Source organism: Alcanivorax sp., from assembly GCF_002733835.1.
Lineage (GTDB): Bacteria > Pseudomonadota > Gammaproteobacteria > Pseudomonadales > Alcanivoracaceae > Alcanivorax.
Map to the genome: position 1 here is coordinate 1 of NZ_NVWY01000007.1, position 115,343 is coordinate 115,343.

At 59.1% G+C, this 115,343-nt stretch carries 108 protein-coding genes, 2 tRNA genes and 1 other RNA gene (1 of these 111 running past the window's edge); 51 read left to right on the forward strand and 60 right to left on the reverse strand.

Annotation, left to right across the window (positions count from 1 at the left end; all coding sequences use genetic code 11):
- On the forward strand, positions 1-209 hold a 209-nt coding region (locus COA55_RS05425), incomplete at its 5' end, for a hypothetical protein (protein ID WP_290500942.1).
- A 60-nt stretch (positions 210-269) separates the two neighbouring features.
- On the opposite strand, the gene tyrS is transcribed toward COA55_RS05425, so the two are convergent.
- A complete protein-coding gene (gene tyrS, locus COA55_RS05430) occupies positions 270-1,469 on the reverse strand; it encodes a tyrosine--tRNA ligase (RefSeq protein WP_063538523.1) in 1,200 nt (399 codons plus the stop codon).
- 154 nt (positions 1,470-1,623) lie between these two features.
- Here tyrS and COA55_RS05435 point away from each other — a divergent pair, with 154 nt between their 5' ends.
- Positions 1,624-2,949 carry a peptidoglycan DD-metalloendopeptidase family protein gene (locus COA55_RS05435; RefSeq protein WP_290500943.1) on the forward strand — a complete coding sequence of 442 codons (1,326 nt, stop codon included), beginning with the start codon at positions 1,624-1,626 and terminating at the stop codon, positions 2,947-2,949.
- A complete protein-coding gene (locus COA55_RS05440) occupies positions 2,939-4,042 on the forward strand; it encodes an anhydro-N-acetylmuramic acid kinase (protein WP_290500944.1) in 1,104 nt (367 codons plus the stop codon). The genes COA55_RS05435 and COA55_RS05440 overlap by 11 nt, the downstream gene beginning before the upstream one ends.
- A gap of 178 nt (positions 4,043-4,220) precedes the next feature.
- Here COA55_RS05440 and COA55_RS05445 read toward each other — a convergent pair whose 3' ends face one another.
- From COA55_RS05445 to COA55_RS05470, 6 genes are all read right to left on the reverse strand, one after another.
- Positions 4,221-4,724, reverse strand: a complete 504-nt coding sequence (locus COA55_RS05445) for a phosphatase PAP2 family protein (RefSeq protein ID WP_290500945.1) — start codon at positions 4,722-4,724, stop codon at positions 4,221-4,223.
- A gap of 220 nt (positions 4,725-4,944) precedes the next feature.
- Entirely contained in the window at positions 4,945-5,304 is a 360-nt protein-coding gene (gene erpA / locus COA55_RS05450; protein ID WP_063519519.1) for an iron-sulfur cluster insertion protein ErpA, read from the reverse strand.
- Positions 5,305-5,382: 78 nt separating this feature from the next.
- Positions 5,383-5,862 carry a polymer-forming cytoskeletal protein gene (locus tag COA55_RS05455; protein ID WP_063519520.1) on the reverse strand — a complete coding sequence of 160 codons (480 nt, stop codon included), beginning with the start codon at positions 5,860-5,862 and terminating at the stop codon, positions 5,383-5,385.
- 9 nt (positions 5,863-5,871) lie between these two features.
- Complete coding sequence (locus COA55_RS05460; RefSeq protein WP_063519521.1) at positions 5,872-6,600, reverse strand: DUF6776 family protein; 729 nt, start codon at positions 6,598-6,600, stop codon at positions 5,872-5,874.
- A 2-nt stretch (positions 6,601-6,602) separates the two neighbouring features.
- On the reverse strand, positions 6,603-7,673 hold the full coding sequence (gene argC / locus COA55_RS05465) for an N-acetyl-gamma-glutamyl-phosphate reductase (protein ID WP_290500946.1): 1,071 nt from the start codon (positions 7,671-7,673) through the stop codon (positions 6,603-6,605).
- Between the two features lie 120 nt (positions 7,674-7,793).
- Positions 7,794-9,212 carry a chloride channel protein gene (locus COA55_RS05470; RefSeq protein WP_290500947.1) on the reverse strand — a complete coding sequence of 473 codons (1,419 nt, stop codon included), beginning with the start codon at positions 9,210-9,212 and terminating at the stop codon, positions 7,794-7,796.
- 113 nt (positions 9,213-9,325) lie between these two features.
- Between COA55_RS05470 and hemJ the strand changes: the two genes are divergently transcribed.
- From hemJ to hemL, 4 genes are all read left to right on the forward strand, one after another.
- A complete protein-coding gene (hemJ, locus tag COA55_RS05475; RefSeq protein WP_290500948.1) occupies positions 9,326-9,769 on the forward strand; it encodes a protoporphyrinogen oxidase HemJ in 444 nt (147 codons plus the stop codon).
- A 70-nt stretch (positions 9,770-9,839) separates the two neighbouring features.
- Positions 9,840-10,601, forward strand: coding sequence for a hydroxymethylpyrimidine/phosphomethylpyrimidine kinase (locus COA55_RS05480; RefSeq protein ID WP_290500949.1), 762 nt, complete (start codon positions 9,840-9,842; stop codon positions 10,599-10,601).
- Between the two features lie 7 nt (positions 10,602-10,608).
- Positions 10,609-11,280 carry a thiamine phosphate synthase gene (gene thiE, locus COA55_RS05485; protein ID WP_290500950.1) on the forward strand — a complete coding sequence of 224 codons (672 nt, stop codon included), beginning with the start codon at positions 10,609-10,611 and terminating at the stop codon, positions 11,278-11,280.
- Between the two features lie 19 nt (positions 11,281-11,299).
- A complete protein-coding gene (gene hemL, locus COA55_RS05490; protein ID WP_290500951.1) occupies positions 11,300-12,580 on the forward strand; it encodes a glutamate-1-semialdehyde 2,1-aminomutase in 1,281 nt (426 codons plus the stop codon).
- Positions 12,581-12,746: 166 nt separating this feature from the next.
- Here the strand turns inward: hemL and ybaK are convergent, their stop codons facing one another.
- From ybaK to mrcB, 3 genes are all read right to left on the reverse strand, one after another.
- Entirely contained in the window at positions 12,747-13,214 is a 468-nt protein-coding gene (ybaK, locus tag COA55_RS05495; protein WP_290500952.1) for a Cys-tRNA(Pro) deacylase, read from the reverse strand.
- Positions 13,211-13,663: a tetratricopeptide repeat protein gene (locus tag COA55_RS05500; protein WP_290500954.1), complete on the reverse strand. Its 453-nt coding sequence runs from the start codon at positions 13,661-13,663 to the stop codon at positions 13,211-13,213. The genes ybaK and COA55_RS05500 overlap by 4 nt, the downstream gene beginning before the upstream one ends.
- Positions 13,664-13,734: 71 nt before the next feature.
- Complete coding sequence (gene mrcB / locus COA55_RS05505) at positions 13,735-16,074, reverse strand: penicillin-binding protein 1B (protein ID WP_290500955.1); 2,340 nt, start codon at positions 16,072-16,074, stop codon at positions 13,735-13,737.
- Positions 16,075-16,249: 175 nt separating this feature from the next.
- Between mrcB and COA55_RS05510 the strand changes: the two genes are divergently transcribed.
- The 3 genes from COA55_RS05510 to COA55_RS05520 are packed head-to-tail and all read left to right on the forward strand — an operon-like array spanning position 16,250 to position 18,608.
- On the forward strand, positions 16,250-17,254 hold the full coding sequence (locus COA55_RS05510; protein ID WP_290500956.1) for an adenosine kinase: 1,005 nt from the start codon (positions 16,250-16,252) through the stop codon (positions 17,252-17,254).
- 53 nt (positions 17,255-17,307) lie between these two features.
- Positions 17,308-17,640: a Rieske (2Fe-2S) protein gene (locus COA55_RS05515; protein WP_007148811.1), complete on the forward strand. Its 333-nt coding sequence runs from the start codon at positions 17,308-17,310 to the stop codon at positions 17,638-17,640.
- Positions 17,637-18,608, forward strand: a complete 972-nt coding sequence (locus COA55_RS05520) for a serine/threonine protein kinase (protein ID WP_290500957.1) — start codon at positions 17,637-17,639, stop codon at positions 18,606-18,608. Before COA55_RS05515 ends, COA55_RS05520 begins: the two co-directional genes overlap by 4 nt.
- A gap of 239 nt (positions 18,609-18,847) precedes the next feature.
- Here the strand turns inward: COA55_RS05520 and sfsA are convergent, their stop codons facing one another.
- From sfsA to COA55_RS05535, 3 genes are all read right to left on the reverse strand, one after another.
- Positions 18,848-19,567, reverse strand: coding sequence for a DNA/RNA nuclease SfsA (sfsA, locus tag COA55_RS05525; RefSeq protein ID WP_290500958.1), 720 nt, complete (start codon positions 19,565-19,567; stop codon positions 18,848-18,850).
- Complete coding sequence (locus tag COA55_RS05530) at positions 19,564-20,733, reverse strand: aminotransferase class I/II-fold pyridoxal phosphate-dependent enzyme (RefSeq protein ID WP_290500959.1); 1,170 nt, start codon at positions 20,731-20,733, stop codon at positions 19,564-19,566. The genes sfsA and COA55_RS05530 overlap by 4 nt, the downstream gene beginning before the upstream one ends.
- Positions 20,734-21,027: 294 nt before the next feature.
- On the reverse strand, positions 21,028-21,708 hold the full coding sequence (locus COA55_RS05535) for a hypothetical protein (RefSeq protein WP_290500960.1): 681 nt from the start codon (positions 21,706-21,708) through the stop codon (positions 21,028-21,030).
- A 166-nt stretch (positions 21,709-21,874) separates the two neighbouring features.
- Here COA55_RS05535 and dksA point away from each other — a divergent pair, with 166 nt between their 5' ends.
- The 13 genes from dksA to acs all read left to right on the forward strand — a co-directional run bounded on the left by dksA (position 21,875) and on the right by acs (position 35,629).
- A complete protein-coding gene (dksA, locus tag COA55_RS05540) occupies positions 21,875-22,237 on the forward strand; it encodes an RNA polymerase-binding protein DksA (RefSeq protein ID WP_231880621.1) in 363 nt (120 codons plus the stop codon).
- A 116-nt stretch (positions 22,238-22,353) separates the two neighbouring features.
- On the forward strand, positions 22,354-23,232 hold the full coding sequence (gene gluQRS / locus COA55_RS05545; RefSeq protein WP_290500962.1) for a tRNA glutamyl-Q(34) synthetase GluQRS: 879 nt from the start codon (positions 22,354-22,356) through the stop codon (positions 23,230-23,232).
- 192 nt (positions 23,233-23,424) lie between these two features.
- Positions 23,425-23,601, forward strand: a complete 177-nt coding sequence (locus tag COA55_RS05550) for a hypothetical protein (protein WP_007149317.1) — start codon at positions 23,425-23,427, stop codon at positions 23,599-23,601.
- Complete coding sequence (locus COA55_RS05555) at positions 23,591-26,533, forward strand: sensor histidine kinase (RefSeq protein WP_156497001.1); 2,943 nt, start codon at positions 23,591-23,593, stop codon at positions 26,531-26,533. Before COA55_RS05550 ends, COA55_RS05555 begins: the two co-directional genes overlap by 11 nt.
- Positions 26,534-26,569: 36 nt before the next feature.
- On the forward strand, positions 26,570-27,898 hold the full coding sequence (locus tag COA55_RS05560; RefSeq protein ID WP_063538491.1) for a sigma-54 dependent transcriptional regulator: 1,329 nt from the start codon (positions 26,570-26,572) through the stop codon (positions 27,896-27,898).
- A 271-nt stretch (positions 27,899-28,169) separates the two neighbouring features.
- On the forward strand, positions 28,170-28,646 hold the full coding sequence (locus COA55_RS05565) for a hypothetical protein (RefSeq protein ID WP_290500965.1): 477 nt from the start codon (positions 28,170-28,172) through the stop codon (positions 28,644-28,646).
- Positions 28,531-29,886, forward strand: coding sequence for a polynucleotide adenylyltransferase PcnB (gene pcnB / locus COA55_RS05570; protein ID WP_231880638.1), 1,356 nt, complete (start codon positions 28,531-28,533; stop codon positions 29,884-29,886). The genes COA55_RS05565 and pcnB overlap by 116 nt, the downstream gene beginning before the upstream one ends.
- A complete protein-coding gene (gene folK, locus COA55_RS05575) occupies positions 29,886-30,404 on the forward strand; it encodes a 2-amino-4-hydroxy-6-hydroxymethyldihydropteridine diphosphokinase (RefSeq protein ID WP_290500966.1) in 519 nt (172 codons plus the stop codon). Before pcnB ends, folK begins: the two co-directional genes overlap by 1 nt.
- On the forward strand, positions 30,373-31,074 hold the full coding sequence (locus COA55_RS05580; RefSeq protein WP_063520253.1) for a deoxynucleoside kinase: 702 nt from the start codon (positions 30,373-30,375) through the stop codon (positions 31,072-31,074). The genes folK and COA55_RS05580 overlap by 32 nt, the downstream gene beginning before the upstream one ends.
- Before the next feature lie 165 nt (positions 31,075-31,239).
- Positions 31,240-32,028: a 3-methyl-2-oxobutanoate hydroxymethyltransferase gene (gene panB, locus COA55_RS05585; RefSeq protein ID WP_290500968.1), complete on the forward strand. Its 789-nt coding sequence runs from the start codon at positions 31,240-31,242 to the stop codon at positions 32,026-32,028.
- 79 nt (positions 32,029-32,107) lie between these two features.
- Positions 32,108-32,965 carry a pantoate--beta-alanine ligase gene (gene panC / locus COA55_RS05590; RefSeq protein ID WP_290500969.1) on the forward strand — a complete coding sequence of 286 codons (858 nt, stop codon included), beginning with the start codon at positions 32,108-32,110 and terminating at the stop codon, positions 32,963-32,965.
- Positions 32,966-33,054: 89 nt separating this feature from the next.
- Complete coding sequence (gene panD / locus COA55_RS05595; protein WP_007151139.1) at positions 33,055-33,435, forward strand: aspartate 1-decarboxylase; 381 nt, start codon at positions 33,055-33,057, stop codon at positions 33,433-33,435.
- Between the two features lie 256 nt (positions 33,436-33,691).
- Positions 33,692-35,629 carry an acetate--CoA ligase gene (acs, locus tag COA55_RS05600; protein ID WP_290500970.1) on the forward strand — a complete coding sequence of 646 codons (1,938 nt, stop codon included), beginning with the start codon at positions 33,692-33,694 and terminating at the stop codon, positions 35,627-35,629.
- A 214-nt stretch (positions 35,630-35,843) separates the two neighbouring features.
- Here the strand turns inward: acs and pnp are convergent, their stop codons facing one another.
- From pnp to rlmE, 15 genes are all read right to left on the reverse strand, one after another.
- Entirely contained in the window at positions 35,844-37,937 is a 2,094-nt protein-coding gene (gene pnp / locus COA55_RS05605) for a polyribonucleotide nucleotidyltransferase (RefSeq protein WP_063519234.1), read from the reverse strand.
- A 256-nt stretch (positions 37,938-38,193) separates the two neighbouring features.
- The gene (rpsO, locus tag COA55_RS05610; RefSeq protein ID WP_063519235.1) at positions 38,194-38,463 is read right to left on the reverse strand and encodes a 30S ribosomal protein S15; all 270 of its coding nucleotides are present in this window, start codon (positions 38,461-38,463) and stop codon (positions 38,194-38,196) included.
- Positions 38,464-38,544: 81 nt separating this feature from the next.
- Positions 38,545-39,471, reverse strand: a complete 927-nt coding sequence (gene truB, locus COA55_RS05615; protein ID WP_063537610.1) for a tRNA pseudouridine(55) synthase TruB — start codon at positions 39,469-39,471, stop codon at positions 38,545-38,547.
- 14 nt (positions 39,472-39,485) lie between these two features.
- Positions 39,486-39,899 (reverse strand): 30S ribosome-binding factor RbfA, encoded by a 414-nt coding sequence (gene rbfA / locus COA55_RS05620; RefSeq protein WP_007151594.1) that lies wholly within the window; start codon positions 39,897-39,899, stop codon positions 39,486-39,488.
- A gap of 21 nt (positions 39,900-39,920) precedes the next feature.
- Positions 39,921-42,623 (reverse strand): translation initiation factor IF-2, encoded by a 2,703-nt coding sequence (infB, locus tag COA55_RS05625; protein WP_063519004.1) that lies wholly within the window; start codon positions 42,621-42,623, stop codon positions 39,921-39,923.
- Between the two features lie 62 nt (positions 42,624-42,685).
- Positions 42,686-44,194 carry a transcription termination factor NusA gene (gene nusA / locus COA55_RS05630; RefSeq protein WP_063537612.1) on the reverse strand — a complete coding sequence of 503 codons (1,509 nt, stop codon included), beginning with the start codon at positions 44,192-44,194 and terminating at the stop codon, positions 42,686-42,688.
- Between the two features lie 40 nt (positions 44,195-44,234).
- A complete protein-coding gene (gene rimP, locus COA55_RS05635) occupies positions 44,235-44,690 on the reverse strand; it encodes a ribosome maturation factor RimP (protein WP_007149481.1) in 456 nt (151 codons plus the stop codon).
- A gap of 189 nt (positions 44,691-44,879) precedes the next feature.
- Positions 44,880-44,956, reverse strand: a tRNA-Met gene (locus COA55_RS05640).
- A gap of 209 nt (positions 44,957-45,165) precedes the next feature.
- Positions 45,166-45,251, reverse strand: a tRNA-Leu gene (locus COA55_RS05645).
- A gap of 13 nt (positions 45,252-45,264) precedes the next feature.
- The gene (gene secG, locus COA55_RS05650) at positions 45,265-45,708 is read right to left on the reverse strand and encodes a preprotein translocase subunit SecG (RefSeq protein ID WP_063537401.1); all 444 of its coding nucleotides are present in this window, start codon (positions 45,706-45,708) and stop codon (positions 45,265-45,267) included.
- Positions 45,709-45,719: 11 nt separating this feature from the next.
- Positions 45,720-46,463: a triose-phosphate isomerase gene (gene tpiA, locus COA55_RS05655; protein WP_063520396.1), complete on the reverse strand. Its 744-nt coding sequence runs from the start codon at positions 46,461-46,463 to the stop codon at positions 45,720-45,722.
- A gap of 54 nt (positions 46,464-46,517) precedes the next feature.
- Complete coding sequence (gene glmM / locus COA55_RS05660) at positions 46,518-47,852, reverse strand: phosphoglucosamine mutase (protein WP_290500973.1); 1,335 nt, start codon at positions 47,850-47,852, stop codon at positions 46,518-46,520.
- Positions 47,849-48,700 carry a dihydropteroate synthase gene (folP, locus tag COA55_RS05665; protein ID WP_290501022.1) on the reverse strand — a complete coding sequence of 284 codons (852 nt, stop codon included), beginning with the start codon at positions 48,698-48,700 and terminating at the stop codon, positions 47,849-47,851. Before folP ends, glmM begins: the two co-directional genes overlap by 4 nt.
- Before the next feature lie 6 nt (positions 48,701-48,706).
- A complete protein-coding gene (gene ftsH / locus COA55_RS05670; protein ID WP_063539365.1) occupies positions 48,707-50,620 on the reverse strand; it encodes an ATP-dependent zinc metalloprotease FtsH in 1,914 nt (637 codons plus the stop codon).
- A gap of 165 nt (positions 50,621-50,785) precedes the next feature.
- Positions 50,786-51,412, reverse strand: coding sequence for a 23S rRNA (uridine(2552)-2'-O)-methyltransferase RlmE (gene rlmE / locus COA55_RS05675; RefSeq protein WP_290500974.1), 627 nt, complete (start codon positions 51,410-51,412; stop codon positions 50,786-50,788).
- A gap of 120 nt (positions 51,413-51,532) precedes the next feature.
- Between rlmE and COA55_RS05680 the strand changes: the two genes are divergently transcribed.
- Positions 51,533-51,847, forward strand: coding sequence for a YhbY family RNA-binding protein (locus tag COA55_RS05680; RefSeq protein ID WP_007151514.1), 315 nt, complete (start codon positions 51,533-51,535; stop codon positions 51,845-51,847).
- Between the two features lie 101 nt (positions 51,848-51,948).
- Here COA55_RS05680 and greA read toward each other — a convergent pair whose 3' ends face one another.
- The 9 genes from greA to hrcA all read right to left on the reverse strand — a co-directional run bounded on the left by greA (position 51,949) and on the right by hrcA (position 64,549).
- On the reverse strand, positions 51,949-52,425 hold the full coding sequence (gene greA / locus COA55_RS05685; protein ID WP_039926785.1) for a transcription elongation factor GreA: 477 nt from the start codon (positions 52,423-52,425) through the stop codon (positions 51,949-51,951).
- A 93-nt stretch (positions 52,426-52,518) separates the two neighbouring features.
- Positions 52,519-55,737: a carbamoyl-phosphate synthase large subunit gene (carB, locus tag COA55_RS05690; RefSeq protein ID WP_290500975.1), complete on the reverse strand. Its 3,219-nt coding sequence runs from the start codon at positions 55,735-55,737 to the stop codon at positions 52,519-52,521.
- Positions 55,738-55,809: 72 nt separating this feature from the next.
- Positions 55,810-56,934, reverse strand: a complete 1,125-nt coding sequence (gene carA, locus COA55_RS05695; protein ID WP_290500976.1) for a glutamine-hydrolyzing carbamoyl-phosphate synthase small subunit — start codon at positions 56,932-56,934, stop codon at positions 55,810-55,812.
- A gap of 208 nt (positions 56,935-57,142) precedes the next feature.
- A complete protein-coding gene (gene dapB, locus COA55_RS05700; RefSeq protein WP_290500977.1) occupies positions 57,143-57,970 on the reverse strand; it encodes a 4-hydroxy-tetrahydrodipicolinate reductase in 828 nt (275 codons plus the stop codon).
- A 73-nt stretch (positions 57,971-58,043) separates the two neighbouring features.
- Positions 58,044-59,204, reverse strand: coding sequence for a hypothetical protein (locus tag COA55_RS05705; protein ID WP_290500978.1), 1,161 nt, complete (start codon positions 59,202-59,204; stop codon positions 58,044-58,046).
- Positions 59,205-59,378: 174 nt separating this feature from the next.
- Positions 59,379-60,506, reverse strand: coding sequence for a molecular chaperone DnaJ (dnaJ, locus tag COA55_RS05710; protein WP_063521194.1), 1,128 nt, complete (start codon positions 60,504-60,506; stop codon positions 59,379-59,381).
- Between the two features lie 102 nt (positions 60,507-60,608).
- Positions 60,609-62,534 (reverse strand): molecular chaperone DnaK, encoded by a 1,926-nt coding sequence (dnaK, locus tag COA55_RS05715; protein ID WP_063521406.1) that lies wholly within the window; start codon positions 62,532-62,534, stop codon positions 60,609-60,611.
- A 134-nt stretch (positions 62,535-62,668) separates the two neighbouring features.
- On the reverse strand, positions 62,669-63,253 hold the full coding sequence (gene grpE, locus COA55_RS05720; protein ID WP_063520966.1) for a nucleotide exchange factor GrpE: 585 nt from the start codon (positions 63,251-63,253) through the stop codon (positions 62,669-62,671).
- 246 nt (positions 63,254-63,499) lie between these two features.
- Entirely contained in the window at positions 63,500-64,549 is a 1,050-nt protein-coding gene (gene hrcA, locus COA55_RS05725) for a heat-inducible transcriptional repressor HrcA (RefSeq protein ID WP_063538203.1), read from the reverse strand.
- Positions 64,550-64,697: 148 nt separating this feature from the next.
- On the opposite strand from hrcA, the gene COA55_RS05730 reads away from it, so the two are divergent.
- Together COA55_RS05730 and recN are read left to right on the forward strand one after the other, a co-directional pair.
- On the forward strand, positions 64,698-65,225 hold the full coding sequence (locus tag COA55_RS05730) for an RDD family protein (protein WP_290500980.1): 528 nt from the start codon (positions 64,698-64,700) through the stop codon (positions 65,223-65,225).
- Positions 65,226-65,255: 30 nt separating this feature from the next.
- Complete coding sequence (gene recN, locus COA55_RS05735) at positions 65,256-66,923, forward strand: DNA repair protein RecN (RefSeq protein ID WP_290500981.1); 1,668 nt, start codon at positions 65,256-65,258, stop codon at positions 66,921-66,923.
- A 74-nt stretch (positions 66,924-66,997) separates the two neighbouring features.
- Here the strand turns inward: recN and fur are convergent, their stop codons facing one another.
- A complete protein-coding gene (gene fur, locus COA55_RS05740) occupies positions 66,998-67,402 on the reverse strand; it encodes a ferric iron uptake transcriptional regulator (protein WP_007149572.1) in 405 nt (134 codons plus the stop codon).
- A gap of 187 nt (positions 67,403-67,589) precedes the next feature.
- Here fur and COA55_RS05745 point away from each other — a divergent pair, with 187 nt between their 5' ends.
- Positions 67,590-67,997, forward strand: a complete 408-nt coding sequence (locus COA55_RS05745; protein ID WP_290500982.1) for an outer membrane protein assembly factor BamE — start codon at positions 67,590-67,592, stop codon at positions 67,995-67,997.
- Between the two features lie 46 nt (positions 67,998-68,043).
- Here COA55_RS05745 and COA55_RS05750 read toward each other — a convergent pair whose 3' ends face one another.
- Positions 68,044-68,352 (reverse strand): RnfH family protein, encoded by a 309-nt coding sequence (locus COA55_RS05750; RefSeq protein WP_290500984.1) that lies wholly within the window; start codon positions 68,350-68,352, stop codon positions 68,044-68,046.
- Positions 68,349-69,911 (reverse strand): sodium-dependent transporter, encoded by a 1,563-nt coding sequence (locus COA55_RS05755; RefSeq protein ID WP_290500985.1) that lies wholly within the window; start codon positions 69,909-69,911, stop codon positions 68,349-68,351. The genes COA55_RS05750 and COA55_RS05755 overlap by 4 nt, the downstream gene beginning before the upstream one ends.
- Before the next feature lie 167 nt (positions 69,912-70,078).
- Between COA55_RS05755 and smpB the strand changes: the two genes are divergently transcribed.
- Entirely contained in the window at positions 70,079-70,558 is a 480-nt protein-coding gene (smpB, locus tag COA55_RS05760) for an SsrA-binding protein SmpB (RefSeq protein WP_063521317.1), read from the forward strand.
- Positions 70,559-70,612: 54 nt separating this feature from the next.
- On the opposite strand, the gene COA55_RS05765 is transcribed toward smpB, so the two are convergent.
- Positions 70,613-70,897 (reverse strand): hypothetical protein, encoded by a 285-nt coding sequence (locus COA55_RS05765; RefSeq protein WP_063521316.1) that lies wholly within the window; start codon positions 70,895-70,897, stop codon positions 70,613-70,615.
- 411 nt (positions 70,898-71,308) lie between these two features.
- On the opposite strand from COA55_RS05765, the gene ssrA reads away from it, so the two are divergent.
- The 3 genes from ssrA to COA55_RS05780 all read left to right on the forward strand — a co-directional run bounded on the left by ssrA (position 71,309) and on the right by COA55_RS05780 (position 72,756).
- Positions 71,309-71,665, forward strand: a transfer-messenger RNA (tmRNA) gene (gene ssrA / locus COA55_RS05770).
- Positions 71,666-72,121: 456 nt separating this feature from the next.
- A complete protein-coding gene (locus tag COA55_RS05775; protein WP_290500986.1) occupies positions 72,122-72,412 on the forward strand; it encodes a nucleotidyltransferase family protein in 291 nt (96 codons plus the stop codon).
- A gap of 38 nt (positions 72,413-72,450) precedes the next feature.
- A complete protein-coding gene (locus COA55_RS05780) occupies positions 72,451-72,756 on the forward strand; it encodes a DUF86 domain-containing protein (RefSeq protein WP_290500987.1) in 306 nt (101 codons plus the stop codon).
- Between the two features lie 33 nt (positions 72,757-72,789).
- Here COA55_RS05780 and COA55_RS05785 read toward each other — a convergent pair whose 3' ends face one another.
- Positions 72,790-73,113 carry a helix-turn-helix transcriptional regulator gene (locus tag COA55_RS05785; RefSeq protein WP_290501023.1) on the reverse strand — a complete coding sequence of 108 codons (324 nt, stop codon included), beginning with the start codon at positions 73,111-73,113 and terminating at the stop codon, positions 72,790-72,792.
- Positions 73,114-73,602: 489 nt separating this feature from the next.
- Between COA55_RS05785 and COA55_RS05790 the strand changes: the two genes are divergently transcribed.
- On the forward strand, positions 73,603-74,532 hold the full coding sequence (locus COA55_RS05790; protein WP_290500988.1) for an HNH endonuclease: 930 nt from the start codon (positions 73,603-73,605) through the stop codon (positions 74,530-74,532).
- Positions 74,533-74,627: 95 nt separating this feature from the next.
- Here the strand turns inward: COA55_RS05790 and COA55_RS05795 are convergent, their stop codons facing one another.
- The gene (locus COA55_RS05795) at positions 74,628-74,828 is read right to left on the reverse strand and encodes a hypothetical protein (protein WP_290500989.1); all 201 of its coding nucleotides are present in this window, start codon (positions 74,826-74,828) and stop codon (positions 74,628-74,630) included.
- A 139-nt stretch (positions 74,829-74,967) separates the two neighbouring features.
- On the opposite strand from COA55_RS05795, the gene COA55_RS05800 reads away from it, so the two are divergent.
- The gene (locus COA55_RS05800; protein ID WP_290500990.1) at positions 74,968-75,324 is read left to right on the forward strand and encodes a roadblock/LC7 domain-containing protein; all 357 of its coding nucleotides are present in this window, start codon (positions 74,968-74,970) and stop codon (positions 75,322-75,324) included.
- 166 nt (positions 75,325-75,490) lie between these two features.
- Positions 75,491-77,290 carry a S8 family serine peptidase gene (locus tag COA55_RS05805; protein ID WP_290500991.1) on the forward strand — a complete coding sequence of 600 codons (1,800 nt, stop codon included), beginning with the start codon at positions 75,491-75,493 and terminating at the stop codon, positions 77,288-77,290.
- Positions 77,291-77,417: 127 nt separating this feature from the next.
- Here COA55_RS05805 and COA55_RS05810 read toward each other — a convergent pair whose 3' ends face one another.
- The 3 genes from COA55_RS05810 to ahpC form a co-directional block, all read right to left on the reverse strand.
- Positions 77,418-78,938, reverse strand: coding sequence for a cryptochrome/photolyase family protein (locus COA55_RS05810; RefSeq protein WP_290500992.1), 1,521 nt, complete (start codon positions 78,936-78,938; stop codon positions 77,418-77,420).
- A gap of 185 nt (positions 78,939-79,123) precedes the next feature.
- Positions 79,124-80,740: an alkyl hydroperoxide reductase subunit F gene (ahpF, locus tag COA55_RS05815; protein ID WP_290500993.1), complete on the reverse strand. Its 1,617-nt coding sequence runs from the start codon at positions 80,738-80,740 to the stop codon at positions 79,124-79,126.
- 158 nt (positions 80,741-80,898) lie between these two features.
- Positions 80,899-81,462: an alkyl hydroperoxide reductase subunit C gene (gene ahpC / locus COA55_RS05820; protein WP_063521492.1), complete on the reverse strand. Its 564-nt coding sequence runs from the start codon at positions 81,460-81,462 to the stop codon at positions 80,899-80,901.
- 218 nt (positions 81,463-81,680) lie between these two features.
- Here ahpC and COA55_RS05825 point away from each other — a divergent pair, with 218 nt between their 5' ends.
- Positions 81,681-82,022 carry a hypothetical protein gene (locus COA55_RS05825; RefSeq protein ID WP_290500995.1) on the forward strand — a complete coding sequence of 114 codons (342 nt, stop codon included), beginning with the start codon at positions 81,681-81,683 and terminating at the stop codon, positions 82,020-82,022.
- A 26-nt stretch (positions 82,023-82,048) separates the two neighbouring features.
- Here COA55_RS05825 and COA55_RS05830 read toward each other — a convergent pair whose 3' ends face one another.
- The gene (locus COA55_RS05830) at positions 82,049-84,631 is read right to left on the reverse strand and encodes an EAL domain-containing protein (protein ID WP_290500996.1); all 2,583 of its coding nucleotides are present in this window, start codon (positions 84,629-84,631) and stop codon (positions 82,049-82,051) included.
- Positions 84,632-84,850: 219 nt separating this feature from the next.
- Here COA55_RS05830 and mtgA point away from each other — a divergent pair, with 219 nt between their 5' ends.
- The 3 genes from mtgA to COA55_RS05845 are packed head-to-tail and all read left to right on the forward strand — an operon-like array spanning position 84,851 to position 87,739.
- Positions 84,851-85,582, forward strand: a complete 732-nt coding sequence (gene mtgA / locus COA55_RS05835; protein WP_290500997.1) for a monofunctional biosynthetic peptidoglycan transglycosylase — start codon at positions 84,851-84,853, stop codon at positions 85,580-85,582.
- Entirely contained in the window at positions 85,579-87,009 is a 1,431-nt protein-coding gene (locus tag COA55_RS05840) for an META domain-containing protein (protein ID WP_290500998.1), read from the forward strand. Before mtgA ends, COA55_RS05840 begins: the two co-directional genes overlap by 4 nt.
- Positions 87,010-87,049: 40 nt before the next feature.
- Complete coding sequence (locus tag COA55_RS05845) at positions 87,050-87,739, forward strand: type 1 glutamine amidotransferase (RefSeq protein WP_290500999.1); 690 nt, start codon at positions 87,050-87,052, stop codon at positions 87,737-87,739.
- 264 nt (positions 87,740-88,003) lie between these two features.
- Here COA55_RS05845 and COA55_RS05850 read toward each other — a convergent pair whose 3' ends face one another.
- The gene (locus tag COA55_RS05850) at positions 88,004-89,683 is read right to left on the reverse strand and encodes a 2-isopropylmalate synthase (RefSeq protein WP_290501000.1); all 1,680 of its coding nucleotides are present in this window, start codon (positions 89,681-89,683) and stop codon (positions 88,004-88,006) included.
- Positions 89,684-89,982: 299 nt separating this feature from the next.
- On the opposite strand from COA55_RS05850, the gene COA55_RS05855 reads away from it, so the two are divergent.
- Positions 89,983-90,477 (forward strand): Lrp/AsnC family transcriptional regulator, encoded by a 495-nt coding sequence (locus tag COA55_RS05855; protein WP_290501001.1) that lies wholly within the window; start codon positions 89,983-89,985, stop codon positions 90,475-90,477.
- 239 nt (positions 90,478-90,716) lie between these two features.
- Here the strand turns inward: COA55_RS05855 and COA55_RS05860 are convergent, their stop codons facing one another.
- On the reverse strand, positions 90,717-90,932 hold the full coding sequence (locus COA55_RS05860; RefSeq protein WP_007149047.1) for a dodecin: 216 nt from the start codon (positions 90,930-90,932) through the stop codon (positions 90,717-90,719).
- A 255-nt stretch (positions 90,933-91,187) separates the two neighbouring features.
- Between COA55_RS05860 and COA55_RS05865 the strand changes: the two genes are divergently transcribed.
- A complete protein-coding gene (locus tag COA55_RS05865) occupies positions 91,188-91,703 on the forward strand; it encodes an Hsp20/alpha crystallin family protein (RefSeq protein ID WP_290501002.1) in 516 nt (171 codons plus the stop codon).
- 194 nt (positions 91,704-91,897) lie between these two features.
- A complete protein-coding gene (locus COA55_RS05870; protein WP_290501003.1) occupies positions 91,898-92,368 on the forward strand; it encodes a hypothetical protein in 471 nt (156 codons plus the stop codon).
- 206 nt (positions 92,369-92,574) lie between these two features.
- Here COA55_RS05870 and COA55_RS05875 read toward each other — a convergent pair whose 3' ends face one another.
- Complete coding sequence (locus COA55_RS05875) at positions 92,575-93,291, reverse strand: nitroreductase (RefSeq protein WP_290501004.1); 717 nt, start codon at positions 93,289-93,291, stop codon at positions 92,575-92,577.
- A gap of 58 nt (positions 93,292-93,349) precedes the next feature.
- On the opposite strand from COA55_RS05875, the gene COA55_RS05880 reads away from it, so the two are divergent.
- From COA55_RS05880 to COA55_RS05905, 6 genes are all read left to right on the forward strand, one after another.
- Positions 93,350-93,853 (forward strand): DUF1643 domain-containing protein, encoded by a 504-nt coding sequence (locus COA55_RS05880; protein WP_290501005.1) that lies wholly within the window; start codon positions 93,350-93,352, stop codon positions 93,851-93,853.
- Between the two features lie 54 nt (positions 93,854-93,907).
- Positions 93,908-94,360: a DUF3429 domain-containing protein gene (locus COA55_RS05885; RefSeq protein ID WP_290501006.1), complete on the forward strand. Its 453-nt coding sequence runs from the start codon at positions 93,908-93,910 to the stop codon at positions 94,358-94,360.
- A gap of 125 nt (positions 94,361-94,485) precedes the next feature.
- The gene (locus COA55_RS05890) at positions 94,486-96,849 is read left to right on the forward strand and encodes a fatty acid cis/trans isomerase (protein WP_290501007.1); all 2,364 of its coding nucleotides are present in this window, start codon (positions 94,486-94,488) and stop codon (positions 96,847-96,849) included.
- A 312-nt stretch (positions 96,850-97,161) separates the two neighbouring features.
- Positions 97,162-98,469, forward strand: a complete 1,308-nt coding sequence (locus COA55_RS05895) for an acyl-CoA dehydrogenase family protein (RefSeq protein ID WP_290501008.1) — start codon at positions 97,162-97,164, stop codon at positions 98,467-98,469.
- A gap of 14 nt (positions 98,470-98,483) precedes the next feature.
- A complete protein-coding gene (locus tag COA55_RS05900; protein ID WP_290501009.1) occupies positions 98,484-99,689 on the forward strand; it encodes an acyl-CoA dehydrogenase family protein in 1,206 nt (401 codons plus the stop codon).
- Between the two features lie 349 nt (positions 99,690-100,038).
- Positions 100,039-100,368: a hypothetical protein gene (locus COA55_RS05905; protein ID WP_063518881.1), complete on the forward strand. Its 330-nt coding sequence runs from the start codon at positions 100,039-100,041 to the stop codon at positions 100,366-100,368.
- A gap of 187 nt (positions 100,369-100,555) precedes the next feature.
- On the opposite strand, the gene COA55_RS05910 is transcribed toward COA55_RS05905, so the two are convergent.
- Positions 100,556-100,990, reverse strand: a complete 435-nt coding sequence (locus COA55_RS05910; RefSeq protein WP_063521386.1) for a hypothetical protein — start codon at positions 100,988-100,990, stop codon at positions 100,556-100,558.
- 25 nt (positions 100,991-101,015) lie between these two features.
- A complete protein-coding gene (locus tag COA55_RS05915) occupies positions 101,016-101,372 on the reverse strand; it encodes a metalloregulator ArsR/SmtB family transcription factor (protein ID WP_007150890.1) in 357 nt (118 codons plus the stop codon).
- Positions 101,373-101,459: 87 nt separating this feature from the next.
- Here COA55_RS05915 and COA55_RS05920 point away from each other — a divergent pair, with 87 nt between their 5' ends.
- The gene (locus COA55_RS05920; RefSeq protein ID WP_063520557.1) at positions 101,460-102,713 is read left to right on the forward strand and encodes an NADH:flavin oxidoreductase/NADH oxidase family protein; all 1,254 of its coding nucleotides are present in this window, start codon (positions 101,460-101,462) and stop codon (positions 102,711-102,713) included.
- 166 nt (positions 102,714-102,879) lie between these two features.
- Here COA55_RS05920 and COA55_RS05925 read toward each other — a convergent pair whose 3' ends face one another.
- Complete coding sequence (locus tag COA55_RS05925) at positions 102,880-104,898, reverse strand: NADPH-dependent 2,4-dienoyl-CoA reductase (protein WP_063538225.1); 2,019 nt, start codon at positions 104,896-104,898, stop codon at positions 102,880-102,882.
- 152 nt (positions 104,899-105,050) lie between these two features.
- On the opposite strand from COA55_RS05925, the gene COA55_RS05930 reads away from it, so the two are divergent.
- Positions 105,051-105,656, forward strand: a complete 606-nt coding sequence (locus tag COA55_RS05930; RefSeq protein WP_063520794.1) for a TetR/AcrR family transcriptional regulator — start codon at positions 105,051-105,053, stop codon at positions 105,654-105,656.
- 104 nt (positions 105,657-105,760) lie between these two features.
- Entirely contained in the window at positions 105,761-107,896 is a 2,136-nt protein-coding gene (locus COA55_RS05935; RefSeq protein WP_290501010.1) for a molybdopterin-dependent oxidoreductase, read from the forward strand.
- Here COA55_RS05935 and COA55_RS05940 read toward each other — a convergent pair.
- The 6 genes from COA55_RS05940 to COA55_RS05965 form a co-directional block, all read right to left on the reverse strand.
- Entirely contained in the window at positions 107,893-108,639 is a 747-nt protein-coding gene (locus COA55_RS05940) for a DUF4336 domain-containing protein (RefSeq protein ID WP_290501011.1), read from the reverse strand. The genes COA55_RS05935 and COA55_RS05940 overlap by 4 nt on opposite strands.
- A 39-nt stretch (positions 108,640-108,678) precedes the next feature.
- A complete protein-coding gene (locus tag COA55_RS05945; RefSeq protein ID WP_290501012.1) occupies positions 108,679-109,704 on the reverse strand; it encodes an alpha/beta hydrolase in 1,026 nt (341 codons plus the stop codon).
- Positions 109,705-109,789: 85 nt separating this feature from the next.
- Entirely contained in the window at positions 109,790-111,136 is a 1,347-nt protein-coding gene (locus COA55_RS05950; protein ID WP_290501013.1) for an ATP-binding protein, read from the reverse strand.
- The gene (locus COA55_RS05955) at positions 111,133-111,801 is read right to left on the reverse strand and encodes a response regulator transcription factor (protein WP_063519182.1); all 669 of its coding nucleotides are present in this window, start codon (positions 111,799-111,801) and stop codon (positions 111,133-111,135) included. Before COA55_RS05955 ends, COA55_RS05950 begins: the two co-directional genes overlap by 4 nt.
- On the reverse strand, positions 111,801-112,085 hold the full coding sequence (locus COA55_RS05960) for a PepSY domain-containing protein (protein WP_231880471.1): 285 nt from the start codon (positions 112,083-112,085) through the stop codon (positions 111,801-111,803). The genes COA55_RS05955 and COA55_RS05960 overlap by 1 nt, the downstream gene beginning before the upstream one ends.
- A gap of 55 nt (positions 112,086-112,140) precedes the next feature.
- A complete protein-coding gene (locus COA55_RS05965) occupies positions 112,141-112,449 on the reverse strand; it encodes a PepSY domain-containing protein (protein ID WP_290501014.1) in 309 nt (102 codons plus the stop codon).
- A 324-nt stretch (positions 112,450-112,773) separates the two neighbouring features.
- Between COA55_RS05965 and COA55_RS05970 the strand changes: the two genes are divergently transcribed.
- Positions 112,774-113,901: a LuxR C-terminal-related transcriptional regulator gene (locus COA55_RS05970; protein ID WP_290501015.1), complete on the forward strand. Its 1,128-nt coding sequence runs from the start codon at positions 112,774-112,776 to the stop codon at positions 113,899-113,901.
- Positions 113,902-114,088: 187 nt separating this feature from the next.
- Here the strand turns inward: COA55_RS05970 and COA55_RS05975 are convergent, their stop codons facing one another.
- On the reverse strand, positions 114,089-115,343 hold the 3' portion of the coding sequence (locus COA55_RS05975) for an acetyl-CoA C-acetyltransferase (RefSeq protein ID WP_063538047.1). Its footprint extends 32 nt past the window's final position; the window shows 1,255 of its 1,287 coding nt (coding positions 33-1,287); its start codon lies beyond the right edge, outside the window; it ends in the stop codon at positions 114,089-114,091.

The window sequence follows — 115,343 nt, forward strand, 5'->3', positions numbered from 1 at the left end:
AATTAACAAAAACTTTGTTGACTCGTTCAGAACTGAAATCTTTTAAAGATCCCATCCCGAACAGGTCCCACACGTTTGCTTGCCTGATTGTTAAAGAGCGTCTCGTTCGTGGCGCTTCGCTGTGGTGCGTTGCGTTGTTGCCCCGTCGAGGAGTGCGCATTCTAGAGAGTTCGCTCTGGGAGTCAAACCCTTTTTCGCACTTTTTTTAAAAAACCTGCTGACCGTTCAAATTCCGCTCAAATCGCCGAGAAAACAGGCGCCAGCGCCTGTTATTTGACCGTCACCCGGGCAATCTTCTTCTTTCCGGCCTGAATCACGTGGCTATCGCCACGGGAGAAGGTGCGCTCCTCACTGAGTTGAGCCCCATCCAGGTACACCGCGCCCCGCCCGAATACGTCCTTGGCCGCCTTGCCGTTCTGCACAAGGCCTGCTTCCCGTAGCAACGGCAGGATATGGATGCTGTCCTGATCCCCCAGATCCACCTCAACTTCCGGCACATTATCAGGGATATCGCCCAGCGCAATCTGGTTGCCTGCCGATTTGGGCGCCGCCTGGGCCGCCTCGGCCCCATGGAACCGCTCGACCATCTCCAGCGCAAAGGCTTTTTTGGCCTCCTGGGGCGAGCCCAGAGTCTCCGCCTCGGCCTTCAATTCCTCAATGCGCTCATTGGAGCAGGCACTGAGCAGTTCATAATAGCGCCAGGTGAGACTGTCGGGAAGCGAGAGCAGCTTGCGGTACATTTCCCCCGGCGCATCGTTGACCCCCACATAGTTGCCCAACGATTTGGACATCTTCTGCACGCCGTCCAGTCCTTCCAGAATCGGCATGGTCAGGCAGATCTGTGGCGCTTGGCCATAAGACTTTTGCAGCGTACGCCCCATCAGCAGGTTGAACTTCTGATCGGTCCCGCCCAGCTCCACATCCGCCTCCAGGGCCACAGAGTCGTAACCCTGCACCAGCGGGTAGAGGAATTCGTGGATGGCGATGGGCTGATTACCCTTGTAACGCTTGTCGAAATCATCCCGCTCCAGCATTCGCGCCACCGTGTACTGGCCTGCCAGCTTGATCATGCCGGCCGCGCCAACCTCGTTCATCCAGCTGGAGTTGAAGGCGACCCGGGTTTTGCTCTCGTCGAGAATCTTGAAGACCTGCTCTTTGTAGGTCTCCGCGTTGCGCAGCACATCTTCTCGACTCAGCGGCGGACGGGTGGCGCTCTTGCCCGTGGGGTCACCGATCATCCCGGTGAAATCGCCAACCAGGAAGATCACTTCATGCCCCAGCTCCTGAAACTGGCGCAGCTTGTTGATCAATACCGTATGCCCCAGGTGCAGATCCGGGGCAGTAGGGTCAAAGCCCGCCTTCACCCGTAACGGCCGGCCCGATGCCAGTTTTTCCCGCAGCTCCTCTTCCTGGATGATCTCATCCGCCCCGCGGGTAATAAGTGCCAGTTGCTGATCCACCGTGGCCATGCCTACCTCTATTTCCAGACCCATTAATGAAAGCGCGCCATTGTAGCACTTGAACGCGGCCAGAGAAGGCGGGTATCTTTGCAGGTCAGTTTTTCGCCGTGCCCCGCGGGCGCGCCAGTCTCTATTTACCCAACCAGGCCCTCACAGACTCTTCATGAAACAACTTATCTCTGCTGCCGGCAGGCTGGTGCGCCAGTTCCCACGCACCCATTTACTGCTGAGCATGGTATTGCTGGGCGGCGTCATCCTGATCGCCTTTCGCCCGGACAGCACCGAAACCACCCCGGAACGCGTCCAGCCCATCAGCCTGCCGGAACGCACAGCACCCGCACCAAAACCGCAAACCACCAGCAAACCCGCACCGGCCACACCGCAATGGCAAACGCTGACCGTGCAATCCGGAGACAGCCTGTCCTCATTACTGCATCCCCTGGGCATTGGCGCCGGGCAGATCGATGCCCTGCTCAAAGGTGACGACAAGCTGAAGCGGCTCACCCGCTTGCGCCCCGGGGAAGCACTGGAAGTCATTGTTAACGACAGCGGCTCCCTCACCAACGTGCGCTACCACCCCTCAAAAGTTGAAACCCTCACCGCACGGCTGACAGGCGGCGGCTGGAGTGTGCGCCTGAGCCAGCGGGAATATCAGAAGCAGACCCGCTTCGCCCAAGCCGACATTACTGGCTCCCTGTTCCTGGCCGGGGCTGCGGCCGGCATCACCGACCGACTCACCATGCAGCTTGCCAACCTGTTCGCCTGGGATGTGGATTTTGCCCTCGACATCCGCAAAGGCGACCGCTTCCGCATTATCTACGAAGAGCTCTACCTGGATGGGGAGAAAGTCGGCGAAGGCGATATCCTGATGGCCGAATTCTGGAACCAGGGCCGCCATCTCACTGCCTTCCGCTACGAAACCCTGTCTGGCGACGTGGAGTACCTGAATATCAAGGGCGACTCCATGCGCAAGGCATTTATCCGTACCCCCGTGGCTTTTTCCCGTATCAGCTCCCGCTTTAATCCGGGCCGCAAACACCCGGTACTTAACCGCATCCGAGCCCACAAAGGCACCGACTACGCCGCCCCCTCCGGCACCCCCATCAAGGCCGCAGGCGATGGCAAGGTCATCTTCGCCGGGGTAAAAGGGGGCTACGGCAATGTCATCATCCTCAAGCATGGCCAGATCTACACCACCCTGTATGCCCATATGCGCAGTTTTGCCAAAGGTATCCGCGTGGGCAAACGAGTCAGCCAGGGGCAAACCATCGGCTATGTCGGTTCGTCCGGGCTGGCCACCGGCCCACACCTGCATTACGAGTTCCGTATTAACGGCGTACACCGCAATCCACAAACCGTACCGCTGCCCAAGGCACGCGGCATCAACGATAACGAGAGAGCGGAGTTCCTGATTGCCGCCAACCGGCTGAAGGCACAAATGACCCTGTTCTCCGAAGCCTCGACACTGGCCAGCAGCGATGCCTTCTAAGACCGAACTACCCCTGTTTATCGGCCTGATGACCGGCACCAGCGTGGACGGTATAGATGCCGTTCTCGCCAGCATTGGCGACGACCATTTTTCTCTGCTCGGCACCCTGAGCCAGCCAATCCCGGCACCGCTTCGCGACGACATTCTCGCCCTGTGCCAGCCGGGCAGTAACGAAATCGACCGGGCCGGCCGCGTCAACCTGCAGCTGGCCGGACATTACGCCAACACCTGCCAGACCCTGCTCACGCAGGCCGGCATAACCCCGGACCAGGTCCGTGCCATCGGCTGCCACGGGCAGACCATTCGCCATCGCCCGCAACCGCCCGGCTTCAGCGTACAACTGGGCTGCCCGGATTCGCTGGCCGTGGCAACCGGCATCCCCGTGGTCAGCAACTTTCGCAACAAGGATATGGCGCTGGGCGGGCAAGGCGCCCCGCTGGTGCCGCCCTTTCATCGACAGTTATTTGCCCGCCCTGATCAACGCATTGCCGTGGTCAACATCGGCGGCATGGCCAATGTGACCTTGCTGGATACCGGCCAGCTCACCGGCGGCTTTGATACCGGCCCGGGCAACGTGCTGATGGATAGCTGGATTCAACAGCACTACCAGCAAGCCTACGACCGCAACGGTGACTGGGCCGCCAGCGCCCAGCCCGACAGCACCCTGCTCACTACCCTGCTGGATGATCCGTATTTCCATCAGCCGCCCCCGAAAAGCACCGGACGGGAACGCTTCAGCCGCGACTGGCTCAACGCCCAACTGGCTAACCACTCGCTCCCTGATGACGTCATCCAGGCAACACTGGCAGAACTCACCGCCCACTCGATCAGAGATGCACTTAACAACTTCCAGCCCGATCACGTACTGATCTGTGGTGGAGGCGCCCATAACCGGCACCTGCTGGAACGCCTTCAGGCATTACTCAACACCCCGGTCACCAGCACCGCCGAGCACGGACTGCACCCGGACTGGGTGGAAGCCGCCGCGTTTGCCTGGTTGGCCTGGGCGCGCATGGAAGGAAAAGCGGGCAATGCGCCGGTGGTCACCGGGGCGTCGAGGGAAGCGGTATTGGGGCAGATCACCCTGCCTTAAGAGCAGCTGCGAGCTATGAGCTACGAGCTTCAAGGCGCGAAACAGGGATTGGCTCAACCGACAAACTCTTGAACCGCGCTTCGGCGTTGCTTTTCGCCTCGCCTGGGCGCGGCACACCACAGTGAACCTGGCTTTGGCTCTTCCCGCGCCTCGCAACTCGTAGCTCGTAGCTAGCCCCTCAAACCAGCCACAGCCCAATCATGGCGCAGCTGAAGCCAAGCGTCGCGCCAGCCAGAATGTCCGACGGATAATGGACCCCCAGCAACACCCGGGACAAGCCCACCATCACCGCCAACCCCAACGCCAGAGCCATTACCGGGGGATAGAAGACACACAGCAGTGTCGCCATCACAAAGGCGGCAGCGGTGTGCCCGGACGGGAAGCTGAACCGGTCCGCGGGCTGAATAAACGCCGACAGGCTCTCCAGCGCATCCGCCGGCCGGGGCCGTTTGATCAAGTGCTTGAGCAGCACAAACATCGGCACTTCCAGGGCATAGGCGGCCATGGCAGTCAGGGCGAACTCGCTGCCGCCCTGCCGATCCATCCACCAGATCAGCAACGTCAGCGCCACATAGAAAGGACCATCGCCGAGGCGGGAGATCATCCGCGCCATGCGGGCACGGCGGGCTGCCTGCGGCTGTTGTAGCAACCAGCACATGGCCCGGGTATCCGCGGCGGTCATTCGTTGAAATGTCGGTTTTGTCGTCATCATGGGTTCAGTGTCTACCCGAAAAGCGACGAAATGTTGATCAAACAGTGAAGGTTTTGTGACAGGGGAGACAGGCGCGAGTTGCGAGAAGCGAGTTTCGAAACCCAGTCCACCTCTTGCCTTTCGAGACTCGTAACTCGTTACTCGCTTCTTTTCGGCAAAGCGGGCTTACGACTGAAGCAGCCAGTTATTCCTAAACAGAGAAGGAAGAACCGCAGCCGCAGGTGGTGGCCGCATTGGGGTTGCTGACCACGAAACGCGAACCCATCAGGCCCTTTTCGTAATCCACCTGGGAACCATCCAGGTATTGAATGCTCATGGCGTCCACCAGCAGGGTTACGCCGGCTTTCTCCACCGAGGTATCGTCTTCATTCACCGCTTCATCGAAGGTGAAACCATAGGAAAACCCCGCACACCCGCCGCCAGTGATATACACACGCAGCTTCAGGTTCGGGTTTCCTTCGTCGTCACGCAGCTCTTTGACTTTGGCCGCGGCGGCATCAGTAAATGAAATAGGCGCTGACTCGGTCATACTCTCGCTATTGGCTGACATCTGGGCAGTAGGATCCCCGCCTGGGCAACAGCAGTCGCCCAGGCGGGTAGATCATGTTCCAGTACCCGACTAAAACAGTCAAGAATTATCCACGGCCGCCTTGCCTGCCACAGCCTTGCCTTCAGGCTCCGACTTGGCGGCTTTACTGGCGTCCGGGGCAGGCAAATTGCGGCGCTCATCATCCAGCCGTACCAACTTGCCATTCACCCGCGCGCCCATGACCATTTCGATCATCCGGTAATACACGTTGCCTTCCACGGATGCCTTTTCGGCCAGCTCCAGGTTTTCGGTGGCGTGCACATCCCCTTCCACGCGACCGTTGATCACCACCTGGGCGACCTGAATCTCACCTTTCACCACGCCGCTTTCGCCGATCACCAGGCGGCCGCCATCCTTGCCCACGCTGACGTTGCCTTCCACGGTGCCCTGGATATGCAGCCCCCCGGAGAATTCGATATCGCCACGAACGGTTGCGCTGGGCGCGATCAGGGTGTGGTTACGGTAATCCTGGGACGATGCCCCTGTCGTTGCTGCGGTTTTCTTGTCTCGGCCTAGCACACGTCTCTCCTACTGCCATTTTATGGTTTTCTGTGTCTGGTAACGGTTTCTGCCGCCGCTCTCAGCATCCACATCCACCGCCTGTATCACCACCCCTTCGGGCACCTTAAAGCGGCCATTCAGCTCCTGAAAGTAGCGAAACCGGAAGCGTGTCTCACTGCCGTCCTCAAGCCAGCTGCGTCCGTTGAGCGAAAACGCCTCACCGTCTTTCTCTCCGCGCAGGTGCAGACTGATATCCCCGGACAGATAGCCCCGGTTATCGCCGGACTGCACCAACACCACCCGATAATGGTATTCGTCAGTGTCGTTATCCTGCTGCACGGTCATTTTTTCGATCTGCAGGCCACCTTCGGTGCCAGCCGGTGCCATGACATTCTTATAGAACAGCACCGCCTCTTCGAGCTCGGCCACCTGATCCTGCAATGCCTTGATCTCCCGGCGCACCTCTTCGCGAGCCTCCAGGGTCAGTTCGGAATCCGCTCTGAACACCGCCAGTTCATTACGCGCAGTCTCCAGCTCTGCATCCAGGGTCTTGACCTCACCACGCAGTCGGCGATTGGATTCCGAGGCATCCAGGGCACCGCCAGCACCCAGCCAGCCGCCCAGCAAAAACAGCAACACCGCCACGACAAGCGCAACCGACACCCACAGCCGCCGCTGCTTCTTCTGCTGAGACGGGCTGATCGGCATCAGCATCACATCATCGATGCCGGCCCGGCTTTTCGGTTTCTTCGCCATGGTTACGGGGCCAACGGGACCACAGCCAGCCCCGCCCCCTCATCCAGACCAAACATGATATTCATGGCCTGCACCGCCTGGCCCGACGCCCCTTTCACCAGGTTATCGATCACCGACAGCACCACAATCACGTTCTCACCACGGGGCTGGTGCAGCGCCAGCCGACACATGTTGGCGCCCTTCACAAAGCGCGTTTCGGGATGACTCCCCAGCGGCATCACGTCCACGAAAGGCTCATCGGCATAACGGGCCTCGAATGCGGCCTGGATCTCTTCCAGTGGCGGCGCCGACTCGGTGAGCTGGCCGTAGAGTGTGGCATGAATACCACGGATCATGGGGATAAGATGTGGAACAAATGTAGCGCTTACCGGGGCACCCGCAATATCACCCAGTCCTTGCTCAATTTCAGGCAAGTGCCGGTGACCACTGGCGCCATAGGCCTTGTAGCTTTCCCCGGCTTCCGCCAGCAACATGGGCACCTTGGCACCCTTGCCGCCGCCACTGGCACCACTGGCCGCGTTGGCAATCAGTTGGTCCGGCTTGATCCAGCCTTTTTCCAGCAATGGCAGATAGCCCAGCTGAATCGAGGTGGGATAGCAGCCGGCGCACGCCACCAGCCGGGCATCACGAATTTTCTCCCGATTCACTTCCGGCAGGCCATATACCGCATCCGCCAGCAACTCCGGGCAAGCATGGGGCTCGCCATACCATTCGCTCCAGAGCTCATGATCGCGCAGACGAAAATCCGCAGACAAGTCCACCACCCGCACCCCGGCGTCCATCAGCTCAGGCATCATGCGCATGGCCACGTTATGGGGCGTGGCGAAGAACACCACATCACAGGCCGCCAGCCGTTTTACGTCCGGCTCGCTGAACACCAGATCCGTGCGCCCGCGCAGGGACGGAAACAAATCCGCCACCGCCACACCGGCTTCACCACGGGAGGTAATCACATCCAGCTCAGCATGGGGATGATTAACCAGCAGGCGCAATAATTCGACCCCGGTATACCCGGTACCGCCAACCACACCCACTTTCAGCGGTGCACTGACTTGTGCTGGCTGAGAAGACATATCCCACTCCTGAACTGCATTAATAAAAGGAAGCCCTGCATGATAGGGTCGCCGCCCGTCAGCGGCAAGAAAGCCACAACAGCGACGCGCCGATAACCCCACCGCGCGCCCGATTTGTGATCAACCCGGCAACTGTCGCTCGGGCTCTTTCGTCGCCTGTGTTGAATCACCCTTTTCGTCGCTACGCTCCACAGGCTTTTCCAGCGCCATACCTTCGCCCTCGGAGAGACGGTCCGCCAGGGAATCGTACAAGGGCCGGGCCCAGACAATTTTCGCCACCGCCGCCGACAAAAAAGCGCCTGCCATGAGTGGCAGCAGGATGTCGTGACGGTTACCGGTCAACTCCATCACGATCACAAAAGAAGTGATGGGCCGCTGGATTACGCCTGCCAGAAAAGCCGCCATGGCCACCAGCGTCAGCCCCACCAGCGAAGAGCCCGGGAAGAAGCCGCCCACCACGTTACCAATCCCCGCGCCAGCCGCCAGGCTCGGCGAGAACAGGCCACCGGGAATGCCGGTAAAATACGACACCAGCGTGGCGGACATCTTCGCCAGCGCAAACGTCCAGTTGCCAGGCTGCTCACCGTCCAGCAACGTGGACGCCTGCTCATAACCACTGCCGTAAGTGGCCCCGCCCGTAATCAGCCCCAGAAACACCAACACCAGCGCGCACATCATCACCACGCGATAGGGGTGCTCCTTGGCATACGGGGAGAGAAACTGGCTGCCCTTGATCAGCAATCGACTGAACAACCCGCCCAGCAGGCCACACACCAATGCGGTCACCCCAATGGCCGCCCAGTCCCGGGTAATGTCCAGGGAACCATCCGGGTGCCCGAAAAAGCTGTAGTGCCCCATGATCATCAGCACCACCACACCAGAAAGGATGATCGCCAGAATCAGGGTACCGCTGGTGCGCTGCTCAAAAGAGCCGGACAACTCCTCAATGGCGAACACAATCCCTGCCAGCGGGGCATTAAACGCCGCCGACACCCCTGCCGCGCCGCCCGCCACAATCAGGGAATTATCCACGTATTTCTGCTGAAGCCGCCCCACCCGGCCCACCGAATACATCATCGCCGCGCCCATGTGCACACTGGGGCCCTCGCGGCCAATACTGGCCCCGCACAGCAACCCCAGGCAGGTGAGTACAAACTTACTGAGGATCACGCGCAAGGAGAGGAAAGCAGGGCGCAGCCAGTGGTAACGCTGCTTCAGCACCACCAGCACCTGGGGAATACCACTGCCCTGGGATTCGGTGCCCAACTGACGCATCAACCAGACAATAATCACCATTCCCAGCGGAGTAATCAGCACCGGCAGGTACGGCGAATGAGCATGGATAGCGGTAAAGGTATGGGAGGCCAGTTCCGCCACCCAGGCAAACGCCACCACCAACAACCCCACCATCACCGCGCCAGTCCAGAATACCGCGCGCAGTTTCCAGTCTTGCCAGGAACCCAGCTGTCGACGGCTCAGCCGCCGGGTACGAAACAGGTAGTAACGCAACAGACGACTATGGCGTGGCCGCTTATTCACAGCGCTCCTTCTCAAGGCAGTAGCAAGTGAACCGGAAAGAAAACAGGTAAGTCTGTATAGTGTACGCCGACTGGAAATATCTCTCCAATGCAGCCACCAATAAGGGAAGCCCCATGCAGTTTGCGCTCGATTACTTTCTCTGGATCAAGGCCTTCCACTTGATCGCTGTAATTTGCTGGTTTGCCGGCATTTTCTACCTGCCGCGCCTGTTCGTATACCACGCCATGGCAGACGATCAGCCCAGCCGCGAACGCTTCAAGATCATGGAACGCAAACTCTATCGGGGCATCATGAACCCCAGCATGATTGTCACCGTAGTCCTTGGCATGTGGATGTTCATGGCAAACATGGAAGCCTACAAAGGCAACGGCTGGATGCACGCCAAACTGGCGCTGGTGTTCCTTCTGATTGGCTACCACCACGTCTGCCTGTCCTACATGAAGAAGTTCGCCGCCGACGCCAACACCAAAAGCGACAAGTTCTACCGGATCTTCAACGAGATCCCGGTTGTCCTGCTCATCGCCATTGTTATTCTGGTGATTGTTCGTCCTTTCTAATTCCGGCCAAGGCCTGACGCTCGGTACAGACCGGCATCAGGCGTCCGGCTTCCAGCATCAGGCGTTATCAATGAAACCGAACATTCTCGTCATCGCCGGCCACGACCCTTCCGGGGGCGCCGGCATCCATGCCGACATTGAAGCCATTCAGGCCCTGGGCGGCTTCGCCTCCACCCTGATCACCGGGCTCACCGTGCAGAACAGCCAGAACGTGCGCGGCTTCCGGCTCACCGATATCGACCTGCTGCAACAACAGGCCGACGCCCTGCTGGACGACATGGATTACCAGGCCATCAAGATCGGCATGACCGGCTCGGTGGTCATCATTGATTTCATTGTTTGCCTGCTCAAGCGTCTGCCCGGCGTTCCCGTCATTCTCGACCCGGTACTGGCCGCCGAAGCAGGCGGCAGCCTGGCGCAGGAATCCCTCGCCGAAGCCATGCTCGAAAAGCTGGCGCCACTGTGCGACGTGATGACCCCCAACCTGCCAGAAGCCCAGGCCCTGAGCGGGCAAACAAGCGTCACCGACTGCGGTCAGACACTGGTCCAGCGCAGCGGCTGCGCCACCCTGGTCACCGGCACCCACGACGACACCGATCAGGTCATCAACCACCTGTTCACCGCCGTTGGCGAAGAACAATGGCGGTGGGACCGGTTGCCACACAGCTATCACGGCTCCGGCTGCACCCTGGCCTCCTCCATTGCCTGCCTGCGCGGTCGCGGCCAGTCACTGGACAGCGCCGTGGCCAATGGCCAAGCCCACGTGGACCGCTTTCTGCGCGGCGCCTTCCAGCCCGGGCAAGGCCAATACGTGCCCAACCGCCAGGCCTGAGCGCCCCATGTCCCTCCACCGACGCCACCGGCTCCACGGCCTCTACGCGATCACCGACCCGGCACTGACCCCGGACGAGCGCCTGCTGCCTGCCGCCGAAGCCGCCCTGCGCGGCGGCGCCCGACTGCTGCAATACCGGGACAAGACCGCCAGCCCGGCCCAGCGCGAATACCGGGCCACCCAGCTACGCGCCCTGTGCCACCAATACAGTGCCCTGTTTATTGTCAATGATGATCCGGCTCTTGCCGCCCGCGTGGACGCCGATGGCGTGCACATCGGCCAGAGCGACGGCGGCATCGAAGCCGCCCGCAAGCAGCTGGGAGGTTCACGGATTATCGGCGTCACCTGCCACGGCGATCTGGCATTGGCCGGCCAAGCCGCCGAAGCCGGCGCCGATTACCTGGCCATGGGTCGCTTCTTCACCTCGCAGACCAAACCCCAGGCGCCGCCGGCCTCACTGACGGTGCTACGCCAGGCCTGCCAGCAGTTTCATCAACCCGTGGTAGCCATCGGCGGAGTGAATCCGGATAATGCGCCGCAACTGATCGACGCTGGCGCCGTGTCTGTGGCGGTCATTCATGCCCTGTTCGGGCACGCCGACACGGCCTCCATCGAAGCAGCAGCACGCCGCCTCAGCGCCTGTTTCCCGGCCTCCGCCGGACAGGCCATCCCAGAATAGATTCAACAGAGGACACACCATGAGCCGCAAGCACTCTGAACAGCTTTTCCGTCAGGCCCAGAAACACATTCCCGGCGGCGTGAATTCCCCGGTGCGGGCGTTCAAAAGCGTCGGCGGCACACCGGTGTTCTTCCATTCCGCCCGTGGCGCCTACCTGTTCGACGAAGACGACAATCAATACATCGATTACGTGGGCTCCTGGGGCCCCATGATCCTGGGCCATAACCACCCCCACGTGGTGGCCGCCGTGCAGGCCGCCGTACAGGAAGGACTGAGCTTCGGCGCCCCCACCGCAACGGAAGTGGCCATGGCCGACAAGGTCTGCGAACTGGTGCCCTCCATGGACATGGTGCGCATGGTCAACTCCGGCACTGAAGCCACCATGAGCGCCATCCGCCTGGCCCGCGGCTACACCGGCCGCAACAAGATCATCAAGTTTGAAGGTTGCTACCACGGGCACGTGGACAGCCTGCTGGTGAAAGCCGGCTCCGGCGCCATCGCCATTCCCGGCTCCCCCGGCGTACCGGAAGCCGTCACCGCGGACACCCTGGTGCTGAACTACAATGATGCCGCCAGCGTCACCCAGGCTTTCGAAGAAAACGGCGACGACATCGCCGCCATCATCGTGGAGCCGGTGGCCGGCAACATGAACTGTGTCCCCGCCACCGAGAATTTCCTGCAGACCCTGCGCCAGCAATGTGACAACAACGGCGCGGTGCTGATTTTCGATGAAGTCATGAGCGGGTTCCGGGTAGCGCTGGGCGGCGCCCAGGGCCATTACGGCATCACCCCGGACATGACCACCCTGGGCAAGATTGTCGGGGGCGGCATGCCGGTGGGCGCCTTTGGCGGCAAGCAGGCCATCATGGAGCATCTGGCCCCGCTCGGGCCGGTCTACCAGGCCGGCACCCTGTCCGGTAACCCGGTGGCCATGGCTGCAGGCCTGGCGACGCTGAACCTGATCAGCGAGCCCGGCTTCCACGACGCGCTGACGGAAAAAACCACCCGCCTGCTGGAAGGCCTGACCGCCGCCGCCCATGCGCAAGGGGTGTCATTCACCACTGCACAGGCCGGCGCCATGTTCGGGCTGTTCTTCACCGACCAGAACCGTATCAGCAGCTTTGCGGAAGTGATGGCCTGCGACAGCGAGCGCTTCAACCGCTTCTTCCACGCCATGCTGGACCAGGGCATTTATCTGGCGCCCAGCGCGTTCGAAGCGGGGTTCGTGTCTGTGGCGCACAGTGATGAGGATATCGATGCCACCATCGCCGCCGCACGCAAGGCGTTTGCGAAGGTGTAAAGGCCTGACCAGAATCTCACCTGTAGGCGCACCTCTTGAGGTGCGAACCGTGCCGCGTAAGCAGGGATTTGTGAGCGACGCTTGCGTGAAAGCTGTATCGTTTTCCCTCGCCAAGGCTCGGGTTCGCGCCTCAAGAGGCGCTCCTACAGCGGCCCCATAAGCAAGGTCAGTCGCGCACCAAGACGGCCTGCTTGCCGCCGATGAGCTTCAGTAAAGCCCCCGGCGCCATGGCGATTTCCAGCCCGCGCCGGCCGGCGCTCATGTAGATAATCTCGTGGGATGCCGCGCTGCCATCCAGATATAACGGCAACCGTTTCTTCTGCCCCAGCGGGCTAATGCCGCCCAGCACATAACCGGTTAATCGTTGCGCCTTGTCCGCCGGGCACATCTGCGCCTTCTTGCCACCGTGGGCACGGGCCAGATATTTCAGGTCCAGCTGATGGGCCACTGGCACCATGGCCACCACCGGCGCGTCATCCACCAGCGCCATCAGCGTCTTGAACACCTGCTCCACCGGCAGGCCCAGAGCCTCGGCCGCTTCCAACCCGTAGCTTTGCGCTTTCGGGTCGTGTTCGTAGCTATGCAGCGTAAACGCTACCTTGCCGCGCTTGGCGGCCTGCACCGCCGGTGTCATGCCTTGCGCGACTCCGGGTCACGCAGCGTCGCCGCCCGTTCGCGAGCCGCCTTCGCTCCCGCGGCATCGCCTTGCCGGTCCCGCGCGGTGGCCACCAATTCCCATAAACCTGCCTGATACGCCGGGTGGTCCGGCGCCAGACGCAGCGCTTTCAGGGCAAAGCCTTCCGCACCTCGGGCGTCGCCTTCTGTCAGGCGCAGGTCCGCCAGCTGCTTGTACAGCCAGGAGGAATCAGGGGCAATATTCAGCGCCCGCTCCAGATACCGTTCCGCCCGGGAATTATCCCCTTGCTGGCGCGCCTGCTCGGCACTGGCCAACAGACTCAGCGCCGGAGAACCTTCCAGTTCCTGGCTGGCAGTCATCGGTTCCTGCGGTTCTTCGACCACGGGCTTCACCGCACACCCCACCATCACGGCACTGATTAGCACCAATCGAACCAGCTTTTGCATAAACAACATCCTGACCCCTATTTCCTTGATCGCAGGTTGAATTGAGCGAGCCACCGCAAACCGCATGGCGTTTAATCAAACAGGCCCTTGAACCATCCTTTGATGCCCTTGCCGGTTTGTTTCACTGTGCCACAACCATCGCTGTCTTCGGGAATCGACGCGGCCAGCATGGGGTAGCGACGGGCATTGCCACAACCTTCTGCACTGACGCGGCGGCCGTCTTCATTCATCCATACCCATTCCACGCTGGGCGGCGGGTTTTGTGACAGGCTGCGCTGTGGCAGCTTGCCCATCAAATTCGCCCACACCGGCAAGGCGCCGCTGGAGCCGGTAATCCCCGCGTTTTTGTTGTCGTCACGGCCCACCCAGACCACCGCCAAGTGATTGGCCGAGAACCCGGCAAACCAGGCATCGCGGAAATCATCACTGGTACCGGTCTTGCCGGCCACTTTCAGATCCGACGGCAGCGCCGCACGAGCGGCACGGGCGGTGCCTTCTTCCACGACCTGTTGCATGGCCCACTGGGTCAAGAAAGCCGGCCCGGCCTCCACCACTTCGTCGGTGCTCACCGGATAACGGGCCAGCGGTTTGCCGTCCTTGTCCAGCACATCGGTAATGGAGCGCAGCCGGGTACTGAAGCCACCGGTGGCCAGCGGCTGATACATCATCGCCACTTCAAACGGGGTCAATTCCAGGCTCCCCAACAGAATACTCGGGTACAGCGGGATATTGCGGGTAACGCCCAGGGTCTTCATGGTGTCGGCCACCTTGTCCAGGCCCACATCCAGCCCCAGCCGCGCGGTGGCCTGGTTACGGGACAAGGCCAGCACATCCACCATGGGCATGGCGCCCTTGGCCTTCTTGTCGAAGTTCTGTGGCGCCCACACGCTGCCATTGGGCAACTTCACCTGAATCGGACCGTCTTCCACTAAAGAGGCCAACGAGTAGGTTTCCGGTTGCTCAACCGCCGACAAGATAACCGCCGGTTTGGCCAGGGAGCCCATGGGTCGCTGAGCATCCAGCGCCCGATTGAAACCCGCCTGCCGCGAGTCCCGGTTACTCACCAGCGCCAGCACATCGCCCTGGGCCGGCGCCACCACCACCACAGCACCGTTGAGTTTTTTCACCTGTTTCGGATCGCGATGATTGAGATGCTCTTTCAGCGCTCCTTCCGAGGCCAGTTGCGCCAGCACATCCAGGGTGGAGTGAATATGCAGCCCTTCATCGCTGAGCACCTCCGGCGGGTAATCCCGCGCCAGCTGACGGCGCACCAGATCAATAAACGCCGGGAAGGCATACAGCGCGGATGCACCCCGCGGCACCACTTCCAGCGGCCGGGCGCTGTACTTGTTGTAGTCCGCTTCAGACAATGCCCCCTCGTCCCGCGCGACTTGCAACACGGTATTGCGGCGCTCCATGGCCCGCTCCGGGCGGCGGCGCGGGTCGTACCAGCTGGGGCCTTTCAGCAAGGCCACCAGCGTCGCCAGCTGATGGGGTTCCAGTTCTTCCAGCGGTCGGCCAAACAGGAACTGCGCTCCCAGGCCCATACCATGAATGGCGCGGGCGCCGTCCTGGCCGAGATAGACCTCATTCAAGTAGGCCTCGAGAATCTGGTCCTTGCTGTAATGCAGCTCCAGCAGCAAGGCCATGGGCATTTCCATCAGCTTGCGCGACAGGGTCCGGTCGGAGCTGAGCCAGAAGTTTTTCACCAGCTGCTGGGTCAGGGTACTGCCGCCCTGCACCAGGCCGCCGGCCTTGATATTGGCCAACATGGCGCGGCTCAAGCCGCGCAGGGAAATGCCATGGTGGTCGTAGAAACTGCGGTCTTCGGTGGCGATGAGCATGTCCACCAGCAACGGCGGCACCTTATCCAGCGGCACCAGCACCCGGTCCTCAGCGTGCTGGGGGTGAATACTGCCGATCTGCAATGGCTCCAGCCGGGCCAGGCGATCGCCGCCGGCTTCCAGGCTGCGAATCTGCCCGCCGGACAGGGACAGCCGAATACGCTCGGACTGCTCGCCACCGTCGCTGTCATTGAAACCCCGAGTGTGAATCAGCAGGGAATTGCCCTGCACCGCGAAACTGCCCGGCGTACTGGCCCGCGCATCACGCCGGTAACGCATCAGGTCCAGCAGCTTGAGCATGTCATCACGGGACAACACCCGGCCTTCATACAATTCCACCGGCCGGGCATAGACCCGCGCCGGCAGCTGCCAGGCATGGGAATCGAACCGCTCGCGCACCAGCGCATCCAGGTACGCCATGCCGGCGGCCCCGAGCACCAGGCACACCAGCCCGACCTTGGCAATGAATGACCAACTGAACCAGCGCCGGCGCTGGGCGGAGGGCTGCTTTTTTCTACTGGGTTGCCGCCGCGACTTTGCGGGGGACTTTTTCGCTTTTTTTGCCATGGGCCGGAGTATAGAGAAAAGTGTGGGTACTTTATGAGTGTGGGGGCAGAAATATGTTCCCGGAGGCAAAATCCCTGAGCCAAGAGGGATAACCCCGGCCCGCTGGCGTACAAATTTTGCATGCAGCGCCCGGCAGCCCATAATAGCCGCCCCTGCAACCCGGTTCGGAGCTTCCATGACAAAGCAATATGACGTTTACGCCCTCGGTAATGCCCTGGTGGACACGGAAATCGAGGTCAGCGACGCCTTCCTGCAACGCATGGAAGTGGGCAAGGGCCTGATGACACTGGTGGATGAAGCGCGCCAGGCGGAATTGATCGAAGCACTGGCCAACGAAGCCGAGCCCCGCAAACAGACCAGCGGTGGCTCCGCCTGCAACACCGTCGTCGCCACCCGCTACTTCGGCGGCAACAGTTACTACGCCTGCAAAGTGGCCGACGACGCCACCGGCGCCATCTTCGTCGATGACCTGACCGCCGCCGGCGTGGACACCAACATGAACGGCCCACGGGAGACGGGTGTTTCCGGCAAATGCCTGGTCATGCTGACGCCGGATGCCGAGCGCACCATGAACACCTACCTGGGCATCTCCAGCCAGGTCTCCGATACCGAACTGGACGAAGCTGCCATCGCCGCCAGCCAGTATGTTTATCTGGAGGGCTATCTGGTCAGTGGCGACAGCTCCCGCGCCGCCGCCATCAAACTCCGTCAGCTGGCCGAAAAGCACGGCGTAAAGACCTCGCTGACCTTCTCCGACCCGGCCATGGTGCAGTTTTTCAAAGACGGCCTGAATGAAATGCTCGGCGAGCGTGTGGACCTGCTGTTCTGCAACGAAGCCGAAGCCACCAGCTTCACCGACACCGATAACGTGGACGCTGCCCTGGAAGCGCTCAAGCCGCGCTGCAGTTCAGCCGTGATTACTCTCGGGGCGGACGGCGCCCTGGCCTGGGACGGCGAACAGACGCACCGCATCGACCCGGTGCCGGTAAAAGCCATCGACAGCAACGGCGCGGGCGACATGTTTGCCGGCGCCTTCCTGTATGCCATTACCCACGGCCACGACTTTGCCGCTGCCGGCAAACTCGCCTCCGCCGCCGCCGCAAGGCTGGTCAGCGAATTTGGCCCGCGCCTCCCGGCACAGGTCCACCAGGAACTTCGCAACGCCGTTCTCGGCGAATAACCGCAGGGCGGCCAGTTCTTCCCGACGACACAGCATCACGGAAAACCAGGACCATGGAACACATCTGCAACGTGAACGACATCGAGCATGAGAGTGCTCGGGAATTTCAGAAAGACGGCCAGCCGATTGTCGTCGCCAGGTTCGATGGGCAGATTCACGCCTACATCAACTGGTGCCCACATCTGGGCATCGAACTGAACTTCATGCCCGATGAATTCATGGACGGCGACAGCCAGTTCATCATGTGCGCCAACCACGGCGCCCTGTTCGAAGTGGAGACCGGCAATTGCCTGTCCGGCCCCTGCAGCGGCGACAAGCTGATTCCTGTACCGCTGGAAGTCCGCGGCGAGGAAGTCTGGCTCGGCGAGGTTCCCCAGCCCGCATGAAAGCGCAAAGCAGCCACCCCTTCGATTTACTGACCCCGGACTACATGCTGGATGCCGTCGATGCCGCCGGCTTTCTCAGCGATGGCCGGCTGCTGCAGCTGAACAGTTTTGAGAACCGGGTGTATCAGGTGGGCCAGGAAGACGGCCCGCCGGTAATCGTGAAGTTCTACCGCCCGCACCGCTGGAGCGATGAACAAATCCTCGAAGAACATGCCTTCAGCCTGTTTCTGGCGGACCGGGACCTGCCAGTGGTCGCCCCCGTCGAAAAGAACGGCACCAGCCTGTTCCATTGCGACGACTTTGCTTTCGCCGTGTTTCGCCGCGCCGGCGGCCACGCCCCGGAGCTGGCCAACGACGATCATCTGGAGCAGTTAGGCCGCACCCTGGCTCGCTGGCATACCTGCGGCAGCGACCGCCCCTATCAGACGCGTCCGACCCTGCAGATCGTCGACGACATCCGCACCGCCAGCACCTTTCTCACTAACGATGTGGTGGATCTGAACTACCGGGGACAATATCGGGATGTGACCGGCCAGATACTGGAAAAGGTGGAGCAACAACTGGCCGAGCACAACTTTCCCTTACTGAACGTGCACGGCGACTGCCACACCGGCAATATCCTGTGGCGAGATGATAGCCCCCACTTCGTGGACCTGGACGACAGCCTGCGCGCGCCCGCCATGCAGGACATCTGGATGCTGCTGTCTGGTGAACACGACGAACAGCAACACCAGCTACGGGTACTCGCCCGTGGTTATGACACCTTCCTGCCGTTCCCCTGGAACCAGACAGTCCTGATTGATCCGCTGCGCCTGCGCCGCATCATCAACTACGATGCCTGGCTGGCCAAACGCTGGGACGACCCGGCCTTCCCGCCGGCCTTTCCGTGGTTCGAATCCATGAATTACTGGGGCAACCAGGTGACCTTATTGCAACAGCAGCTGCGCAGTTTGCAGACCCCGCTGTAGAGGACAGCGAATTTCTGCAGGAGCGTCGCTCGCGGCGCGACAGGGCTGGCACCGTGTTTTCTCAAGCCGCTGCTTTAGGAGTTCCTCTCGAGGGACGAACCCGAGCCCTGGCGAGGGAAAAGGCGAGGCAGGGGTGCCCGCCCGATCACTCTGGAGGTGCCCCGGTTCACAGCAACGACGTTGCTGCCCCTACAAGCGTTTTCCACGCTAACGCGTGGTTCGTCCCTCGAGAGGAACTCCTACAACGCAATCGGCAAGGGTTTTTCCAGTTCGAAACCCTCAGCGGATAACGCCACCTTCCACGCCAGCACTTCCACCCCTTTCTCCACCGCTTCGCGCAGCAGCTCTCCATAGCGGGCATCAATTTCATCCGCCGGACGAGCGGCCAGCGCGCCGCTGTGCTGCACACAGAAAAACAGCACCGCCCGCTTACCGGACGCCACCACATCCATCAGCGTCTGCAAATGCTTCTGGCCCCGCTCGGTGACCGAATCCGGGAAGGCGATGATGCCGTCGTCCGCATCCTTTGGCCCCGGACCCAGGGTGACGTTTTTCACTTCAATAAAGGTATGCGGATCAGCCCGCTCACCCAGCGCCAGATCAAAGCGGCTGTCCCGGTATTTCACCTCTCGCTCCACCCCACTGGCTGGATCCAGCACGGGAATCTGCCCGGCCCGCACCGCTTCTTCCACCAGCGCATTGGGGCGGGCGGTATTGACCCCGGCCCAGTGGCCGTGAGCCACCTGTAGCGCTTCCAGAGTGTGGCGATATTTGCGTTTGGGGTTGCCGCTGTCGGAAATCAACGCCTGCTGCGGCTCGCCCAGCACGCAATTTTTCATGGAGCCGGTATTCGGGCAATGCACGGTAACCTCGCTGCCATCGGCGCGGACCACATCCGCCATGAACCGTTTATAGCGACGCAATAGCGTCACCGCTTCCAGTGGGGGATCAAAGATCACAGGGACTCCAGATACTGTTCCAGACGATGCAAGGCATCCGTCAGCCGCGCCTCACTGCAGGTATAGGCCATGCGCACAAAACGGCGGTGATCGTGGCTTTCACCGAAGTCCAGGCCCGGTGTCATGGCCACCTTGGCCTTTTCCAGCAGGTCGGCACAAAAGGCAAAGCTGTCGTCGGTGTAATCACTCACATCCGCATAGACATAAAAGGCGCCGTCCGCCTGGGAGACCACCGGCAGTTTCAGGTGCGCCAGGCCATTGAGCAAACACTGGCGGCGCCGTGCCAATAGCTGATGACGCTGCTCCAGGATTGTCAGTGTCGGCTCCTGCAGCGCTGCCAGCGCCCCATGCTGCGCCGGGGTGGATGGCGCCAGAAACAGGTTCTGGGCCAGCCGCTCAATGGCGGGCACCAACGGTTCGGGTGCCACCAGCCAGCCCAATCGCCAACCGGTCATGCAGAAATACTTGCTGAAGCTGTTGATCACCAGTACCTGGTCTGTGCCGGCCAGCACCGATGAGGCGGGCCGGGTGTAACACAGCCCCTGATAGATCTCGTCCACCAGCAAGATGCCGCCCTTGTCTACGGCACCGCGGGCCAGCTGCTGCAAGGTCTCTACCGGCAGCATATTGCCGGTGGGGTTGTCCGGGCTGGCAACCATGACTACCCGGGTATTGGCTTGCCAGGCATCCAGAAACGCCACCGGGTCCACGTTGAAATGGGAATCTGCCTGCAGCGCCACCGGTTGCGGCTCGCCGCCGACCAAACGCACAAATTGCCGGTTACAGGGGTAACCGGGGTCCGTGAGCAGCACGCCGTCACCGGGATTGAGCAGCGCCGCCAACGCCAGCTGCAAGGCCCCGGAGGCTCCGGGCGTCACCACCACTTGGGCAGGGCTAACCTTCGCAGCGAAGCGATTCTGGTAATCCTCGGCAATGGCTTCACGCAGTGCCGGCAACCCCGCAGCAGGGGTATAGCCGGTATGCCCGTGAGCGACCGCGTCCTGTATCGCCGCCAGCACCGGCTCGGGAGTGGCAAAATCCGGCTCACCCACTTCCAGGTGAATCACATCATGGCCTTGAGCAGACAATGCCTGCGCACGCTCCAATAGCGCCATCACATGAAACGGCGGAATGCGTCGGGCGAAATCGGACAAACTGGGTGTCATGATCATGCTCCCTCGAAAATGCGTGACTTACGGTACAACAACCGCCCCGCTTCATCTGCTACCCCGGTCGGGCCCACGCAACAGGGTCAAAACACAGGAAAAGGCGACCTGTCACAAGATTCCCCTTTTCTGTTGCGCCTGCATGGCTATAATCGGCCAGATTTTCACCAACCATGGTCAGAAAATGTCCAGCGGCCCGCTGATTGGTGACAACCCTTGCCCAGACGGGGTAAGGTCGAAGATTACATTATGCCCGGGCCTGGCGATATCAGGCCGGCACCCAAGGATTGCGGGTTACCGATAGAGAGTCGCGAAGATGCTAAGGGAGTTAATCAACATGGCCACCGGCAAGAAAAAAGCCCCCAAGAAGGCGGCTAAAAAACAAACCTCCGGTTCTGCCTCCAGCAGCAAGAAAGCCTCGGCATCAACAAAGGCTGCGCCCAAAAAAGCCGCGGCTAAAAAGGCAGCTCCGGCTGCAAAAAAAGCCGTAGCGAAAAAAACCGCAGCCAAAAAGACTCCGGCCAAGCCGGCAGCAAAGGCCGCCACAAAAAAAGCCCCCGCAAAAAAAGCGGTAGCCAAGAAAGCCGCCGTAAAAAAAGCACCGGCCAAGAAAGCTCCGGCGCCCAAGGCCTCCGCGAAAAAAGCCCCGGTTAAAAAGACCGCTGCCAAACCCGCAGTGAAAGCTGCACCTAAGAAAGCAGCGCCCAAAAAGGCCGTAGCGAAGAAGCCCGCAGCCAGCAAAACAGCCAGTAAGGCAACCGCTACGCCCAAAGCAACAACACCCAAAAAAGCGGCCACCAAGAAAGCCGCTGCGCCAAAGGCACCAGCAAAAGCTGCGGCTAGCAAGCCCCAGCCCAAGCCAGCGCCCAAGACTTCGGCAAAGAAAGCCGCTTCCAGAAAGGCTCCAGCAGCACCAAGAACGAAATTACCGGCCTCAGGCAAGGCCACCGCAGCGGCCCGTGCGGCCGCAAACACAGGTTCTGCACGGACTGCAACTGCCGGCAAAAGGACTTCGCCGAGCCGTTCCCCCTCTTCTGCTCAGGTAAATCCGAAAGTGAAAAAGAAAAGCACCAGTTCCTCCGCATCACAGGCCCAGGTTCACGGCTTCAAGCCTTACCAGCCCGGCCCTGACGAGGAATACATGAATGAAGCGCAACGCGACCACTTCCGCAATATCCTGCTGGCCTGGCGCCAGGAGCTAATGGAAGAAGCGGACCGCACCATGCACCACCTGCAGGACGAGCAGGCCAACCTTCCCGACCCGGCCGACCGCGCCACCCAGGAAGAAGAATTCGCTCTGGAACTGCGCACCCGCGACCGTGAGCGCAAGCTGCTCAAGAAAATCGAGAAGACCCTCGATCTGGTGGGCAAGGACGATTACGGCTTCTGCGAAGCCTGTGGCGTAGAAATCGGCATCCGCCGCCTGGAAGCTCGCCCCACTGCGGAAATGTGCATCGACTGCAAAGAGCTCGCTGAAATCAAGGAAAAGCAGCTGGCAGGTTAACGTCAGTTGACAGTGTACAGTTGATAGTTGACAGCTAACGGGGCGTTTTACGCCCCGTTTTGCTGAATCTAGAAACTGTCTTTTCGCTGTCAATTGTCAACTGTCCACTGTCAACCATGTTCTATCGCGGACGTTTCGCCCCAACGCCCTCCGGCCCGTTGCACTTCGGCTCACTGGTGGCGGCCCTGGCCAGCTGGCTGGACGCTCGCCATCAAGGCGGGCAGTGGCTGGTTCGCATTGACGATCTCGATCCTCCCCGGGAGATGCCGGGTGCCGCGGATCATATTCTGGCGCAACTGGAGGCGTTCGGCCTGCACTGGGACGAAACCGTGCGTTACCAGAGCCGGCGCGGCGAGGCCTACCAGGCAGCAGTGACACAGTTGCTCGACACCGGCCACGCCTTTCACTGCCGCATGACCCGCAAGGAACTGGCCACCCTGGACCACTGCCATCCCGGCATCGCCGCCGCCGTTCCCGCCGGCAGCGACACAGCGATTCGCCTGCATGTGCCAGACCGGCAGCTCTGTTACCCCGATGGCATCCAAGGACAAGTCTGCAATAACCTCCACCGTGATGGTGGCGCCTTCGTAATACGCCGCCGCGACGGCCTGTTCGGTTACCAGCTGGCCTGCGCCCTGGATGATGCCGATGACAACATTACCCATGTACTGCGCGGTGCCGATCTGCTTGATTCCACTCTGCGTCAGCGCTGGCTGCTGGAATGCCTGGGTCGGCCAGTGCCGGATTATGCCCACCTGCCGGTGGTAATGAATGGTCGTGATACCAAGCTGTCCAAATCCAGTGGTAGCGAAGCGCTGGACCCTGCTCGGGCCAGCCAGCTACTCGCCGCCGCATTTAGCTGCATGGGCCTGCAGCTCCCCATCGATATGCATGGAGCCAGCCCCACAACCATGCTGGCATGGGCGAAAGCCCATTACCCCGAACACCAGTGGCCACCCGGCCGCCAACAACCGTTACCGGCATCTTCCTTGTAAGATTGCTGAAATCATCTCGTCAATCAATTCTTAACCTTTTTGTTCGCGGCTCAAGCGCCACTCCTACCCACAAAACGTGCTTTTCGCCTTTCGCTGTCAACTTTCAACTATCCACTGTCCACTTTGCGTTCCCGCTTTTACACGCCTCCCCCACCTGACGTATGCTCTTGCACCAGAGGGCCTTAACCACCTATGTATACTGATCGCCTGCTTATTATTTTTATTCTCGGCACCTACTTGCTGTCCCCTGCCATTATTGACTGGTGGAGTGAAGGTGGCCGCGCCTGGTATCGGCCCTACCTGATCTGGCTGGGCCTGATCGCGCTGAGCTACTGGATTGCCAAGAGCAAGGATGTCGATGGTCTATAGTGTCAGCGACCTCATCCTGATTGCCTGTGGCTACCTGTTTTTTCTTTTCATGGTGGCCTGGATCACCGAACGCGGCTGGTTACCCGCAAGACTGGTGCGACACCCGGCGGTATATGTGTTCTCACTCGGGGTCTATGCCAGCGCCTGGGCGGTATACGGCTCGGTGGGGTACGCCTATCAGTACGGCTATAATTTTCTGTCCTACTTTCTCGGCATATCAGGCGTGTTCCTGCTCGCGCCGATTCTGCTGGCGCCCATCCTGCGCCTGACCACCACCTACCAGTTAAGCTCCCTGGCGGATTTGTTTGCCTTCCGCTATCGCAGCCGTCTGGCTGGCGCCATGACCACCATCATCATGCTCATCGGGGTGCTGCCGCTGCTGGCGCTGCAATTAAAAGCCGTCGCCGAGTCCATCCAGATTCTCAGCGGCACCGCCGACCCCCGCGACCTGGCCGCCGGCTTCTGCCTGATGATGGTGATCTTCGCCATCCTGTTCGGCGCCCGCCATGCCACCGCCCGGGAGAAACACGAAGGACTGGTGGTGGCCATCGCCATGGAGTCACTGATCAAGCTGCTGGCTTTCGGGGCCGTGGCCCTGCTGGGCCTGTATGGCGTTTTTGATGGCCCGGAAAGCCTGGGAAATTGGCTAGACGACCACCCGGAAATGCTCTCGCGGCTCTATTACCCGCTACAGGATGGCACCTGGCACTCCATGATCATGGCATTCTTCGTGTCCGCCGTGGTGCTGCCACACATGTTCTACATGGCGTTCACCGAAAACCTGAACCCCCGCGCCCTGATCACCGCCAGCTGGGCACTGCCGCTGATGTTCCTGGTCATGGCCCTGTGCGTGCCGGTTATCCTGTGGGCTGCTGCCGCCAGTAACGCCCCCACGTCGCCGGACTACTATGCGCTGGGCATTGGCATGGTCACCGGCGGGCACGGCGCCATCCTCGGCTATATTGCCGGTCTGGCCGGTGCCAGCGGCATGCTGATTGTGGCGACCCTGGCCTTGTCCGGCATGTGCCTGAATCATCTGGTACTGCCTGCCAGCCCGTTGCATCAGGGCAAAAACCTCTACCGCAACCTGCTGTGGACCCGGCGTATTCTGATCGCCGCCATCCTTGCCCTGGCCTATCTGTTCTATCGCTTCACCGGCACCGAGCACACCCTGGTAGAACTGGGCGTGCTGTCTTTCGTGGCCACGCTGCAATTTGTTCCCGGGCTGATCGGCGCCCTGTTCTGGCCCTCCGGCAACCGCAATGGTCTGTTCGCCGGTCTCGTCGTGGGTTTCCTGTTGTGGCTGCTATTACTGCTGCTCCCCATCACCTACCCGCAATGGCAATTTCAGGGCTTGATGGAATTGCTGGGCATGCGATTCCAGACCGGCGCCAGCCAATGGCACCACGTGGCCATCGCGTCAGTCACCGCCAACACCTTGATCTACGCCATCGTCTCCATTGTCACGCCCATGTCCCGCGCCGAACAGAACGCGGCGCAAGCCTGCGCAGTGGACAGTTTGCGCCGCCCCTATCGCTGGGAACTGGAAGCCAAGAGTGTAGATGATTTCATTGATGCGCTGACCCAGCCCCTGGGGCCGATTACCGCTACCCGGGAAGTGGAAATGGCGCTGCGGGATTTACGTCTGCCACGCACCGAAACCCGGCCCTACGCCCTGCGGCGTTTGCGCGACCAGCTGGAGACCAACCTGTCAGGCCTGCTGGGGCCGTCGGTTTCCCATCAGTTGATGGACGATCACCTGCCTTACTTGCCTGAAGAGGAACAAAGCTCCAGCGAAGACATCCAGTTTATCGAATCACGACTGGAGCAATACCGCGACCGGCTCTCCGGGCTGGCCGCAGAGCTGGACGGCCTGCGACGCTTCCACCGCCAGACCTTGCTGGAACTGCCCATGGGGGTCATTTCCCTGGGCGCCGACCGGGAAATCATTGGCTGGAACCGGGCCATGGAAGAACTCACCGGCATCACCGCCGCCGACACCATCGGCTCCCGGCTGGCGGATCTGGACCCGCCCTGGGGCGATTTCCTGACGCAGTTCAGCCACGACGACAACCCGCACCAGCCACAACAATCGCTGGAAGTGGACCGGCAGACTCGCTGGCTCAGCCTGCATAAATCCGAAGTGCTGGGCACCGGCACCTCGGAGCAGGCTGGCGGGCAGGTAGTGGTGATTGAAGACATTACTGAACTGCGCCACATGGAAGCGCACCTGGCCCACAATGAGCGGCTCGCCTCCATCGGCCGGCTCGCCGCCGGGGTAGCCCACGAGATTGGCAACCCGGTGACCGCCATCGCTTGCCTGGCACAAAACCTGGACAGCGAAACCGATGCAGAGGAACAGCTGGAATCCAGCCAGCAGATCCTTGAACAGACTCGCCGCATCACCCGCATCGTGGAATCGCTGGTGACTTTCAGCCATTCCGGCGGCATCAAACATAGCCAGCATGTGCCCGTGAATATCCGCGACACCGTGGACGAAGCCGTATCCCTGCTACTGCTCGACCCGGACCACCGCCAGCAACCCTTCAATAACCAGTGCGAACCGGAACACTGGGTGCAAGGCGACCCACAACGCCTGCTGCAGGTCTTCATCAACCTGCTGGGCAATGCCGCCGACGCCAGTGCCGACAAACAGCCGGTCATTATTCGCTGCGAAGCCGCCGATGAGGTGCTGGATGTGATTGTGGAGGATCAGGGCCACGGCATCCCCGATGAACTGCGCGACGCCCTGTTTGAACCCTTTGTCACCAGTAAGCCACCGGGGCGGGGAACAGGCCTTGGGTTAGCGCTGGTTTACAGTATTATCGAAGAACACCTGGGCGCGATTCGAGTGGAGAGCCCGATCACCGAACAGGGCGGCACCCGGTTTATTATTCGGCTTCCCATGCACGCCCCAACATCCGGTGTGTAATGCGCCATTGAAAGACAGGACAGGATCAAGTCATTCATGAGTCACATTCTGATTGTTGAAGATGAGCCGGTAATTCGCGGCGCCCTGCGCAAGCTGCTGGTGCGCCACGAACATTCGGTTGAAGAAGCGGAATCCGTGGAGCAGGCCCGCGAGTACAGCCTCAATCAGTTCGACCTGATTATCAGCGACCTGCGCCTGCCCGGCGAACCCGGCACCACACTTATAGAAGCGGCCGGCATCACACCGGTGCTGATCATGACCAGTTATGCCAGCCTGCGCTCCGCAGTGGATGCCATGCGACAGGGCGCCGTGGACTACATCCCCAAACCCTTCGATCACGACGAAATGTTGCTCGCCGTGGATCGGGTATTGAAAGAAGGCCGCCTGAACCGGGGCAACCGGGCCCTGCGCCGGGACCTGGAACGCAGCTTCCCGGTACGCAACATGATCGGCAACAGCGAGGCCATGGAAGAGCTGAAACACCGCATTGGCCGCGTGGGACCGACCAACACCCCGGTGCTGATCATGGGCGAAGCCGGCACCGGCAAAGAGCTCACCGCCCGCGCCCTGCATGAGCACAGCGAGCGAGGCAATGGCCCGCTGGTCTCGGTGCAATGCGCGGCGCTGCCCCAGGCCCTGCAGCTCACAGAACTATTCGGCGATCACGAACAGCCCGGCCGCATTGAAGAAGCCGACGGCGGCACCCTGTTTCTGGATGAAGTGGGCGAACTGACCAGCGAAGTACAAAGTCGCCTGCTGACCCTGCTGACCCATCACGAAATCCACCGTCAGGGCTCCCTGTCACCCCGCCGGGTAGATGTGCGCATTCTCGCCAGCAGCCAGCTGGACCTGCCCGGCCGGGTCGCCGACGGCAGCTTCCGCCAGGATCTTTACTATCGGCTGAACGTCATGGAATTGACCCTGCCGCCGCTTAATGATCGTCAGGAAGACCTGGAACCCCTGGCCAACGCCCTGCTGGCCCGGGGCTGCGAAAAGCTCAACCGTCCGGACCTGCACTTCACCCCGGAAGCCCTGCAAGCCATGCATAGCTATAGCTGGCCCGGCAACGTGCGGGAACTGGAAAACGTGATTGAACGGGCCGTTATTCTCACTGAAGAAGACGGCATCGGCCCGGCCCAGCTGGGCCTGAACCCCAACCGCGCCCCCCAACGCGTCAGCCGGGCCAGCCTGGACCCCAGCGAAGACCTGTCACTGGAAGATTATTTCACTCGCTTCGTGATGGAAAATCAGGACAGCATGACCGAGACCGAGTTGGCGCAGAAACTGGGAATCAGCCGGAAAAGCCTTTGGGAGCGGCGTCAGCGGCTGGGCATCCCCCGCAAAAAAGCCAGTGCACGTCGTTGAATAAGAATACAGCATCGCTTGCCATTGACCGGCAAAACCAATCCGCACGTCACTAGGGTCAAACGCAAAAACGTTAATTCGAGACACGGAAATCGGGAGCAGGACCCGAAACAACCGAAAAGCCGAGCAAGTGTTACCGCTCTACACAGGAAAGTAACACAAGCGTTACCTGGATCCGGCCGCATTTAAGGTGTTTTTTACAAAACACACATAACCAAATGATTTAAATGGATTTTTTGGCGTGTTGCATTGGCAGGGGTGGACGGGCACTATGAATCCCACGCCAGCAAACAACAAAAACAGCGGCGTAAAGGCTCAAACAATAACAACAAGAAAGAAGAACAATAATTTCACGAGCCAATGCAGTGCTGCTGCAACTGATGATTGCAGCGACAAGGCAGAAAACAACACAAACAATAATAACAACAGAATCAGCGCAAAATATGGGAGTCACAACTTCGGTTGTGGCTCCTTTTTACTTTCTGGCCGGGCATTTTATCCCATTACGTTGGCCGGTGTCGGCCCTTGCGGGCCAAAGACATCTCAACTGGCGAAAAAAAGTGCTACTATCGCCGCCTTATTGCTCATTTTGAGGCCGAATTTTTCGCATGCCCTGCAAGCTTCTGAAACGTATGACACGCTGGTTCACTCCGGGTTCCCCAAAATCTTCCGGCCCGATAGAACCGCGCGTAATTCCCCGCGACCAACACCCGATCTCCCGCAAGCAAGTTTCCCGAGCGGCGCTTGATGTGCTCTACGGATTGCACAAAGGCGGGTTCGAGGCCTACCTGGTCGGCGGCTGCCTGCGCGACATTCTCTGCGGCCGCGAGCCCAAGGATTTCGACGTCAGCACCAACGCTACACCTGAGCAGGTCAACCGTCTGTTCAAGCGCAGCCGCATTATCGGCCGCCGCTTCCAGATCGTGCATGTGCGCTTTGGCCGCGAAGTCATTGAGGTTTCCACCTTCCGGGCCAAGGCCAGCGATGACAACCAGGACCAGAACAAACATCACGCCCACGAAGAAACCGGGCTGGTACTGCGCGACAACACCTGGGGCAGCATCGAGGAAGATGCCCTGCGCCGGGACTTCACCATTAATGCGCTATACTACAATATTGCCGACTTCACCCTGCATGACTTTGTCGGCAGCATGGGCGATATCGACCAGGAAGTGATCCGCCTGATCGGCAACCCGGAACAACGCTTCCGCGAAGATCCGGTACGCATGCTGCGCGCGGCCCGCTTCGCCGCCAAGCTGGGCTTCCACATTGAAAGCAGCACGGCGCAACGCATTCCCGACATGGCAGAGCTGCTTCTGCAGGTCCCCGCCGCCCGTCTGTTTGATGAAGTGCTCAAGCTGTTCCTCAGCGGCCACGCCCGCGCCTCCTATGAGCAGCTACAGGAGCTGGGTCTGTTCCGCTTCCTGTTCCCGGAAACCCAGCAAGCGCTTGAAGGCGACCAGGGCGAGACCTGGGAAGCCATGCTGCTGGCCGCCATGGACAACACCGACCGCCGCCTGCTGATGGACAAACCCGTCACTCCGGCCTTTATCTATGCGGTACTGCTGTGGCCGGTCATTCAGCAGCGCTTCGGTGGCTACCTGTCCAGCGGCTTGCCGCCGGCCCAGGCACTGCACAAAGCCGCCACCCGCGCCCTCAACCAGCAAATAAAACACACCGCCATTCCCCGTCGCTTCTCCACCGTGATGCGTGAGATGTGGGAATTGCAGCTGCGTCTGGACAAACGGGCCGGGCGCCGCGCCGATGCGATGATGGAACATCCTCGCTTCCGTGCCGCCTACGATTTTCTGCTACTGCGTGAGCAGAGCGGAGAGATCAAGGCCGGGCTGGGTGACTGGTGGACCCGCTATCAGGAAGAAGATGAAAGCGGCCGCCGGGACATGATCAGTCAGCTGGGCAACCAGGGGGGCGGCGGCAACAAACGCCGTCGCCGTCGGCGCCGCCCGAAGCCTGCTGCGGATAATTAATGCAGGCGTTCATTGGCCTTGGCAGTAATCTGGATCAGCCGGCACAACGGCTGATCAGCGCGCTGCTGGCCATGGCTCGGCTACCCGGAATCACCCTGCAGCACCACTCCCGCTTGTACAGCAGTGCCCCCATCGGCCCCCAGGACCAGCCCGACTACGTCAACGCGGTCGCCGAAGTACACAGCACGCTGACGCCCCACGCCCTGCTGCACAGCCTGCAGGCACTGGAACTGGCTGCTGGACGACAACGCTTGCGCCACTGGGGCGAACGCACTCTGGACCTGGATATTTTGTTGATCGACGATCAGCCTATCGACACCCCCGACCTCCAGGTACCTCACCCACAGATGCACCGTCGCGCCTTTGTCCTGCACCCTTTGCTGGAAATCGCCCCGCACTGCCACTTGCCCGACGGCACTGCACTGGGTAGTTTTCTCAGTCAGGTAGCCGAACAAACGCTTTCACCGCTGGCAGAACTGGACCGCGATGCACTCATTGAACGAAAAGACCCTCACTGAACGGATTGAACAGCGCCGCACCGCCGGCACCCTGCCCCGCTTCATCGCCGTGGAAGGCCCCATCGGCGCCGGCAAAACCAGCCTTGCCAAGCGCCTGGCCATGACCTTCGGCTATGACCTGTTACTGGAACAGGCCGACGACAATCCATTCCTGACCCGTTTCTATCAGGACCCGGCTCGCTACGCCCTGCAGACCGAGCTGTTCTTTCTGTTTCAGCGTGCCGATCAGCTGCGCCAGATCCAGCAGCAGGACCTGTTTGCCGGGCCACGGATTGCGGACTTCCTGATCGACAAGAACCGGCTGTTTGCCCAGGTCACCCTGGACGAAGATGAATTCGAGCTGTACCGCAACGTGGACGATCACCTGACCGTGGACGCGCCCAGGCCGGATCTGGTGATTTACCTGCAGGCACCGCCCCAGGTACTACGCCAGCGCATCGGCCATCGGGGCAACGATTTCGAACAAGGCATCGCCAGCGATTATCTGGATAAACTCAGCAACGCCTATACCGAATTCTTCCATTTTTATGACCGCGCCCCGCTGCTCATCGTCAACGCGGCGGAAATCGATCTGGTCAACCACGACCGTGACTACCAGCAACTGATCAGCGAGTTGCTGGACATCCGCTCCGGTCGCCACTATTTTAACCCCCGGCCACTAGTGGACTGAGTTGAAAGTTCAAAGTTGAAAGTTCAAGAGCGCGGACAGGCGCATTGCCAGCTGCCCGCGAAACTTTTGACATGACCGCGGGCACAGCCTGTACGCAGCAACAGACTGGACCGCGTTTCAACTTTCAACTTTCAACTTTCAACTGATTTCCCTGGGAGGTATCCCATGTCCATCACCATTCGCACCCTGCAAAAACGCAAACAGGAAGGCGGCAAGTTTTCTGTGCTCACCGCCTACGATGCCTGCTTCTCAAGGCTGATTTCCGAAGCGGGCGTGGAAGCCATTCTGGTCGGCGACTCTCTGGGCAATGTCATCCAGGGCCAGACCAGCACCGTCCCGGTGACCCTGCAACAAATGGTCTACCACACCGAATGCGTGGTCCGCGGCAACCAGGGCAGCCTGGTCATTGCTGATGTTCCCTTTATGGGCGCCGCCACCCTGGAACGTACCCTGGAAGCCGCCACTGCCCTGATGCAGGCCGGCGCCAACATGGTGAAACTGGAAGGCAGCGCCTGGCTGGCCGACGCCATTGAGATCCTGAATCGCAACGGCATTCCTGTCTGCGCCCACCTGGGCCTGACCCCGCAAGCGGTGAACTCGCTGGGCGGCTACCGGGTGCAGGGCAAAGATGACGACGGCGCCGCCGAGCTGCTCGACGCCGCCAAAATACTGGATCAGGCCGGCGCAGCCCTGTTCGTACTGGAGTGCGTACCGCGCGCACTCAGCGCGGAGATTGCCCGCCAGGTCGCCGCCCCGGTGATCGGCATCGGCGCTGCGCCGGAATGCGACGGCCAGGTACTGGTGATGCACGACATGCTCGGCATCAGCCCCGGCAAACCGGCCCGTTTCGTGCGCGATTTCATGGCGGACACCGGCGATATGCGCGCCGCTTTCAAGGCCTATGACGCCGCCGTGAAAGACGGCAGCTTTCCGGCCGACGAACACTGTTTTTAAAAGACCGCAGCACGCGTCACGCTTCACGCCCCCAACGCGTTGCAAGCCTGTTGCGTGTTGCGTCTCAGCGAGGATTTCCATGCAAACCGTTCACTCCGTCGCCCAGGTCCGTGAATATGTCCGCGGGTGGCACAACAAAGGCCAGACCGTGGGCTTTGTCCCCACCATGGGTAACCTGCACGACGGCCATATCAGCCTGATTCGCGAGGCGCGCGCCCGCTGCGACGTGGTGGTGGTATCGATCTTTGTGAACCCCACCCAGTTCGGCCCCAACGAAGACTTCGACCGCTACCCACGCACCCTGGACGCCGATGCCGCCGCCCTGGTCGAGGCCGGCACCGACCTGCTGTTTGCGCCATCCGTCGAGGAAATGTACCCGCTCGGCCAGAACCAGACCTGGGTGGACGTGGACCAGCTGGGCGACTACCTGTGTGGCGCCAGCCGCGAAGGGCACTTCCGGGGCGTCACCACCGTGGTCTCCAAGCTACTGAACATCGTGCAACCGGACGTGGCCGTATTCGGTGAAAAGGACTTCCAGCAGCTGGCCATTCTGCGCCGCATGTGTGAAGAGCTACTGTTCCCGGTGAAAATCGTCGGTGCCGCCACCAGCCGCGAAACGGATGGCCTGGCGCGCAGCTCGCGAAACGGCTTTTTGAGCGACAGTGAGCGCACACTCGCCCCACAGCTCTATGCACACCTGCAACAGCTGAAAGCCGACATCGACGCCGGCGAGCGGGACTACCGGGCGCTGGAAAGCCGCATCAGCCAATCGCTCGATACTGCCGGGTTCAGCGTGGACTATCTGACCATCGTCAGCGCCAAAACCCTGGCGCCGGCGGGCCCGCAGGACACTGACCTGGTGGCCGCCGTCGCCGCGAAACTAGGGTCAACGCGATTGATCGACAATATATCTCTGGCCGTTGTGCGTGACCGGTGATTCATGCATACTTCCGGCCCCTTGAAGTGCCTGCATGCCCACCATACGGCGTTTACAGCAGGTTTCGGGTCGCTTGAGAGGTAACCAACATGCAGTGCACCATGCTGAAAGCAAAACTCCATCAGGCTCGTGTCACCCACGCGGAGCTCGAGTACGAAGGCTCCTGCGCCATTGATGGCGATTTGATGGACATGGCGGGTATCCTGGAATACGAACAGATCCAGATCTACAACATCGACAACGGTGAGCGTTTCGAAACCTACGCAATCCGTGGCGAAGCGGGCTCCAAAATCATCTCCGTCAACGGTGCCGCCGCTCACAAGGCCCAGCCCGGTGACCGCGTGATCATTTGCGCTTACGCCAGTTACTCCAGCGCGGAACTGATCAACTTCAAGCCAAGCCTGATTTACATGGCCGAAGGCAATGAAGTGAAAGGCACCAGCGATGCAATTCCGGTTCAGGTTGCCTGATCCCGAATTGGCTCTGAATTTTTGATAAAACGCCGGCCCTGCCGGCGTTTTTTTTGCCTGCCGCTTTTTACTGCTTTCCCTGTATACATTGCCTCTTTTGTCCGCTTGGGCATTGGTCATTAAGCAACGCTTTGTTTACTCTTGGAACACAACGTCTACCCTCACAACACCCTATAAGACCATGGTGGAATACCCCCGGGCAGGCGTAGCCATAATAATGATGGAAACTGGCAGGCAGTATCCCAAGGAGGCCCTAATGTCCCAAGTACATATTCACCCTGTTCCCGCCGAGTATAAAAAACAGACCCTGATGGACCGCGACACCTACGACCGCTGGTACGCCCAATCCATCAACGACCCGGACACCTTCTGGGCCGAGCGCGCCGAACAGTTTCTGGACTGGAAGACCCCCTGGGACACCGTCAGCGAATGGAACTTCAGTGAAGGCCGGGCGGCCTGGTTCAAGGGCGCCACCCTGAATGCCTGCTATAACTGCGTCGATCGCCACCTGCCTGAGCGCGCCAATCAAACCGCGATTATCTGGGAAGGCGACGAGCCCGATCAGGACAAGCACATCAGCTATCAACAGCTGTTCGAGGAAGTAAGCAAATTCGCTAACGTGCTCAAGAACCGGGGCGTGAAAAAAGGCGACCGCGTCGTTATCTACATGCCCATGATTCCCGAAGCGGCCTACGCCATGCTGGCCTGCGCCCGTATCGGCGCCATTCATTCTGTGGTGTTTGGCGGCTTCTCTCCGGAAGCCCTGAAAGACCGTATCCTCAACGCCGAAGCCTGCGCACTGATTACCGCCGACGAAGGGGTACGCGGTGGCAAGGCGATTCCGCTGAAAGTGAATGCGGACAAGGCGCTGGACGGCGTCGACTGCGTGCATACCTGCCTGACCGTGAAACGCACCGGTGGTGACGTGGCCTGGCAAACGCCCCGCGATGTCTGGTACCACGAGGCCATGGCCGACGCCTCCACCGATTGCGAACCGGAGTGGGTCGAGGCTGAGGACCCGCTGTTCACCCTGTACACTTCCGGCTCCACCGGCAAACCCAAAGGGGTGGTGCACACCACCGCCGGCTACCTGCTCAACAGCGCCCTGACCCATAAATACGTGTTCGACTATCAGGACGGCGACATCTACTGGTGCACCGCCGATGTGGGCTGGATCACCGGGCACAGCTACATCGTCTACGGCCCACTGGCCAACGGCGCCACCACCCTGATGTTCGAAGGCGTACCCACCTATCCCGATGCCTCCCGTTGCTGGCAGGTGGTGGACAAACACAAGGTCAATATTTTCTACACTGCCCCCACCGCCATTCGCGCCCTGATGGGGCTGGGGGACGCCCCTGTGGAGCAGACCTCCCGCGCCAGCCTGAAGCTGCTGGGCACAGTGGGCGAACCCATCAACCCGGAAGCCTGGGAGTGGTACTACAAGATAGTCGGTAATTCCCGCTGCCCGATTGTGGACACCTGGTGGCAGACCGAAACCGGCGCCATCATGATTGCGCCCCTGCCCGGCGCTGTGGACCTGAAAGCCGGCTCGGCCACCCTGCCCATGTTCGGTGTGCAGCCCGGGCTGATGGACCCGGACGGCAAGGAACTGGACGGCGCGGCCTCCGGTAATCTGGTCATCAAGGCCAGCTGGCCCAGCCAGATCCGGACAGTCTATGGCGATCACCAGCGCCTGATCGACACCTATTTCAGCGCCTACAAGGACTGCTATTTCACCGGTGATGGCGCTCGCCGTGATGAAGATGGCTACTACTGGATCACCGGCCGGGTGGACGACGTGCTCAACGTGTCTGGCCACCGCCTGGGCACTGCCGAAATTGAATCAGCCCTGGTGCTGCACCCCAGCATCTCCGAAGCCGCCGTGGTCGGCTATCAACATGACGTCAAAGGCCAGGGCATCTATGCCTATGTGTCACTGATGGCCGGCAAGGAAAGCAGCGAAGAACTGGTTCAGGCCCTGCGGGACCTGGTCACCCAGGAAATCGGCCCCATTGCCAAGCCCGACCTGATCCACTTTGCCCCGGGCCTGCCGAAAACCCGCTCCGGCAAGATCATGCGTCGCATCCTGCGCAAGATCGCCGCCGATGAACTGGACAGCCTGGGCGATACTTCCACCCTGGCCGACCCCGGCGTGGTGGACCAGCTTATCGAGACCCGCCAGAATAAATAAGCCACAACAGCAACAAGAAACGGCGCAGCGGGCTAATCACCCCCTGCGCCGTTTTCATTTGCCCCGCCGTTACACTGCACTCATTGGCCTGACGCCAGCCGCCTTTTACGGCCAGGCCATTACTGTTTGCAGAACTGGCCGTCGTTCCCGCCTTTCCCGCGCATAAAAAAAGGGCCGGCAAATGCCGACCCTTCTTTACAAGCAAAAAGAGAAATTAATCTTCTTTGGCTTCCTTCATGGACAGCTTGATGCGACCACGCTGATCCACATCAAGGACTTTCACCTTGATGATCTCGCCTTCGTTCACGTAGTCAGTCACTTTTTCTACGCGCTCTTCAGCAATTTGGGAGATGTGCAGCAGGCCTTCAGTGCCAGGCATGATCGCCACAAACGCACCGAAATCGACAACACGGGTTACCTTGCCTTCGTAGATCACGCCCACTTCAGCTTCAGCAGTGATTTCTTCCACACGACGCACGGCTTCATCCGCTTTTTCACGGGTTTCACCGTAGATTTTCACGCTACCGTCGTCTTCGATATCGATGGTACAACCGGTTTCGTCGGTCAGCGCACGAATGGTCGCACCACCTTTACCGATCACATCACGAATCTTGTCCGGGTTGATCTTCAGGGTCAGCAGGGTCGGCGCGTTGTCAGACACCTGGGAGCGAGACTCGGAGATCGCCTTGTTCATTTCACCCAGAATATGCAGACGGCCGGCATTCGCCTGGTTCAGCGCCTTCTCCATGATCTCTTCGGTGATACCTTCGATCTTGATGTCCATCTGCAGGGCCGTAACGCCACGGGCCGTACCCGCCACCTTGAAGTCCATGTCGCCGAGGTGATCTTCGTCACCGAGGATATCGGACAGGACCGCATAGCGACCGTCTTCTTCCTTCACCAGCCCCATGGCAATACCCGCCACCGGCGCGGTCAGCGGAACACCCGCATCCATCAGCGCCATGGAAGTACCGCACACGGACGCCATGGAGGACGAACCGTTGGATTCGGTAATCTCGGAAACCACACGAACGGTGTACGGGAAGTCCTGCACGCTGGGCACAACGGCTTCCACACCACGACGCGCCAGACGGCCGTGGCCGATTTCACGACGTTTCGGAGAGCCGATAAAGCCGGTCTCGCCCACACAGTACGGAGGGAAGTTGTACTGCAGCATGAAGTGATCCTGGCGGGACCCTTCCAGCGCATCGATGAACTGGGCATCGCGCATGCCACCCAGAGTGGCCGTCACGATGGCCTGGGTTTCACCACGGGTGAACAACGCAGAACCGTGGGTTTTGGCCAGGGTGCCCACCTGACAATCGATTGCACGGACAGCGTCCAGAGCACGGCCGTCGATACGCGGCTTGCCGGATACCACGGCTTCACGCACTACGCTCTTTTCGATCTTGCCGAACAGCTCTTTCACTTCGCCGGCTTCCGGAGCACCTTCTTCGCCGGTGGCAAATTCAGCCACACAGGCTTCGCGCAGCTCGCCAACCTTGGCGTAACGGGCCATCTTCTCGGTGATGGTGTAAGCCTCGCCCAGCGCCGCGGCGAATTTGTCTTTGATGGCGGCCTTCAGGGTTTCGTTCTGCTCAGCCGGTTTCCAGTCCCAGGTCTCGGTGCCCACTTCGGCAGCGAATTCCTTGATGCCCTGGATCAGCGGCTGCATTTCCATATGGCCGAACAATACCGCACCCAGCATCTGGTCTTCAGACAGCTCCTGCGCTTCCGATTCCACCATCAGTACCGCAGGCTCGGTGCCAGCCACAACCAGATCCAGCGCAGACTCGGCCAGTTCGGTGTAGCTCGGGTTCAGGATGTACATGCCATCCTTGTAACCCACACGGGCGGCGCCGATGGGGCCATTGAACGGAATCCCGGAAATGGACAGGGCAGCGGAGGTACCGATCAGGGCAGCGATATCCGGGTCACGGTTCTTGTCCGAAGACATCACGGTGGCCACAACCTGCACTTCATTCATGAAGCCATTGGGGAACAGCGGGCGAATCGGGCGATCGATCAGGCGGCAGGTCAGCGTTTCTTTTTCGCTGGGGCGGCCTTCACGCTTCAGAAAGCCACCGGGAATACGGCCGGTTGCGTAGGTCTTTTCCTGATAGTTAACGGTCAGGGGAAAGAAGTTCTGCCCTGGATTGGCTTCTTTTTTGCCCACCACGGTGACAAGCACTTCGGTGTCACCGATACGGACCATGACAGCGGCAGTTGCCTGGCGGGCGATCTGCCCGGTTTCCAGGGTGACGGTGTCACGGCCAAACTGAATTTGCTTGGTGATTTTATTAAACATATCTCGTCTCTTCTCTCTTCTTCACAACAGTCTTCGAGGCCCATGCCTCTAATAAACAATCTTCTTCCGCTCGCGCATCATAACCAGAAACGCATCACGCATCACGCCTCGCGCGCCTCAGGCTCCGAAACACCACAGCCTCAGGCCCATACCAACACCCCTTCTTGTCTGAGGCGAGGAATTTATTGCTTGCCCCAAAACAACAGAAGCCCGGCAAATGCCGAGCTTCTGTTGTGGTTACCCAATCTACGGCCTGTTAGCGACGCAGACCCAGCTTTTCGATCAGCTGGAGGTAACGGGTGCGGTCTTTCTTGGCCAGGTAGTCCAGCAGCTTACGACGCTGGTTTACCATGCGGATCAGACCACGACGGCTGTGGTGATCCTTCTTGTGGCCTTTGAAGTGATCCTGCAGGCCATTGATGTTGGCGCTCAGCAGAGCCACCTGAACTTCCGGGGAACCGGTGTCGTTCTCTTTGCGGCCATGCTCTTTCAGGATCTCAGCTTTCTGTTCAGCGGTTAACGCCATGTTGCTTCTCCAATATGCTCAATTAAGGTCACGGCCAGCCATGCATATTTATAGCTGCCGTCATTAATCAGGCCAGTCCCCTCAGGAAGCTCCGCCTGCGATCAGACGACGAGGGGCAATCCGCCCGTCTTCCAATACTTCTCCGACACCCAGAAATTCACCACTGGATGCCTGATAAACGCTGACCCAGCCGTCCAGAGGACGGTCTGAGGCCATCACTGGCTGACCCTGCTGCAGGTAATACGCCGCATTGTCACCCAGTTCAACGCGCGGCCAGTCTGCCACGCTGGTAGATAAAGGCAAGAGCAGTTCGTCGATTGCCTCGAACCCGCCGGTTTCCTTGATCTTGCCCAGCTGCTCCAGAGTCAGCATGCGCTCCGCGGGATAAGGCCCCGCCGACAGGCGGTGCAGCGCCGTTACATGGCCACCGCAACCCAGCAGTGCGCCGGTATCTTCCACCAGAGAGCGCACATAAGTGCCTTTGGAGCAATCCACCTCGAACTCCACCTCATCACCATCGATGCGCAAAATTCGCAGGTCGTAAATGGTCACCGGCCGCGGCTTGCGCTCCACGGTCTTGCCCTCGCGGGCCAGCTTGTACAGCGGCACCCCCTCGTGCTTGATGGCCGAATACATGCTGGGGATCTGTTCGATGTCGCCCTTGAACGACAATAAGGCCGTCTCGATCTGGGCGGACGACGCGTTCACCTCGGTGGTTTCCACCACATCGCCGTCGGCGTCACCGGTTTCCGTGGTCACACCCAGCTTGGCGGTGACCCGGTAACTCTTGTCGGATTCCAGCAAAAACTGGCTGAACTTGGTGGCTTCACCAAAACAAATCGGCAACATGCCGGTGGCCAGCGGATCCAGACTACCGGTATGCCCCGCCTTGGCAGCGGCAAACATTTTCTTGGCCATCTGCAGCGCGCCATTACTGCTCACGCCGGACGATTTATCCAATAACAGGATGCCGTTGAGATCACGGCCTCTGGGACGACGCTTTGCCACCTGACAGCTCCGAGTTACTCGTTGTTTCCGGTTTCGTCGTCTTCCGGACGCAACTCCCGGTCTTCGGCACGGGCATCATCAATCAACTGCGACAGATGTGCCGCCCGCTCCGGGGTCATGTCGTAATGGAAACGCAATTTGGGCGTGGTGCGGGTATTGAGGCTCTTCGCCAGGCTGCTGCGCAGGAAGCCGCTGGCCTTGACCAGCGCTTCTTCGGCTTCCACGCCGGCTTCTTCACCCTGTCCCAGCAAGGTGAAATACACCTCGGCATAGGACAGATCGCGGGAAACCGTGACATCCTGAATCGTCGCCAGATTGACCCGCGGGTCTTTCATTTCAAACTGCAGCAACCGGGACAGTTCACGCTGAATCTGGTCAGCGATACGGTCGGTGCGGTTAAAGCCCTGGGGGCGGCGATGACGGCTCATAGCAGGGTTCGGGCACACTCCTTACAGGAAGCGCGCCACCTCCTTCACTTCGAAGACTTCGATCTTGTCGCCTTCCTTCACGTCGTTGTAGCTCTTCACCGCGATGCCACACTCCATGCCGTTACGCACTTCAGGCACATCGTCCTTGAAGCGACGCAGGGATTCCAGCTCGCCTTCGAAGACCACCACATCGTCGCGCAGAACGCGGATCGGACGGTTCCGGTACAGCGTACCTTCCACCACCATACAACCAGCAACCGCACCGAACTTGGAAGAACGGAACACGTCGCGCACCTGGGCCACGCCAAGGATCTCTTCGCGTTTTTCCGGCGCCAGCAAACCACTCATGGCCTGCTTCACGTCATCAATCAGCTCATAAATCACGCTGTAGTAGCGCAGATCAATGCCTTCCTGCTCGCAGGTTTTCTTGGCCTTGGAATCTGCACGAACGTTAAAGCCCAGCAACACACCTTCACTGGTCATCGCCAGGTTGACGTCGGATTCGTTGATCGCACCCACGCCGCTGGAGACCAGATTCACCTTCACTTCATCAGTGCCCAGATCATTCAGGGCACTGGTCAGCGCTTCCAGTGAACCGCGCACATCGGTCTTCAACACGATGTTGACGGTTTTGGTTTCTGCGCTGCCCATATTTTCAAACAGGTTTTCCAGCTTGGATGCCTGTTGACGCTTGAGTTTGAGCTCACGGTCACGTTCCTGACGGAACTCGGCCACTTCCCGCGCCTTACGCTCGTCGGTCACAACTTGGATCTGCTCACCGGCTTCCGGTGCGCCATTCAGGCCCAACACTTCCAGCGGAATAGACGGGCCGGCTTTTTTGATCGGCTTGCCGTTCTCATCGATCATCGCCCGCACGCGGCCAAAGTGGGCACCGGCCAGCAGCATGTCACCGATCTGCAGCTCGCCGCCCTGAACCAAAATGGAAGCAACGGTACCGCGACCTTTCTCGATACGGGATTCAATCACCACACCAGTGGCTGAACCAGACGCCTGAGCCTGAAGCTCCAGCAATTCAGATTGCAACAGAATGGCATCCAGCAGGTCATCGATGCCTTGGCCGGTATGGGCCGACACATTGATGAACTGGTATTCGCCACCCCACTCTTCCGGAATCACATCCTTGGTCGCCATCTCGTTACGCACGCGATCAGGATCCGCCTGCTCTTTATCGATCTTGTTGACCGCAATAATGATCGGCGCACCGGATGCTTTCGCGTGATTGATCGCTTCTTCGGTTTGCGGCATCAGGCCGTCATCGGCCGCCACCACAATCACCACGATATCCGTGGCTTTGGCACCACGGGCACGCATGGCGGTAAAGGCCGCGTGGCCAGGAGTATCGAGGAAGGTAATCATGCCCTTCTCGTGCTCAACGTGGTACGCACCAATGTGCTGGGTAATACCGCCGGCTTCACCGCTTGCCACCTTGGCTTTACGGATATAGTCCAGCAGGGAAGTCTTACCGTGGTCCACGTGGCCCATAATGGTAACAACAGGCGCACGGTGCTCGGAATCCACGCCTTCACGGGTAACCAGATCCGCGGCCAGATGATCTTCAAGCAGCTCTTCCTGCCCTTTGCTGGCAATGGGCTTGTGCCCCATCTCTTCCACCAACAGGAAGGCGGTTTCCTGATCGATCGGCTGATTGACAGTGACCATCTCGCCCATCTTCATCAGGGACTTGATCAACGACTTGGCCTTGACGTTCATACGCTGGGCCAGGTCGGTCACAGTAATAGTATCTGGAACTTCGACTTCGTAGATTTTCTTCTCCGTCGGCGTTTTAAAGCCATGCTGCTTGTTCATGGAGCTCTTCATCTTGCCGTGCACAACGCCCGCAACCTTGGGTTTGCGACGACGACGGCGAGACTGGCGCTCTTCACGCTGGTAGCTGGCTTCCTGGGCAGCATTAACGATGGACGAACCTTTGTCCTTTTCGTCTTCCGCAGCAGGCTTCTTCTCTTCCTGCTCGCCACGCTGTTCCAGTTCAGCTGCAATGCGGGCCGCTTCTTCAGCGGTGCGGCGAGCCGCTTCTTCTTCCGCTTTCTTGCGGGCTTCCGCTTCCTGCTTGCGCTTGGCTTCATCAGCTTCACGCTGCTTGCGCTCGGCTTCTTCGCGCTTGGCTTTTTCTTCCGGCGTTTCTTCCTTGGCCGGTTTCTTGGTTGCAGAAACCTTGGGCACAGAAACGCGTTTGCTCTTTTCTTCCGCCGCTTTTTCGCCGGCAGCTTTGCGTTCCTGCTCAGCCTTGGCGCGTGCTTCGTCTTCCTTCAACCGTGCCGCTTCATCATCCGCAGCACGTTTGGCGGCTTCTTCTGCCGCGCGTTTCTCTTCTTCCGCAGCACGTGCAGCTTCTTCAGCCGCCAGGCGTTCTGCTTCTTCACGCTCTTCCGCTTCCAGTACATCGCGCTTCACGTAGGTGCGCTTCTTGCGCACTTCCACGTTCACGGTCTTGGACTTGCCGGCAGCGCCGGTGGTCTTGATGGTGCTGGTGGATTTACGCTTCAGCGTAATTTTCTTTCCACTGCTTTCGTCCTGGGCACCATGAGACTTGCGCAGATGCGCCAGTAGCTGCTGCTTCTGTTCATCGGAGACCACTTCGCTGGCATCGCCATGGGGCAAGCCTGCGTCTTTCATCTGCGTGAGCAGCTTCTCGACGGGCGTCCCTACGATGTCGGCCAGTTTCTTTACGGTCGTTTCTGCCATGTCAGCAACACTCTCCTGTCCGTCTCTGATGGTGCCTGCTTGATCAGCCTGAAAAGGGGCGGTTATGCCCCGGCTTCGTCTTCGCCTTCAAACCAGGGAGCCCGTGCAGTCATGATCAACTCGGCTGCACGTTCTTCGCTCAGGCCTTCAATTTCCAGCAGGTCATCCACCGCCTGTTCGGCGAGGTCTTCCATCGTGACAATGCCACGGGAAGCCAATTCAACGGCCAACTCACGGTCCATACCTTCCATGTTCAGAAGGTCTTCCGCAGGCTCGGCCTGTTCAAACTTCTCTTCAGACACCAGGGCCTTGGTCAACAGCGCGTCTTTGGCGCGCTGGCGCAACAGCTCCACGATCTCTTCATCAAAACCATCAATTGCCAGCATCTCTTCCTCAGGCACATAGGCCACTTCTTCGAGGGTAGAGAAACCTTCATCAACCAGTACACCGGCCACATCTTCGTCAACGTCCAACTCATTGATGAACGTCTGCAAGGCCTGTTCCGCTTCTTCTTCCTGTTTGGTCTCAGCGTCATCAATAGTCATGACGTTGAGTTCCCAGCCGGTCAGCTCGGAGGCCAGGCGAATGTTCTGCCCGCTGCGGCCGATAGCCTGGGCCAGTGCGGATTCGTCTTCCACGGCGATATCCATGGAATGGCTTTCTTCATCCATCACGATGGAAGCCACTTCCGCCGGCTGCATGGCATTGATCACCAGCTGCGCCGGGTTGTCGTCCCACAGGACGATATCGATACGCTCACCGGCCAACTCATTGGACACCGCCTGGACACGCGCGCCGCGCATACCCACACAGGCACCCACTGGATCAATGCGTTGATCATTGGTTTTCACGGCAATCTTGGCGCGGGACCCCGGATCACGGGCAGCACCCTTGATCTCGATCAGCTCTTCACCGATCTCCGGCACTTCGATCTTGAACAATTCGATCAGCATGTCCGGGCAAGCGCGGCTGGCGAACAGCTGCGGCCCCCGGTTTTCCTCATTTACACCCAACAGGTAGGCGCGGATGCGGTCGTTCTGACGAACCGCTTCACGGGGAATCATGTGCTCGCGGGTAATCAGCGCTTCAGCATTGCCACCGAGATCCAGAATAATGGAATCCCGGGTCGCTTTTTTCACCGTGCCGCTAACCAGGTCGCCAATGCGATCACGATATTCTTCAACAATCTGACGGCGCTCGGCTTCACGTACCTTTTGTACGATAACCTGCTTGGCAGTCTGTGCAGCGATACGGCCAAAGGCTTCGGATTCAACTTCCTCTTCCCAGGTATCACCGATCTGCAACGACGCATCCTGCTCGTGCGCTTCATCCAGTGTCAGCTGCTTGCCAAACTCGTAGAGCTCCTCGTCTGGCACCACGTGCCATACACGGAAACTCCTGGCATTGCCGGACACCCGGTCAATCTCCACACGAATTTCTACGTCTTCTTGCTTGAAACGTTTCTTGGTGGCCGCCGCGAGTGCCAGTTCAATGGCCTCGAAGATTACGTCTCGGCTTACACCTTTCTCGTTTGATACGGTTTCCGCTACCAGCAGGATCTCTTTGTTCATGGCCAGGCCTTTACAAAGACTAAAGTTCTTCAGGGCGTACTCAGTCGAAGCGGGGCTGCAACCGGGCACGATCTACCTGACTGTAAGGAACACGCAAGGTTTCGCCATCCAGCTCCACCACCAGCGTATCGCCATCCACGGCCACAATGGCCGCCGTCATTTTGCGCTTGCCGCTTACCGGTGCCAGCAACTTGAGCTGCACATCTTCACCGATGTAATCGACATACTGCGCAATTTCGAACATGGGCCGATCCATGCCCGGTGAAGACACCTCAAGGTTATATTCACCGGAAATCGGATCTTCCACATCCAGCACGCCGCTGACTTCGTGACTCACGGCCGCGCAATTATCTACCGAGATACCGTCTGCATGGTCAATAAATACACGCAGAACAGCCCCGCGCCCCTGGATGTATTCAACACCCCAGAGCACGAAGCCCAGATCTTCCACTACCGGAGCGAGCAGCTCCGTTAATTGTTCCGTGCGTTTTGACATAAAACTTTCCGACGGTACAAACAAAAAATGGGCCCGAGGATGTCACAGCGATTGCAGCTTTGCCGCACAACGACCGTGTATCCACCGCCCATTCCCACTAACCGGGTCGGTTTGCGGATAACAAAAAGCCCCTGCTAGAGGGGCTTTTTGTCCGCTTTGAACCAGAGATGTTTTTCTGGTTCCTCTAAGTGGTAGCGGGGGCAGGATTTGAACCTACGACCTTCGGGTTATGAGCCCGACGAGCTACCAGACTGCTCCACCCCGCATCAAAATCGAGCGCAAATAATACTTAGAGGCACTCACTCTGTCAAGGCATTATCGAAAAAGTATTTATTTTTCGAAGCCTTAGCATCGGGAAAAGCCACATAACCCGATACTGATCAACCCGTGGGTCGATTCTGAAGAAAGCCGGTCAATCCACCGATTTCCTTCATACGTTTCACTGACAACACACACCAGCAAAACGTTCCCTAATTGGTGCCGAAGGCCGGACTTGAACCGGCACGAGCGAAGCTCACTACCCCCTCAAGATAGCGTGTCTACCAATTCCACCACTTCGGCAAAGAACGCTTACTTACTGCTCCGGCTGAGGCGCGTCAGCCGGGGCCGGGGATTCTACCTCAGCTTGAGGCACATCCGAAACTTCTTTTTGCCCTTCATTGGCTTCTGGCGCCACAGGCACTTCTGTCATGCCAGCGGGCACGTCGGATTGCTCCTCGTCAACGACGGGAACATCCTGATGCTCGACGGTTTCCAGTTCCGGCAGGAAGCTACGCGTGCTATCCGCTTCCTGACGCGCCATCCAGGCCAACACTAGGCTGGTCACAAAGAAAACCGCCGCCAGCACCGCCGTGGCACGGGTCAGGAAGTTTGCGGAACCGGCGCTCCCGAATACCGTCTGCGAGCCACCGCCGCCAAAGGAAGCACCGGCATCCGCGCCTTTACCGTGCTGAATAAGCACCAGACCAATCAGCCCAAGGGCTGCCAGCACGTGCACTACATGAACAACAATATCCATAACGTCTCTAATTATTCCGCCGCCTGACAGATCGCAACAAAGCTGTCGGCTGTTAACGATGCCCCACCGATCAGACCCCCATCGATGTCTGACTGGGCAAATAGAAGGGCGGCATTATCCGCCTTTACGCTGCCGCCGTAAAGCAACCGCAGCGATTGAGCGATATCCGGGTCATTTTCTGCCAAAGACTGGCGCAAACAGGCATGCACGGCCTGAGCCTGTTCCGGGCTTGCCGTCTTGCCGGTACCAATGGCCCAGACCGGCTCATAGGCAACAACGGCCTTCGCAAACGCCGCAATGCCCACCGCATCGATCACCGCCTGCAGCTGCCCACAGACCACCGCCTCTGTATTGTCTGCCTCTCGCTCCGCCAGGGTTTCCCCCACACACAAGACGGGAATCAGCCCTGCCGCCTGCACCTGGGCGAACTTGTCAGCAATCTGCGCATCGCTTTCCGCGTACAAGGCACGGCGCTCGGAATGACCAATAATCACATAACCGCAACCCGTTTCCGCCAGCATGGAGGCAGACACCTCACCCGTGAAGGCGCCGTCTGCCTGATCACTGACATTCTGCGCCCCCAGGCCAATGGCCTCCGGCAACTGCTCGCGGGCAGAGACCAGATAGGGAAACGGCGGACATACGACCACATCCGCCGCACCCTGATAATCCGCCAGGGCCGCCGCCATGGACGCCACCAGAGATTGCCCGCCATTCATTTTCCAGTTGCCAGCAACCAGAGGGGTTCTTTTCATTGTTGGATTCCTTGGAGTCTTTTCTTGTGCCAACCAGCCCGACCGCTCTTGCGGTCAGGCAATGGCTTTTTCAACCACATCGGCCAGTTCACGACAGAGCGTCGCCACCTGATCGCCATCTTTACCTTCTATCATCACCCGCACCAATGGCTCCGTGCCGGAAGGCCGCAAAAGCACACGGCCATTGCCTGCCAACCGCTCCTCGACGCTGGCCATCGCCGCCTGCACGTCCGAATGCTCCATAAAACCATCGCGGTTGGGGCCACGCACATTGATCATCTGCTGGGGCAGCATGACAACATCAGCCACGGCATCCGCCAAACTTTCACTCCGGCGGGACAAGGCTGCCAGCACCTGCAGGGCCGACACGGTGCCATCACCGGTGGAAGTGCAATCCAGGCACACCAGGTGCCCGGAAGATTCGCCACCAATACTCCAGCCACGCTTATCCAGCTGCTCCATGACGTAACGATCGCCGACCTTGGCACGCACAAATTCAATACCTTCAGCCTTCAGTGCCAGCTCCAGCCCGAAATTGGACATGAGAGTGCCAACCACGCCTGCCATTTTTGCGCCATTGTCCTTGCGGTCTCGAGCCACCACGAACAGCAGCTGGTCACCATCCACCAGATTGCCCGCATGATCCACCATCAGCAGCCGGTCTGCGTCACCATCCAGCGCCACCCCCAGATCCGCCTTTTCTTCCAGCACTCTGCGCTGCAGAGCCTCAGGGTGTGTGGAGCCGCAATCGCGATTGATATTGAAACCGTCGGGCTGGTTAGCCATTGGCACCACCGTTGCGCCCAGCTCTTCAAACACATCCGGCGCGATGTGGTAGGCCGCACCATTGGCCGTATCCACCACAATTTTCATGCCGCTGAGATCCAGGCCCGGCACAGTGCTTTTGCAAAACTCGATGTAGCGGCCACGGGCGTCATCAATGCGGCGCACCTTGCCGATCTGGTCCGTGGACACCACGGAAATTTCTTCGTCCAGCAAACGTTCAATTTCCAGCTCAATCTCGTCATTGAGCTTGCGGCCATCTGCACCGAAAAACTTGATACCGTTATCCGTATAGGGATTATGGGATGCGGAAATAACGATGCCCGCCTGGGCCGACAAGGTACGGGTCAGATAGGCAATCCCCGGTGTGGGCAACGGCCCCAGCAGGCGCACATCCACCCCGGCAGCGGAAATCCCTGCCTCCAGGGCCGACTCGAACATGTAGCCGGAAATACGGGTGTCCTTGCCGATCAAAATCTTGCTGCCGCCCCGTGCGGCCAGCACCTTGCCTGCCGCCCAACCCAGCTTGAGCACAAAATCCGGTGTGATAGGAAACTCCCCCACCGTGCCGCGCACCCCATCAGTGCCGAAATATTTGCGCGTCATGACAACTCCTTTTGTGATTCTCTGACCGCATGGGCAAAACGCACCACATCCACGGTTTCTTTGACATCGTGGGCACGCACGATCATCGCGCCGCGCTCCACACACATAACGGCCGCCGCCAGACTGCCAGGCAACCGTTCACTCACATCACGGCCAAGCACTTTACCGAACAGGGACTTACGCGATACACCAATCAAGACCGGCAACGCCAACGCCTGCAACTCAGCTATTTCCTGCATAAGCTGCAAATTATGCGACACGGTTTTCGCGAAGCCGAACCCCGGATCCACCAACAAACGCTCGCGGGTCATACCCGCCCGTTCGCAGGCCGCGATCCGCTCACGCAGAAACGCCACCACCTCGGCGGTCACATCATCGTAATGGGGGTTATCCTGCATGCTGCCGGGCTCTCCCTGCATATGCATCAGGCAGACCGGGAGCTGACTGGCTGCGGCCGCCTGCATGGCGCCGGGGCGGCGCAAGGAACGCACGTCATTGATAAGACCGGCGCCAGCCTCTGCACTGTCACGGATCACTGCCGCCGTACTGGTATCCACGGACACCAACGCATCAAGCTCATTGCTTAACGCCTCGACAATGGGAACCACCCGATCCAGCTCTTCCTGTTCAGACACCGCCGCCGCCCCCGGACGAGTGGATTCGCCACCCACATCGAGAATCGCGGCGCCGTCACGTAGCATCTGCTCCGCCTGGCGCAGCGCCGCATCACGCTCGGTGTAACGACCACCGTCGGAAAAGGAGTCGGGGGTCACATTGAGGATCCCCATAACGACAGGCGCGGACAGGTCTAGTGTCCGCGCCCCACAGCTAAGCGTTGTTGGATGCATCATGAATCAGTGCGTGTTGGCAGGCCCACCAATGGGGTCGTCACCGGACGGCTGATCACCATCGCCGGAGGCGGCGGCACCGTTACCCGGACCCTGATCACGCCAGTCTTTTGGTGGGCGAGGCTTATGGCCGCCCATGATGTCATCGATCTGAGCCGCATCAATGGTTTCGTACTGCATCAACGCATCCGCCATCAGGTCCAGCTTGTCGCGGTTGTCTTCCAGGATCTGCTTGGCGCGCCCGTAACAGCCATCGATGATGGCCCGCACTTCACGGTCGATTTCTTCTGCAGTCTGCTCGGACATATGCTTGCGCTGCCCCACCTGCTTGCCAAGGAAGACTTCGCCCTCTTCTTCCTCATAAGCCAGCGGCCCCATTTTCTCGCTCAGGCCCCACTTGGTGACCATGGCACGGGCCAGCTTGGTAGCACGTTCGATATCGTTGGACGCCCCGGTGGTTACACCGTCAAAGCCCAGGGTCATTTCTTCCGCGATACGACCACCAAACAGGGAGCAGATCGAGGATTCCAGACCACGCTTGGACTGGGAGTACTTGTCTTCTTCCGGCAGGTACATGGTGACACCCAACGCTCGACCACGGGGAATAATGCTCACCTTGTAAACCGGATCATGCTCTGGCACCAAGCGCCCCACAATAGCGTGGCCCGCTTCGTGGAAGGCGGTGTTTAGCTTTTCTTTTTCGTTCATCACCATGGAGCGACGCTCGGCGCCCATCAGGATCTTGTCCTTGGCTTTCTCAAACTCTTCCATGGACACCATTCGCTTGTTGGCGCGAGCGGCGAACAATGCAGCTTCGTTGACCAGATTGGCCAGGTCCGCACCGGAGAACCCGGGCGTACCCCGCGCAATCAACGCTGGCTCCACATCATCCGAAATCGGCACCTGACGCATGTGCACCTTGAGCACATGCTCACGGCCACGGATATCCGGCAGCGGTACCGTCACCTGGCGATCAAAACGGCCAGGGCGCAGCAACGCCGGGTCCAGCACGTCCGGGCGGTTGGTGGCGGCAATCACGATAATGCCTTCGTTGCCATCAAAACCGTCCATTTCCACCAGCAGCTGGTTCAGGGTCTGTTCACGCTCATCGTGACCGCCACCGACGCCGGCCCCACGGGAGCGGCCCACCGCATCGATTTCATCGATGAAGATAATGCAGGGGGAATGCTTTTTGGCCTGCTCGAACATGTCACGGACACGGCTGGCGCCGACACCCACAAACATTTCCACAAAGTCCGAACCGGAAATGCTGAAGAACGGCACCTTGGCCTCGCCTGCAATGGCCTTGGCCAGCAGGGTCTTACCGGTACCCGGCGAGCCCACCATCAGCACACCGCGGGGAATCTTGCCGCCCAGGCGCTGGAATTTAGCCGGATCACGCAGAAACTCCACCAGCTCCTGCACTTCTTCCTTGGCTTCTTCCACGCCCGCCACATCGGCAAAGGTGGTCTTGATCTGGTCTTCGCCCAGTAACTTGGCCTTGGACTTGCCGAATGTCATCGGCCCGCCGCCGCCACGGCCGCCGCCCTGCATCTGGCGCATAAAGAAGATAAAGATGGCCAGAATCAGCAGAATGGGCAGTACGGACAGGAACAGCTGGGTCAGAAAGCCCTGACGCTGGGGCTCCAGGCCCACCACGTTTACATCATTCTGGATCAGCGTGGGCATCAGATTGGTGTCCAGCGTCGGCGGTTTCACCGTGCGGAACTGGCCACCATCCGTGTAGGTCCCGGTAATCGTACTTTCGCCGATTTTCGCTTCCTGCACTTTGCCGTCTTCTACCCGCGAAATGAAGGTGGAATAGGGCACATCTGTGGTTGCAGGCTGCGTACTGAGACTGGATGCCACCACGTACAAGACGCCGGCAATCACCAGCCACAGCACAATATTCTTGGTCATGTCGTTCAAGGGAGACCTCGATTAATCCGGGCGCTCGCGCGCACACTAACGAACTTAGAACCTGCCTGGAGCCTATAACGCAGGCTCTTACACCTTACACCATTTGCCAGAAGCAACGTAATGCCGGTTCGGACAGGAATATAGCCATTTTACGGCTTTCACCGCCTATTTCAGGCCAAAACCCAACTGATAGACCTCTGTGGAGCGAGCCCGGCTTGCCGCCGGTTTGCGGCTGACGACGCGCTTGAAACGGCTTTGCAGCGCTTTGCGGTAGTCTTCAAACCCCTCACCCTGGAATACCTTGACCAGAAACAGGCCATCAGGTTCCAGCACCCGCTCAGCCATATCCAGCGCCAACTCTGCCAGATACATGGCCCGCGGCTGATCTACAGCACTATTACCACTCATATTGGGGGCCATGTCGGACATTACAAGGTCTGCCCGCTGATCCCCCAGCGCCGCAAGGATTTGCTCATAGATCGCATCCTCACGAAAGTCCCCCTCAATGAAGGTCACATCCGGCAGGGCATCCATAGCGAGAATATCACTGGCAATCACCGTCCCCTTGCCGCCGATCAGCTGGCCCGCCACCTGGCTCCACCCCCCCGGCGCAGCGCCAAGATCCAGCACCGTCATTCCCGGCCGGAACAAACGGTCTTTCTCGTGCATTTCCAGCAGCTTGAAACTGGCCCGGGAGCGATACCCCTGCTCCTGGGCCTTGGCCACCCACGGGTCGTTGAAATGTTCTTTCAACCAGGCCTTGCTGGTCTTGGAACGGCTGGACTTCGCCATGGCCCCTCTCTCCTGAATTCTCTGTACTCGCAAGCCCTCATGACTAACCCACATGACGGCTGCTTTTCGGCCGGGTAATACGTAGAATACGCGCACAGCAACCCTTTCTGGAGCTACACCGTGCCGCTATCTACCCAGGACATCAAACGGTTACGCCGTATTGGTCACCACCTGAAACCCGTTCTGATCTTTGGCGACAAGGGACTCAGCGACAACTTCGTGGAAGAACTCAACCTGCGCCTGGAAGATCACGAGCTCATCAAAGTGAAAGTCAACGCAGAAACCCGCGACGACCGCGCCGCCATTGTGCAGGCCCTGACCGAAAAAGGCAGCGCCGAGCTAATCCAGCGTATCGGCAACATCGCCCTGCTCTACCGCCCGGCCCAAAAGCCCAGCGCCAAACTGTCGAACATCCTGCGCTATCAGAATGCCTGACGCCCAAGGCCCTACGCAGGATGCCAAAAGCAAAAAAGGCGGCGTGTTATCACGCCGCCTTTTTTATTGTCGTCTGGCGTCATGCATCGGGCATCAAGCGCCTAGATATGCTCCACCTGATCGACTTCGTACTCACGGGTACCGCCGGGGGTATCAATCTGCACCACATCGCCTTCTTCACGGCCAATCAAACCGCGGGCAATGGGTGAGTTCACACTCAACTTGCCTTCCTTGATGTTGGCTTCGTCGTCACCCACGATCTGGTAGACCTTGGTTTCGTCCGTATCCACATCAATGATGGTCACGGTCACACCAAAAATCACCTTGCCGGTATTTTCGATAGTCTGAATATCGATGATCTGCGCATTGGAAAGCTTGCCTTCAATATCGCCAATGCGGCCTTCACAAAACCCCTGCTGTTCGCGGGCAGCGTGATACTCGGCATTTTCTTTCAAGTCGCCATGCTCACGGGCTTCTGCAATCGCAGCAGAAATCCGCGGGCGATCTTCTTTTTTCAGCTTTTCCAGTTCCTCGCGCAGGGCTTTGGCACCCTTGGCGGTCATCGGTACACGTTGCATAGTTATCCTCGTATCTTTTAACAGGCGCAAAATAAAAGGCGCTGCTAACGGAACCGCCCGGAGCACTCTGCTCCGAGCGCTCCCGACGACGATTTATTTCATTTCTGCGTGCAGGTCCTGCAAGCGACGAACAGTGGGTTCACCACTAATCCCCAGCGCCTGACACACCGCATGGGCGGCCGCGATGGTCGTGGTGTAGAACACTTTGTGCTGCAGCGCCGAGCGACGAATCGCGAACGAATCACGGGTCGCCTGCTTGCCTTCAGTGGTATTCACGATCAGGGCAATCTGGTCGTTCTTGATCATGTCCACAATATGCGGACGCCCTTCCAGCACCTTGTTCACCACCTTCACTTCAAGACCAGCCTCACCCAACACCTTGGCGGTGCCTTTGGTGGCAACCAGGCTGAAGCCCCGCTCAATCAACATGCGAGCCACTTCCACAGACGCAGGCTTGTCGACTTCACGCACGGAAATAAAGGCCGTACCCGATTCCGGCAGCTTTTCGCCCGCACCCAGGGATGCCTTGCCAAAGGCTTCCGCGAAGGTCGCTCCCACACCCATGACTTCCCCGGTGGATTTCATTTCCGGGCCCAGGATCGGATCGACTTTCGGGAACTTGGCAAACGGGAACACCGCTTCTTTCACGAAATAGTGCTGCGGTTTGACCTCTTTGGTGAAGCCTTGTTCCTTGAGGCTGGTGCCGGCCATACAACGGGCGGCCACTTTCGCCAGGGACACGCCGATGCACTTGGACACATACGGCACTGTCCGGGAGGCACGCGGATTCACTTCCAGCACATACACCTCACCGCTTTTCACGGCGAACTGCACGTTCATCAAACCGACCACACCCAGCTCCAGCGCCATATCGGCAGCCTGCTGGCGCATCACATCCTGCACATCCTCATCCAGCGAGTACGGCGGCAGCGAACAGGCGGAGTCACCGGAGTGCACGCCGGCCTGTTCAATGTGCTGCATGATGCCACCGATAACCACATCGGTACCGTCGCAGACCGCATCCACATCCACTTCGATGGCATCATCCAGGAAGCGATCCAGCAGCACCGGCGAATCGTTGGACACGGACACCGCGTTCATCATGTAGTTACGCAGCTCCGCTTCGCTGTACACGATTTCCATGGCACGACCACCCAATACATAGGAGGGGCGCACCACCAGCGGATAACCGATTTCTTCCGCCAGACGTACACCGTCTTCCAGGGAGCGGGCGGTGCGGTTGGGCGGCTGCTTCAGGCCAAGCTTGTTGACCATCTGCTGGAAGCGTTCGCGATCTTCCGCTTCATCGATGGCATCCGGCGGGGTGCCAATAATCGGCACGCCGGCAGCCTGCAGGGCACGGGCCAGCTTCAACGGGGTCTGCCCGCCGTACTGGACGATCACACCCTTGGGTTTTTCTTTCGCCACGATGGCCAGCACGTCTTCCAGCGTCACCGGCTCGAAGTACAGGCGATCGGAGGTATCGTAATCAGTGGACACGGTTTCCGGGTTACAGTTGACCATGATGGCTTCGTAACCGTCGTCCTTCATGGCAAACGCCGCGTGCACACAGCAGTAATCGAACTCGATGCCCTGGCCAATCCGGTTGGGGCCACCACCGATAACCATGATCTTGTCACGGTCGGTGGGATTGGCCTCACACTCTTCATCGTAGCTGGAGTACATGTAGGCCGTATCCGTGGCGAATTCCGCCGCGCAGGTATCCACCCGCTTGTAGATCGGCAGCACACCCAGCTCTTCACGCTTGCCACGCACATCCGCTTCCTTCACGCCCAGCAACTGCGCCAGGCGAGCATCGGAAAAGCCCTTGCGCTTGAGCGCGTACAGGCTGTCGCGGGTCAGGCTACTGAAGGTGCCGTCGGCCAATTGCTGCTCGGCACGAATCAGATCCTCGATTTGCACCAGGTACCAGCGGTCGATCTTGGTGATGTTGAACACATCGTCCACGGTCATACCAACACGGAACGCGTCGCCAACAATCCAGATACGCTCCGGGCCCGGCGTGGACAGCAATTGCGCCACTTGCTCACGGGCGTCTGGGTCAGCCGGATCCACATGAGGGTCAAAACCGATGGATTCGGTTTCCAGTCCGCGCAGCGCTTTCTGTACCGATTCCTGGAAGTTACGGCCGATGGCCATCACTTCACCCACGGACTTCATCTGGGTGGTCAGCACCGCATCCGCTTCGGCAAACTTCTCGAAGTTGAAGCGCGGGATCTTGGTCACCACGTAATCGATGGACGGCTCGAAGGACGCCGGGGTCTTGCCGCCGGTGATCTCGTTCTGCAGCTCATCCAGGGTATAACCCACCGCCAGCTTGGCAGCCACCTTGGCGATCGGGAAGCCAGTGGCCTTGGAGGCCAGCGCCGAGGAACGACTCACCCGCGGGTTCATCTCGATCACCACCATGCGCCCGTTATCCGGATTAATGCCGAACTGCACGTTGGAGCCACCGGTTTCCACGCCGATCTCGCGCAGCACCGCCAGAGAGGCGTCGCGCATGATCTGCAGCTCTTTATCGGTGAGCGTCTGCGCAGGCGCCACGGTGATGGAGTCACCGGTGTGCACACCCATGGGGTCAAAGTTCTCGATGGAGCACACGATGATGCAGTTGTCCTTTTTGTCGCGGACCACTTCCATCTCGTACTCTTTCCAGCCCAGCAGGGACTCGTCGATCAACAGCTCGTTGGTGGGCGACAGGTCCAGACCACGCTGGCAGATTTCCTCGAATTCTTCCCGGTTATACGCCACACCACCGCCGGAGCCACCCATGGTGAAACTGGGGCGGATAATGCAGGGAAAACCCAGGTCTTGCAGGGCCGCGTTGGCCTCTTCCATGTTATGGGCAATGGCAGAACGCGGACATTCCAGGCCAATGGCTTTCATGGCCTTGTCGAAGCGGGAGCGATCTTCCGCCTTGTCGATGGCATCTTCGGTGGCGCCAATCATTTCCACGCCGAACTCTTTCAGCACCCCATTGTGGTCCAGGTCCAGGGCACAGTTCAGTGCGGTCTGACCACCCATGGTGGGCAGCAGCGCGTCCGGGCGCTCCTTCTCGATAATCTTGGCCACGGTCTGCCAGGTAATCGGCTCGATGTAGGTGGCATCCGCCATGGCCGGGTCGGTCATGATGGTGGCCGGGTTGGAGTTCACCAGAATCACCCGGAAACCCTCTTCCCGCAGCGCCTTACACGCCTGGGCACCGGAGTAGTCAAACTCACAGGCCTGGCCGATCACAATCGGGCCAGCGCCAATAATGAGGATGCTTTTGATGTCAGTTCTTTTAGGCATAGTTCGCTAACCGTCAGACGTATGTTGCGATTGTCTTTGCGTCGGACGTCAGACGTCGGACGTCAGACGCTTTTACTTAGCTTCCATCAGCTCGATGAAATGATCGAACAGCGGCGCGCAGTCACGCGGCCCCGGGCTCGCTTCCGGGTGCCCCTGGAAGCTGAAGGCCGGCACATCGGTGCGCTCGATGCCCTGCAAGGTGCCGTCAAACAGTGACACATGGGTCACTTTCAGGTTGTCCGGCAAGGTATCGATATCCACCGCAAAACCGTGGTTCTGGCTGGTAATCATCACCGTGTCATCCGCCAGGGTTTTCACCGGGTGGTTGGCGCCGTGGTGGCCCGTGGCCATTTTCATGGACTTGGCGCCACTGGCCAGCGCCAGCAATTGATGGCCCAGGCAGATACCGAACACCGGCAGACCGGTGGCAACGATCTCCTGAATCGCGGCAATGGCATAGTCGCAAGGCTCCGGGTCACCGGGGCCGTTGGACAGGAAGACACCGTCCGGCTTCATGGCCAACACCTCGGACGCGGGCGTCTGGGCCGGCACCACGGTGAGCTTGCAGCCGCGCTCGGCCAGCATGCGCAGGATGTTGCGCTTGACGCCGTAGTCGTAGGCCACCACATGGAAGCGGGTCTCGCCCTGCTCGGTGTGACCTTTCTCAAGATCCCAGGTGGACTCGGTCCAGGTGTAGGACTCGGCAACACTCACTTCCTTCGCCAGGTCCATGCCTTTCAGGCCGGGGAACCCCTTGGCCGCCGCCAGCGCCTGTGCTTCATCCACATTGTCGCCGGCCAGAATGCAACCATTCTGGGCACCCTTGTCACGCAGAATGCGCGTCAGGCGGCGAGTGTCGATATCGGCGATGGCAACAATGTTGCGCTCACGCAGGTAGTCCGGAAGAGTTTGCTCACTACGCCAGTTGCTCACTGTCATGGCCAGATCACGAATCACCAGGCCCGAGGCCCAGATTCGGGAGGACTCTTCGTCCTCGGCAGTGACGCCAGTGTTACCAATATGCGGATAGGTAAGGGTTACAATCTGCTTGGCATAGGAAGGATCCGTCAGGATCTCCTGATAGCCAGTCATGGCGGTGTTAAACACCACCTCACCCACGGTTTCACCCGTGGCACCGATTGCAACACCCCGAAAGATGCTTCCGTCTTCAAGAGCGAGAATGGCGGGAACCGTCAACGCAACCTCCAGGCTGATAGGGAATAGGGAGATCTGCGGCGGGTGCGCTCGCAAAAAAGCGAGATGGATTCCTCCACCTCGCTTTTTTCTGAATTCTTCATTCGGCGCCCCGCACGCCCATCACGGGCTGCGCGCTATTTTAGGGCTTTGTGGCCCCGCTGTCACGCGGCAATCCCGCTGATAGACCAGTGGCGGGCCTGGCAGGCGGCTAGGCCTTGCCCCAACCGGCGCTTTCCCCGGCCAAGCCGAGCACGTCCTGCATGTCGAACAGGCCCTTGTCATGGCCGCCAAGCCAGGCGGCTGCCCGCACCGCACCACGGCCGAACGACATACGGCTGGAGGCCTTGTGGGTAATTTCCACCCGCTCACCTTCCGCCGCGAACATCACTGTGTGGTCACCGACAATGTCGCCGGCACGAATGGTCTCGAAGCCGATGGTGTGACGCTCGCGCTCGCCGGTGCGGCCTTCACGGCCATACACGGCACACGCGTTCAGGTCACGCCCCAGGGTCTGGGCGACCACTTCACCCATGCGCAACGCCGTGCCTGACGGCGCATCGATCTTGTGCCGGTGATGGGCTTCAATCACTTCGATATCCACTTCATCGCCCATGATCCGGGCCGCAGTTTCCAGAAGCTTGAAGCACAGATTCACCCCGATGGAATAATTCGGCGCAAAACAGATGGCGATATCGTCACTGGCAGCGCGCAGGGCCGCTGTCTGGGTGTCATCCAGCCCGGTAGTGCCGATCACCAGTTTGGTGCCCGCCGCCCGGCAGACCTCAAGGTTTTTAACCGTGGCTTCCGGCACGGTGAAGTCGATGAACACATCCGCATCGTTCACCACCTTGCTCAAGTCATCCGCCAGCAACACACCACTGCTGCCCTGGCCCACCAGCTCACCGGCATCCGCACCGATCAGGCTGGAGCCGGGCACATCCACCGCCGCCGCCAGGGTGGTATCAGGATTGGCCAGCGTCGCCTCGATCAGAATACGGCCCATGCGACCGGCGGCGCCGATAATACCTACTTTCATGGTGTCTCCTTGATTAAAAGCGGGACGGCGAACGCCAGAGGCCTCAGACCTCTGGCGTTCGGCATCAAGCGGCTTATTCTACCAGAAAGGGCGGCAGGGTCACCGCGTAGAGATTGACGTTTTCCTTGAGCATGTACTTGCGCCGCTTTCGGTCAAAGCGCTTGAAGCTCATGCCACTATCGCGCCAGGCAAGCACCTCCTTGAGCCGCTTGCGGGCATAGGCGCGGTCGAGCCACTCCATGGAAAACCCCGCAGGCAACTGCGCCGCCAACTGCAACTGGGTCAATGCCGGCTCCAGCGCCTCTGCCTGATAGGTATAAAGCAGGCTGTTAGCATATTCATAGCGGACAATCGCCAGATCCTTTTCTTGCCTGAGCGCAGTCTCGAACGGCTGGATGGCGTCATTGCTGTCCGCCGCCAGCGTCAGCTTGCCCGCCGTTTTGCCCACCCGGCGCAGCACATTGGCTTCAAACGCCGCACTCAATGACAACGCCAACGGGTGATCCGGCGCCACCGCCAACATTTCCGTGGCCGCATTGATCACCATGGCGGCGTAATTGCGTTGCAAGGTGGCCGGCACGGACTCATCTTCTGCCAGCCGCGCCACCGCATAACCAAACCCCAGCCGCATCATGCAGTAATCCGCCGTGAGCGCCTTGTCGCCAGGCAACACCACCATCTTCTCGCCGAACCAGGCCATGTCATTGATGGCCTCCTGCAATAGCTGCTGCTTCTGCTCGTGGGTGGGCGCCAGATAGGTGGCATACACAATCTGCGCCACCACCGCCGGCACCCGGGCATAGCCTCCGTAGCGACGCCCAAGATCCCGGGCCTGACGGAAATCGCCACGAAAGAAGGCCTGCCAAGCCTCCAGCACATTGCGGCTATGCTGCTCCCAGTCGTCATCCTGATAGCGCAGATCCCGATACAAATCCGGGAAGCGCTGATAGCGAGCTTGCAAGTAGTCGGCGGAGGGGTACGGCAAGCGCAAGCCACGCATAAACTGATCCCAGTTAGCGCGAATTTCTTCCACCGTGAAGGTATAAGGGGCCGGATCGAAAGGCGCAGGCTGCCAGTCGGCATTCAATACCGGCAGGTTCGGCACCAGCGGCGCCTTCTGGGAAAAGGTAGCGCGGACGCGCTCATAGGCCTGATCCACCGGTGCGCACACCGCAAAGACGGGTGCACAGCACAACAACGCCCCCAGCACACACGCCAGCCGCCGTGAATTCATAATTACCTCTGATTATTGTTGTTTTTATGCACAATATCGCAAGGCTGTTCACAGCGGCAATGAACCTGATCAAATTCCATACTATTGGCTGAGGGCCGCCATGCGCGGCACACAACCACAAAAAAGCCCGACATGAGAATCATGCCGGGCTTTTTCCTATCGGAGCAGAAGCGCTTACTTGGTATCGAAGAACCGCTTAACACCCTCGAACCAGCTGCTCTTACGCGGGTTGTGGCGGTTACCGCCACTTTCCAGGGACTCCTGGAATTTGCGCAACAACTCTTTCTGCTCGCCGGACAGCTTCACCGGCGTCTCGATGACCACCTTGCAAAGCAAGTCGCCCGGTGCACCGCCACGAACCGGCGCCACACCCTTGCCACGCAGGCGGAAGACTTTTCCGCTCTGGGTTTCTGCCGGCACTTTCAGCTTCACCTTGCCATTCAGGGTGGGCACATCCAGCTCACCACCGAGCGAGGCATCGACAAAACTGATCGGCACTTCGCAGAACAGGTTGTCACCATCGCGCTGGAAGATGTCGTGCTCACGCACGGCGACCTGCACATACAAGTCACCGGACGGCGCGCCGTGCATGCCGGCTTCACCTTCACCCGCCAGACGAATGCGGTCGCCGGTATCCACGCCCGCCGGAATTTTCACCGACAGGGTCTTGGTGTTCTGCACCCGGCCCTGGCCACCGCAGTTGCCACAGGGATCCTTGATGATCTTGCCTTCACCCTTACAGGTAGGACACGCCTGCTGCACGGTAAAGAAACCCTGCTGCATCCGTACCTGGCCGACGCCACCACAGGTGGTACACGTTACCGGCTGACTGCCCTCTTTCGCGCCAGAGCCATGACAGACATCACAGCTATCCCAGGTGGGGATACGGATTTTTTCATCGCAGCCGCGCACGGCCTGTTCCAGGGTCAGCTCCAGCGTATAGCGCAGGTCTGCACCACGGGCAGGGCCACGGCGTCCACCGCCACCACCACCGAAGATGTCGCCGAAAATATCGCCAAAGATGTCACCAAAGCCACCGCCGCCGAAGCCGCCGCCAGCACCGGCGCCACCCTGACCGTTAACGCCGGCATGGCCGAACTGGTCATAGGCCGCGCGCTTCTGCTCATCGGCCAGCACTTCGTAGGCTTCTTTCGCTTCCTTGAATTTGGCCAAGGCCTCTTCATCATCCGGATTACGGTCCGGATGGTATTTCATCGCCAGGCGACGATAAGCCTTCTTCAAATCCTGCGCGCTGGCATCCTTCGCCGCACCCAGCACTTCGTAATAATCACGTTTAGACATAGATAAGCCTTTGGCTTAGCCAGACGCCGAACGCCGGAGGCCAAACGCACAACCTTGAAAGGCAACTGCGTTCAGCATCCGGCGTCGGGCGTCAGGCGTTACTTACTTCTTCTTGTCGTCGTCGACTTCTTCGAACTCGGCATCGACCACGTCATCGCCTGCCTGCTGCTGGCCGCCTTCGGCGCCGGCAGCACCTTCAGCCTGCTGGGCCTGTTCGGCGTACATCTTCTCGGCCAGCGGTGCGGACACTTCGGACAACGCCTTGATCTTGGCTTCGATGTCGTCCTTGTCGCTACCTTTGGCGGCTTCTTCCAACTCATCCACGGCCTTGGTGATGGACTCTTTCTCTTCGTCGGTGGCCTTGTCGCCGGCTTCCTCGAGAGTCTTGCGAGTCGCATGCACCAGGTGATCCGCCTGGTTGCGGGTTTGCACCAGCTCTTCGAACTTCTTGTCTTCGTCCGCGTGGGCTTCGGCATCCGCCACCATTTGATCGATCTCTTCATCGGACAGACCGGAAGAGGCCTTGATCTGGATGGTCTGCTCTTTGCCGGTGGCCTTGTCTTTCGCGCCCACGTGCAGAATACCGTTGGCGTCGATGTCGAAGGTCACTTCGATCTGCGGCATGCCGCGCGGTGCCGGCGGAATGTCTTCCAGGTTGAACTGACCCAGCGACTTGTTCTGCGCCGCCTGCTTACGCTCGCCCTGCAGCACATGTACCGTCACGGCAGTCTGGTTATCGTCCGCGGTGGAGAACACCTGCGACGCATTGGTCGGGATAGTGGTGTTCTTCTCGATCAGCGGAGTCATCACGCCGCCCATGGTTTCAATACCCAGGGTCAGCGGGGTCACGTCCAGCAACAGCACGTCGGTCACGTCACCGCTCAGTACCGCCCCCTGAATCGCTGCACCCATGGCAACCGCTTCATCCGGGTTCACGTCCTTGCGCGGCTCTTTGCCGAAGAACTCGGTAACGCTCTTCTGCACCATCGGCATACGGGTCTGACCGCCCACCAGAATCACGTCGGTGATATCGGCCGTCTTTACGCCCGCATCAGCCAGTGCGGTTTTGCACGGCTCCAGTGAACGGCTCACCAGGTCACCCACCAGGGATTCCAGCTTGGCGCGGGTCACTTTCACCACCAGGTGCTTGGGACCGGTGCTGTCTGCAGTGATGTACGGCAGGTTCACTTCGGTCTGCTCGGCAGAGGACAGCTCAATCTTGGCTTTCTCGGCCGCTTCTTTCAGGCGCTGCATGGCCAGCGGATCACCGCCCAGATCGATGCCGGAGTCCGCCTTGAACTGATCCGCCAGGAAGTTGATCAGCGCCAGGTCGAAATCCTCACCACCCAGGAAGGTGTCGCCGTTGGTGGCCAGCACTTCAAACTGGTGCTCGCCATCCACTTCGGCGATTTCGATGATGGAAATATCGAAAGTACCGCCACCCAGGTCGTAGACCGCGATGGTGCGATCGCCGCCTTTCTTGTCCAGGCCATAGGCCAGGGCCGCTGCAGTGGGCTCGTTGATAATACGCTTCACGTCCAGACCGGCGATGCGACCGGCATCCTTGGTGGCCTGACGCTGGGAATCGTTGAAGTAAGCCGGCACGGTGATAACAGCCTCGGTGACAGATTCACCCAGGTAATCTTCCGCGGTCTTCTTCATTTTCTTCAGCACTTGCGCAGAGATCTGCGGCGGCGCCATCTGCTCGCCTTTCACTTCCACCCAGGCATCACCGTTGTCAGCCTTGGTGATCTTGTAGGGCACCATCTTGATGTCCTTCTGAACCACCTTGTCGTCGAAACGGCGGCCGATCAGACGCTTCACCGCGTACAGGGTGTTTTCCGGGTTGGTCACCGCCTGACGCTTGGCAGACTGACCGACCAGGGTTTCCTTGTCGTCGGTGTAGGCGATGATGGACGGCGTAGTGCGCGCGCCTTCTGCGTTTTCAATAACCTTGGTCTTGTCACCTTCCAGCACGGCCACACAGCTGTTGGTCGTACCCAGGTCGATACCGATAATCTTACCCATAGTCGTTCTATCTCCTTCACACCAGCCGGGACCCTGTCGGCGCCCCAGGCAGTTGAATTGTTAATTCGTCTGGCTCCTATATGGCGGTCATGCTCGCCGTTTCAAGGGGCCGAATCGCTTTTTCCCACACCCAATCAGGGGGCTTTACTGACCACCACTCGCGCCGGGCGAATCAGGCGGCCGTTGAGCTGATAGCCCTTCTCCAGCACCTCGATCACGGTATTGGGGTCCACATTGGGGACCGGCACCATGGTCATGGCCTCATGCAATTCCGGGTTGAACGGCTCGTCCGCAGGGCTGATCTGCTCCAGGTTGTAACGGGCAAACGCATCCAGCAGGGACTTGAGGGTCAGCTCGATGCCCTCACGGGCCCCTTTCAGCGCCTCGTCCTCGGCATCCAGCGCCGCCAGACCGCGCTCCAGGTTGTCCGCCACGCTCAACAGATCACCGGCGAACTTCTCCAGGGCGAATTTGCGGGCATGCTGCACATCCCGCTCGGCACGCTTGCGCACGTTCTGCACTTCCGCCTGGGCACGGATATCCGCCTCAGCCAGCGCCTTCTTGACCCTGGCCAGCTCGGCATCTGCCTCAGCCAGCTTCTCTTCAACGGTAGGTTCTGCCTGCTCGCTCTCGGCTTCAGCGGCGGCGGCAGCCTGTTGCTCTTCCACCGTTTCTACCTGCGGCTCGGCATTGTTCTGGTCTTTTTCCTGGTCACTCATTCATCACTCCACATCCCTATCCGGGCTTTTATCAGGAAAGCGGGCAAAGATATGGGAACTATTGGTGGGGATTCAAGGGGGAAGGGGCAGTTGACAGTGGATAGTGGTCAGTTGGCAGCGCTGCGGGATACCCCGGTCAGCTTCTGAGACGCAAAAGGCCGCGCCCACAAGCCTGGGCGCGGCCTCATACGTTCCAAAATCGACAACCTCACCCGCGCAGCTGTTAACTATCCACTATCAACGAAATTAAAGCTGGGTCAGCGCTGCCGAGAGGATCTTGGCGGTAATATCCACGGTGGGAATCACCTTTTCATAGTCCATGCGGGTGGGGCCAACCACGGCGAGCACCCCCATCGGGCCGTTATCCGCCTGGTAGGGTGCAGAAATCAGCGAATAATCCTCGAAGGGCTGGAAGCCGGATTCACGGCCGATAAAGATCTGCACCCCGTCGGCCTTCATGGACCGCTCCAGCAAATGCAGGATATCGCGCTTGTGGTTGAAGGCGTCGAACAGGTTGCGCAGCTGCCCCAGGTTTTCCGCCTCGGCAGACTGGATCAGGTTGGATTCCCCGGAAACCACATAATCGGAATCGGGCCGCTCGGTGCGCAGGGCCTTGTCCGCCACCGCCACCGCCGTCTGCATCAGGGCATCCATCTGCTGGCGGTCGGCGTTCATGGTATCCAGCAAACCATCGCAAATGCTGTTCAGGTCGCAGCCCGCATAGGTGTGATTGATATAGTTGGCCGCCTGGCGCAACTCCACCTCATCGTAGTCCCGATCGGTATGGATGATGCGGTTCTGCACCTCGGAGCGGTTAACCACCAGCACCACCAGCACCCGCTTGCCCGACAACGGCAAAAACTCCACCTGCCGCAATGTGGACACATCCCGACGCGGCACTGCCACCAGCCCGGCCATGCGCGTCAGCTCAGCCAGGGTTTTCGACGCCTGGGCAATCAACTCCTGGGAGGACTGCTCCGGCGCCAGCAGCTGCCGCAGCTCCTTCTTCAAGTGTCGGTGGTCCGGGCGCTCCATGACACTGGTCGCCAATAGCGAATCCACATAAAGGCGGTACCCCAGCTCTGTGGGGATGCGCCCCGCCGAGGTGTGCGGGCTGCTCAGCACCCCCAACTCCTCCAGCTCAGACATGATATTGCGCACCGTAGCCGGGCTCACGGTCAGGCCGCTGCCACTGGCCAGCGTCTTCGAGCCCACCGGCTGGCCATCGCGGATATGCCGCTCCACCAGCGTCATCAGCAGTCGTTGTTTACGTTCGTTAAGATCCAGCTTTGCCATGGGGGTATATGTACCAGAAAATCGCCCCTCTATTATATAGAGAACCGCAGCCGGGTTTCATTGGGCAGAGGGCTTACACTCTGCGCGCGAATCCCCTACCATTAACAATACTGACCATAAGAACAGTCATCATAACAAGGACGTCATCATGACCGACGAAAACCCGAACAACCCCTACCAGGCCCCGGGCAGCACCACCCGGCGCCCGGCCAGGCCCGACAGCCCGGAACTGGCCAGCCGCCTGTACCGTTTTCTTGGCTCCATCATTGATGGGCTGGTACAGCTACTGGTCATCGGCCCGATCATCTACTTCACCGGCATCTGGGACGCCCTGATGCAAGGCAGCGGCGACATCAACCTGACCACCAGCATTGGCCTGTTCATCGCCGGGGAACTGATCTTCCTCGCCCTGCAGGGCTGGCTGCTGTTCAACCGCCAGCAAACCATTGGCAAGGCGATTCTCAACATGCGCATCGTCGGCATGGAGCAGGACAGCGTGCCCGCAGGCAAGCTCTACGGCCTGCGCTACCTTGTTTTTCACGTGCTCGCCCAGCTGCCCGGCGTCAATCTGATCATGATTGCCGACCCGCTGCTGATTTTCCGGTCTGACCGCCGCTGCCTGCACGACCACCTTGCCGGCACCCGGGTCATCCAGACCCAGAGCACCACCGCTTAACCCCGATTTCGCCTGTTCCGGAGGAGCACCATGCTGACACACCTGAGCGTTCGTCATTTTGCCACCGTTGACCAGCTGGAGCTGGAGCCCGAAAACGGGCTCACCGTCATCAGCGGCGAAACCGGGGCAGGCAAATCCGTCATCATCGACGCCCTTGGGCTCACCCTCGGGGATCGCGCCGATTCATCCATCGTTCGCCACGGGCACGACCGCGCCGAGGTGTTGGCCACCTTTGACGTGAGCAACAATCTCGCCGCCCGCCAATGGCTGGCCGAGCGCGAACTGGACGATGAAGAGCAGTGCCTGCTGCGCCGCACCGTGCGCGCCGACGGCCGCTCCCGGGCCTATGTGAACGGCACCCCCACGCCGCTGGCGGAAGTCCGCGAGCTGGGCGAGCGCCTGATCAGCATTCACAGCCAGCACGAACACCAGGCGCTACTGAAAAAAGACGCCCACCGGCAACTGCTGGACAACTTCGCCGATGCCCGCGACCTGGCCAACAGCGTGCGCGAGCACTGGCGCCACTGGCAAAAAGCCCGCCGTGCCCACGACGAGGCCCTCAACCAGGCCCGCGAACAGAACGAGAAAGAAGAGCTGCTGCGCTTTCAGCTGGAAGAGTTGGACGCTCTCTCACTGCAAGACGGCGAACTGGAGCAACTGGAACAGGAACAGCAACGGCTGGGCAACGCAGAAAGCCTGATCCGCGTCTGCCAGCAATCATTGAGCGCGCTTTATGAAGGCGAGGACGGCACCTGCAACGACCACCTCAGCCAGGTCAGCCACTGGCTGGATGACGCCCGCAACAACGACGACGGCCTGGGCAGCATTGCCGACACCGTGGAATCCGCCCGCCTGCAAGTGGAAGCCGCCGCCGACGATCTGCGCCATTATCTGGAAAAACTGGACCTGGACCCGGCGCGCCTGAGCCAGGTGGAAGAGCGCCTGAGCCAGTGTTACACCCTGGCCCGCAAACATCGCGTTCGCCCGGAAGAACTGGTAGAGCATCACCGCAGCCTGCTGGCCGAGTCCGACGCGCTGGGCAATGTGGACGCCCACCTGCACGCCCTGGCCGAGCAGGAAACGTCGGCCCAGCAGCACTATATGGACAGCGCACGCAAACTCAGCAAGGCGCGTCGTAGCGCCGCCAAGGCCCTCAGCCAGCAAGTACAGAAACAACTCACCGCCCTGGGCATGAAAGCGGCCCAGCTGGATGCGAGCCCCAGCGAATGCAGCCCCACACTCGACGGCCTGGAAGAGGTGGAGTTCCTGTTCTCCGCCAACCCCGGCCAGCCGCTCAAACCGCTGGGCAAGGTGGCATCCGGGGGCGAGCTGTCGCGGGTCAGCCTGGCCATTCAGGTGATCTGTGCACGCAACCTGACCGTGCCAAGCCTGGTATTCGATGAAGTGGATGTGGGCGTGGGCGGCGGCGTCGCCGAGATCGTCGGCCGGTTACTGCGCGAGCTGGGCCAGCACGCCCAGGTGCTGTGCATTACCCACCAGCCACAAGTCGCCAGCCAGGGGCACCAGCACTGGCAGGTACACAAGATTCAGGGAGACGACACCACCCACACCCGCATTCAGGGGCTGGACGAGACCGCAAGGGTGGAAGAGCTGGCGCGCATGCTGGGTGGCGTGGAAATCACCGAATCCACCCGCAATCACGCCAAAGAGATGCTGAGCAAAGCCCAGGCAGCCTGACAAGAAACGCAGCATGCTTCACGCAACAGGCACCACGCCCGTGTGCGGCATGAAGCGTGCTGCGCGAGGCGCTACTACTTCTTCTTCGGCTTGACGTACAACACCAGCGAGTGATCCACGATTTCGTAACCGTGCTCCTCGGCAATGGCGTGCTGGCGCTTCTCGATCACGTCATCCATGAATTCCACCACCTGGCCGGTTTCCATGCACACCATGTGGTCGTGATGGTCTTCATCGGCCAGCTCGAAAACGGCTGAGCCCCCTTCGAAATTGTGGCGCAGCACCATGCCAGCCTGCTCGAACTGGGTCAGCACGCGATACACCGTGGCCAGCCCCACGTCTTCGCCGGAGTCCATCAATGACTTGTAGATGTCTTCCGCGCTCAGATGGCGCTCTTCGGACTTCTCCAGTTGCTGCAGGATTTTCACCCGCGGCAGGGTCACTTTAAGGCCCGCTTTTCTGAGATCCTGATTATCCAATGCGTATGCTCCATCTGCCAATCAATGGCGGTTTTAAAAAAGGCGGAAAATCTGTACCACCGGAGGCACCAAGGCGAACTCCTCGCCCGGTGAACTGTCCATGAAGAGGACCAGACTACCAGACGGGAGTTTGTCATGGGTTCCCAAGTCTGTATTATCGCCCGAACACTTAGCGAAGTCGAAAATCATGCCCCGGATTCTAGTTTCACTGACACTGATATCACTTCTGGCCACCGCCGGCTGCAGCACCCTGCGATTCCCCGGCGTCTACCGCATTGATATCCCACAAGGCAACTTCGTCACCGAAGATATGCTCAGCGAGCTGCAGCCCGGCATGTCACCGGAGCAAGTGCGCTATGTTCTCGGCGCACCGACTCTGGTCGACCCGTTTACCCCGGACCTGTGGATCTACCCAATGACTTACCGGCCCGGCAAGGGCGAGAACGTCAGCCAGAGCATCACCGTGTACTTTGAAAACGGCACCTACAGCCGCTACGAAGGTGAAGTCATCGACGACTTCAAGGCCAAGACCTCCGGACGCAATGATCTGGAATTGCAGCGCAAAGCCGCTGACCGCAAGGATGAGGCCGAATAAGCGAGCGCCCCCCCCTTGCTGACTGGCCACGCTACAAAAGAGCCTCTCAGCCCTTGTCTGCAGAGGCTTTTTCTTTTGCTCGTTTCTTGCGATTAAGCTTCGGGTCCGCCGTCAACGGGCGGTAGATCTCCACCCGCTCGCCCGCCTTGAGTATATGCCCCGCCGGGTTCGCCACCACCTTGCCGAACACCCCCATGGGCGCCTTGCCCAGCTCCAGGCCGGCAAATTGCTCGTCGATACCCGATAACCGGGCCGCCTCCAGCATGGTGGTCCCCTCTGGCACATCCAGGCCTATCAAACGCTGCTTTTCCGGCAACGCATAGGTCACTTCCACGTGAATCATGGCATCACTCATTGTGCTGGCTCCAGCGGCGCCGACGGCACCTCACCGTCTTCAGCATCATCCGCGGGCTCTGCCACTGGCGCAGGGATCTCGGCCCCGGCCGCCTCGCCCGGCGCTTCAGAGGCCGCCGGCGCAACCGGTTCCGGTTCCTTCACCGGGGCAGCCTCATCGGCAGGCGCCACGGCACTCCAGATGGAATACACAAACAAGGCGACCACCGCCGCCGGAGAGAAAATCCGCACCAGCGCGCGCCACACCAGGTACAGCTTGAAGTTCTTGATCCCCAGCTCCTTGCGCGCATGGGTTTCCTTCATCACCCAACCCGCAAAGATGGCAATCAGCAAGCCACCCAGCGGCAACATCACCGTGGTGGACAGGAATTCCATGTTGTCGAAGAAGGTGCCCGCCAGGAACGTATTGTCCTGCCAAAGGTTAAAAGACAGCACCGAACCGATGCCCAGCACCCAGGCACCCAGCCCCACCACGGTAGCGGCCAGCCCCCGGGACAGACCGCGCTCCACCAGCCACGCCACCACCGGCTCCCCCAAACTGATGGACGAGCTCCAGGCCGCAGAGACGACCAGAATGAAGAACAGGGAACCGAACAACATGCCGCCCGGCATCTGACCAAACGCCAGCGGCAGCGTTACGAACATCATGCCCGGCCCCTGGCCTACCTGCAGATCATTGGAGAAGATCAGCGGGAACATGGCCACACCGGAACCCAGCGCCACCAGCGTATCCAGCAGCGCAATAATGATCACCGTGGACATGATCGACACCGGCTTGGGCTTGCCCCCCTTCTTGCCGACGGCCTCCCGGGGCATATACGCCCCATAGGCCATGATCGCGCCCATGCCCAGGCTCAGGGTAAAGAAGGCCTGCCCCACGGCAGTAATCACCACCTTGCCATTGAGCTTGGAGAAATCCGGCTCAAACAGGAACAAAAGCCCCTCCTTGAAACCCGGCGTGGTGGCGGCATAGCCCACCAGCACCAGCAGCAGCACGAACAGCAGCGGCATGAGGATCTCAACAGCCTTCTCCAGCCCCCCTTTCACACCACGGCCCACCACCACCATGGTCAGCACCATAAACAGGGTGTGGCAGCCCATCATCAACCAGGGATCTGCCAGCAACGCATCAAACCGTGCCCCGGATTGCGCCGCCGTAATCCCCTGAAAACCACCGGCCACCGCCTCCCAGGCATAATAAAGAGCCCAGCTGGCGACCACGGAATAAAAGGAGAGGATCAGGAATGCCGACAGCACCCCCATATGCCCAATCCCCGCCCAGCGCTGTGTCACCTTGCTCTCACCGGCAAGCTTGCGCATGGTGTTGATCGGGCTCAGGCCACCCTTGCGGCCCAGCATCACCTCTGCAGCCATGATGGGAATCCCCACCACCGCAATACACAGCAGATACAGCAGCACAAAGGCACCGCCACCGTTTTCCCCGGTGATATACGGAAAGCGCCAGATGTTACCCAGCCCCACTGCCGACCCGGTTGCCGCCAGAATAAACACCCAGCGGCTGCCCCATACCCCATGGACCGACTTGTTTTCTTGCTTCATAACACCATTACCCTTGTTCGCGTGGCGGTATTGTCTTTTTTTTGGCAGGGCGGCTCAAGTGACCGCCAGTAACAGCACAAAGATGGTAAGCAGTCACTCACCCGGCACCGGCCACAGCAGACAAACCGCTATCAGCCACTCACCCCTTGCTCTATAATCGCCGCCCTATGGGAAAAGCCAACAAGAAAGCCAAAGCACCGTCGGCCACCATTGCGCAAAACCGCAAGGCACGCCACGAATATCATCTGGAAGAGCACTTCGAAGCCGGCCTGGTATTGGAAGGCTGGGAAGTGAAGTCCCTGCGTGCCGGCAAAGGCAACCTGACAGAAGCCTACGTCTTGCTGAAAAACGGCGAGGCCTTCCTGTTCGGTGCCCGTTTCGAGCCCCTCAACACCGCCAGCACCCACGTTAACCCGGACCCGACACGCACGCGCAAACTGCTGCTGCACCGTCGTGAGCTGGGGCGGGTATTTGGCGGCGTACAGAAAGACGGCTTCACCTGCGTACCGGTGAGCCTGTACTGGAAGAAAGGGTTCGCCAAGTGCGACATCGCACTGGCCAAAGGCAAGCAGAAATTCGACAAGCGCGCCACAGAGAAAGAGCGCGACTGGAATCGCCAGAAGCAGCGCATACTGCGGCAGAGATGACGCCGTAAAGAGGTGTCACGCCCTGCCGCCGGGCACTGTCTCAGGCTGTCTTGATTACGCCGTGTGGCGGGTATTTACGTCCTGTGCACGGCTATCGCCACGCAGCTGCCAATACAATTGCAGCCAGGCGCGAAGCACCGCAGGCAGGAAGTAAACGGCGAACAGAATCACCGGAATCCGTGCTTCCGGGGTCGCCATATTCACCAGGTAAATCCCTGCTGCATACGCAGCCAGCGCAAATACCAATTGCAACGCTCTGTAGAGCAGCGGCTGAGCCTTCAAAGGCGACAGTGCCTTCTCGGAAACTTGCCCTGCTGACCGAAAGATCGTGTTCATCATCCTTCTCCTTCAATGAACGACAATGCTTTGATCAGCGGCCTTCTTGATACATCAATCTCAAGGCTCGCTGTAAAGCCATTGTGTGGTACACAATATTTGAGCCAGATGCCCTTGGGTCGCTTATGGCTACCCGTTCACCTTTTGCTCAACCTCACCACTGGCCGATGTAACTTTGCCGTGGAGACACCGCTATAGTGCGCCCGAAAAATGACAGCACAAGCTTATTGAGTCGGATTGTCGGACAACAAATGTGTATTCAGGTAACACTTTTCACATTCCGGTTACAAACTGAACAATCTTCATGTCGCCTGCCACCAAGGCATGGTCAATTCCGCCACCTCCGAACAACCCGCACGCGCACACATTGAAATCGACTTCCCCACCCCCATCCCTTAGAATGAAGCCATCACAGGGGCCGACCTGGATTCGACGCCGGTACTGAACTCTGTGGTGCATGCCGAGAAGGTCACGAGTCTCGTAAATCATTTGTGGCACATTAAAGTAATCGCAAACGACGATTCTTACGCACTAGCAGCTTAAACCCTGCTTATCGCCAATCGACCCTGCCTGTGGGGAAGAGCGGCGAGCATCGCAACACAGGCTCGCAGCAAAGTCCGCCCCGGATGGCGCTGTTAAAACTCTTAGGGGCTCGGCTTTCACGTCCTGCCAGTTGGGCTGTGAAGGCTTAAATCAATAAACATGGCTAAGCATGTAGACCTGCAGATGGATTGCTGACGGACGCGGGTTCGATTCCCGCCGGCTCCACCAAACAGCAAGTAACAAAAAGGGCCACCCCGATGGGGTGGCCCTTTTTTTATGCCGCTTCGCGGCTGCAACACGCTTCACGCAACATGCAGCACGCAAAGCTCAAACGCGGATTTACCACAGAGGGCACAGAGTTCACCGAGGGTGGATCTTGCTGTAGGAGCCCCACTGGAGGGGCGAACAAAACCCAAAATCAAAAAAACCTTCGTTCAGCAAGCTGAATCTCCCACCTGGCATCGATTTCACCCAGGGCGGAGTAAAGTGCTGGACTCGCGCATTCTCGCAAACCCGCGATGAATCTTGTTTGTGCCGCGCGGCTTAAGCCTGAAGCCAATGATATTATCGTAGGGCGGAAATCGGCGGCAGCCGATCTCCGCCATTGATCCTGCACCTCGCATATTTTGTACGACACCACCAATTACATTAAATTGGCCATACACACCAATAAATGAGCAAAGCATGGACAGACAACACGTCCTCAACATACTGGCCAACAGTAAATCCGAGCTAGCGATACGCTTCGGCGTTACAGAACTCGCGCTATTCGGCTCCACAGCACGCGGCACAGCCACAAAAAGCAGTGACGTTGACGTCCTTGTCGCTTTTGATGGCCCCGCAACGTCCAGTCGCTATTTCGGTGTTCAGTTTTACCTGGAAGACAGACTTGGCTGTCCAGTGGACCTGGTCACCAGCAAAGCCCTCCGCGCTGAACTTTGCCCTTACATTGAGCAGGAGCGGGTCAATGTCTGAACCAGCCAAAAGGGAGTGGAGGTTTTACTTAAAACGACATGACAGACTTTGCTTCGAAAGTGCTGTCCTATACAGAGGGCATGGAGCAAGATGAATTCGTGGGAAGTGCACTGACCTACGATGCCACCCTCCGCAACCTGGAACTTATCGGCGAAGCAGCAACACATATTCCTGACGAGATACGAGTCTCTCACCCGGAAATCCCATGGCGAATGATCATCGCGACGCGTAATCGACTGATTCATGGCTACCTTGGCATTGATAACGATACGCTGTGGAGCATTATTCGAGACGACATCCCCGAACTACTGAGCAAGCTTGAGGCTTTCGCATCAGGAGATTAATGCAAGAACCCCAGAGCCAAACAGGTTCCTGGTTCATGAATCATCACCAAGAAGGCCTCGCCACGGGTCGTCAGAGACTCGCCTTTCGTCCTCACCCCAACTCTGCGCAACTATCTCTTCTTCCTCCCCGCTCCCAAGCAGCGCCTGAACCGCCGCCAGCTTCTCTTTTGGCACCAGCACCAACTCGCTGTTCAGCCCCTTGGCAATCAACGCCAGCGTATCCAGCCGGGGATTGCCCTTCGACTCAAGACGCTGGTACTGCTGCCGGGAAACCCCCACCCGCAACATCATGTCACTCTGCTTGAGCCCCAGCGCGAGACGGCGATTCTTCAACTGTTCCAAGAGAGAACGGATCATTGTAAACACACAAGTTGCCTTTTATTAATAAGAAACACATTAGTTTCCTGCAGCCAAGAAAGCAACGTATATGTTTCATTTTTAGAATAATCCGCACCGTCACCCCAGAGGCAACTGATAAGTTGCCCCAATCCAGAAAGGGCCGCGCCAATAACAGCGTCGCGCACGCGACAAGACCTGCCAGCCGGGCCATATGGGCTTACGTCAATAGATCTGGCCAAGCATGTAGACCTGCAGATGGATTGCTGACGGACGCGGGTTCGATTCCCGCCTGCCCACCAAACTGCACCACGAAAAAGGGCCACCCTGATGGGGTGGCCCTTTTTTGTTTTGTGCCGTGCGGCGTAGGCCTGAACCAATGATCGGGGTCCGAAAATGCCTCCAGGAACCCCTCCGCCATTAATGAATCCAGACGCCAACCTTTGAACGCCACCAGCAATTCCATTAGATTGACCGTACCCCCTCGCCCCATGGACAAAGAGCGCGCCAATGTCTGATTCAGAAATCCTTCAGGCTGCTTTCAAGCAAGCTCGCCAACTTCAGGCCTTATACGGGGACGCCATCCCTTGGGCAGCGATAGAAAAGGGCTTTTATTACAAAGGGAAGAAGGTCCTCTTTGCCAGCAAAGCAATTGGCATTTTCAAGCCAGCCGCCATGTCAAAGGGGCTTATCAGCATTAAAACGGTCATACCCAAAACTGGGCGCTTCAATATCTACAATGACCATCAATCTAGTGAAGACTATTATCATTACTCGCTGCAAGAAGGTGGCGCACACCAACACAACAACCGTTACCTTTGGGAAGCCCAGACCCTTAACCAGCCATTCATATACTTTCACGGCGTGTCCCCTGGCTACTACAGCGCTCTTTTCCCTTGCTTTGTTTCTGAAATCTTCGACCGCGGAGAGAAAGATTCCTACTGCAATGTTTCTGTAAGCGCGGAACTTGATAATTTATTACCACCACTAATTGATGGTCATTATGCCATTCCCAATAGTTTCGAGCGCCGATACGCCATAAGGGAATCAAGAACCAGACTTCATCAATCCTCATTCAGGCAAGCTGTGCTGTCTGCCTATCAGAATAAATGCGCGATGACAGGACTCCCAACTCCGCGCCTTCTAGACGCTGCCCACATCATCCCTGACACAGAAGAAAACGGAGTCGCCGCTGTTCAGAACGGTATTGCTTTAAGCAAGCTCCACCACACTGCATATGACAGGCACCTAATCGGAATAGATAGTGACTTCAAGATCCATGTGAGTGACGAAGTAATGGCTGAAACTGACGGCCCCCTTCTTGAAGAAAGCATCAAAGCCCTTAACGGAAGAAAGCTTATCGTCCCCTCACAAAAGGCACTTCACCCAAACAAAGATCACCTCGCAGCACGCTTTGAAGAATTCTTAAAGGCCAATTAATATAATCATCATAGATGACAGGAAGACGTCTTACCGGTTTCGACAATTGCTTCTATCTCATGCAAGCCCAAATCATCTCCAGCCTCATCATGATCCTAAAAATAAGCCGTAGGCCAGCCTAGATCTTCTGGTCGAAAATGCAGCACATCTGGCCAAATTCGAAGATCTGCAAACCGCTCACCAAGCATGCCTTCCACATCCTCTGGTTTATCAGCGTCAACCACCTTCACTACGACGGATTCATATCGTTTGTAGTTGCTGGCGTCCCGGTAAAGGTAACTCACTTCAAAATTCATAGTCGCTCCTCGTGCCACCTTTTTAACGACCCTTTATCGCCCAAACAATCCACCGAAATACCTGGACGCAACTCTGCCTTTGACCTGCATGACCCTGCCCATCTAATCTAAAACCAACGCCCCCTGACGGATAACAATAATGAAGCTCGCCACCCTCACTCCTCCATTGGAAGACCTGAAAGCCTCCTCCGACGACATTCTGTTGGTCGCCCTGATCAGTAATGACGGCTTGCCGGTGGTTCACTTTGGCGAGGGGCTGGATTATGACGAGCAGAACGCGCTGTTCTTTGAGATGAAGAAGGCCTGCGACCGGGTGTTGATCGGCTTGAAGCTGGGCTTGAGTGAAGAGGTGTTTATTCGCTGCCATCTTGGCTGCATTAGCATCTGGCCGGTGAACGATATGGTGTTTGCCTGCCTGGCCAAGCCAACCACTAACTCCCAGCGCATGCAGATGCTGGCATGGAAAACGGTTTCCCGGTTGAGGGGACTGGTTTAGTCGACGGTATCTTCACGACCAGTTCTCATTTTCCCTTCTTGCCTTTAAACGCGGCGCTTACAGGCCGCTGAACCCCTTTCAAAACAACAAAAAACTACACCCTGCCCATGGAGAGATACACGGCGTTTCCCTAGCGTTCTGAAACTAACGTACTGGAGGGAACGCAATGCCACGATCGACATTCAAGGCCGCCGTGTTGGCCGCCGTTCTGGGGGGCAGCGTGCTGTCACCCGCCTGGGCCGCCGACGATAACACTACCCCCGCCATGGGGGAGATCATCCAAAACCAATACATTGTGACCCTGGCACCGAATATCACCGAGCAACTGGGCCTCAGCAGCCTGACCACAGCTATTCAAACGCTGCTGGCCGGTATCGGTGGGGGCGAGGTGCTTTATACCTATGACCATGCTTTGCTGGGCATGACCGTAAGATTGACCAACCTGCAGGCATCATTGCTTGGCATCCTGCCTGGCGTCATCTCGGTGGAACCGGACCGCATGGTGACCACCGTTGCCGTGCAGAGTAACGCCACCTGGGGCCTGGACCGGGTCGATCAACCGGCCCTGCCGCTGGATAGCAGTTTTCAGTATCCAGACAACGGCGGGCGTGATGTGAACATCTATGTGGTGGATACCGGCGTGCGCACCACACACCAGGAATTTACCGGTCGGGTGTTGCCCGGTCGCAATTTCGTGAGCTCCGGGGGTTTCCTGTTTGGTGGCAGCGTTAACCCTGACGACTATGAAGATTGCAACGGCCACGGCACCCATGTAGCAGGCACCGCTGCCGGCAGCACTTATGGTGTGGCGAAACAGGCCAACGTGGTGCCGGTACGGGTACTGAACTGCTACGGCAGCGGCAGCACCTCTGCGGTTATCGCCGGTATCGACTGGGTGGCCGGTAATCACCAGAAGCCCGCCGTGGCCAACCTCTCGCTGGGCGGCTTTACCTCCACCGCACTGGATACCGCCGTCGCCAACGCCGTCGATGCTGGCGTGACCATGGTGGTGGCGGCAGGTAACGATAACGCCAATGCCTGTAATGGCTCGCCTAACCGGGTGCCAGAAGCCCTGACGGTCGGTGCGACTACCCGCCAGGACCAACGCTCCTCCTTTTCCAACTTCGGCGCCTGCGTGGATCTGTTTGCACCGGGTAGTGACATCACCTCGGCCTGGTATCAATCCGATACCCAGACCGCCAGCCTGAATGGCACCTCTATGGCAGCGCCACATGCCGCCGGTGCGGCCGCCTTGTATCTGGGTGCCAACCCCAGTGCCACTCCCGGCGCCGTCAATGTGGCACTGGTGGACGACACCGTCACCGGCGCCATCAGCAATGCGGGCAACCAGTCGCCCAACCGTTTACTGCAGATCACTCAGCGGGACGGCTCCGGGATTGACCGCCTGCCGACAGCAGCCTTCACCGCGGATTGCGCGGGCACGGTTTGTGAGCTGGATGCCAGCGGCTCCAGCGATGATGTGGCCGTAGCGGCCTGGGACTGGACCCTGGGGGACGGCAATGTGGCCAGTGGCGAACAGATCACTCACGACTACGGAGTGGATGGCGAATTCACCGTGACCCTGACAGTCACCGACACCGCCAACCAGACCGGCAGTACCGACCAGACCGTAAGCGTGGGAACAGAAACCTCCCCCTGCCCGGGCTGCACCCGCTATGAAGGCCAGCTAAACAACGGTGGCTCTGCGATCCTGCCGCCCAACGGTTTCAACTTCTCCGGCGGGCAGATTGATGCCTGGTTGTATAGCCCGGCGGGCGCCAGCTTCACCATTACCCTGCAAGCACAAAGCTGCTTCCTGTTCTTCTGCGGCTGGAACAACGTGACCACTGCCAGCCCACAGGGCGGCGTCGCCGAGATTCACTCCAATGTGAACAGCGGTTACTACCGCTGGCAGGTACAGGCCCAGAGTGGTGCCGGTGCCTATACGCTACTCACCAATCCGTAAGTTTTTCTGCCTACGGTTTCGCCGGCGTCAACCTCCTGGTGCGCCGGCTTTTTTGTACCTGATAAAGAGGAGCATCATGCTTCACACTGCAAGCAACGCGGCGAAAACAGCCCGTGATCACCTTAACTCATAACGCATCCGGGTCCGCCAACAACGATTCCGCCCGCGCCAGAATGGCATCCACCTTCGCCGTATCCATCCGATTCAGATTCCCGTAGATCATTTTCATGCGATGATTGCCGGCAAACTGTTTGCGATGGCGATGAATAAAGTGCCAGTAAAGGCTGTTGAACGGGCAGCTGTCGGATTCGCTGGCAGTCTTTACGTTGTACTGGCAGTGCTTGCAATAATCCGACATGCGATTGATGTAGCTGCCTGAGGCGGCGTAGGGTTTGCTGCCCAGATAACCCCCATCGGCATGCATGACCATGCCCAGGGTGTTGGGCAGTTCCACCCAGTCGAACGCATCCGCATACACTTCCAGATACCACTGGCAGATGGCTTCCGGCAGCACCCCCAACAACAACGCAAAGTTGCCAGTCACCATCAAACGCTGGATATGATGGGCATAGGCATGGTCGATGGTGTTGCGGAAACACTCGGCCATGCAGCGCATTTTGGTCTCGCCGGTCCAGTAGTACGCCGGCAGAGGCCGGTCGTTGCCAAGCCGGTTTTCCGCGGCGTAGTCCGGCATCAGCAACCAGTAAATGCCGCGTACGTATTCCCGCCAACCGATGATCTGACGGATAAAACCTTCCACAGCATTGAGCGGTGCGTCACTGGAGAAGTACGCCTGCTCGGCGGCCTGACACACCGCCATGGGATCAAGCAGACCGAGGTTGATGTAGGGCGACAGCAGGCTGTGAAACAGGGTGTCTTCACCCGTCACCATGGCATCCTGATAATCACCAAAGTGTGGCAGGCGATGCTCAATGAAATGCGCCAGCGCCTGTTGTGCCTGCGTAGAGGTGGTGCCCCACTGGAATCGATCCAGAGTGCCGATGTGATCAGCAAATTGATCCGCGACCAGAGACAGCACCTGCTCATCAATATCATCGCGCTCGAAGGTCAGCTCGGGCGGCAGGGGCGTCTTACCCTTATAGGGCTGGCGGTTGTTGCTGTCGTAATTCCACTGGCCACCTACCGGTTCATCGCCTTCCATCAACAGTCCAGTATGACGGCGCATTTCCCGATAGAAAAATTCCATGCGCAACTGTTTCTTGCCTGACGCCCATTTCTGAAAGAAGTCCGGGGAGCACAGAAATCGACTGTCATCGAGACAGCGGATCGATACACCACTGCGCGCCTGCCAGTCCTGGTTGATGGCATGCTGAAGTCGATATTCGCCACATTGCGTCACGACAATTTCTTCGGCATCGCGATAGCGCCCGGCAATCAGCGAGGCAAAGTCACTGACGTCATGCTCGCCATAGCGATAATAATCCACGCGCCAGCCCGCCTGCTCCAGATCGTGGGCAAAGTGCCGCATGGCACTGAAGATCAGGGCAATCTTCTGCTGGTGATGTTTTACATAAGTGGCTTCGTCACGCAGTTCGGCCATCACCAGTCTGTCCTGGTCTGGGTCTAATGCTCCCAGCGTCGGCAAATGCAGGCTGAGCTGGTCGCCAAGGATGATCCCGATTTTCACGCGCATGTCCTTCCATAATGGATCTTTAGCATGAGGTGCGAGCCGTACAGGGGAGGTGAAGAATACCGATCCCAAAACACTATCCACCGTTTCTGGCAAAGGCTCAGTAACCGCCTATCCCCAAACCAAAAAGCCACCGCATCCGCGGTGGCTTTTTGGCTTACAGCTGGTGAGCGCCAGCGGGGTCAGGCAACGGCAGCTTCCTTCTGCTCGTCTTTGCCATTTTCGTACAGGGCATCCAGCCGGTCGCCCTGGGTCATCAGGTATTCAAAGGCCGCCAGGGAAGCCTTGGAGCCTTCGCCCATGCTGATAACAATCTGCTTGTACGGCACCGTGGTCACGTCACCGGCGGCGTAAATACCTTCCTCTGAGGTCTGGCACTTCTCGTTGATTTCGATTTCACCAAACCGGCTACGCTCGACCACACCCTCCAGAAAATCACTGTTGGGCACCAGACCGATCTGAACGAACACACCGTGCAGCGGCAGGGTATGCACTTGCTCTGTCTCGCGGTCCACGTACTCGATGGCGTCCACCTTGCCATTGCTGGCCGTGATCTGTTTGGTGGCCACATTTTTGTGGATGGTGACATTGGCTTTACTTTCCGCCTTGTCCACCAGCACCTTGTCGGCCTTCAGCTCGGGCATGAACTCGAACACATTCACGGATTTAACGATACCGGCCAGGTCCAGTGCGGCTTCAATGCCGGAGTTACCGCCACCGATCACCGCCACATCCTTGCCCTTGAAGAAAGGGCCATCGCAGTGCGGGCAATAGGCCACACCATTACCGATGTTTTCCTTCTCACCGGGCACACCCAGTTCGCGCCATTTGGCACCGGTGGCCACGATCACGGTCTTGGTGTCGATCTCTTCACCGGAAGACAGCACCACTGTCTTGATTTCGCCCTTCTCGACGCGGGCCACCTTGAGGTGTTCTTTCACGGTGACGTCGTACTCGTTCATGTGCGCCTGCAGCGCACCGGACAATTCCGGGCCGGTGGTTTTCTTCACGGAGATCAGGTTTTCGATGTCCATGGTGTCTTTCACCTGGCCACCGATGCGATCGGCAATCAGGGTGACCTTGAGGCCTTTACGAGCGCTGTAGATGGCCGCAGACACACCGGCCGGGCCACCACCGATCACGGTGACGTCCTGCAGCGGCAGTTTTTCACCAGCGCCAGCCTGCGCGATGCTTGGGTCGTGCTCCAGCAGCTTGTCGATAAGCTCGGCGGCGGTGACCTTGCCGTTGGCGAACAGCTCACCGTTCAGGTACACACTCGGCACGCCCTGAATATCGCGCTCATTGACCACGTCCTGAAACAGGCCGCCATCAATCATTTCGGTGGTGATATTCGGGTTCAACAAGGCGAACTGGTTCAGGGCCTGAACCACGTCCGGGCAGTTATGACAGCTCAGGCTGATAAACACTTCGAAATGCATGTCGCCTTTGGCATTGGCGACCATGCGCTGGAGGCTGTCGTCCAGCTTGATGTCTGTCCCGGATGCATGCAGAAACGCCAGCACCAGGGAATTGAATTCGTGGCCTGCGGGAATACCGGAGAAACGGATACCCGTGTCTTCTCCATCCGCTTCCAGCAGAAAGCTGATCGGGCTACGCAGAGTGTCGCCCGTATCGCGTTCTTCGAACGCCAGGTTGTCACTGACACCGGCGATGTCGGAGAGAAACTTCACCAGTTCGTCGCGTTTGCTATGGGTGCCTGCTTGCAGCACGAAAGTGACTTTCTTCTGCATGTTGGCGGCGTAGCCCTTGAGAGCCTGCAAAATTTCATTCGTGAGCATGAGTCTTCCCTTGTTCCAGATTCAGTCGTCAGTGACGGAGAAAATTCGGGTTGTGGAGCTAAAGCATTGAGCAGTCGGACGTCGGGTGTCTGACGTCGGACGCAAAACCAAGCTGGTTTTAGCGTCAGACTTCCGACGTCAGACGTCCGACAGACCCTTTAGATCTTGCCGACCAGGTCCAGGGAAGGAGCCAGCGTTGCTTCGCCTTCTTTCCATTTGGCCGGGCACACTTCGCCGGGATGGTTACGAACGTACTGGGCCGCTTTCACTTTGCGCAGCAGATCGTCTGCATCACGACCAATCCCTTCAGCGGTGATTTCCATGGCCTGGATGATGCCATCCGGATCGACCAGGAAGGTCGCACGATCTGCCAAACCCTGGCCTTCACGCATCACTTCAAAGTTGTTGGTGATGGTGCCGGTCTGGTCGCCCACCATGTAGTAGTTGATCTTGCCGATGGTGTCGGAGGTGTCGTGCCATGCCTTGTGGGTGAAGTGGGTGTCGGTGGACACAGAGAACACTTCCACGCCCATTTGCTGCAGCTCTTCGTACTTGTCAGCCACGTCGCCCAGCTCGGTGGGGCAAACGAAGGTGAAGTCAGCGGGATAGAAGAAGAAAATCGCCCACTTGCCTTTTACGTCGGCGTCAGAAATCTCTACAAATTCGCCCTGCTTGAATGCGGTGGCGTTGAACGGTTGGATCTCGCTATTAATCAGTGCCATGTTTCCAAGACTCCCTAAGTTATCGGTAAAACGATTGGGTTAACGTTTCGTCGGAAGTAAGAATGCGTTTTTTGCGGCGATTGGTAAATTTGGATACTTTCATTGCAGCGATAGGCAATACCTAATGCGCCCCATCGACCCGCCAGTCGCGCCCGGAATCAGGAACCCCACCGCTGCCGCCCTGTCCCATGTGAAGACGCACAGAGCAGGAGGCCTTCATGAAAAGCACAGGATGGCGCCAGCTGGCACTGGCCACGGGCTGGATGATGATTGCGGCGGGCACCGCTGCCCCGGCGTATGGCAGTGATTACGACTACATTCGCGGGGATGACGTCTACGAGGAAGATTACCAGTACGGGGTGGATTACGACGGCCTTACCAGCGTACCCCAAACCGGCCTGAAAAAAGGCGGGGCAGGCGGCACGGATAACGCCGAAGGCCGACTGCAGAAGCGGGCACTGGAGCTGCAGGAAGAAACCACACAGCCGTCCATGACCCGCGAACTGGACCGCTGGAAGCAGAACAAAAAACTGACGACACCGGGCAAAAACGAACCCTGATCACGGCAGCGGCAGCCGCCCCAGCATCACCGGCCGCGGGCCACAACCTCCGCGCCACGCACAGCGCCCACATCACGGTGTTGCTGCTCAAACAACGCGCTCAGTGGTTGTGGCCGGCCAATGGCATAACCCTGGACGAAGTCTACCCCGGCCTCCTCCAACACCCCGATCAGCGCGTGCTCTTCCACGTATTCCGCCACGGTTTTCACGCCCAGCCGATGCGCCACCTCGTTGATGGATTCCACAATGGTGCGATCCACACTGGAGTGCAGCAGGTTGCGCACAAAGCTGCCGTCAATCTTGATGAAATCCACCGGAAAGTGTTTGAGGTAACTGAACGAACTGAAACCACTGCCAAAATCGTCCAGCGCCACCTTGCAACCCTGCTCACGAATACGCCCGAGCAAATCACTGGCCGAGGATAATTGATTCACCACCGTGGTTTCGGTGATTTCAAACGTGAGCCGTTCCGGTGACAGTGAGGTCTTGCTCAGCAGGGACTCCAGGAACGGCATAAAGGTCGGATCATCCAGGGAGGTGGCCGACAGGTTAATGGCGATATTCAGCTGCGGCAGCGCGGCCAGCTCGTCGCTGAGGGTCACCAGTAGCTGGGTGAGTACCCAGCGGTCGATGTGCGGCATCATCTGGTAGCGTTCTGCGGCGGGAATGAACGAGCCCGGGTTGAGGATATCGCCATTGCGGTCGCGCAGGCGCAGCAATACCTCGTAATGCGACGGCTCCGTACTGGCATCAATGGGGCGAATCTCCTGGGCGTAGAGCAGGAAACGGTTCGATTCCAGCGATTCACGCAGCCCCGCGGCCATCTGTAATTCCAGGTGGCGGCGGGACGCCTCACTGTCGTCCGGGGTGTACACCGACACCTGGTTTCGGCCCCGATGCTTCGCTGCATAGCAGGCCACGTCCGCGCGGCTCATGGCTTCTTCCACAGTAATCACGTTGGCGTCCAGCTGCACCAGCCCGGCGCTGGCGCCAACATCGTAAAGCGATTCCTTCCAGGCAAAACGGATATCGCCCAGTGCGCCGATTAGCCGTTCGGCAATCTGGATCGCCCGCTGTGCCGGACAATGGCGCAGCAGCAGCCCGAATTCGTCACCGCCCAGCCGGGCCACCACATCGCCCTCGCGCACCTGCCGGCCGATCACCCGGGCGCATTCGCGCAGTAAGGCGTCTCCTGCCACATGGCCAGCAGTGTCGTTCACCACCTTGAAGCGGTCCAGGTCGATAAAGCACAGCATGCTGTGTTCCATCCCCGGCTCGTCGAGGGATTCCTGCAAGGTATTCTCAAATTCCCGGCGATTGGTGAGGCCGGTCAAGGCATCGTGGGTGGCGTGGTAGCGCAGCTTCTTCTGCATGGCCCGCCGGGAGGTCACATCCCGAAACACCATCACAGCCCCGGTCACCTGCCCATCCGCCGATTTAAGCGGCGCCGCGGAATCCTGAATTTCGTAGCGGCTGCCATCGCGGCTTTGCAGCATGCTGCCCTCACGCAGAAAACACACATCGCCCCCGCTCAGGGCCACGTTAATCGGGTTGGGGACCGGCATCGTGGCGTTGTCGTCACTGAGCATCAGGATATCGCTCACCGGCAACCCTTCCGCTTCCGCTTCGCGCCAGCCGGTGAGCGACTCGGCCACCGGGTTCATAAAGGTCACCCGCCCGATCTCATCCGTGGCCACCACACCATCGGCAATAGAGGTCAGGGTAACGCGCAGGCGCTCTTTCTCATGGGCCAGGGACTGCTGCATGCCCTTTTCTGCCGTCACATCCCAATTGGTGCCCACCACCAGTGTCTCCGCGCCGTCAGAGCGCACCACGGTTTCTGCCCGCACGCGGATATGCCGAATTTCACCGCCGGGACGCAGGGTCCGAAATTCTGTGTCCAGGTCCCCCTCACCCGCGATAACGCGCTGGAACGCCGCGTTGATGTCCGGGTAATCGTCCGGATGCACCTGATCACGCCAGATCTGCAAGGTGCCATCGCCGGGCGCGCCGGGCTGCACCCCGTACAGCTCGTACATGCGTTCATCCCAGAACAACACACCGCTCTGCGGGCTGTATTGCCAGATACCCACGCCACCCACTTCCAGGGCCATTTGCAGGCGCTGACGACTCTCCTGCAGCGCCTGTTCCGACAGCCTGGCAGCATGGATATTTTCTACCTGGGCAATCAAATAACTGACCTGCCCCTCGACACGCACCGCCGATACCGACAGGCGCACCCAGAGATCATCGCCACGACGGGTGATAAAGCGCTGTTCCAGTGAGTATCCGGTGATGTCTCCGGCCAACAGGTCCGCCAGCATCCCCCGGCTTTTGAGCAGATCATCCGGGTGGGAAATATCCTGAAAGGAGGTGCTCAGCAGCCCCGCTTCGTCGTAGCCTGCCAAGTCACACAAGGCATGATTCACCGCCTGCCACTCCCCCTTGGGGCTCAGCAACGCCATGCCGATGGAGGAATGCTTCATCGCCAGCCGAAAGCGAATTTCACTGTCTTTTACCTGGGCCAGCATCGCCCGGCTACGCTGAAAAAACAGTGCACCCAGCAACACCACCGCAACGGTAACGGCCCCAATCAGCACACCCTGCATAGCATTCGTCCATTATTATGGTTTGTTCTGAGGGAGCCCCTGTGTTTTCACCCTCTGTTCACTTTTTGGACGCCCTGCTGCTCCGTGGCCAGCATCACCTGACAAAGCCGGAACTTTCACCGACAATTGGGGCCTGTTACAGGGATTCCCGGTTCCTACCGTGTCCGGGTGTCCCAGAAGCCCCAGGGAGAAGCAAAGCTGACCTGGTCAGCGACGATCATGACGTTTAAACGACGCCTGTTACAGTGTCTGGCCCTGCTGTTTGTGGCCGCGACCCTGGCCCAGCTCTGGTATCTGGGCCAGGTGCTACGCCTGCAGCATCACAACCCGGACAACAGCGCTTATATGCACCGCGCCCAGGAGCAGGGCAAGGTGCAGCAGTACTGGCGCGATTACGATCAGATCAGCGATTACCTGAAACGGGCCGTACTGATATCCGAAGACGCCCATTTCACCCGGCACACCGGCTTCGACTGGGAAGGCATCCGCTATGCCCTGAAGCGTAATATGGAAGCGGGCAAGCCGGTGGCCGGGGGCTCCACCATTACCCAGCAACTGGCCAAGAACCTGTACCTGTCCGGCGAGCGTACCTATACCCGCAAAGCGCAGGAAGCGGTGATTGCCCTGATGCTGGAAATCGGCCTGAGCAAACGTCGCATCCTGGAGCTCTACCTGAATGTGGCCCAGTGGGGGCACCAGATTTATGGCGCCGAAGCCGCCGCCCGACATTATTTTCAGGTCAGCGCCGCGCAGCTCTCGCCCCTGCAGGCAGCCCAACTGGCCGCCATGCTGCCACGCCCCAATCTTTATGATTTCAAAGGCCCCACCGACTACGTACAACAACGGGCTCAATGGATTCAGGCGCAAATGGCGCTGGTACGCATTCCCGACCCGGGAACCGTCACCCTGCCGCCGCCTGAACCCACGCCCCCCAAAGGAAACACGCAATGAAGCAGTATGCCGTCCCCTTTGCCGCCCTGTGTTTTAGCGGCCTCGCCCTGCTGGGCTGTAGCGACAATGACAACACCCAGGCCGCCCCTGCCGGCAACGATAACGCCAATGGCATCACCGGCGTGTGGCAAAACGAACACCAGGTGTTGGTGCTGGAAGCCGGCGGCGACCTGTACCTGCCCATGGACAACAATCTGCAAGGGCTACGCTGGCAGCAACAGGATGACACCCTCACTTTCCACTACCTGGACAATCAGGAGCAGCGGGTCACTCTGACCACCGCCACAGGCCAGCAACACGATGACACTCTTACTCTGAGCAGCGCAGCGCCAAGCCAGGAAGACTCGCAAACTACCACCGGCGACGACGAAACGCCCAAGCCCTCTGCTGATGCTCAGACGGATAACGAAGACGCCGCCCCGCTACTGTTCCATGGCGACTATCAGCGTGCCAACAACGCCGTGGCCCATATCAGTGGCACCGCTACACGTTCACAGGACAGCGAACTGCCGGATAATGCCGTGCTCACCGTCGCCCTGCTGGACAACCAGATAGAGACCGGCACACCCGGCGCCCAACTTGTCGCCAAGCGTCTGATTCGCCTGGATGAAGACACCGATACCATGCCCTTTCGCCTGTACTACCTCCCCGACAACCTGAAAGCAGACCATGAATACCAGATCATCAGTCAGATCCTGGCCGACGGCGGCCTCTTCTATCAGTCCGACGCCATCACGCTGAAGCGCAAAAAACACGGCTTTGCCGATGTCACCCTGCCACTCACCGAGGTAATGACGGACAGCGAAACCCTGCGTGGCGCCATCACCCGTGGCAAGCCCGGACAACACCGTGACACCTTCACCCTGTGCAACAGCGACCGGCGCCTGCTGATTCGCGGCCCGCAAAGCGACGACCTGCTGACCGCCTACGACAACGGCATCCGCTACCCGCAACAGCCCCGCGTGGCCACCGTCAGCGGCCTGGTGCGCAAAGTGCCCGGCACCCAGGAAGGCAGCACCGAAGCCGCTCTTATCGTGGAAAGCTTCAACCTGGAACCGGGCATGGAGAACTGCCAACTGCCCACCGCCGAACTGACCCACACCCGCTGGCAACTGACACACCTGGAGACGGATCGCATTATTCTGGGCAGTGCGGCACAGGTGCCGTTTCTCACCTTCAACGATGACGGCAAGGTCAAAGGCCATGGCAGCTGCAACAGCCTGAACGGCTCCTACCAGCGCGACGGCCAACAGCTGGCGCTGCCCGATCTGGCAACTACACGCAAGGCATGCCCGACCAGCGCTATCGAAAACCGCTACCTCGACGCACTCAAGGCCAGCGACCACTTCCGCATCGACGGCGAGCTGCTCACCCTGTTTGATAAAGACGATGAAGCAGTGGCCAGTTTTCAGGCCATTTATCTGTAGCACGACACGGATTGAGTAAACCGCAAAAAGGGAAATCGCCATGCGTGTTCATTACCTGTCCCATGTTCCCTTTGAACAACTGGGCGCCATGGAAACCTGGTTTCAGGAGCGGGACATCAGCATTCGGCACTCGCTGTTATTCGCTGGCGACGCCCTGCCCGCCCCGGCGGATTTTGATGTGCTGGTGGTCATGGGTGGCCCCATGGGGGCCGATGACGACCCCCGTTTTCCCTGGATGAGCGCAGAAAAAGCGCTGATCCGCGAGAGCATCGCAGCGGGGAAAAAGGTGCTGGGCATTTGTCTGGGCGCACAACTGATCGCCCGGGTGCTGGGCGCCCCGGTTACCGCCAACCCGGAAAAGGAAATCGGCTGGTTTCCGGTCTACCCCACACCAGCCGGGAAAAACGACAGTGTGGGCAGACTGTTTGCAGACGCGCCAACCGTCCTGCACTGGCACGGCGACACCTTTGCCATCCCCAACGGCGCCGTGCATTTGCTGGAAAGTGAAGGCTGCCGCAACCAGGCCTTCCGTTACGGCGATAACGTGCTGGCTCTCCAATTCCATCTGGAATTGGAGAACGGCAATGCACAAGCACTGTGCGATGCCTGCCCGGATGATCTGGCACCGGGTCGCTGGGTGGAAAGCCGCGAAGCGCTGCTTGGTGACCCGCAGCGTTTTACCGCATCGAAAGCCTTGTTAGGGCGCGTCCTGAATGCCTTCCTGGGCTAGCGTCTCGCCCGCCTAATGTCGGATTACGGCTACGCCTAATTCGACCTACTTGAAAGGCTAGATTTTGTAGGCCAGCTAATGTCAGATTACGCCCTTCAGGCTAATCTGACCTACATGAAGCACGGTGTGTTTTCGTAGGTCAGATTAGGCGTAGCCGTAATCCGACATGTCACTTGAGCTCCGCGCCCCCACAAAAACGAAGAAGCCGCGCCCCTGTCAGGAGCACGGCTTCTTCACTTTTCACTCAATCAACGCGGCAGCTTGCTAACTATTAACGATTAACTTTTCACTAGCTTGTTGCACCCGGCCCACCGCAGACAGAATCGCCTGCAAGGCAGCAGCGGTAGTGTCCGCCGCCATGGCCACGGCACTCTGGGTGGTGTCGCCTACCTGCACGCGCACACAGGCCATGGCATTAGCTTCGGTGCTGTCGCCCAACGAATATTCATCGAATGACACCACTTTCACCTCGCCGCCAATGCGCCGATTCAAGGCATCGACCAGTGCCGACACGGCGCCGTCTCCACGGCCGGACAACAATGTCACCGGCTGGCTGTCATCACCAATACTGATCTGCGCCTGCACCTGTTCGTTACTGCGGTTCAGGTCGTAGGAGCGCAACACCCAGCCCATGGGGACGTTCAGATAGTCGCTATTGAAACGACGATGCACCCGCTCGCTGGTGATCTCGCCGCCGTCTTCTTCCGCATCGCCCTGCACCACGGCGGCCAGCTCCTGCTGCAACCAACGGGGCAAGTCGATACCGAAATCCCGCTCCAGCACGTGAGCGACCCCGCCCTTGCCGGACTGGGAGTTGATGCGCACCACTTCCTCGTAACGCCGTCCCACATCGGCCGGGTCAATCGGCAGGTAGGCCGCTGTCCAGATATCCCCTTCCTGATAACGGGCCAGACATTTGCGAATGGCATCCTGGTGGCTACCGGAAAAAGCACTAAACACCAGATCCCCCGCATAGGGATGGCGAGGGTGAGTCTGGATGTCGGTAATCTCCTCCACCAATGCCACAATTTCTTTCATCCGTGAGAAGTCGATCCGTGGATCAATCCCCTGGCTGTACAGGTTCATGCCGGCGGTGACCAAATCCATGTTGCCGGTACGCTCGCCGTTACCCAACAAGGTACCCTCGACACGATCCGCCCCGGCCATCACTGCCATCTCGGCAGCGGCCACGCCACAGCCACGGTCGTCATGGGTGTGGACACTGATAATCACGTCATCGCGATACTGAATATTGTCATGCACCAGCTCAACCTGGTCGGCGAACACATTGGGGGTGCTCACTTCCACCGTGGCGGGCAGGTTGATGATCACCCGTTGCCCCTGATCCGGACGCCACACGTTGTTCACCGCATCGATGACTTCGATGGCGAAATCGGTTTCGGTGGCACTGAAGGTTTCCGGAGAATACTGGAAGCTCCAGTGGGTTTCCGGCTGTTTGGCCGCGCAATCGCGCACCCATTCAGCGGCACGCACAGCAATGGCCTTGCAACCGGCCTTGTCCACGTTGAACACCTGCTCACGGAACGTGGGCGAGGTGGCGTTGTAGATATGCACGATGGCGTTCTTTGCCCCTTTCAGGGACTCGAAGGTCCGCGCAATCAATTCCTCACGGGCCTGTGTCAGCACCTGGATATGCACATCGTCGGGCACCAGATCTTCCTCGATCAGTGCCCGGCAGAAATCAAAATCAATCTGGCTGGCGGAGGGAAAGCCCACCTCGATTTCCTTGAAGCCCAGCTCCACCAGCATCTGGAAGAACTGGCGTTTCTGGGCCACGGACATGGGTTTGATCAGCGCCTGATTGCCATCGCGCAGGTCTACCGCCGCCCACAGCGGGGCTTTCTCGATACGCTGGTTCGGCCAGCGACGGTCGGGCTTGTCGATAACAGGAAATGGCTGGTACTTGGTGTGATCAAAGCTCATGTCGAATCCTCAAAGTAAAAAGGGGCAGAAGCTGCCCCCCAGGCTGAATTACTAACCGACGTTCCCAGGGTTACTGCTTGGCGGCTAACAACTCCATGTGTGATCTCGGGTCTCGATCAAGGCGCCGATAGGCACCGGTAGCGGTCAAGAGAGGCATCCGGCTTGTGGCTGTCTGCGTCATCGCCCTACGAGAGATACTTTACGGCGCAGGACGCGCAATGTGCTTGCTTTCTTCACCCATTTTCGGCCTTATGAGCAATATAATTGCGCAAAACCACCAAATAAGAGACAAAAACCCCATGAGCAGCTCCGAACTGGCAAAACTGGATCGCACCGACCTGCGTATTCTCGATGCGCTGCAGCACAACGGCGGGCTCAGCAACCAACAACTGGCGGAAACCGTAGGGCTATCGCCCTCGCCCTGCTCCCGGCGGGTCCAAAAGCTGGAGTCCGCCGGCATTATCGTGAAGCGGGAAACGGTGCTGGATGCCCGCAAGCTGGGGCTGGACCTGACCGTGATGATCCAGATCAGCATGGACCGCCACACACCGGAGCGCTTCGCCAATTTTGAAGAGAAGGTGGCCAGTTACCCGGAAGTACAACTGTGTTACCTGGTCACCGGGCAGGAAGCCGATTACCTGCTGAAAGTGGTAGTGCCCGATATCGACGGCTACCAGCACTTCCTGCTCAACAAGATCACCCGGATCGAAGGCGTCAGCGGTGTGCATTCCAGCTTTGTGATGCGGCGGGTGGTGGATACGGCAGCCTTGCCGTTGAATTATGTGGATGCGTAAACAAGCGACGAGCTGCCAGCTTCTAGCTTTGATCGCCCTGCGGACGATGCCGTGCTCCGCACGGTTCGCGCCTCCAGTGGCGCTCCTACAGCGGCTTCGTTGAAATACAGAAAATCGGGAACTGTTTGGCATTTCCCCATCCAATCGAGCGTAGCTCGTAGCTCGTAGCTCGTAGCTCGTAGCTCGTAGCTCGTAGCTCGTAGCTCGTAGCTCGTAGCTCGTAGCTCGTAGCTACTGCTTCACGATCCGGAAATTCTGAAGCCGACCTTCAACGTCACCTGATAATGCCCCACCTTGCCATTCTCGATATGGCCGCGGGTTTCGGTCACCTCGAACCAGTCCATCAACTCCAGGCTTTCACTGGCCGTGACCAGCGCATTCTCGATGGCGTCTTCAATGGTGGTGCGAGACGACCCGACTAATTCAACCTTCTTGTAGACATGATGGTCAGACATGACTGCTCTCCTTTTCGGTACATGTTCCATAGTGTCTGAGCGCGAGACTCGCTTTTTGGCGCATCGTCTGCACTCATCCATCTCTTTCTATCTGTGACACCTAAACTGGCCGATTACAAGGGAGTACTTTTGCCCAGTCGGTCAAAAAACCCTCAATTACGCATTGAAAGCTGTCAGCATTTCCCTCACAACAGAAAGTGAAGCAATTGGTCATTGTCCAACCGTTTATTCCAACCCCCCTCAGGAGGACACGCGATGGATATGCATAAAATGACACCCTGGAACTGGCTTCGTCAGGAGAGCAACCGCGAGCGACCTCTCCCGCAACGGCAACCCGGCCACCCCTTGTTGCGCTGGGAACGGGAGTTCGACAACTGGTTCGAACAAATGCTTGGCGACATGGCCTGGACGACCCCGGCGCCACACGCCCAACCAAACGCGCCCTTGCGCCCCAACCTGGATATTCTGGAGCGCGACGACCACTACCTGATTACTGCGGAATTACCCGGCGTGGAGAAATCCGATCTGAATGTGACGCTGGACAACAACATGTTGCTGATCAGCGGCAGCAAAAAACCCATCCAGGAAAATGACCGCGACGGCTACCATTATAGTGAGCGCCGTTTCGGGCCCTTCCAGCGCATGCTGACATTGCCGGCCGATGCGGATGCCGAGCAGATGAACGCCGTCTTCCACAACGGGGTACTGTCACTCAACATCCCTCGCCATGAACACCATCATCAAGGCAGCCGACGTATCGAGATTCATTGATTGAGGAGACGCAACAGGCTGCACGCTTCAAGCAACTCACGAAGAACCGGTGTTTCTCTATTGACGTCACGGCCCGCGCTCCATACCTGGGCGCGGAGTCGTGAGATGCGCCGCTACCATCAACGGTTTCACGGCCTAATCACAGTGCAACACGGGTACTCTATAAGGTATAGAAAGCCACGGAGAACCCGGAGATGCGCCTGTACTTACTCACTCCCAGAAACGGGGACAACAAAGCCGCCAACACGCGGCAACGTCATCACCTTCTGGCCTGCGCTGTCTGCGCCATGGCGCTGGGCTTTACGGCACCCCTCCACGCGGAGAACAGCGCCGTTCTGCGTTTTGATACACCACTGGCGATTACCAATAATGCCGACTTTGATCGGGATAACCCGCTGGAACCGGACAGCAGCAGCTTTATCCTGCTGGACGCCAGCAGCCTGAGCAGTGATAGCGGTGAGCGGTGGGCGCTGGTGTCACTGCGAAACGATGCCGGCGGCCAACGCATTCTGCGTGACGACTATCTGGTGGCGGAATTCGCCAACGGTGACCGCCGCCACGCCAGCAACCTGGAAGGCTCTTTCGCCGCCGCAGAGCAACAGCGCAAGATGGTTTTTTTCGGGTACCACCGCTTTCCCATCCTGCGCGTATTCACACAGCAATAATTGGGCTTATGGCTCTACGTTTGCCACAGGCTTGCAGGGAAGAGTGCCCTTATAGCGAAGAGCATGACGCCAAAGGCCTGATGCCAGACAAACCCAAACCGGCCACCACGCCTGTGCTGCATTACCAACACATTTTCAGGAAGTGGCCGCCGCTTTTTTAGATTTTAAGCGTCAACCGTCAGGCTTTGGGCATTGGGCGTTCCATGCTATTTAGCCGGAATCAGCAAACTCTCCAGCGGCTGGCGGTCCGGGCGGAATTGGTTAATGGTTTCGTCCGCTTCATAACCCAGCGACAGGCCGCACAATAACTTGTACTGACCGGGCAACTGGAAATGCTGTTCCAGCGGCGATCGCCACAATGCCAGCGCCCCCTGGGCACAGGTTCCCAACCCCTCGTCCGTGGCCGCCAGCATCAGACTCTGTAAAAAAATACCCGCATCCAGCGCGCTGTAAACGCCCAGACCTTCGTGAACAAAAATAAATAACGCCACCGGCGCATCAAAAAAACGAAAATTCGCCGCCATCTGCTCGTGGCGAGCCTGCTTGTCTTCCCGTCCGATACCCAGCAACTTGTACAAGCCATGGCCCGTAGCGACCCGTCGTGGCTGCAGGTCTTCCGGGTACTTCACCACCGGTCGGTAATCGCCATCCGGCATCCCTTTTTTCGTCAACAGCGCCTTGAGCTTTTTCACCATGGGCGCCCGTTGAAGCGCCATCAGTTGATCAAACCGCTCCGGCAATTCGCGGCGCAGACTTTCCAGCACTTCGCCGCGGGCCACAGCGATCTGGTACGGCTGGGTGTTGGACCAGCTTGGCGCCCCGCTGGCCCGGGCCAGCAACCCGTTCAGCATCTCATCGCTCACCGGCTGGTCGGTAAATGCCCGCACACTATGGCGTCGAGCCATTACATCCTGAAATTCCATACTCTCAACCTGTTGTGAGTTTAGCGTTTACTGTGCCAGAGACTTACAATGCGCAGCCATGACCAAGACCATCGATAACCTGCAACGTCGCGCCAACTTTTCCCGCTGTCGGCAATACCGCTATGCCCTGTGGCGCCAGTGGGGTGAAGGCGATGACTTCATGCTGCTGATTGGCCTGAACCCCTCCACCGCCGATCACCGCCAGGACGATCCCACCATCCGCCGCTGCATGGGCTTTGCCCGTGATTGGGGCTATTCCGGCCTGTGTGTGGCCAATCTGTTCGCCTACCGGGCCACCTACCCACAGGACCTGTTCGCCACCGCTGACCCGGTGGGCCCGAAGAATGACCAGTGGCTGCGCCGGCTGGCACGACAGGCAGACCTGGTGGTCGCCGCCTGGGGCAATCACGGCCGCTTCAATGACCGTGCCTTGCAGGTGACGCCGCAACTGCCTGCCATGCACTGCATTCGCCTGAACAGCTCCGGGGAACCGGCGCATCCACTGTATCTCCCCAAGCATCTCACCGCCCGGCCCTGGGATGGCTACGCCACCTTGTCCTGACCTTCACCTTGAACAAGCGACAATAGGCACAAAGTACCGGCCGGGATTAACAACGTGAGCACACGTCTGGAAAAGAACATCCGTCGTGCCAAAGGGCTGTCCTACGCAGGGCTCATTCCCTTCTATGGCTTGGCGGGCCTGTCCTGGATTGCCGAGACGGGTAACTGGGCCCTGCATGCGCTCGCCACCTACGCCGCCATCGTCATTACCTTCCTCGGGGCCATTCACTGGGGTCGCGCCCTGGACAAAATGGCCAACAGTAATCAATACCCCACCCTGTTGTTTGGCTTGATGCCTGCGCTGCTGGGCTGGCTTGCCCTGTTGCTTCCTCTGGAGTTGGCGCTGCCCATGCTCGCCGCCGGGCTCATGTACGTATGGGGCACAGAACAGATGGTGTTCAACGAGACCCTGCCCACCTGGTACCGACATCTGCGCCACCAGCTCACCGCCGCTGCGGTCATCGCCGTATTGATCGGCTGGGCCGCCACCATGTTCTGGATGCTGTGAGCTACGCCCGCCGCGGAACAACTTTCCTTTTTTTACAAAGCAGCAGACCATCATGACGGCCCAACCGTGGCCCGAGCAGTCTGCCCCCGCTACACTACGGACTCGTCACAGGGAGATTCGGGTATATGAAACACCAATGGCTACGGCACGCCACCTTTACACTGGGATTACTACTTTTCTCTTTTTCGGCCTTGGCCGCCCCGGATTCCAACCCAACGCCTCCTCTCGTCAACACCGCGAACCAATCCCCTAATTACCACGACGATATTCGCCCGATCTTCGAGAACAAGTGCCTGGCCTGCCACGGCTGCTACGACGCGCCATGCCAGTTGAAACTGGAAGCAGTAGAAGGGCTGGACCGGGGCGCCAGCAAACAGAACGTCTATAACGGCGGCCGCAAGCACACCGTCGACCCTACCCGCTTGTTTCAGGATGCCCAAACCACCGCACAATGGCGTGACAAGGGGTTCTACTCGGTGATCGACAGCACCTCCGGCATGCAGGCGTCCCTGCTGTATCAAATGCTCGCGTTGGGCAAGAAACACACCTTCAACCCCAATGAAAAGCTGCCCGACGATATCGCCCTGGGGCTGAGCCGGCAGAACGAATGCCCCGCCCCGGATGAATTCAACGACTACGCTGACGACCACCCCATGGAAGGGATGCCGCTGGCCGTGACCGGCCTCACCGACAGCGAATTTGCCACCATCGCTCAGTGGCTGAAGCAAGGCGCCAGTTTCAAACCGGAAGTGATTACCCCCACCGCTGAAGAGCAGCAGCTGATTGACAGCTGGGAAACCTTTCTCAACCAGAGCGACCCGAAACACCAGCTGGTGGCGCGCTGGCTATACGAGCATCTGTTTCTTGCCCATCTGTATCTGGATAAAGGCGAAGACAGCAAGCCGGCCCATTTCTTCCAGCTTCACCGCTCCAGCACGCCCCCCGGCGAGCCGATCAAGCGGGTTGCCACCGACCGACCCAATCAAATGCCCCCGGAGACCTTCTGGTACCGCATTACCCCGGTCCACGGCACCCTGGTGCACAAAACCCATATCACCTTTGGGCTGAGCAAAGACAAGCTCGCGCGTACCCGGAAACAGTTTTTCAGCACCGACTGGGAAGTCAAAGAACTGCCCGGCTATGGCTATGAACAACGCGCCAACCCCTTCGTCACTTTTGCCGATATTCCTGCCCGCGCCCGCTACCAGTTTATGCTGGATGAAGCCGAATATTTTGTGCGTACCTTTATTCGCGGCCCGGTTTGCCGCGGCCAGGTGGCCACCGATGTGATCCGCGACCATTTCTGGGCGGTATTTCAGGATCCGGACCAGGACCTCTATATCACCGATGAAAATTACCGCGCCCAAGTCAGCGACTTGCTGGGCCTGCCAGGCCAGGATGACGACCTGCTGGCCCTCGGCTCCGAATGGCTGAAATACAGCGGCAAACGCAACGACTACCTCAAAGCCCGCAAACAGGCTTACGGGACGAGAGAACCACAGGGTCCGGGCTGGGGCTCCCTGTGGGATGGTGACGGCGATAACCGCAATGCGCTACTGACCATCTTCCGGCACCACGATAACGCCTCGGTACGTAAAGGACTGATTGGTGACCTGCCACTGACCACCTGGGTCATGGACTATCCGCTGTTCGAACGCAGTTATTACAACCTGGTGGTTAATTTCAATGTGTTCGGGTCTGTCTCCCATCAGGCACAGACTCGCCTCTACTTTGACCTGATCCGCAACGGCGCGGAACAAAACACTCTCCGTTACCTCCCGGCAGAGCTGCGCCAAAGTGTACTGGCCAACTGGTATCAGAACACCGGCAAACTGCGCCTGGCGGTCAGTTACGAATCCGTGGACACCACCCTGCCCACCGATATTCCATTCGACACCAGCACCCCCATGAACGAGTTCAACGACAAGCTGCTGACGCGCTTTACTGAACTGAACGCCCGGCCAGACCCGATCAACCGCTGTGATGGAGAGCATTGTCAGCGTGCTGATGTGTCTGCCTGGAAACAGCAGGCCGACCACACCCTCAGTGCCATCTCTTCACGTCGTGCCGCCAACCTGCCGGTGGTGAACTTTATGCCGGAAGTCAGCATGGTGCATGTGCGGGGCAATCAGGGGGAGCAGGAAATCTACTCTCTGTTCCGTAACCGGGCCCATAGCAACGTGGCGTTCATGATGGGGGAATCCCTGCGTTACCAGCCGCCCCTGGATACCCTGACCCTGTATCCCGGCGTGCTGGCCAGCTACCCCAACTTCATGTTCCTGGTGCAGGACGACCAATTACAGGCGTTCGTCAGCCAGATGGAAGCAGTGAAGACGCAAGAAGACTTCACCAAAGTGGTCGACGCCTACGGCATCCGCCGCACCCACCCGGCGTTTTGGCAATACTTCCACGCACTGGACCAGTATCTGCAAGAGCACGAGCCAACCCAGGCCGGCATTCTCGATATGAACCGGTACGAAAACCTTTGAATAATTAGCAGCAGGTAACGCGGGAGGAATGGGTGCCCTGACGCAGCCATCCTGCCCGCGGAGACTGGTTTAAAGTTCAAACTGAAAAGTTGAAAAGGAACATCAACAAGCTCCCCCCTCGCCCTTTTCCCAAAGCAGCGTCGCTGGTAGCGCGATAAACCTCCCATACGCTCTAAGTCCGACAATGGCTAGGTCTGTGGCGCCAGGACGGTTGCTACTATGCCCGACCTGTCAGTCACACTGGTCAATGTGACCGTCGCTCACCTCTCCATAATCGAATGCAATCCATAGACATAACAATGAGGTTCCATCATGGCGAAAGATGCAGTGGGTTATGCGCTGACCGCGCTTAACCGCCTGGCCAGCTCGGAGATGCTCGACAAGATGGGCATGCGTAAAAGCGTTGAGCGGCTTGCCTACAGCCTGACCAAAGGCGGCTTCCAGGTACTGACCACCACCGCCCGTGCATTTAAGTCCGGTAACGCAGGCAACAAACCCGAGCGCCTTACCGCCCCCGGCCATACCCGTGACCTGTTCGATCTTGGCGTCACCGACGAACAACAGATGATCCGCGACAGCGTGCAGGGCTTTGCCACCAACGTACTGCGCGAACAGGCCGAACACGCTGACGCCGCACAGCAGACCAGCGAAGACGTGATTGCCCAGGCATTGGAACTGGGACTGAATTTCTTCGCGGTACCGGAATCCCTGGGCGGCGCCGCCACCGAGAAATCCACCGTTACCAGCATGCTGCTGGCAGAAGATCTGGCCCGTGGCGACATGGGCCAGGCCGTCGCGATTCTTGCCCCCATGGGGGTCGCCAATGCCCTGACCCAGTGGGGCACCGCTCAGCAGCAGGACAAATACCTGAGCAGCTTCGCCGAAGAGAATCCGCCCAAAGCCGCCATTGCGGTGTGCGAACCGCGCCCGTTGTTCGACCCCATGGCGCTGGCCACCACCGCCCGCAAGGACGGTAACGACTACGTTCTCAACGGCGAAAAATCCCTGGTGCCACTGGCGGCCGAAGCGGAAATTTTCCTGGTTGCCGCACAAACCGACACCGGCCCCGCGGTGTTTATCGTGGAAGGCGGCACCGACGGACTCACCGCCGGAGAGGATCCCGCCATGGGCATCCGCGCCAGCGGTCAGCGCCCGCTGAAACTGGATAACGTGCGCATCCCGGCGGACAACTGCCTGGGTAATGGCGATTTTGATTATCGCGCTTTTGTGGACCTGGGCACCCTGGCCTGGTGCGCCATGGCCATTGGCACCAGCCAGGCGGTGCTCGACTACGTTGGCCCCTACTGCAACGAGCGCACCGCTTTTGGTGAACCCATCAGCCATCGCCAGTCCGTGGCGTTCATGATTGCCGATATGGCCATCGAGCTGGATGCCATGCGCATGCTCACCTACCGCGCGGCCAGCCGTGCCGAACAGGGCAAAAGCTTCCAGCGCGAAGCGCACCTCGCCCGCACCCTGGTGAAGGATAAAGCCATGAAAATCGGCACCGACGGCGTGCAGCTGCTCGGTGGCCATGGCTTTACCAAAGAGTACCCGGTGGAACGCTGGTATCGGGATCTGCGTGCTGTGGGCGTCGCCTTCGGCGGCCTGCACCTGTAAGGAGGGAGACAACCATGAATATCGAGATTCCCAAGAAGTTCAAACCCCTGATCAACAACGCCTATCAGGTAGCACAAAGCACCCTGCGCCCGCTGTCGCGCAAGTACGATCGTGGTGAGCACGAATACCCGAAAGAGCTGGATATGCTCGCCTCGGTGCTGGATGGCTTCAACGAAGGCGACCCGGCCAACTCCGCCGGCGCGGCCACCACCGGCAGCGGCAAGGTGCAGGACGACGGCAGCGTCAAAAATGGCGCCAACATGGGCGTTTGCCTGGGCGCCATGGAAATGTGCTACGGCGATACCGGCTTCCTGTTGGCCATGCCCCGCCAGGGCCTGGGTAACGCCGCCATTGCGGCCGTAGCCAACGACGAACAGCTGGAACGCTTCAAGGGCAAGTGGGCCGCCATGGCCATCACCGAACCGGGCTGTGGCTCCGACTCCGCTGCCATCCGCACCACTGCCAAAAAAGATGGCGATCACTACATCCTCAACGGCGAAAAAATCTTCGTCACTTCCGGCGAACGGGCCGACTGCGTGGTGGTCTGGGCCAGCCTGGATCCGAAACTGGGTCGCGCTGCCATCAAGTCGTTCGTGGTGGACTGGGGCACCCCGGGCATGGAACTGGCACGGCTGGAGAAGAAGCTGGGCATCCGCGCCTCCGACACCGCCGCCATCAACTTCGTGGACTGCCGGGTACCGGCAGAAAACCTGCTGGGCAGCCCGGAGATTGACACCAAGAAAGGCTTCGCCGGTGTCATGGAGACGTTTGATAACACCCGCCCGCTGGTGGCCGCCATGGCCATTGGTTGCGCCAAAGCCTCCCTGGAGCGCATCAAGGAGTTGCTCAAAGACAGCATCACCTATGACTACGGCAAACCCGTGGACAACTGCTCTGCGGTGGAAGCGGAAATCTACAAGATGGAAGCGGACTGGGAAGCCGCCTACTGGCTGGCGGTAAAAGCAGCCTGGATGGCCGACAACAAGAAAGCCAACACCCTGGAAGCCTCCATCTCCAAGGCCAAGGCCGGCCGGGTCGGTAATTACATCACCCTGCGTTGTGTGGAACTGGCCGGCAGCCTGGGCTACACCGAAGACGAGTTACTGGAAAAATGGGCCCGTGATTCGAAGATTCTGGATATCTTTGAAGGCACCCAACAGATCCAGCAACTGGTTATTGCCCGTCGCGTGCTGGGGCTTAGCTCCAAGGAACTGAAGTAACGCCTTAGGCATTTTGCCGACGAATGAAAGAAGCCGTTTCTGAGTACTCAGAAGCGGCTTTTTTCATCGCTGACAACACACCACAACCGCCCCATACCGAATGACGCCGTTCAGGCCAATTCGCCCTATATAGCACCAGTATCTCAGTCTTATTCCCTACTGCACAAAGAGCCATAACGATGATGTTGCAGTGCCATCATGTGTGCCAATATCCAATCAGATGGAACGCAATAAAAACACAACACCGGGTTACAGCTTTACCGCGATTAGACAACAGGTTCACCCGCGGCGGGGCAGTAAAGTGAAAGGTAGAAGGTGGAGTGGGACAATAAAAAAGGAAGGGATCCATATGTCAGCATTCAAATACACCATAATGGGTGCCGGGCTGGCCGGATGCATGATGCTGGGCAACGCCGCCCATGCCAATCAGCAAGCCACGGTCATTATCAGCCAGAGCTGCGACTACATGCTGCTGAACTCCAGCAAGGGCATGGTGTTGGTCAAACAGCTGGATGGCATCACACCCCAGGAAGGGGATACCCTGCTCGGCGAATTCACCGCCGGGGATTTCAGCAACCTGCAAAACAATCGCAACAAGGATTCCATGCAGGTCTGGGTCGATACGGTTGATCCACACAGCAGCAAGGCGCTGAGCCAGTACGGCCGCTACTGCACTTGATAAGAAACGCAACACGGGACACGCTGCAAGCTGAAACGCGGGCCGGGTACGGTGGCGCACGATAACCGCCATGCCCGCGGGGTTCAGTTGAACGTTCAACGTGAAACATTGAAAAGGCCTCCCCGGGAACTTTTTCCCCTTCCCTCTCTTTCTTCGTAGCTCGTAGCTCGTAGCTCGTAGCTCACCCTCATCTCATCACAAAGCCTGCGAACAGCACGGCGAAACCACCCACTTCCGCCGCGATCAGCGCGAGCATAAATACCGTCATGGCCGCCTGCGGTACCGTGGCCGAGCCCATGCTGTGTGGCTTTTGCAGTTGGTTGCGGGTGTCTTTAAGCATGCCGTGCAGAATATAACTGCCGATCGCCAGCGCGAAGAAAATCAGACAGGCCAGCACCGCCAGGGTGTTCACCCAGTCGTCCCAAACGCTGAGCAAGGCAAAGCGCTCCAGCACCAGGCATGCAAAGGCATACATCAAGCTGGCACGGTGGGCGATGTCCACATAGTAATGCGCCCGGGCTTTCTCACTATTGGCCACCTGCACATACTTCCAGGCGCCGGTCAGCAAGCCGACCAGAAAAAAGATGCCACAGCCCCAAAGCGCCCATTGATCCGCTGTCATTCCCTGCCCCTGTATTCGGTGTTAATTACATTTCAAAAAAGTGTGCCAACCGTTCCTGCATCATTGGCTCCGCATGGCAGAAGCGGCGGCGCCCTTCACGCTCCACACGGATCAGCCCCGCCTCCGACAGCTCCCGAACATGGTGGGACACTGTCGGTGCGCCAATATTGAGCCGCTGCATAAAATCCCCAAACGCACAGCCGGCAGGCACCTTGGCCAGATCCGCCTGACCATGCTGGCGACAGTGATCCACAATTACCTGGTATATGCGCAACCGATTGGGGTTGGACAGCGCACGAAAGGCTGCAGCAAGCTGCTCCGCCGTCACAGTGTCTTTCTGTGCCAAAACCGGCACCTCCCGGGAAAATAGTTTGACGGTCATAAAACTAACTTATAGTTTGATCCTCATCAAACTATATCGTTGCGGCATTTCTTGTCGCCACTGTTCGTCGCCATCGGAGGAGACACTGTGAACCACGCTGATATTCTCGGCCAGACCCTGGCATTGCCCTGCGGAATCACCCTGCCCAACCGTTTCGGCAAATCGGCCATGAGCGAAGCACTCGGCACCATCGACAACCATGTAACCCCGAAACTGGAACGGCTGTACGGCCGCTGGGCCCAGGGCGGCACCGGCCTGGTGATTACCGGGAATATCATGATCGACCGACGCCACACCGGCGAGCCGAACAACGTGGTCGTGGAGGATGAGCGTGACATGCCATTGCTGAAACGCTGGGCGGAGGCCGGCAAGTCCCGGGGCGGGGCGATCTGGGTACAGCTCAACCATCCCGGCAAGCAGATTCCCCGTATGCTGGCCAGCGGCGACACCCTTGCCCCCTCAGCCGTGCCCTTTGGCAAGGAACTGAAAAGCGCGTTCAAGACACCCCGAGCGCTGAGCGAAGAGGAAATTCAGGAGATCATCCAGCGGTTCGCCACCAGCGCCCGTATCTGCCAGAAAGCCGGTTTCACCGGTGTGCAAATTCATGGCGCCCACGGCTATCTGGTCAGCCAGTTTCTCTCCGGACATCACAACCGCCGCACCGATCAATGGGGCGGTTCACTGGCAAACCGCATGCGTTTCCCGCTGGAAATTTACCGGGCTATCCGTCAGGCCGTTGGCGATGATTACCCTGTCAGCATCAAACTCAATTCCGCCGATTTCCAACGGGGCGGTTTTAGCGAAGAAGAATCCATGACCGTGGCCGAAACACTGGCCAGCGAGGGTCTCGATCTGCTGGAAATTTCCGGGGGCAACTACGAGAACCCGGCCATGGCCGGTGCCAAGGGCGTACGGGAAAGTACCGCCAACCGGGAAGCCTACTTCCTGGATTACGCCAACGAAATCCGCAAGCGGGTTTCCATTCCGTTGATGGTTACCGGCGGCTTCCGCTCGGCCAAAGCCATGGCGCAAGCCGTGGACAGCGGTGCCACCGATATCATCGGCATCGCCCGCCCCCTGGCCGTGGAACCGGATCTTCCCAACGCCATCCTGGCGGGCCAGAGTGGCGTTGTCAGCCGCGTTACCCCGCGCAAAACCGGTATCAAGACCATCGACAACATGGCCATGATGGAAGTGTCCTGGTTCTCCCGCCAGCTGCATCGCATGGGCACAGGCAAAGACCCAAAGCCGGACGAGAGCGTACTGCTCGCCCTGTTCAAGGTTATCGCCACCATGGGTGTCGGCAGCTTTAAGACCCGCCGTCTGCGGGCGAATAACTGACAGACAACAGCTTCGAGTTTCGAGTTTCGAGTTTCGAGTTTCGAGTTTCGAGTTTCGCATAAATGGTGACGCCCTCTGCAGTCACCGAAACAAAAAAGCCCCGACGTGAGCCGGGGCTTTTTTGTTTTTCTCGTTGCTAGCCGCTAGAAGCCAGGGATCCTCTGCTTTACAACTTCGCTGCCACTTCCGCGCCCTGCTTGATCGCGCGTTTGGCATCCAGCTCGGCCGCCAGATGCGCGCCACCAATCAGGTGGAAGTTCTTGCCGTCTTCCTTGTACAGCTCACGCAGGGATTCCTGCCCGGCACAGAGAATCACGTTATCCACGTCAAGCACCCGGCTTTCTTCACCCATCTTGATATGCAGGCCCGCATCATCAATTTTTTCGTAGCTGCAGTTTTTCAGCATTTCCACGTTGCGGGACTTGAGCGTGGCGCGGTGTACCCAGCCGGAGGTTTTGCCCAGATCCTTGCCCAGCGGGGTCGGTTTGCGCTGCAGCAAGGTGATCTGGCGAGCCGGTTTTTCCGGTGCCGCTTTCACCAGGCCACCGGGGGTGTCACCCGCCATATCCACGCCCCACTCTTTCATCCACTCCGGTAATGGCTGCTCGCCTTCGCGGGGATGTTCAGCCAGAAACTCGGACACATCGAAGCCAATACCACCGGCACCAATGACCGCCACTTTCTCACCCACCTGGGCGTTGCCACGCAGCACGTCCACGTAAGACAACACCTTGGGATGATCCACACCGGGGATGCCCGGGGTACGCGGAACCACACCCGTAGCAATCACGATTTCGTCAAAGCCCGCCGCTTCCAGATCGGCAATTTCAACGCGCGTATTCAGCTTCATGGTAACGCCGGTGCTTTCCAGTTTTTTGCTGAAATAGCGAATGGTGTTGTGAAACTCTTCCTTGCCGGGCACTACCTTGGCCATATTAAACTGACCACCAATTTCCCCCGCCTGATCAAACAGGGTCACCGCATGGCCTCGCTCTGCCGCCACCGTGGCACAGGACAAGCCCGCCGGGCCGGCACCAACGACAGCAACTTTTTTCGGCTTGGCGGTCTTCAGGTACAACAACTCGGTCTCGTGACAAGCACGGGGATTGACCAGACAGGACGCCCGCTTGAGCTGGAAGGTATGGTCCAGGCACGCCTGGTTACAGGCGATACAGGTATTGATCTCATCCGCCTTGCCCTGCTCGGTTTTCTTCACGAAATCCGGGTCCGCCAGCAACGGGCGCGCCATGGAGACCGCATCCGCCTGGCCAGCGACCAGAATGGCTTCTGCCACGTCCGGATCGTTAATGCGGTTGGAGGCCACCACGGGAATGGAAACCACGTCTTTCACCTGGCGGGTGGCGTCCACGAAAGCCGCTCTGGGCACAGAGGTCACGATGGTGGGCACACGCGCTTCGTGCCAGCCAATCCCGGAATTGATCAGGCTGGCGCCCGCCGCTTCCACTTCTTTGGCCAGCGCCAGAACCTCTTCACGGGTGGCCCCGTCCGGCACCAGATCAACCACGGAAAGGCGAAACATGACGATAAAATCATCGCCGCAACGCTTGCGCACTTCGCGAACGATTTCCACCGGGAAGCGACGGCGGTTTTCGGCACTGCCACCGTATTTGTCTTTACGCTTGTTGGTTCGCGACGCGGTGAACTGGTTGATCAGGTAGCCCTCGGACCCCATGATCTCCACACCGTCGTAGCCGGCTTTCTTGGCCAGCCATGCCGTGTGGGCAAAATCCTTCACCGTCTGCTCCACTTCCTTGGTGGACATGGCCTTGGGCTTGAAGGGGTTGATCGGACTTTTAATGGCCGACGCCGAACGGGAAAACGGGTGATAACTGTAACGACCGGCGTGGAGAATCTGCAGCGCGATCTTGCCACCTTCCTGATGCACCGCATCCGTCACCTTGCGGTGGTTACGCACATCCAGACGGCTGTTAAACAGGCCGGCAAAGGGATAGAACCAGGCCTTCTTGTTGGGGTTGAAGCCACCGGTTACGATCAAGCCAACACCACCGCGGGCCCGCTCGGCAAAGTAGGCCGCCAGCTTGGGGAACTGCCAGAAGCGGTCTTCCAGACCGGTATGCATGGACCCCATAATCACCCGGTTCTTGATCTGGGTATGCCCCAGATCCAGCGGAGAAAGCAGGTTGGAATAGCGGTTGGCTGTCATGGTGTTGTCTCCCAAGGCATCTGCACCACAGATGGCTACGCGTTGATTAATCTGGACAGCGTCAAGTTAAGGGGTTATTTTGACAGTGTCAAGATTGAAATAGACGCAACAGGCTTCACACGACACGCCACCACGCAAAAGGCAGGAGACTCATGGCACAGACCGGCCGCTATCATCACGGCGACCTGCACGATACCTTGCTGCAGGAAGCCAACACTCTGCTCAGCGAGCAAGGCGTTGAGGGTTTATCCTTGCGCAAGCTGGCCGAGCGGGCGGGGGTATCCCGTACCGCGCCCTATCACCACTTCCGTGACAAGAACGCCCTGCTCTGCGCCCTGGCCACCCAGGCATTCAGCCAGCTGGACGAGATGATCAACCGTCAGCTGCAAGCAACGGGCTCACAGGAAAGCATTCAAAATTTTGTCCGGGAATATCTGCGCTTTGCCACCGAGAACCCGGAACAGTACGAACTGATGTTCGGGCGCACTATCTGGAAAGGCGGCGAGCCCACCGATGAACTCAAAACCATCGCCTATCGCAGCTTCCGTCACTATGCCGAGCGACTGGCAACGCTGCTGGCGGGCCGCCTGCCGGCGAGAACCGATTCCCTGCGCGTGGCCCAGGCCAGCTGGGCCACCGTCCACGGCCTGTGCCGGCTGCTGATTGATGGCATTTACGTGAACCGGGAAGATATCGAGACCGTCAGCGAGCAGTCCATTGCCCTGATCATGGCCGCCCTGTCACAGCCTTCCTCCTGACCCTGCGGGCCCGCCCCATAACCGCGACGCCACAAATGAGTGGAACGGTCATGTCCTGCCCGGGCGTGATTGGCTAGCCTGACTGAATCGTCAGGGAGGCTGCCATGAAATCCATTCCAACATTTTGCCGGGTCTGTGAACCCTCCTGCGCACTGATTGCCCAGGTCGACGACGGCAAAGTCACCCGCCTGCAACCGGACAAGGCCCACCCTGTCAGCAAAGGTTTTGCCTGCCACAAGGGCATTAACTACCTGGCCATCCACCAGGACCCGGATCGCCTCGATCAGCCCCAGGTACGGCAAGGCAGCCGCCGGCCCGGTGAAGGCCAATGGCAACCCCGGGACTGGGACAGTGCGATAACAGACATCGGCACCGCTCTCACCCGGATCCACACACAGCACGGGCCGGATGCCATCGGCGGCTATATTGGCAACCCCTCGGCTTTCAACGCCCTGGGCAGTCAGGCCATTGGCGATTTCTTCATGGCCATGGGCAGCCGGCGCATTTTCAACTCCGGCACCCAGGACTGCGCCAACAAATTTGCCGCCGGCGAAGCCGTGTTCGGCACCAGCACCCTGCATCCGGTACCGGATATCGAGAACACCGATTGCCTGCTCATGTTCGGCGAAAATCCGAAAGTCTCGCACATGAGTTTCATCTCCATCGCCGACCCCATGGCCAAGATCCGCACCGCCTGCCAGCGCGGCGCCCAGGTGTTCTACATCAACCCCCGCCTAATCGAATCCGCCAGCCCCAAAACCGGGGAAGTGATACAAATCCTTCCCGACACGGACCTCTATTTGATGGCCGCCCTGCTCCATGAAATGGATGCGCTGGGCCGTTTCGATGAAAACGTCATTCGCGAGCATGGCACGCGCATAGATGCCTTGCGTGCTTTCATTGCCCCCTACTCCGCTGATGCCGTGGCCAGCGTGACAGGCCTGAGCGCCGACACCATTCGTGACCTGGCAGATACGTTCAGTGGCGCAGAGCGTGCCTGCGTGCACATGTCCACCGGCGTCAACATGGGCCAGCACGGCACACTCTGTTATTGGCTGCTGCAGATGCTGAGTTTCGTTACCGGCAATCTGGACAAGCCCGGCGGCAACTTCTACAGCGAAGGGTTCTACCCCGCCGCCAAGGCCGGCCGCGCCCGCCTTGATAACGTATTTTTTCCCTCCCAGCATGGGGAAATGCGGCATATCCGCGGCGCCTTGGCCGGCAACCTGCTGCCAGACATGATCCTCGACGACGACAACCCGATCCGCGCCCTGGTAGTGATTGCCGGCAACCCCTTGCTCAGCGTGGGCGGTGAAGGCCGCTGGCGCCAGGCGCTGGAAAAGCTGGACCTGTTGATCGTCATTGATCTGTTCCGCAATGCCACGGGGGAATACGCACATTACTTGCTGCCCTCGGCAGACATGCTGGAACGCCCGGACCTGAATATCTGTGGGCTGGGCATGCAGTACCAGCCCTATGTGCAATACACCGATGCGGTGGTTCCTCCCGCCGCACAGCGCCGTGAAGAATGGTGGATTCTGTCGCACCTGTTACAGGCCATGGGACGGCACGCCCCCATGCTGGAACAGGACCCGCCCCGGCCGTTCGGCCGGCTGGATCACATGCTGTCACGTACCGGGCTTTGCGTGGACACACTGGCACAACAGCCATCCGGCACCGCCGTGCTGGACACTCAATCCATCGGCCGCTTCTATACGGATTTCATTCAAACTGATGACAAACGGGTCGATTGCTGCCCACCGCTATTTGCTGATGCCATGGAACTGGCCAACCAGCAATTTCAGGCCCTGACCACCACTACGCCCGCCTTCCGGCTGATCAACCTGCGTACCAACTACATGCACAACAGCTGGTACCAGAATGTGCCGACACTGAAGCGTGGCGCCCATGCCAGCAATGCGCTGCACATGAACCCGGCAGACCTCCAGTCCATGGGCATTGGTGACGGCGACGAAGTCGAGGCCAGCAATACCTACGGGCGGGTGCGAGTCAAGGTGCGCAGTGACGACAGCCTGCGTGAAGGTGTGGTCGCCATGACCCACGGCTGGGGCAACCGGCAAACACCGGGGATGCGCGTGGCGCAGCAGCGCCCGGGAGTGAACATCAACGCACTGCTTCCCAACGGCCCCGGCAGCTTTGAGAAACTCAGTAATCAGGCCTTCATGAGTGGCGTGCCGGTCTCGATTAATCCGGTGGCGACTCAGCGTACCCGCGCTTAACCCAGCCAGCGAAAGGCGCGCTTCAGCGCCTGGGTGCCATTGTGGTCAATCCAGTTACCATGGGCCAGCACGATGCGCTCCGGTTGCCATTGCAGCATGCGCTGGAAGCTGGCCCGTGCCTGATCCTTGCCGCCCCGAAAAGTAAACCGGTAATCCAGTGGCGCCTGTCCGTGCGGTGCAACCACACCCGCCAGGCGCAGCAGCCACCGCAGGCGCCAATGCACTTTGCCGGGATCAAAATTCTCGATTAGATCAGCCAGGATCAACGTGCGGCTGGGGCGATGCAAAAACACCACCTCCTCCATCACCGAGCTGCCGCGAAAGCACAACTGATCAAGAGTGTCATGCCATTCCGGCGGCGGACGGTCGCCCAGATCATCGCTGAACGACACAGATATATTCTGGCTACTGGCCCGCTCTCTCACCCCCGGTGAGGCCCAGCAACGGGCCTCGGGATAGTGTGCCGACCAGTCAGCGATATAGGCGTAGTGAATCCGGTTGGGCGACACCAGATGCGTCACCGTGCCCAGGGTTTCCAGCTGCCTGGCCAGGGGCGCGTTCCATGCCACCGGAGAGTGCAACCACAACCGGTTGCCCGGCAAACGCACAATGGTCATCCGGGTCGTGAAGGGTAGCCCTGCCCCATACAGGGCCATATGTATCACCGGCCCATCGACAATCCAGACGTCATCGGCCACCGGCTTGAGCCAGTTCACCGGTTCATACAATGACAGCACAGCCATGATACCCCTCCCTGGGCCAGACAGCCCGACAACGGGTCGTCAGTCCTGATCGGGTGCCAGAAAATTCAGTAACACCTCGCGGTATGCATCAAACGCTTCATATTGTGGAACGTGACCGATGCCCTCCAATTCAACCAGAGTCGCATCAGGAATGCGTTGCGCCGCTTTCTTGCCCAGCTGGTCATAGCGCCCCAGTTGGGCACGCTCTGATTCCGGTGCCCGGTTACGTCCCAGCGCGGTGCGGTCCCGGGTGCCGATGATCAACAAGGTGGGGACCTCAAGCCGCGCAAAGTCCTGCACCACCGGCTGACTGTAAATCATGTCGTAGGCAAGGGCGGAATTCCAGGCAATACGCGGGTAGTCCGGCCCGCGAATCCAGCCCTGTTGCAAGGTCAGCAAGGGGGCATAATCGTCTTTCCACTGGCCATCGAAATAGCTGGCCGTCATATAAGCTTTCACTTTTTCCGGGGTTTTCTTCAGCTCCCCTTCATACCAGGCATCCACGGATTGCCAGGGCACCACCGGGCGCCAGTCTTCCAGGCCAATGGGGTTCACCAATACCAGCGCATCACTGCGTTGCGGGAACATCAGGGCAAAGCGGGTCGCGAGCATGCCGCCCATGGAGTGGCCGACCACGGTCGCGCTGTCCACCTTGAGCGCATCCAGCAAACGTCGGGTTTGATCAGCCAGCACCTGAAAACTGTACTGAAAATGGGCAGGTTTTGAGGATTTCCCGAAACCGATCTGATCCGGCACCACCACGCGATAGCCCTGCTCAAGCAGGGCAGCCATGGTGGTTTCCCAATATGCCCCGGAGAAGTTCTTGCCATGGAGTAACAGCACCGTTTCGCCATTGGCATCTTCCGGCGTCACATCCATATACGCCATTTCCAGGCGCTGTTGCTGATCCGTCACGGCCAGGGTCTGGACCGGATAAGGATAGGCATAACCCGAGAGCTGTGCATCCAGCGCCACCGGCTCTGCCAGCGCCAAACGACTCAACAACAGGCAAAGCAGGACACCCAGCCCCTGACTCCATTGACGCTGAATCGATTCCCCCTTCATGGCACCTCCTCACTGGCATGTTTTTGAACACTTACCCGTTGTGAGTGCGTTTTGCACGTCCGGTTCCCGCTAATTGCCGCTGTTTTCACTGCGGGTGGGGGAAATGCAGACCAACCCGCAACCCGCCCGTGGGGCTTTCATCCAGCACCAGTTTGCCACCGTAAGCCGCCACGGTATCGCTGACGATCGACAATCCCAGCCCGTGGCCAGCAGCGCGTTCATCCAGGCGCAGCCCCCGTTGTAGCACCTGTTCGCGGCGATCTTCCTGGATACCGGGGCCATCATCCTCCACACACAGTATCAGCTGCTTGCGCTCTTCATTGTCCGCACAGCGTTCTTCCACCACGTGTACCGCCACGCGGACACGACGATTCGCCCATTTGAAGGCGTTATCCAGCACATTGCCCAACACTTCGAGCATGTCATCGCGATCAAACGGCTGCGCCGGTAGCGCCGCCATCTCCAGATGGATGTCCAGGTCACGCCGGTGAGCCTGCTCCAGTGTGGTCAGCAACAGGGGGATATCCTGCGCCGGAGAAAATGGATTACTGGCCGTCACGCCCGCCGCGACCCGCGCCCTTCCCAGGGCGCGGCGAATGTTGGCTTCCATCTGCGCCAGCTGTTCGCAAAGCAGAGCATGCAACTCCGGGTCCGACGCCGCCAGTTCCTCCGTGCAGCGATTCTTGAGAATCGCCAGCGGGGTTTTCAGCGCATGGCCAAGGTCACCCAGCGCATGACGGGAACGCTGGAGTTGCTGCTCCGTATGGCGCTGCAACCGGTTGATCTCTACCACCAGCGGATGCAGCTCCAACGCCACTGTCTCGCTCAATTCATGACGCTGCCCGCCGCGCAGTTGTTCAATTTCGTCCCGTGCCCGGCGAAGGGGGGCCAGGCCCCGGCGCAGTAACCACTGCTGGACGCCGGCCAATACCAGCAACACCACCACCCAGACCACCAGCACCACGGTGCGCGTCTGGTTATAGGTGTGCAGAATCGGGGTGTAATCCTGGGCCACCACCACAGTGATGGGCTGGCCTTCTTTTTCGTATTCACCGCGAAAGCGCAGCAACTGCTGATCCGCCGGCCCGGTTTGCAAGGCTGCATGCACCCCCGGCTGCGCAGGCACCTCCAGCTGCTGGTCCCACAGCGAGCGCGACCGCCAACGCTGCTCCCCCAACAGCACCACAAAATAACGCCCGGACAGGGGCCGTCGGTAAGCAGGATGCAAACGGGAGGTATCCAGGCTCAAGCGTCCTTGCGGGTCGGCCATCAATGCGGCCAACACCCCGGCGGCATCATCGCGTAACTGCAGGCTCAGGGTCAGGCGCTGATCGCGCTCCAGCCACCACAGCGCCCCCTGGCTGATCACCACCCCGGCCAGCAGCAGGCTGACGAACAGGCTGATTCCCAGCCGACGCCCCATGGAGGTCATCGCGCTTGCCCGGTGAAGACATAACCCTGCCCACGGCGGGTTTCGATCACGCTTTTCCCCAGCTTGCGACGCAGGCGGTTCACGTGTACTTCCAGTACGTTGGAGTCGCGGTCACTTTCGTTATCGTACAGATGAGAGGCCAGCTGCCCTTTGGAAAGCAATCGATCAGGGTTATGCATGAAGTATCGGAGCATGCGGAATTCTGCGCCGGTCAGGGTGATTTCCGTTTCCCCAGACCAGACGCTCTGGCGGTTTTCATCCAGTTTGAAAGTGCCCGCCGTCAGCTGGGCCGTATTCGCCCGGCCATGGGTGCGCCGCAACAAGGCCTGTACCCGCAGTAACAGTTCGTCAGGGTGAAACGGTTTGGCCAGGTAGTCATCGGCCCCGCTTTGCAGGCCTTCAATGCGTTCCGCCCAGCTGTCGCGGGCCGTCAGGATCAGCACGGGCACCTGTTGATTGTCCCCGCGCCACTGCTGCAGAACCTGCAAACCATCCAGACCCGGCAGACCCAGGTCCAGAATCACCAGATCAAACGGATCATCATTGAGCGCGGGCAAGGCATCACGACCATCCGCCAGCCAATCCACCGCGTAGCCATGCTCACGAAGCATGGGCATGAGCTGATCCGCCAGCGGGATACTGTCTTCGACCAGAAGAATACGCATCAGTCGTCACGCTCGTCATCAAGGATGTCTGCGGTGCGGGCATCCATTTCAATCTCGCGGACCACCTGGTCCCGGGTCAGCAACTCAATTTCATAGATCAGCAGGCCATCGTCACGTTCCAGCTCGACCTCCAGCACACGACCTTGCGGGTAGCGTTGTTCCAGCGTTTTCAGCAACGACGCAAGCGACAGGATTTCCCCCTGCTGACGTAGCCGCAAGGCTTCATCCTGGCTAATGTCATCGGCCACACTGGAGAGCGAACACACGCACAGCAGGGCGATCAAGATCGCCCTGCTCTTGCGTGGCCATCGGCCCGGCAATGTGTGGGAAAGCAAGGACTCAGTCCTTCTCTTCACCCAGCACGTCACCATTGCTGGCATCGATATCCAGATCCCACTCCACGCCCTGCGGGTCGCGCAGCTCAACCTGGTAGATGTAGCGGCCATACTCGTTTTCCAGATCCGTGTCGGTAATTTTCGCATTGGGGTGCTTGTCCAATGCTACCTTATCGAGTTTATCCAGGGACTGGATAGTGCCGTCTTTCACCAGTGTATCGATCTGGCTATGGGGTACGTCATCGGCCTGTACTGCACTGACAGACGCCAAACCCAATACCGCAGCCATCAATGTTGTTTTGGTCAAAGTCATGTTTGCTCTCCTTTTCGTTGAAGTCGGGAGAACCATAACGCGCCAAGCTGAACGCAACCTGAATGCTGGCTGACACCGACCTGAACCCGGCAAGCAGAATGGGCAACGGCCTTTTAACCGGCAAAATGCCCTTTCACCCCATTGGGGTGTGACGCAGTTATCTTTCCAGCATGAATCCGATATATTGCCCTGATAACCGTTCGCGTCCCAGCTATCAAGCGGTTACCACAGCCAATTGATAAGGCGCAGGCCCACTGCGGCCACACGAAACACCGCAAACCCGTCCAGGGGGGACAGTCTGCGGTACGGGGGAAACCGGTCTATATGGACGGATTACTGGATTTTGTCGGGGAAGTGTACGAGGCCTCCTACAACCCGGGCCACTGGAACCGGGTGATGACACTGCTCTGCGAAAAGATTATGAATGCCCGCTCTGGCGCGATTTTTATTGAAGATCACCAGGGCGGCACCCGGAGCATGATCGGTTATCACGGCTTACCGAAAGCCGTGGTGGCGTCCTACCGCTTTGGCATGGGCAAATACGATTACACCTTCCAGGCACAGCGCGACGAGCCTGTGGGCCAGGCCCGGCAGATCATCGATTCCCGGGAAGTCAAAGACGCCCACCCTTACTATTTCCGGCTGATTCTCAAGCCCAATGACATTGGCTTTATCTCCGGCATGAACATCTACCACGACAAGGAATGGCACGTGGGCATCGGCCTGCACCGATCCTTCAATGCTGACCCGTTCTCCGACGAAGATATCGCCAAGCTACGGCTCCTCTACCCACACTTCAAACGCGCCATCCGTATTCACCGTGAGTTCCACCGCTTGCGCACGCGCCAGCAAACCCTGCACAGTGCCATGTCGCGTTTTATGCTGGGGCTGATCATTCTCGAACCGGATGGCACCGTGGCCTACCGTAACCCGGTCGCCGATGCCCTGCTCACCCACCATAACGCGCTTGCCCTGGCCGGCACTGGCATTAAAGCCTACTACGCGGATGAAAATACCCGGCTCGCCTGCCTGATTCAGAAACAGGCCAAAGCCGACCCCAGAGAGATCAACACCCGTAACACCGCCATCGGGCTGCACCACCCGGACCGGGACAACGCGCTGACCGTCATGCTCGCCACCCTCAATGAAGGCAGCACACCAGACGGTGGTGAACCCACTAACGGTTCCGTGGCGCTCTATATTTCCGACTCTGATTCGCCGCTGAACATCCCTGCAGAAACCCTGCGTGCGCTCTACGAAATGACCCAGGCAGAATCCAATGTGGCCATTGCCCTGACCAACGGCCTCAGCCCTGGCCAGATCGCGGAGAATAATGGAACGTCGGTGGATACCGTGCGCTCACAGCTGAAAGCCATTTACAGCAAAATGGGCGTCAGCAAACAGCAGGATGTGATCCGCACCCTGTTATCCGGCGCCATGCAGGTGCTGTGACCCAACCCGCAGCCCACACCCTGATAACGGATTCATGGAGGATGCAGGGCAAGACGTATCTTGAGGAAAGGACAAGAACGACAACCCGATGCGGTTGTCGCGTGTTGCATGAACCGTGCTGCGGCGGCATAGCGGCAAAAAAAAACCGGCCAATTGGCCGGTTTTTTTTACTGCCAGAAGGGAGCGATTATTTTTCGAGAATCGCTACCACACCCTGGCCACCCGCGGCACACACGGAGATCAGTGCGCGGCCGGAGCCTTTTTCGTTCAGCAGCTTGGCGGCGTTGGCGATGATACGGCCACCGGTAGCCGCGAACGGGTGACCGGCTGCCAGGGAGGAACCTTTCACGTTCAGTTTGCTGCGATCGATGCTGCCCAGCGCCTTGTCGCGACCCAGCTTCTCTTTACAGAAGCTTTCATCTTCCCACATTTTCAGCGTAGTCAGTACCTGGGAGGCAAACGCTTCATGGATTTCATAGAAGTCGAAGTCCTGCAGGGTGATGCCGGCCTTGTCGAGCATGCTCGGCACGCCATAAGCGGGCGCCATCAGCAGGCCTTCTTTCTTGCCGATGAAATCAACGGCGGCGGCTTCGCCCAGGGTCAGGTAAGCCAGAACCGGCAAACCGCGCTCCTTGGCCCACTCTTCGGTGGCCAGCAGTACCGCAGAGGCACCGTCAGTCAGCGGCGTGGAGTTGGCCGGAGTCATGGTGCCGTCCGGACCACCAAAGCAAGGCTTCAGGGTGCCCAGTTTTTCCAGGGTGGAATCGCCACGCATATTGTTGTCGCGCTCCAGCCCCTTGAACGGGGTGATCAGGTCATCCTGCCAGCCATCTTCATAGGACTTGGCCAGGTTCTGGTGAGAGCGCCACGCCAGCTCGTCCTGCGCTTCACGGGGAATGCCCCACTCTTTCGCAGTGATCGCCTGGTGCTCACCCATGGACAGGCCGGTACGCGGCTCGCCATTTTTCGGGATGTCCGGCATCAGGGATTTCGGGTTCAGCAGTTTCAGGCCCAGCTTGGCACGCTCGCCGTTGGTCTTGGCACGGTTCAAGGCCATGAACACTTTTCGGGCGTCTTCGTTCACACCCAAGGGCGCGTCAGAAGTCGTATCAACGCCACCAGCGATGGCGCAATCGATCTGGCCCAGAGCAATCTTGTTGGCCACCAGAATGGCCGCTTCCAGACCGGTTCCGCAGGCTTGCTGCAGATCGTAGGCAGGGGTTTCCGGGGCCAGCTTGGAACCCAGCACCGATTCACGTACCAGGTTGAAATCACGGGCGTGCTTCATCACCGCACCAGCAGCCACTTCGTCAATCTTCTCACCATGCAGCTTGAAACGGTCCACCAGACCATCCAGTGCCGCTGTCAGCATTTCCTGGTTGCTGGTGTCGATGTAGGCGCTGTTGGAACGGGCAAACGGGATACGGTTACCACCAATAATG

What these genes read in the sequence shown, in the direction of transcription:
- COA55_RS05900 (WP_290501009.1), top strand. Translation starts at nt 98,484, where the DNA reads ATGAATATCGAGATTCCCAAGAAGTTCAAACCCCTGATCAACAACGCC.
- rpsO (WP_063519235.1), bottom strand. Translation starts at nt 38,463, where the DNA reads ATGGCGTTAACCGCTGAACAGAAAGCTGAGATCCTGAAAGAGCATGGC.
- folK (WP_290500966.1), top strand. Translation starts at nt 29,886, where the DNA reads ATGCAGGCGTTCATTGGCCTTGGCAGTAATCTGGATCAGCCGGCACAA.
- COA55_RS05785 (WP_290501023.1), bottom strand. Translation starts at nt 73,113, where the DNA reads ATGATCCGTTCTCTCTTGGAACAGTTGAAGAATCGCCGTCTCGCGCTG.
- pnp (WP_063519234.1), bottom strand. Translation starts at nt 37,937, where the DNA reads ATGTTTAATAAAATCACCAAGCAAATTCAGTTTGGCCGTGACACCGTC.
- COA55_RS05445 (WP_290500945.1), bottom strand. Translation starts at nt 4,724, where the DNA reads ATGACCGCCGCGGATACCCGGGCCATGTGCTGGTTGCTACAACAGCCG.
- dnaK (WP_063521406.1), bottom strand. Translation starts at nt 62,534, where the DNA reads ATGGGTAAGATTATCGGTATCGACCTGGGTACGACCAACAGCTGTGTG.
- COA55_RS05750 (WP_290500984.1), bottom strand. Translation starts at nt 68,352, where the DNA reads ATGAGTGATGCCATGATTCACGTGGAAGTGACCTATGCGTTGCCGGAA.
- COA55_RS05895 (WP_290501008.1), top strand. Translation starts at nt 97,162, where the DNA reads ATGGCGAAAGATGCAGTGGGTTATGCGCTGACCGCGCTTAACCGCCTG.
- thiE (WP_290500950.1), top strand. Translation starts at nt 10,609, where the DNA reads ATGTCCCTCCACCGACGCCACCGGCTCCACGGCCTCTACGCGATCACC.
- COA55_RS05560 (WP_063538491.1), top strand. Translation starts at nt 26,570, where the DNA reads ATGAGTCACATTCTGATTGTTGAAGATGAGCCGGTAATTCGCGGCGCC.
- COA55_RS05850 (WP_290501000.1), bottom strand. Translation starts at nt 89,683, where the DNA reads ATGAGCTTTGATCACACCAAGTACCAGCCATTTCCTGTTATCGACAAG.
- tyrS (WP_063538523.1), bottom strand. Translation starts at nt 1,469, where the DNA reads ATGGCCACGGTGGATCAGCAACTGGCACTTATTACCCGCGGGGCGGAT.
- COA55_RS05935 (WP_290501010.1), top strand. Translation starts at nt 105,761, where the DNA reads ATGAAATCCATTCCAACATTTTGCCGGGTCTGTGAACCCTCCTGCGCA.
- COA55_RS05915 (WP_007150890.1), bottom strand. Translation starts at nt 101,372, where the DNA reads ATGACCGTCAAACTATTTTCCCGGGAGGTGCCGGTTTTGGCACAGAAA.
- pcnB (WP_231880638.1), top strand. Translation starts at nt 28,531, where the DNA reads ATGACACGCTGGTTCACTCCGGGTTCCCCAAAATCTTCCGGCCCGATA.
- acs (WP_290500970.1), top strand. Translation starts at nt 33,692, where the DNA reads ATGTCCCAAGTACATATTCACCCTGTTCCCGCCGAGTATAAAAAACAG.
- COA55_RS05830 (WP_290500996.1), bottom strand. Translation starts at nt 84,631, where the DNA reads ATGCAGGGTGTGCTGATTGGGGCCGTTACCGTTGCGGTGGTGTTGCTG.
- hemL (WP_290500951.1), top strand. Translation starts at nt 11,300, where the DNA reads ATGAGCCGCAAGCACTCTGAACAGCTTTTCCGTCAGGCCCAGAAACAC.
- COA55_RS05845 (WP_290500999.1), top strand. Translation starts at nt 87,050, where the DNA reads ATGCGTGTTCATTACCTGTCCCATGTTCCCTTTGAACAACTGGGCGCC.
- COA55_RS05440 (WP_290500944.1), top strand. Translation starts at nt 2,939, where the DNA reads ATGCCTTCTAAGACCGAACTACCCCTGTTTATCGGCCTGATGACCGGC.
- COA55_RS05565 (WP_290500965.1), top strand. Translation starts at nt 28,170, where the DNA reads ATGAATCCCACGCCAGCAAACAACAAAAACAGCGGCGTAAAGGCTCAA.
- erpA (WP_063519519.1), bottom strand. Translation starts at nt 5,304, where the DNA reads ATGTCAGCCAATAGCGAGAGTATGACCGAGTCAGCGCCTATTTCATTT.
- COA55_RS05965 (WP_290501014.1), bottom strand. Translation starts at nt 112,449, where the DNA reads ATGACTTTGACCAAAACAACATTGATGGCTGCGGTATTGGGTTTGGCG.
- COA55_RS05530 (WP_290500959.1), bottom strand. Translation starts at nt 20,733, where the DNA reads ATGACACCCAGTTTGTCCGATTTCGCCCGACGCATTCCGCCGTTTCAT.
- COA55_RS05870 (WP_290501003.1), top strand. Translation starts at nt 91,898, where the DNA reads ATGCGCCTGTACTTACTCACTCCCAGAAACGGGGACAACAAAGCCGCC.
- COA55_RS05970 (WP_290501015.1), top strand. Translation starts at nt 112,774, where the DNA reads ATGGACGGATTACTGGATTTTGTCGGGGAAGTGTACGAGGCCTCCTAC.
- mrcB (WP_290500955.1), bottom strand. Translation starts at nt 16,074, where the DNA reads ATGGCAAAAAAAGCGAAAAAGTCCCCCGCAAAGTCGCGGCGGCAACCC.
- COA55_RS05775 (WP_290500986.1), top strand. Translation starts at nt 72,122, where the DNA reads ATGGACAGACAACACGTCCTCAACATACTGGCCAACAGTAAATCCGAG.
- COA55_RS05520 (WP_290500957.1), top strand. Translation starts at nt 17,637, where the DNA reads ATGAAAGCGCAAAGCAGCCACCCCTTCGATTTACTGACCCCGGACTAC.
- COA55_RS05925 (WP_063538225.1), bottom strand. Translation starts at nt 104,898, where the DNA reads ATGACAGCCAACCGCTATTCCAACCTGCTTTCTCCGCTGGATCTGGGG.
- COA55_RS05795 (WP_290500989.1), bottom strand. Translation starts at nt 74,828, where the DNA reads ATGAATTTTGAAGTGAGTTACCTTTACCGGGACGCCAGCAACTACAAA.
- rimP (WP_007149481.1), bottom strand. Translation starts at nt 44,690, where the DNA reads ATGTCAAAACGCACGGAACAATTAACGGAGCTGCTCGCTCCGGTAGTG.
- COA55_RS05805 (WP_290500991.1), top strand. Translation starts at nt 75,491, where the DNA reads ATGCCACGATCGACATTCAAGGCCGCCGTGTTGGCCGCCGTTCTGGGG.
- hrcA (WP_063538203.1), bottom strand. Translation starts at nt 64,549, where the DNA reads ATGGCAAAGCTGGATCTTAACGAACGTAAACAACGACTGCTGATGACG.
- COA55_RS05930 (WP_063520794.1), top strand. Translation starts at nt 105,051, where the DNA reads ATGGCACAGACCGGCCGCTATCATCACGGCGACCTGCACGATACCTTG.
- COA55_RS05875 (WP_290501004.1), bottom strand. Translation starts at nt 93,291, where the DNA reads ATGGAATTTCAGGATGTAATGGCTCGACGCCATAGTGTGCGGGCATTT.
- COA55_RS05910 (WP_063521386.1), bottom strand. Translation starts at nt 100,990, where the DNA reads ATGACAGCGGATCAATGGGCGCTTTGGGGCTGTGGCATCTTTTTTCTG.
- COA55_RS05755 (WP_290500985.1), bottom strand. Translation starts at nt 69,911, where the DNA reads ATGAAGCAAGAAAACAAGTCGGTCCATGGGGTATGGGGCAGCCGCTGG.
- COA55_RS05905 (WP_063518881.1), top strand. Translation starts at nt 100,039, where the DNA reads ATGTCAGCATTCAAATACACCATAATGGGTGCCGGGCTGGCCGGATGC.
- greA (WP_039926785.1), bottom strand. Translation starts at nt 52,425, where the DNA reads ATGCAACGTGTACCGATGACCGCCAAGGGTGCCAAAGCCCTGCGCGAG.
- panB (WP_290500968.1), top strand. Translation starts at nt 31,240, where the DNA reads ATGTCCATCACCATTCGCACCCTGCAAAAACGCAAACAGGAAGGCGGC.
- COA55_RS05510 (WP_290500956.1), top strand. Translation starts at nt 16,250, where the DNA reads ATGACAAAGCAATATGACGTTTACGCCCTCGGTAATGCCCTGGTGGAC.
- COA55_RS05730 (WP_290500980.1), top strand. Translation starts at nt 64,698, where the DNA reads ATGACCGACGAAAACCCGAACAACCCCTACCAGGCCCCGGGCAGCACC.
- ahpC (WP_063521492.1), bottom strand. Translation starts at nt 81,462, where the DNA reads ATGGCACTGATTAATAGCGAGATCCAACCGTTCAACGCCACCGCATTC.
- panC (WP_290500969.1), top strand. Translation starts at nt 32,108, where the DNA reads ATGCAAACCGTTCACTCCGTCGCCCAGGTCCGTGAATATGTCCGCGGG.
- COA55_RS05865 (WP_290501002.1), top strand. Translation starts at nt 91,188, where the DNA reads ATGGATATGCATAAAATGACACCCTGGAACTGGCTTCGTCAGGAGAGC.
- mtgA (WP_290500997.1), top strand. Translation starts at nt 84,851, where the DNA reads ATGACGTTTAAACGACGCCTGTTACAGTGTCTGGCCCTGCTGTTTGTG.
- COA55_RS05555 (WP_156497001.1), top strand. Translation starts at nt 23,591, where the DNA reads ATGGTCTATAGTGTCAGCGACCTCATCCTGATTGCCTGTGGCTACCTG.
- COA55_RS05800 (WP_290500990.1), top strand. Translation starts at nt 74,968, where the DNA reads ATGAAGCTCGCCACCCTCACTCCTCCATTGGAAGACCTGAAAGCCTCC.
- COA55_RS05435 (WP_290500943.1), top strand. Translation starts at nt 1,624, where the DNA reads ATGAAACAACTTATCTCTGCTGCCGGCAGGCTGGTGCGCCAGTTCCCA.
- dnaJ (WP_063521194.1), bottom strand. Translation starts at nt 60,506, where the DNA reads ATGTCTAAACGTGATTATTACGAAGTGCTGGGTGCGGCGAAGGATGCC.
- COA55_RS05825 (WP_290500995.1), top strand. Translation starts at nt 81,681, where the DNA reads ATGAAAAGCACAGGATGGCGCCAGCTGGCACTGGCCACGGGCTGGATG.
- tpiA (WP_063520396.1), bottom strand. Translation starts at nt 46,463, where the DNA reads ATGAAAAGAACCCCTCTGGTTGCTGGCAACTGGAAAATGAATGGCGGG.
- COA55_RS05950 (WP_290501013.1), bottom strand. Translation starts at nt 111,136, where the DNA reads ATGACCTCCATGGGGCGTCGGCTGGGAATCAGCCTGTTCGTCAGCCTG.
- ybaK (WP_290500952.1), bottom strand. Translation starts at nt 13,214, where the DNA reads ATGACACCGGCGGTGCAGGCCGCCAAGCGCGGCAAGGTAGCGTTTACG.
- dapB (WP_290500977.1), bottom strand. Translation starts at nt 57,970, where the DNA reads ATGAAAGTAGGTATTATCGGCGCCGCCGGTCGCATGGGCCGTATTCTG.
- argC (WP_290500946.1), bottom strand. Translation starts at nt 7,673, where the DNA reads ATGTCTTCTCAGCCAGCACAAGTCAGTGCACCGCTGAAAGTGGGTGTG.
- COA55_RS05705 (WP_290500978.1), bottom strand. Translation starts at nt 59,204, where the DNA reads ATGAATTCACGGCGGCTGGCGTGTGTGCTGGGGGCGTTGTTGTGCTGT.
- COA55_RS05955 (WP_063519182.1), bottom strand. Translation starts at nt 111,801, where the DNA reads ATGCGTATTCTTCTGGTCGAAGACAGTATCCCGCTGGCGGATCAGCTC.
- COA55_RS05480 (WP_290500949.1), top strand. Translation starts at nt 9,840, where the DNA reads ATGAAACCGAACATTCTCGTCATCGCCGGCCACGACCCTTCCGGGGGC.
- gluQRS (WP_290500962.1), top strand. Translation starts at nt 22,354, where the DNA reads ATGTTCTATCGCGGACGTTTCGCCCCAACGCCCTCCGGCCCGTTGCAC.
- nusA (WP_063537612.1), bottom strand. Translation starts at nt 44,194, where the DNA reads ATGAACAAAGAGATCCTGCTGGTAGCGGAAACCGTATCAAACGAGAAA.
- hemJ (WP_290500948.1), top strand. Translation starts at nt 9,326, where the DNA reads ATGCAGTTTGCGCTCGATTACTTTCTCTGGATCAAGGCCTTCCACTTG.
- COA55_RS05880 (WP_290501005.1), top strand. Translation starts at nt 93,350, where the DNA reads ATGACCAAGACCATCGATAACCTGCAACGTCGCGCCAACTTTTCCCGC.
- COA55_RS05460 (WP_063519521.1), bottom strand. Translation starts at nt 6,600, where the DNA reads ATGGCGAAGAAACCGAAAAGCCGGGCCGGCATCGATGATGTGATGCTG.
- COA55_RS05840 (WP_290500998.1), top strand. Translation starts at nt 85,579, where the DNA reads ATGAAGCAGTATGCCGTCCCCTTTGCCGCCCTGTGTTTTAGCGGCCTC.
- panD (WP_007151139.1), top strand. Translation starts at nt 33,055, where the DNA reads ATGCAGTGCACCATGCTGAAAGCAAAACTCCATCAGGCTCGTGTCACC.
- COA55_RS05890 (WP_290501007.1), top strand. Translation starts at nt 94,486, where the DNA reads ATGAAACACCAATGGCTACGGCACGCCACCTTTACACTGGGATTACTA.
- recN (WP_290500981.1), top strand. Translation starts at nt 65,256, where the DNA reads ATGCTGACACACCTGAGCGTTCGTCATTTTGCCACCGTTGACCAGCTG.
- secG (WP_063537401.1), bottom strand. Translation starts at nt 45,708, where the DNA reads ATGGATATTGTTGTTCATGTAGTGCACGTGCTGGCAGCCCTTGGGCTG.
- rbfA (WP_007151594.1), bottom strand. Translation starts at nt 39,899, where the DNA reads ATGAGCCGTCATCGCCGCCCCCAGGGCTTTAACCGCACCGACCGTATC.
- COA55_RS05940 (WP_290501011.1), bottom strand. Translation starts at nt 108,639, where the DNA reads ATGGCTGTGCTGTCATTGTATGAACCGGTGAACTGGCTCAAGCCGGTG.
- ahpF (WP_290500993.1), bottom strand. Translation starts at nt 80,740, where the DNA reads ATGCTCACGAATGAAATTTTGCAGGCTCTCAAGGGCTACGCCGCCAAC.
- COA55_RS05790 (WP_290500988.1), top strand. Translation starts at nt 73,603, where the DNA reads ATGTCTGATTCAGAAATCCTTCAGGCTGCTTTCAAGCAAGCTCGCCAA.
- COA55_RS05580 (WP_063520253.1), top strand. Translation starts at nt 30,373, where the DNA reads ATGCACTCATTGAACGAAAAGACCCTCACTGAACGGATTGAACAGCGC.
- infB (WP_063519004.1), bottom strand. Translation starts at nt 42,623, where the DNA reads ATGGCAGAAACGACCGTAAAGAAACTGGCCGACATCGTAGGGACGCCC.
- smpB (WP_063521317.1), top strand. Translation starts at nt 70,079, where the DNA reads ATGGGAAAAGCCAACAAGAAAGCCAAAGCACCGTCGGCCACCATTGCG.
- COA55_RS05500 (WP_290500954.1), bottom strand. Translation starts at nt 13,663, where the DNA reads ATGCAAAAGCTGGTTCGATTGGTGCTAATCAGTGCCGTGATGGTGGGG.
- COA55_RS05945 (WP_290501012.1), bottom strand. Translation starts at nt 109,704, where the DNA reads ATGAAGGGGGAATCGATTCAGCGTCAATGGAGTCAGGGGCTGGGTGTC.
- COA55_RS05860 (WP_007149047.1), bottom strand. Translation starts at nt 90,932, where the DNA reads ATGTCTGACCATCATGTCTACAAGAAGGTTGAATTAGTCGGGTCGTCT.
- grpE (WP_063520966.1), bottom strand. Translation starts at nt 63,253, where the DNA reads ATGAGTGACCAGGAAAAAGACCAGAACAATGCCGAGCCGCAGGTAGAA.
- carB (WP_290500975.1), bottom strand. Translation starts at nt 55,737, where the DNA reads ATGCCTAAAAGAACTGACATCAAAAGCATCCTCATTATTGGCGCTGGC.
- COA55_RS05780 (WP_290500987.1), top strand. Translation starts at nt 72,451, where the DNA reads ATGACAGACTTTGCTTCGAAAGTGCTGTCCTATACAGAGGGCATGGAG.
- COA55_RS05550 (WP_007149317.1), top strand. Translation starts at nt 23,425, where the DNA reads ATGTATACTGATCGCCTGCTTATTATTTTTATTCTCGGCACCTACTTG.
- ftsH (WP_063539365.1), bottom strand. Translation starts at nt 50,620, where the DNA reads ATGACCAAGAATATTGTGCTGTGGCTGGTGATTGCCGGCGTCTTGTAC.
- COA55_RS05515 (WP_007148811.1), top strand. Translation starts at nt 17,308, where the DNA reads ATGGAACACATCTGCAACGTGAACGACATCGAGCATGAGAGTGCTCGG.
- COA55_RS05855 (WP_290501001.1), top strand. Translation starts at nt 89,983, where the DNA reads ATGAGCAGCTCCGAACTGGCAAAACTGGATCGCACCGACCTGCGTATT.
- rlmE (WP_290500974.1), bottom strand. Translation starts at nt 51,412, where the DNA reads ATGGCGAAGTCCAGCCGTTCCAAGACCAGCAAGGCCTGGTTGAAAGAA.
- dksA (WP_231880621.1), top strand. Translation starts at nt 21,875, where the DNA reads ATGAATGAAGCGCAACGCGACCACTTCCGCAATATCCTGCTGGCCTGG.
- COA55_RS05745 (WP_290500982.1), top strand. Translation starts at nt 67,590, where the DNA reads ATGCCCCGGATTCTAGTTTCACTGACACTGATATCACTTCTGGCCACC.
- COA55_RS05765 (WP_063521316.1), bottom strand. Translation starts at nt 70,897, where the DNA reads ATGATGAACACGATCTTTCGGTCAGCAGGGCAAGTTTCCGAGAAGGCA.
- folP (WP_290501022.1), bottom strand. Translation starts at nt 48,700, where the DNA reads ATGCATCCAACAACGCTTAGCTGTGGGGCGCGGACACTAGACCTGTCC.
- glmM (WP_290500973.1), bottom strand. Translation starts at nt 47,852, where the DNA reads ATGACGCGCAAATATTTCGGCACTGATGGGGTGCGCGGCACGGTGGGG.